Annotated in this window: 82 protein-coding genes; 44 read left to right on the forward strand and 38 right to left on the reverse strand. The window is 68.5% G+C overall.

The window, feature by feature from the left end; genetic code table 11:
* Window positions 1–104: 104 nt before the first annotated feature.
* From DI005_RS08550 to DI005_RS08570, 5 genes are all read left to right on the forward strand, one after another.
* Complete coding sequence (locus tag DI005_RS08550; RefSeq protein ID WP_147263831.1) at window positions 105–986, forward strand: ABC transporter ATP-binding protein; 882 nt, start codon at window positions 105–107, stop codon at window positions 984–986.
* Window positions 973–1,875: an ABC transporter permease gene (locus DI005_RS08555; protein WP_113641757.1), complete on the forward strand. Its 903-nt coding sequence runs from the start codon at window positions 973–975 to the stop codon at window positions 1,873–1,875. Before DI005_RS08550 ends, DI005_RS08555 begins: the two co-directional genes overlap by 14 nt.
* A gap of 152 nt (window positions 1,876–2,027) precedes the next feature.
* The gene (locus DI005_RS08560) at window positions 2,028–2,975 is read left to right on the forward strand and encodes an ecdysteroid 22-kinase family protein (protein ID WP_228713985.1); all 948 of its coding nucleotides are present in this window, start codon (window positions 2,028–2,030) and stop codon (window positions 2,973–2,975) included.
* Between the two features lie 48 nt (window positions 2,976–3,023).
* Window positions 3,024–5,339 carry an arylsulfatase gene (locus tag DI005_RS08565; protein WP_113641759.1) on the forward strand — a complete coding sequence of 772 codons (2,316 nt, stop codon included), beginning with the start codon at window positions 3,024–3,026 and terminating at the stop codon, window positions 5,337–5,339.
* A 9-nt stretch (window positions 5,340–5,348) separates the two neighbouring features.
* Complete coding sequence (locus DI005_RS08570; protein WP_199542661.1) at window positions 5,349–6,173, forward strand: SDR family NAD(P)-dependent oxidoreductase; 825 nt, start codon at window positions 5,349–5,351, stop codon at window positions 6,171–6,173.
* A gap of 496 nt (window positions 6,174–6,669) precedes the next feature.
* Here the strand turns inward: DI005_RS08570 and DI005_RS08580 are convergent, their stop codons facing one another.
* The 3 genes from DI005_RS08580 to DI005_RS08590 are packed head-to-tail and all read right to left on the reverse strand — an operon-like array spanning window position 6,670 to window position 9,453.
* Complete coding sequence (locus DI005_RS08580) at window positions 6,670–7,107, reverse strand: nuclear transport factor 2 family protein (protein WP_112267749.1); 438 nt, start codon at window positions 7,105–7,107, stop codon at window positions 6,670–6,672.
* Window positions 7,091–8,437 carry a cytochrome P450 gene (locus tag DI005_RS08585; RefSeq protein WP_158559791.1) on the reverse strand — a complete coding sequence of 449 codons (1,347 nt, stop codon included), beginning with the start codon at window positions 8,435–8,437 and terminating at the stop codon, window positions 7,091–7,093. Before DI005_RS08585 ends, DI005_RS08580 begins: the two co-directional genes overlap by 17 nt.
* Complete coding sequence (locus tag DI005_RS08590) at window positions 8,434–9,453, reverse strand: ABC transporter substrate-binding protein (protein WP_113641762.1); 1,020 nt, start codon at window positions 9,451–9,453, stop codon at window positions 8,434–8,436. The genes DI005_RS08585 and DI005_RS08590 overlap by 4 nt, the downstream gene beginning before the upstream one ends.
* Before the next feature lie 867 nt (window positions 9,454–10,320).
* Between DI005_RS08590 and DI005_RS08595 the strand changes: the two genes are divergently transcribed.
* The 7 genes from DI005_RS08595 (at window position 10,321) to DI005_RS08625 (ending at window position 17,916) form a co-directional block, all read left to right on the forward strand.
* Window positions 10,321–11,328 (forward strand): NAD-dependent epimerase/dehydratase family protein, encoded by a 1,008-nt coding sequence (locus DI005_RS08595; RefSeq protein WP_113641763.1) that lies wholly within the window; start codon window positions 10,321–10,323, stop codon window positions 11,326–11,328.
* Window positions 11,325–12,689, forward strand: coding sequence for a phosphotransferase family protein (locus DI005_RS08600; RefSeq protein WP_158559792.1), 1,365 nt, complete (start codon window positions 11,325–11,327; stop codon window positions 12,687–12,689). The genes DI005_RS08595 and DI005_RS08600 overlap by 4 nt, the downstream gene beginning before the upstream one ends.
* A gap of 95 nt (window positions 12,690–12,784) precedes the next feature.
* Window positions 12,785–14,173: an SRPBCC family protein gene (locus DI005_RS08605; RefSeq protein WP_113641765.1), complete on the forward strand. Its 1,389-nt coding sequence runs from the start codon at window positions 12,785–12,787 to the stop codon at window positions 14,171–14,173.
* Window positions 14,170–14,454: a hypothetical protein gene (locus tag DI005_RS08610; protein WP_112267739.1), complete on the forward strand. Its 285-nt coding sequence runs from the start codon at window positions 14,170–14,172 to the stop codon at window positions 14,452–14,454. Before DI005_RS08605 ends, DI005_RS08610 begins: the two co-directional genes overlap by 4 nt.
* Before the next feature lie 35 nt (window positions 14,455–14,489).
* Window positions 14,490–15,941, forward strand: coding sequence for an aldehyde dehydrogenase family protein (locus DI005_RS08615; protein ID WP_113641766.1), 1,452 nt, complete (start codon window positions 14,490–14,492; stop codon window positions 15,939–15,941).
* Window positions 15,938–16,954: a thiamine pyrophosphate-dependent dehydrogenase E1 component subunit alpha gene (locus tag DI005_RS08620; RefSeq protein ID WP_113641767.1), complete on the forward strand. Its 1,017-nt coding sequence runs from the start codon at window positions 15,938–15,940 to the stop codon at window positions 16,952–16,954. Before DI005_RS08615 ends, DI005_RS08620 begins: the two co-directional genes overlap by 4 nt.
* On the forward strand, window positions 16,951–17,916 hold the full coding sequence (locus tag DI005_RS08625; RefSeq protein ID WP_199542664.1) for an alpha-ketoacid dehydrogenase subunit beta: 966 nt from the start codon (window positions 16,951–16,953) through the stop codon (window positions 17,914–17,916). Before DI005_RS08620 ends, DI005_RS08625 begins: the two co-directional genes overlap by 4 nt.
* Window positions 17,917–17,927: 11 nt before the next feature.
* Here DI005_RS08625 and DI005_RS08630 read toward each other — a convergent pair whose 3' ends face one another.
* The 8 genes from DI005_RS08630 to DI005_RS08655 form a co-directional block, all read right to left on the reverse strand.
* The gene (locus DI005_RS08630) at window positions 17,928–18,899 is read right to left on the reverse strand and encodes a PDR/VanB family oxidoreductase (RefSeq protein ID WP_112267730.1); all 972 of its coding nucleotides are present in this window, start codon (window positions 18,897–18,899) and stop codon (window positions 17,928–17,930) included.
* A gap of 84 nt (window positions 18,900–18,983) precedes the next feature.
* Entirely contained in the window at window positions 18,984–19,292 is a 309-nt protein-coding gene (locus DI005_RS38155) for a hypothetical protein (RefSeq protein ID WP_158559793.1), read from the reverse strand.
* A 45-nt stretch (window positions 19,293–19,337) separates the two neighbouring features.
* Complete coding sequence (locus tag DI005_RS08635) at window positions 19,338–19,859, reverse strand: TetR family transcriptional regulator (protein ID WP_233520053.1); 522 nt, start codon at window positions 19,857–19,859, stop codon at window positions 19,338–19,340.
* 206 nt (window positions 19,860–20,065) lie between these two features.
* A complete protein-coding gene (locus tag DI005_RS08640; RefSeq protein ID WP_113641770.1) occupies window positions 20,066–21,226 on the reverse strand; it encodes a pyridoxal phosphate-dependent aminotransferase in 1,161 nt (386 codons plus the stop codon).
* On the reverse strand, window positions 21,223–21,885 hold the full coding sequence (locus tag DI005_RS08645; protein WP_112267724.1) for an RraA family protein: 663 nt from the start codon (window positions 21,883–21,885) through the stop codon (window positions 21,223–21,225). The genes DI005_RS08640 and DI005_RS08645 overlap by 4 nt, the downstream gene beginning before the upstream one ends.
* Window positions 21,886–21,908: 23 nt before the next feature.
* Window positions 21,909–23,213 carry a dicarboxylate/amino acid:cation symporter gene (locus DI005_RS08650; RefSeq protein WP_113641771.1) on the reverse strand — a complete coding sequence of 435 codons (1,305 nt, stop codon included), beginning with the start codon at window positions 23,211–23,213 and terminating at the stop codon, window positions 21,909–21,911.
* 572 nt (window positions 23,214–23,785) lie between these two features.
* The gene (locus tag DI005_RS38160; protein ID WP_158559794.1) at window positions 23,786–23,941 is read right to left on the reverse strand and encodes a hypothetical protein; all 156 of its coding nucleotides are present in this window, start codon (window positions 23,939–23,941) and stop codon (window positions 23,786–23,788) included.
* 470 nt (window positions 23,942–24,411) lie between these two features.
* On the reverse strand, window positions 24,412–25,227 hold the full coding sequence (locus DI005_RS08655) for an alpha/beta fold hydrolase (protein WP_112267720.1): 816 nt from the start codon (window positions 25,225–25,227) through the stop codon (window positions 24,412–24,414).
* Between the two features lie 312 nt (window positions 25,228–25,539).
* Between DI005_RS08655 and DI005_RS08660 the strand changes: the two genes are divergently transcribed.
* Together DI005_RS08660 and DI005_RS08665 are read left to right on the forward strand one after the other, a co-directional pair.
* The gene (locus DI005_RS08660; RefSeq protein WP_113641772.1) at window positions 25,540–27,717 is read left to right on the forward strand and encodes a thiamine pyrophosphate-dependent enzyme; all 2,178 of its coding nucleotides are present in this window, start codon (window positions 25,540–25,542) and stop codon (window positions 27,715–27,717) included.
* A 5-nt stretch (window positions 27,718–27,722) separates the two neighbouring features.
* Entirely contained in the window at window positions 27,723–29,018 is a 1,296-nt protein-coding gene (locus tag DI005_RS08665) for a dihydrolipoamide acetyltransferase family protein (RefSeq protein ID WP_113641823.1), read from the forward strand.
* A 567-nt stretch (window positions 29,019–29,585) separates the two neighbouring features.
* On the opposite strand, the gene DI005_RS08670 is transcribed toward DI005_RS08665, so the two are convergent.
* A complete protein-coding gene (locus DI005_RS08670; protein WP_113641773.1) occupies window positions 29,586–30,278 on the reverse strand; it encodes a GntR family transcriptional regulator in 693 nt (230 codons plus the stop codon).
* A gap of 234 nt (window positions 30,279–30,512) precedes the next feature.
* On the opposite strand from DI005_RS08670, the gene DI005_RS39450 reads away from it, so the two are divergent.
* The 6 genes from DI005_RS39450 to DI005_RS08695 are packed head-to-tail and all read left to right on the forward strand — an operon-like array spanning window position 30,513 to window position 36,159.
* Complete coding sequence (locus DI005_RS39450; RefSeq protein WP_255565677.1) at window positions 30,513–30,635, forward strand: hypothetical protein; 123 nt, start codon at window positions 30,513–30,515, stop codon at window positions 30,633–30,635.
* An 8-nt stretch (window positions 30,636–30,643) separates the two neighbouring features.
* Window positions 30,644–31,780, forward strand: coding sequence for a sugar ABC transporter substrate-binding protein (locus tag DI005_RS08675; protein ID WP_233520055.1), 1,137 nt, complete (start codon window positions 30,644–30,646; stop codon window positions 31,778–31,780).
* Complete coding sequence (locus DI005_RS08680) at window positions 31,767–33,329, forward strand: sugar ABC transporter ATP-binding protein (protein WP_113641775.1); 1,563 nt, start codon at window positions 31,767–31,769, stop codon at window positions 33,327–33,329. The genes DI005_RS08675 and DI005_RS08680 overlap by 14 nt, the downstream gene beginning before the upstream one ends.
* A gap of 1 nt (window position 33,330) precedes the next feature.
* Window positions 33,331–34,332 carry an ABC transporter permease gene (locus DI005_RS08685; RefSeq protein WP_112267710.1) on the forward strand — a complete coding sequence of 334 codons (1,002 nt, stop codon included), beginning with the start codon at window positions 33,331–33,333 and terminating at the stop codon, window positions 34,330–34,332.
* 44 nt (window positions 34,333–34,376) lie between these two features.
* Window positions 34,377–34,901, forward strand: a complete 525-nt coding sequence (locus DI005_RS08690) for a VOC family protein (protein ID WP_199542667.1) — start codon at window positions 34,377–34,379, stop codon at window positions 34,899–34,901.
* A 49-nt stretch (window positions 34,902–34,950) separates the two neighbouring features.
* Window positions 34,951–36,159 (forward strand): alpha/beta fold hydrolase, encoded by a 1,209-nt coding sequence (locus DI005_RS08695; protein ID WP_113641776.1) that lies wholly within the window; start codon window positions 34,951–34,953, stop codon window positions 36,157–36,159.
* Window positions 36,160–36,665: 506 nt separating this feature from the next.
* Here the strand turns inward: DI005_RS08695 and DI005_RS08700 are convergent.
* Together DI005_RS08700 and DI005_RS08705 are read right to left on the reverse strand one after the other, a co-directional pair.
* Window positions 36,666–37,682: an alpha/beta hydrolase gene (locus DI005_RS08700; protein ID WP_112267690.1), complete on the reverse strand. Its 1,017-nt coding sequence runs from the start codon at window positions 37,680–37,682 to the stop codon at window positions 36,666–36,668.
* Complete coding sequence (locus DI005_RS08705; protein ID WP_112267688.1) at window positions 37,679–38,335, reverse strand: TetR/AcrR family transcriptional regulator; 657 nt, start codon at window positions 38,333–38,335, stop codon at window positions 37,679–37,681. Before DI005_RS08705 ends, DI005_RS08700 begins: the two co-directional genes overlap by 4 nt.
* A 59-nt stretch (window positions 38,336–38,394) precedes the next feature.
* On the opposite strand from DI005_RS08705, the gene DI005_RS08710 reads away from it, so the two are divergent.
* The 3 genes from DI005_RS08710 to DI005_RS08720 are packed head-to-tail and all read left to right on the forward strand — an operon-like array spanning window position 38,395 to window position 42,285.
* On the forward strand, window positions 38,395–39,792 hold the full coding sequence (locus tag DI005_RS08710; RefSeq protein WP_147263832.1) for a hypothetical protein: 1,398 nt from the start codon (window positions 38,395–38,397) through the stop codon (window positions 39,790–39,792).
* A gap of 1 nt (window position 39,793) precedes the next feature.
* Window positions 39,794–41,266 (forward strand): acyl-CoA reductase, encoded by a 1,473-nt coding sequence (locus DI005_RS08715; RefSeq protein ID WP_113641778.1) that lies wholly within the window; start codon window positions 39,794–39,796, stop codon window positions 41,264–41,266.
* Between the two features lie 5 nt (window positions 41,267–41,271).
* Window positions 41,272–42,285 (forward strand): aldo/keto reductase, encoded by a 1,014-nt coding sequence (locus DI005_RS08720; protein ID WP_113641779.1) that lies wholly within the window; start codon window positions 41,272–41,274, stop codon window positions 42,283–42,285.
* A gap of 473 nt (window positions 42,286–42,758) precedes the next feature.
* On the opposite strand, the gene DI005_RS08725 is transcribed toward DI005_RS08720, so the two are convergent.
* The 6 genes from DI005_RS08725 to DI005_RS08750 form a co-directional block, all read right to left on the reverse strand.
* Window positions 42,759–44,498: a family 43 glycosylhydrolase gene (locus DI005_RS08725; RefSeq protein WP_113641780.1), complete on the reverse strand. Its 1,740-nt coding sequence runs from the start codon at window positions 44,496–44,498 to the stop codon at window positions 42,759–42,761.
* Between the two features lie 178 nt (window positions 44,499–44,676).
* Entirely contained in the window at window positions 44,677–47,298 is a 2,622-nt protein-coding gene (locus tag DI005_RS08730) for a hypothetical protein (RefSeq protein ID WP_113641781.1), read from the reverse strand.
* A 29-nt stretch (window positions 47,299–47,327) separates the two neighbouring features.
* Window positions 47,328–48,884 (reverse strand): ABC transporter substrate-binding protein, encoded by a 1,557-nt coding sequence (locus DI005_RS08735; RefSeq protein ID WP_113641782.1) that lies wholly within the window; start codon window positions 48,882–48,884, stop codon window positions 47,328–47,330.
* Between the two features lie 51 nt (window positions 48,885–48,935).
* Window positions 48,936–49,736: an alpha/beta fold hydrolase gene (locus DI005_RS08740; protein WP_113641783.1), complete on the reverse strand. Its 801-nt coding sequence runs from the start codon at window positions 49,734–49,736 to the stop codon at window positions 48,936–48,938.
* A 22-nt stretch (window positions 49,737–49,758) separates the two neighbouring features.
* Window positions 49,759–51,288: an ABC transporter substrate-binding protein gene (locus DI005_RS08745; protein ID WP_113641784.1), complete on the reverse strand. Its 1,530-nt coding sequence runs from the start codon at window positions 51,286–51,288 to the stop codon at window positions 49,759–49,761.
* 51 nt (window positions 51,289–51,339) lie between these two features.
* Complete coding sequence (locus DI005_RS08750; protein WP_199542668.1) at window positions 51,340–52,299, reverse strand: D-2-hydroxyacid dehydrogenase; 960 nt, start codon at window positions 52,297–52,299, stop codon at window positions 51,340–51,342.
* 694 nt (window positions 52,300–52,993) lie between these two features.
* Between DI005_RS08750 and DI005_RS08755 the strand changes: the two genes are divergently transcribed.
* The 4 genes from DI005_RS08755 to DI005_RS08770 are packed head-to-tail and all read left to right on the forward strand — an operon-like array spanning window position 52,994 to window position 58,732.
* Window positions 52,994–53,935, forward strand: a complete 942-nt coding sequence (locus tag DI005_RS08755; protein ID WP_113641786.1) for an ABC transporter permease — start codon at window positions 52,994–52,996, stop codon at window positions 53,933–53,935.
* Window positions 53,905–55,731 (forward strand): dipeptide/oligopeptide/nickel ABC transporter permease/ATP-binding protein, encoded by a 1,827-nt coding sequence (locus tag DI005_RS08760; protein WP_113641787.1) that lies wholly within the window; start codon window positions 53,905–53,907, stop codon window positions 55,729–55,731. Before DI005_RS08755 ends, DI005_RS08760 begins: the two co-directional genes overlap by 31 nt.
* Window positions 55,731–56,600, forward strand: a complete 870-nt coding sequence (locus tag DI005_RS08765) for an ATP-binding cassette domain-containing protein (protein ID WP_113641788.1) — start codon at window positions 55,731–55,733, stop codon at window positions 56,598–56,600. Before DI005_RS08760 ends, DI005_RS08765 begins: the two co-directional genes overlap by 1 nt.
* 56 nt (window positions 56,601–56,656) lie before the next feature.
* Entirely contained in the window at window positions 56,657–58,732 is a 2,076-nt protein-coding gene (locus tag DI005_RS08770) for an alpha-amylase family protein (RefSeq protein WP_113641789.1), read from the forward strand.
* A gap of 35 nt (window positions 58,733–58,767) precedes the next feature.
* Here DI005_RS08770 and DI005_RS08775 read toward each other — a convergent pair whose 3' ends face one another.
* Window positions 58,768–59,784 carry a LacI family DNA-binding transcriptional regulator gene (locus tag DI005_RS08775; protein ID WP_113641790.1) on the reverse strand — a complete coding sequence of 339 codons (1,017 nt, stop codon included), beginning with the start codon at window positions 59,782–59,784 and terminating at the stop codon, window positions 58,768–58,770.
* A gap of 310 nt (window positions 59,785–60,094) precedes the next feature.
* Between DI005_RS08775 and uidA the strand changes: the two genes are divergently transcribed.
* Complete coding sequence (gene uidA / locus DI005_RS08780; RefSeq protein WP_113641791.1) at window positions 60,095–61,882, forward strand: beta-glucuronidase; 1,788 nt, start codon at window positions 60,095–60,097, stop codon at window positions 61,880–61,882.
* 157 nt (window positions 61,883–62,039) lie between these two features.
* On the opposite strand, the gene DI005_RS08785 is transcribed toward uidA, so the two are convergent.
* Genes DI005_RS08785 through uxaC form a run of 3 tightly spaced genes read right to left on the reverse strand, consistent with a single transcriptional unit; the run spans window position 62,040 to window position 65,754 of the window.
* Entirely contained in the window at window positions 62,040–63,074 is a 1,035-nt protein-coding gene (locus tag DI005_RS08785; protein WP_113641792.1) for a LacI family DNA-binding transcriptional regulator, read from the reverse strand.
* 14 nt (window positions 63,075–63,088) lie between these two features.
* Window positions 63,089–64,360, reverse strand: coding sequence for a mannitol dehydrogenase family protein (locus DI005_RS08790; protein WP_113641793.1), 1,272 nt, complete (start codon window positions 64,358–64,360; stop codon window positions 63,089–63,091).
* Window positions 64,357–65,754, reverse strand: coding sequence for a glucuronate isomerase (uxaC, locus tag DI005_RS08795; protein WP_233520057.1), 1,398 nt, complete (start codon window positions 65,752–65,754; stop codon window positions 64,357–64,359). Before uxaC ends, DI005_RS08790 begins: the two co-directional genes overlap by 4 nt.
* 405 nt (window positions 65,755–66,159) lie before the next feature.
* Here uxaC and uidB point away from each other — a divergent pair, with 405 nt between their 5' ends.
* Genes uidB through DI005_RS08810 form a run of 3 tightly spaced genes read left to right on the forward strand, consistent with a single transcriptional unit; the run spans window position 66,160 to window position 69,394 of the window.
* Complete coding sequence (uidB, locus tag DI005_RS08800; RefSeq protein ID WP_113641795.1) at window positions 66,160–67,548, forward strand: glucuronide transporter; 1,389 nt, start codon at window positions 66,160–66,162, stop codon at window positions 67,546–67,548.
* Complete coding sequence (manD, locus tag DI005_RS08805) at window positions 67,545–68,783, forward strand: D-mannonate dehydratase ManD (protein ID WP_113641796.1); 1,239 nt, start codon at window positions 67,545–67,547, stop codon at window positions 68,781–68,783. The genes uidB and manD overlap by 4 nt, the downstream gene beginning before the upstream one ends.
* Entirely contained in the window at window positions 68,780–69,394 is a 615-nt protein-coding gene (locus DI005_RS08810) for a gluconokinase (RefSeq protein WP_233520058.1), read from the forward strand. The genes manD and DI005_RS08810 overlap by 4 nt, the downstream gene beginning before the upstream one ends.
* Here the strand turns inward: DI005_RS08810 and DI005_RS08815 are convergent.
* Complete coding sequence (locus DI005_RS08815; RefSeq protein ID WP_113641797.1) at window positions 69,391–70,251, reverse strand: TIGR03620 family F420-dependent LLM class oxidoreductase; 861 nt, start codon at window positions 70,249–70,251, stop codon at window positions 69,391–69,393. The two genes, DI005_RS08810 and DI005_RS08815, sit on opposite strands and share 4 nt — an antisense overlap.
* 81 nt (window positions 70,252–70,332) lie before the next feature.
* Here DI005_RS08815 and DI005_RS08820 point away from each other — a divergent pair, with 81 nt between their 5' ends.
* Genes DI005_RS08820 through DI005_RS08830 form a run of 3 tightly spaced genes read left to right on the forward strand, consistent with a single transcriptional unit; the run spans window position 70,333 to window position 72,446 of the window.
* Entirely contained in the window at window positions 70,333–70,659 is a 327-nt protein-coding gene (locus tag DI005_RS08820) for a DUF1330 domain-containing protein (RefSeq protein WP_113641798.1), read from the forward strand.
* Window positions 70,656–71,627, forward strand: a complete 972-nt coding sequence (locus DI005_RS08825) for an LLM class flavin-dependent oxidoreductase (RefSeq protein WP_113641799.1) — start codon at window positions 70,656–70,658, stop codon at window positions 71,625–71,627. The genes DI005_RS08820 and DI005_RS08825 overlap by 4 nt, the downstream gene beginning before the upstream one ends.
* 15 nt (window positions 71,628–71,642) lie before the next feature.
* A complete protein-coding gene (locus tag DI005_RS08830) occupies window positions 71,643–72,446 on the forward strand; it encodes an SDR family NAD(P)-dependent oxidoreductase (protein ID WP_113641800.1) in 804 nt (267 codons plus the stop codon).
* A 10-nt stretch (window positions 72,447–72,456) separates the two neighbouring features.
* Here the strand turns inward: DI005_RS08830 and DI005_RS08835 are convergent, their stop codons facing one another.
* The gene (locus tag DI005_RS08835) at window positions 72,457–73,371 is read right to left on the reverse strand and encodes a TIGR03564 family F420-dependent LLM class oxidoreductase (RefSeq protein WP_113641801.1); all 915 of its coding nucleotides are present in this window, start codon (window positions 73,369–73,371) and stop codon (window positions 72,457–72,459) included.
* An 81-nt stretch (window positions 73,372–73,452) separates the two neighbouring features.
* Here DI005_RS08835 and DI005_RS08840 point away from each other — a divergent pair, with 81 nt between their 5' ends.
* Entirely contained in the window at window positions 73,453–74,007 is a 555-nt protein-coding gene (locus DI005_RS08840) for a nuclear transport factor 2 family protein (RefSeq protein ID WP_113641802.1), read from the forward strand.
* Here DI005_RS08840 and DI005_RS08845 read toward each other — a convergent pair.
* Window positions 73,988–74,671, reverse strand: a complete 684-nt coding sequence (locus DI005_RS08845) for a TetR/AcrR family transcriptional regulator (protein ID WP_199542674.1) — start codon at window positions 74,669–74,671, stop codon at window positions 73,988–73,990. The genes DI005_RS08840 and DI005_RS08845 overlap by 20 nt on opposite strands.
* Before the next feature lie 121 nt (window positions 74,672–74,792).
* Between DI005_RS08845 and DI005_RS08850 the strand changes: the two genes are divergently transcribed.
* From DI005_RS08850 to DI005_RS08880, 7 genes are read left to right on the forward strand one after another with little or no spacing between them, the layout of a single operon-like run.
* Window positions 74,793–75,791 carry an acyl-CoA dehydrogenase family protein gene (locus DI005_RS08850; protein WP_113641826.1) on the forward strand — a complete coding sequence of 333 codons (999 nt, stop codon included), beginning with the start codon at window positions 74,793–74,795 and terminating at the stop codon, window positions 75,789–75,791.
* Complete coding sequence (locus DI005_RS08855; protein ID WP_113641803.1) at window positions 75,775–76,950, forward strand: acyl-CoA dehydrogenase family protein; 1,176 nt, start codon at window positions 75,775–75,777, stop codon at window positions 76,948–76,950. The genes DI005_RS08850 and DI005_RS08855 overlap by 17 nt, the downstream gene beginning before the upstream one ends.
* Before the next feature lie 15 nt (window positions 76,951–76,965).
* Window positions 76,966–77,748: an enoyl-CoA hydratase gene (locus DI005_RS08860; RefSeq protein ID WP_113641804.1), complete on the forward strand. Its 783-nt coding sequence runs from the start codon at window positions 76,966–76,968 to the stop codon at window positions 77,746–77,748.
* The gene (locus DI005_RS08865; RefSeq protein WP_113641805.1) at window positions 77,745–79,163 is read left to right on the forward strand and encodes an aldehyde dehydrogenase; all 1,419 of its coding nucleotides are present in this window, start codon (window positions 77,745–77,747) and stop codon (window positions 79,161–79,163) included. Before DI005_RS08860 ends, DI005_RS08865 begins: the two co-directional genes overlap by 4 nt.
* Before the next feature lie 8 nt (window positions 79,164–79,171).
* Complete coding sequence (locus DI005_RS08870) at window positions 79,172–79,558, forward strand: carboxymuconolactone decarboxylase family protein (protein WP_113641806.1); 387 nt, start codon at window positions 79,172–79,174, stop codon at window positions 79,556–79,558.
* A complete protein-coding gene (locus tag DI005_RS08875) occupies window positions 79,555–80,415 on the forward strand; it encodes an NAD(P)-dependent oxidoreductase (RefSeq protein WP_113641807.1) in 861 nt (286 codons plus the stop codon). Before DI005_RS08870 ends, DI005_RS08875 begins: the two co-directional genes overlap by 4 nt.
* Before the next feature lie 4 nt (window positions 80,416–80,419).
* Window positions 80,420–81,469: a ferredoxin--NADP reductase gene (locus DI005_RS08880; protein WP_113641808.1), complete on the forward strand. Its 1,050-nt coding sequence runs from the start codon at window positions 80,420–80,422 to the stop codon at window positions 81,467–81,469.
* 45 nt (window positions 81,470–81,514) lie between these two features.
* Here DI005_RS08880 and DI005_RS08885 read toward each other — a convergent pair whose 3' ends face one another.
* From DI005_RS08885 to DI005_RS08920, 8 genes are read right to left on the reverse strand one after another with little or no spacing between them, the layout of a single operon-like run.
* Complete coding sequence (locus tag DI005_RS08885; RefSeq protein WP_113641809.1) at window positions 81,515–81,703, reverse strand: ferredoxin; 189 nt, start codon at window positions 81,701–81,703, stop codon at window positions 81,515–81,517.
* Window positions 81,700–82,992 carry a cytochrome P450 gene (locus DI005_RS08890; protein ID WP_113641810.1) on the reverse strand — a complete coding sequence of 431 codons (1,293 nt, stop codon included), beginning with the start codon at window positions 82,990–82,992 and terminating at the stop codon, window positions 81,700–81,702. The genes DI005_RS08885 and DI005_RS08890 overlap by 4 nt, the downstream gene beginning before the upstream one ends.
* A gap of 22 nt (window positions 82,993–83,014) precedes the next feature.
* Entirely contained in the window at window positions 83,015–83,770 is a 756-nt protein-coding gene (locus DI005_RS08895; RefSeq protein ID WP_113641811.1) for an SDR family NAD(P)-dependent oxidoreductase, read from the reverse strand.
* On the reverse strand, window positions 83,767–84,603 hold the full coding sequence (locus tag DI005_RS08900; protein ID WP_113641812.1) for a TauD/TfdA family dioxygenase: 837 nt from the start codon (window positions 84,601–84,603) through the stop codon (window positions 83,767–83,769). The genes DI005_RS08895 and DI005_RS08900 overlap by 4 nt, the downstream gene beginning before the upstream one ends.
* 14 nt (window positions 84,604–84,617) lie before the next feature.
* Window positions 84,618–84,959 (reverse strand): hypothetical protein, encoded by a 342-nt coding sequence (locus DI005_RS08905; protein WP_113641813.1) that lies wholly within the window; start codon window positions 84,957–84,959, stop codon window positions 84,618–84,620.
* 10 nt (window positions 84,960–84,969) lie between these two features.
* Window positions 84,970–86,262, reverse strand: a complete 1,293-nt coding sequence (locus DI005_RS08910) for an aromatic ring-hydroxylating dioxygenase subunit alpha (RefSeq protein WP_113641814.1) — start codon at window positions 86,260–86,262, stop codon at window positions 84,970–84,972.
* Between the two features lie 32 nt (window positions 86,263–86,294).
* Window positions 86,295–87,485 (reverse strand): CaiB/BaiF CoA-transferase family protein, encoded by a 1,191-nt coding sequence (locus DI005_RS08915; RefSeq protein WP_113641815.1) that lies wholly within the window; start codon window positions 87,483–87,485, stop codon window positions 86,295–86,297.
* Window positions 87,486–87,500: 15 nt separating this feature from the next.
* Window positions 87,501–88,358, reverse strand: a complete 858-nt coding sequence (locus DI005_RS08920) for an enoyl-CoA hydratase/isomerase family protein (RefSeq protein WP_113641816.1) — start codon at window positions 88,356–88,358, stop codon at window positions 87,501–87,503.
* Between the two features lie 61 nt (window positions 88,359–88,419).
* Here DI005_RS08920 and DI005_RS08925 point away from each other — a divergent pair, with 61 nt between their 5' ends.
* Window positions 88,420–89,391, forward strand: coding sequence for a TIGR03621 family F420-dependent LLM class oxidoreductase (locus DI005_RS08925; protein ID WP_113641817.1), 972 nt, complete (start codon window positions 88,420–88,422; stop codon window positions 89,389–89,391).
* On the opposite strand, the gene DI005_RS08930 is transcribed toward DI005_RS08925, so the two are convergent.
* Genes DI005_RS08930 through DI005_RS08940 form a run of 3 tightly spaced genes read right to left on the reverse strand, consistent with a single transcriptional unit; the run spans window position 89,341 to window position 91,904 of the window.
* Complete coding sequence (locus DI005_RS08930) at window positions 89,341–90,213, reverse strand: SDR family NAD(P)-dependent oxidoreductase (RefSeq protein WP_113641818.1); 873 nt, start codon at window positions 90,211–90,213, stop codon at window positions 89,341–89,343. The two genes, DI005_RS08925 and DI005_RS08930, sit on opposite strands and share 51 nt — an antisense overlap.
* On the reverse strand, window positions 90,165–91,121 hold the full coding sequence (locus tag DI005_RS08935; RefSeq protein ID WP_113641819.1) for an LLM class F420-dependent oxidoreductase: 957 nt from the start codon (window positions 91,119–91,121) through the stop codon (window positions 90,165–90,167). The genes DI005_RS08930 and DI005_RS08935 overlap by 49 nt, the downstream gene beginning before the upstream one ends.
* 18 nt (window positions 91,122–91,139) lie before the next feature.
* Entirely contained in the window at window positions 91,140–91,904 is a 765-nt protein-coding gene (locus tag DI005_RS08940) for an SDR family NAD(P)-dependent oxidoreductase (protein WP_113641820.1), read from the reverse strand.
* A gap of 113 nt (window positions 91,905–92,017) precedes the next feature.
* Between DI005_RS08940 and DI005_RS08945 the strand changes: the two genes are divergently transcribed.
* Window positions 92,018–93,292, forward strand: a 1,275-nt coding sequence (locus DI005_RS08945; RefSeq protein WP_113641821.1) for an aldehyde dehydrogenase family protein, incomplete at its 3' end; no start/stop codon positions are given.

The raw sequence follows: 93,292 nt of genomic DNA on the forward strand, positions 1-93,292 counted from the left end.
CGGACGTTTCCCGACAGTTACACTACACGCACTAAAGAATCTATGCCTGAGCCCCAGGCATAGGGAGCATCTCGGCTCGCACGCGTACGAGGCAACGGCCAGCGTTGACCACAAGACACTCGAAGGCGGCAAGTGACATGGGAGCTAGGGCAACTGGTGTCGTCATGCACACGACAGACGGAAGCGAGGCGACACCACCCGCGGGTCCGTCGCCACAAGAATACTCGGTGAGCCTGGAAGGCGTCAGCGTCGCCTTCGACGTACCCGGCAAGGGCAACCTTCTGGCGGTCGACAACATCGATCTGCACGTTCCCGCGGGACAGTTCGTCGCACTGGTGGGACCGAGCGGGTGCGGGAAGACGACCGTGCTGAACATGCTCGCGGGCCTGATGCGGCCGAGCGCGGGCGTGGTGAGCCGCTACGGCAAGCCGGTAGACGGCCCGTCCCGGGACATCGGTTACATGCTCGCCCGGTCCGCGCTCACACCATGGCGCACGATCCGGGCGAACGTCGAGCTGGGGCTCGAGATCCGCGGGGTGGCCGCTCGCGAGCGCAAGAGCCGGGCCATGGCCCTGCTCGAACGGTTGAAGATCGATCACTTCGCGGATGCCTACCCGTCCCAGCTGTCTCACGGGATGCAACAGCGCGTCGCGATCGCGAGGACACTGGCGATCGATCCTGATCTGTGGTTGATGGACGAGCCGTTCGGCGCGCTCGACGCCCAGACGCGTGTTCGCGTGCAGTCCGAGTTCCTCGCGCTGTGGGAAGGCAGCGGAAAGACCGTGCTGTTCGTGACCCACGACCTCTCCGAGGCCGTGCTTCTCGCCGATCGGGTCATCGTCATGACCCACCGGCCCGCTGAGATCAAACTCGACATGATGGTCGACGTCGAGCGCCCCAGAAACCCCCAGGAACAACTCTTCGATCCACGGCTCGAGGAGATCGAGCGGACGCTGTGGGAGGAGCTGCGGCATGAAATCCAGTAGCACCGAAACCGTGGCGAAGGATCAAGTGGACCGGCCGTCCGCGGCGCCGGCAGAGCACGCGACCAGGCCTCCCGAGCAGGCACGGCGCCGGACCCGCAGGATGGGCGCACTCGATCTGCCGGTCGTGGCCGTCCGCATTCTCATCTTCGTCGCGCTCATCGGCGTGTGGTACTGGTCGGTCGAGGACGAGTGGCTTCCCCGGATGTACACCGCGACGCCGATGGAAACATTCGAGCGGCTCGTGGAGATGGTCCAGCAGTCGTCGTTCTGGCACTCCATGCAAGTGACCCTGTCGGAGACCCTGCTGGGCTGGGTGCTCGGGTCGTCGGCCGGCCTGATCGTCGGATTGATACTGGGGCGCTGGAACCGGCTCGCATCGATCGCCGATCCGTATCTGACCTTCGCCAACGCCACGCCCAAGATCGCGCTGGCACCGTTCTTCATCCTGTGGTTCGGCGTCGGCCCGTCGTCGAAGGTCGTGCTCGCCGCGGTCATCGTCTTCTTCATCGTCCAGGTCCCGACCCAGGCCGCCGTGTCCCAGGTTCCGCCCGACCTCAACACCGTCGCCACCACGATGGGTGCGACGGAGCTGCAGAAGTTCCGCATGGTCGTGTTGCCCGGCATCATGGCGCCCGTGTTCGGTGCGTTGCGGCTGGCCGCGGTGTACTCCCTGCTCGCGGTCGTCATGGGGGAGTTCATCGCCGCGCGGGTGGGGTTGGGGCAGGCTCTGATCACCTCCACGAACCAGTTCGACATGCGCACCGCGTTCGCCCTGCTGATCGTGCTCGCGACACTCGCTGTGGTCATCAATCTCGGTGTTTCGGCGATCGAGCGGCGAGTACTTCGCTGGCGGGCGCTGGAGTCGAGCGCGAGCTCAGTGTCGATCTGATGACGCAACATCGGCCCCCGCTGCCGATTCCGGCACCGTTCCCTCGCGACGGCCGCGAACTCCGTGGTGACTGGCTCCCGCGCGTCCTCCAGCTTCCCGACGTGCCTGCCCATTCGGTCGCTGTCGCGCGGATCGGCGAGGACCGGGGACACATGGGATCGTCCTACCGGCTGACGTTCGAATGCGAACATCCGTCACACCCGGCCAGGTCCGTCGTCGTGAAGCTTCCGGCACCGGAAGCTGCGGCGAGGGAGGCCGCGAACCGCGGTGGCTTGTACGTTCGAGAGTTCCGGTTCTTCAACGAACTCGCGCATCGAACGGCGGTTCGTGCTCCGCGGTGCTTGGCGGCGGGCTACGCCGAGCCTGACGGCTTCGCCCTGGTCCTCGAGGACCTCGGCGCGGCACGGGAGGTCGACCAGGTCGCCGGATGCGACCTGGCACATGCCAAGACGGTGCTAGCCGAACTGGCCGCCTTCCATGCCAGCTGGTGGGACCGGCCAACCCTCGCCGAGATGACGTGGGTGACCCGGCACGCCGACGAGCATCGGGTCGAGAACCTGACGGGGATCCTCCGGGATGGCTGGCCGGTCCTCTGTGAGGCGCTCGCGGACCGGCTGCCACCCGACGCGCTTGAGGTGGGCAGGGCGATGGCAGAAGCGTTGCCGACAGCTTTCGGGGCCTTGGCGGCTGAGCCGCAGACGCTGTTGCACGGCGATGTCCGCCTGGACAACCTCCTCTTCGACGAGTGGGTCGTGCTGCTGGACTGGCAGAGCCTCTCCCGCGGCGCATGCGCCCTTGACGTCTCGTACTTCCTGGCCCAGAACATCCCGGCCGCCGACCTGGAGGTCCATGGTGAGGAGTTGCTCGCGGGCTATCAGCGTGGGCTGGCCGCGGCGGGTGTCGAGTACTCGACGGAAAGGCTGCGCCGCGCCATCGCGTTGGCCTTGCCGTTGAGTTTCGCGGTGGCGGCTTCGCTGGTCGTGGTCGCCGATGCCGAGGCAGAGCGCACTCGCGAACTCGCCGCGGCGATGGCGGTGCGGTCGCTCGCCGCGCTCAAGCACTTCGGACATCCGCAGCAGATGCTGTCCACTTCGCCATAAGCGGTGGCACGACTCAGCACCCCTCGATTCCGACTGAGGAGACGAACAGTGCAGCAGCGCGACTCAGGAGCGTACGCCGGTTTTCACGGCAGAGTCGGTACGACGTTCGCGACCTCCCAACCGTGGTGGCCGCCGCGACCGGAGGCGCCCGAAGGAGCACCGAACGTCATCGTCATGCTCGTCGACGACCTCGGCTTCTCGGACCTCGGCTGCTTCGGCTCGGAGATTCCGACCCCGCACATCGACGCCACCGCCGCCGAGGGTATCCGGTTCGCCAACTTCCACAGCACTCCGATGTGCTCGCCGACGAGGGCCGCCCTCATGACCGGCCGAAACGCGCACGCGGCGGGTGTCGGTTTCGTCGCGCACATCGACCCCGGATTTCCCGGCTATGCCTCGGAACTGCCCGCCAACCAGCCGTCGATGGCCGAGGTGCTCCGTGAGAACGGCTACGCGACGTTCATGGTCGGCAAGTGGCACCTGTCGAAGGAACAGGACATGTCCGAGGCGGGAAACCGGCAGTCCTGGCCACTGCAACGCGGGTTCGACCAGTACTACGGATTTCTCGAGGCGCTGACGAACTTCCATCAACCACACCGCCTCTACGAAGGCAACAGTGTGGTACAGATGGAAAGCTTTCCCGACGACTACTACCTCACCGACGACCTCACTGACCGCGCGGTGCGGATGATCAAGGAATCGAAGACCGCCGACCCGCACAAGCCGTTCTTCCTCTACTACTCCCATGGCGCCGTACATGCTCCCTTGCACGCCAAGGCGGACGACATCGCCCGCCATCGGGGACGCTATGACGCGGGCTGGGACACGCTTCGGGCCGAGCGGTTCCAGCGCCAGAAGGAACTCGGCATCATGCCCGAGGACACCGTGCTCCCGCCACGCAACGACGAACCGGGTGAGGACGTGCCGCCGTGGGACTCGTTGACCGATGACGAGAAGGCGCTGTATCCGCGGTACATGGAGGTCTACGCGGCCATGGTCGAGAGCGTGGACCGCAGCGTAGGGCGGCTGCGTGCCGTGCTGGCGGAGCTCGGCGAGCTCGACAACACGATCGTCATCATCACCAGCGACAACGGCGCGTCCCGGGAAGGCAAGGCGACGGGGACGACGGCGTACTTCCGGGATGGCGGAAGCCAGACGCGAGACGTCGACGGCAGCGTGATCCGCGAGGCGCTGGAGCGGATCGACGAGATCGGCGGGCCGACCACCTGGCCGCACTATCCGCGCGGGTGGGCAATGGCGTGCAACACACCGTTCCGGCTCTACAAGGTGTCCACGGTCGCAGGCGGGCACCAGGTTCCGATGGTGCTGTCCTGGCCCGCCCGGCTACCAGCGCGGGACCAACCAGTGCGGTGGCAGTACTCCCACGTCACCGACGTCCTGCCGACGCTGGTGGACTGGATCGGCCTCACACCGGTCACCGCACGTCACGGACGGCCGGCGGAGCCGCTGCACGGGGTCAGCCTCCGGTCCGCCATCGACGACCCCGACGCGCCTACCGAACACACTCGCCAGCACTACGAGTGCATGGGCAACCGAGCGCTGTACGACGACGGCTGGGAGGCCCTGACCGTCCACAAAGCACTGACACCGTTCTCCGAAGACCGGTGGCAGCTCTACCACACGGCCCAGGATCCGACGCAGACTCGCGACCTCGCCGAGCAGCACCCCGACCGGCTCGCCGGGCTGGTGGCCACGTGGGAGGAGGAAGCCTGGGCCAACCAGGTTTTCCCACTGGATGAGGGCAACCGGCTCAAGTACTACTACCGGCCATCGTCGCACGAGCGATTCGCCGGGCAGCTCCGTATCCCGCTAGGCACACCCACACTCGAGCGCTGGCGGTCGAGCCAGCTCATCTCCGGCCGGTCTTTCCGGATCGTCGTCGAGTGGAACTACCATCAGGGCGACGAGGGAGTGCTCGTCGCACACGGTGGTCAGGAGTCGGGGTACGTGCTCTATGTCGAGGACGGGCAACTGGTGTTCACCCACAACAACTGTGGTGCCCTGCATTCGATGTCCGTGGCTCTGGGTGAGCACTGCGGCGCTGTGATCGTTGACGTCAGCGCGCCAGGCGGTGGTGTCTGGGACGTCTCGCTCGTCGTGGACGGGGCACCGGAGGCCAAGGCCGCAGGCCTCCGGCAGTTCGCGGGCTTCCTGCCCTTCAACGGAATAGACGTCGGAAGGGACCTTCGCTCACCGGTGGACTGGGACCTGGCACAACGGCGTGGCACTTTTCCGTTCAGCGGCGAGCTGCGCGCCGTTCGGTACGAGCCCGGGGAACTCGCTCCCGACGCGGCGTCACGCAAGCTCGAGGAAGCACGCCAGATCGGCCTCGCACTGGAGTAGCCGGCGCTGGTGTCAGCGTGCCGGACGACCGCAGTCAGAACAGGTAAGGGCAGAAACGATATGGGTTCACTACAGGGCAAGACCGCCGTCGTCACGGGCGGCTCAGCGGGTATCGGCCGCAGCATCGCGGAAGCCTTTCTCGCCGAGGGCGCGGCTGTGTTGATCGGCAGTCGAAGTCAGGAAAAGGGCGACAAGATGCTCGCCGAGCTCGGTGCCGGTGAGCGGGCTCGCTTTCTTGCCACGGACGTCACGAGGCAGGAAGACGTCGAGCGGCTCGTGGACGCCGCCCATGGCTGGTTCGGCCGGCTCGATATCGCTGTGCTGAACGCCGGGGGAGTGCGGCAGTCCGCTCCCATACTCGAGATGACAGACGACGAGTGGCAGTTCGAGCTCGATGTGAACCTCAACCACACGTTCTGGGGTCTCCGTCGCTCGCTGGGTTACATGGTGGCCCAGTCGTCCGGTCGCGTGATCTGCATGTCGTCAGTGGAGGGCAAGCGCGGGAGGCCGGGAATCGCGGGGTACGCGACGAACAAGGCGGCCATCATAACCCTCGTCAAGGCGGTGGCGCACGAGGTCGGCAAGTCCGGGGTGACGGTGAACGCCCTGTGTCCCGGCCTGGTCGTCACCGACCTGGTCGCGGACCGCGGCGGAGCGGGTCAGGGGCTCGCCGGCGTTGACGCGGTTGTCGAGAAGTACAGCAGCGAAGCTGCCACCGGGCGGCCCGTCACTCTCGACGAGGTGGCCTCACTCGCGGTGTTCATCGCGGGCGACGCGGCATCGGGGATCACGGGTCAGGCACTGTCTGTCGACGGCGGGACCGCGCAGTACTGAGCCGAGGTCGGCGATCGTCGGGCATGAGTCGCGCGGTCTGCCAGCACCTGCGTGCGTATCAGCCGACTTCGGCGAAGGCGAGCGCGTCCGACGACAGTGCCCGATCGACAAATCATCCTGCGGTGTTCACGGCCTGGATCCACGGACCGAGCCGGGTTCGCCCCAGGGCTTCGCGGACCACCGTGGACGGGTACCGAATGCGGTCGTCTGCCGCGGTGGGCAAAGAAATGTCGCACGGCGATGCCGTCGCAGGGAGGTATTCCTCGGCTCTGACGGGGCGTAACCGCGCCAGGCCTAGCCGGGTCCCGCGCGGATGGCACGATGCGACGGCCGCTGCCAGCTCAGCGCGGGACTCAGGGCCTGGCCGGGCACGCAGCACGTGGACTGAGCCGTCGTCAGTCGCCTCGAGCAGACCGGGAGCCCGGGCCTCGCACATGTCCGGGCCGGCACCTGTATCGGCGGCCCAGACATGTGCGAGTCATCGATCCTCCGCTGCTCAAGGTGCCGTTTGCGGGGTGAGGAAACCGCGTCCCTCGAGGGAAGCCAGGGGGGCGCCCCGGTCGAAATACTCCTCGTCGTGGGCGACCAGTCCGTCGACGAACCGGATCCAGGCCATGCCATCGATGCGAGCCGTGGAGCCTGCCAGTCCCGCGCCGAAACGGTCGGTCTTCATCCGGCCCGTCATGGTCCACACACAGGCGGCGGTGTCACCGTCGACCCAGATGCGCGTGGGCGCCGTTTTCAGGTCGTCCCAGACCTCGAGACTGCCCGCGTAGAACTGGCGGATCGCTGCCCTGCCGTCGAACCGGCCGTTGACATTGTCGAAGAACACCGCGTCGGGCTGAAACAAGGCGGCGACTTCGTCCGGGTCTCCGCTGCTCCAAGCCTGGAACAGGTTGACTACCAGCTGGCGAGGGTCACTCGCGTCGGGCATGGTCCGGCACCTCCGTTGACTCGTCTGTCCTGGACAACAACCGCACCCAGAGGGACGTGAGTCCCCGCAGGATGAAGCTCGGTTCGTAGGCGAAATCGTTCGCGCCGGCCACGAGTTCGAGCCGCTGGAAGCGCTGGATGAGGCCGTCGAGCACGACGCGTGCTTCCATCCTGCTGATCGGCGCGCCGAGGCAGAAGTGCGTGCCCTTCCCGAAGGCCAGGTGGCGGCGCACGTTCGGCCTTCCACTGTCGAAGTCGTCCGGTCCTTCGAAGAACTCCGGATCGCGGTTCGCCGCGGCGTACATGATGATGACGGTCGATCCCGCCGGGATCGGGACGTCACCGAGCCGAGTATCGGTCGTCACCTTGCGCGGGATGCCCTGGGCAGGACTCGCCAGCCGCAGCACCTCCTCGACGAATCGGGGTATGCCCTCGGGGTCGGTCGCCAGCTCCTGGTACCGCGCTGGCTCCTCTGCCAGGACCCGCACCGCCTCGGCGAGCAGTTTCGTCGTGGTCTCGATACCACCGACGAACAGCTGACGGCTGAGTGAGATCATCTCTTCGTTCGACAGCGGCCGTTCGCGGTCGCCCTCGGTGATGCGCGCCTCGACCAGCGCGGAGAAGAAGTCAGAACCAGGGGCGCGCCGCGCCTGCTCGATGCGGTCGTGGAAGTAACGCTGCATCTCGACGAGCCCACGTTCTGCCTCCAGCCGCCGCTGTTCCTCGACGTGGTTGCCCACCGCGACGGTCGCGTCCTTCGTCCACCGTCGATAGGTATCCGTCATGCTGGTGTCGAGGCTCATCAGCTCTGCCGTCACCTGGATCGGCAGTGGCTCAGCCAGCTCCGTGACGAAGTCAACCGCTCGATCAGCCAAGCGATCGAGCAGCCGGTCGCAGACCTCTTTGGCGCGCGCCTCGTAGGCGCGTATTCTGGCCGGACTGAAGAACGGCGTCACCACCGCGCGGTACTGGCTGTGCAAGGGCGGATCTTGCGTGGCGAGCGTGGGGACGTGGGGCCAGCCTTCAGCGCGTATTCCGGCGATCTCCTGCTCCATCGCCTGGCTTGGGGGGTCTTCACGGGGGCAGTTGTTGGAGAACGTCTGGGTATCGCGGAGAACGGCCTCCACGAGGTCGTATCTGGTGACGATGTAGACACCCGCTGGTTTCGAGTAGTACACCGGTGCCGACGATCGCAGTGCGTGGTAGGTAGGAACCGGGCACTGCTGCAATGTGGGGTCATAGGGGTCGACGCCGCCATCCGTCAGCGCGCTTTCGCTTGTTGTCATCGCCGTCTCGCTTTCTGGCGGCTGATCGGGCAGGGCACGGCTCAAGGCTGGACGGTCCACGACTCGGCGGGGTAGAGCTTGCCGACCGTGCCGATGCTCTGGACCCATTGAGCGGCCGCGTCGAGCTGCCGGATCTCCTCGTCGCTCAGCGCCGCGCTCTCCGGGAAGTCGTCGAGGTGGTTCTCGTACAGGTAGGTCGCGGTCTCCGGCGGCGTCGACAACGTCTGCTGCATCAACTGGATCACCCGGCCCTTGTTGGCGGGGTCGCGGATGAAATCGAGCGTGGTGTTCATGACGTCGATGTACCGCCGCAGCAAGTCAGGGTTCTCCTCGGCGAACTCACGCGTCGCGGTGGTCACCACGCCCGGCCAGATCAGGCTATCCGGCGCCTCACCGGCGCGAACCGAGAAGGGAGTCTTGGCAAGACCGCTCTCGACCGCTTGAGCGATCCCCGGCTCGAGGGTGATTGCCATGTCGATCTGATTGTTGTCCATCGCGGCCATGGTCGTCGACGGGAGACCGGTCGCGATGTAGGTGGCCGATTCCGGATCGACCCCGGCCTCCTTGAAGAGGGTGCGGGCGATGTCCTCCGCGCCCGTGCCGCGCGCGATAACGCCGACCTTGGCGCCCTTCAGGTCTCGCATGGCGCCGCGCCAGTCTCCCTGTTCCGCGCTGATCGGGTAGTCCTTGTCGACGATGATGTCGAACTGTGATGCCCGAACGGTCTCCGTGAACGCGACGAGGTCGGTGCCCTTGTCGATGATCGGTAGCATGTTGTTCGGGACGTTGTCGACGACGTCGAGCTCCCCGGACACCTGAGCGGCGGTCTGTTCGGGCCCTGCTTTGATGCCGATGAACTCGGGCTTGATGCCGTGGTCACCCCAGAAGCCTTCCTCCTCGGCGACGAACAGCGGGAACTGAGCCCATGCTGGTGCGCGGCCGATCTTCAGCTCCGCAGCGCCTCCCTCGTCGGCTGCGTCGCCGGCGCCACCGCACGCAGACAGCAGCAGTGTTACTGCCAACACCGCGCCAACCGCGCGGACGCCGTTGCGAACTTTCATCGGGAGCCTCCTGTAGCCGGGGTAAAGATGGTGTCAGTGTTGAGTAACTCATCTGAGCCTGTCAACAGTTTCTATATATCAGCTTGAAATAGTGCGTCGAGGTGAGCAGGTGACGGGCCGGGATCCTCGTCCTGATGATCAGATTGACTGTAGGGTCGTAAGCTGGTGGAAACACCTCGAGCGGTGATCCCCGGTGTGCGGCGGATGAACACGCCGTGTGACCCCGAGTCACGGTTACTGCATCGCACTTAAGGAAAGCCGGATACCGGCTGGTCCCGCCGTTCGCCGGTCCAAGAGCGGCGGGAGCCGAACCCGAACGACCGGCCTCACGCTCAGCATCCGTCTGGTAGCCGATCGCGGCGATGGACGCGGCGCACTCGGCGTTCGACACGGTGCGAGTGGAATCGAGAACCGGGCGACCACAACGGGGCCGACGACCCTGCCTCGGCCGGTTCGCCTCCGGGTCACCGCGATGCTGGGACGGCGCGCGCCTGCGGAGGTGCAGCACGGGCGCATGGTTTCCCGGTCCATCCCTTGTCGGATGGCCAGGTCGTCGCGTGGCTTTCAGCATCGCTGGACGTACTGTATTCAACGTATAGTAACCCGGCTCGGTGGGCTCGGCCGTCTCCGCGCCGCTTTCGAGCTCTTCGCGTGGTTCCACTGGAGGCCGGTCCCGGTCAGTCGACCGGTGCGCGACCGGCCCGCCGACGGCCTCGAGGGGTGATAAGTGGAGCGGCACTAAAAAAAGTGGGACGAGTTCTGTTCCCCTGCGGCTGGTGGAGAGTTAAGCTAGACGGACTACAAAATCTCGATGGCCGTAGGTATGCCGAGTACTTGCCTCGGACGAGCACACTGCGAAGGAATCGGATGCGCACACTGGTGTTGGGTGGCTCCAGCTTCGTCGGCGGACGACTGGTCAGGAAGCTGCTGGAGAACGGCGACGAGGTCACCACGCTCAACCGCGGCCGGTCGGGCAACTCCCGCGCGGGTGTCCACCAGTTGATCGCTGACCGCCGGGACGTGGATTCGATGAAGGCGGCGTTGAGCGGTACCGAGTGGGACGCCGTCTACGACGTCTCGGGCTACATCATGGCGACCGATGCGGAGAACTTCCGCGCGCTCGTCGATCTGGTCGACGGCACTGTCGGCCGCTACGTCTTCGTCTCCTCCGTGATGGCCTACGAGCAGTCCGGGGTCTTCCCCTGGACGGAGGACTTCGCGCAACGTGACGAGCCGCCGACGACCTACGGCGGTTTCAAGGTCTTCGCCGAGAACCTGCTGCTCGACCGGTACCGCACTACCGGCCTGCCTGCGACCGTTGCCCGCCCAGCGGCCATCTACGGGCCTGAGAACAACATCTTCGACATGGAGTCGGCGATGTTCATCCGGCTCCGCAGGGGACTGCCGATCCTCCTCCCGCACGGTGGCCTGGTCACCGGCTCCTTCGGTTACGTCGACGACTTCGTGGCCGCGTTGACCACGATGGCGTACCACGAGGCGGCCGTTGGCGAGATCTTCAACGTCACCGGGAGTGGTGTCACCGCGTTGGCATACGTCCAGACGCTGGCGGACATCGTCGGTGCCGAGCCGCGCGTGGTGCCGCTGCCCGATGAGACGGTCGAAAGTCTGGACAAGCCCGCCTTCTGCCGGCTCTTCCGTGCCCGCCACCACGGCGTTCTTTCGACGCAGAAGCTGCACGACGTGCTCGGTGTACCGCCGGAACGCGACTTTCGCAGCGGCCACGAACTGACCTACGAATGGTTCCAGCAGTCGCCGTTGGCCAACTCCACGACCCTGGCCGACCCACTGTGGGGCAAAGGTTTCGATCTCGAATACGAGGCGGAGATCGCCGAGCGGCTGGGGGTGTCGCCATGACCTCCACCGGTCGCCCTGACGAGTCGGTGCTGTGGCGCTCGGTCGCCGCGACGCTCGAAGAGCTGATCATTCCGGCGCTGCGGCCTGGGTTCGAGCGTGACAATGCCCGTCAGCTGGTCGGTCTGTGCCGTTACGCCCAGGCGAGCCACGACGACGTCACCGACCGGCGCGCCGAGAAGCTGGCGACGGTGGTCGGCCCCACGGATGCCGAGGCCGCCGACCTACCGGGGCTGCTCGGCACGGCGGCCGACCTGCTGGTCGACGCCATCTCCACACCCGACGATCCGGTCGTGCGGGACCGCGCCGACGCGGTCCGCGCGCACCTGACGAGCATTCTCGAAGAGGACATCGCGGAAGCGGCGCCGCTGCTGGAAACCTTCTCCGGCCACGCACCCATGGACATTCCGGACGACGAGGTGGACGTGCCCGAGGCGCCCGCGTTGCGCGCGTGGTTCGCCGATGTGCTCGGCGCGCCCGTCGAGCTCACCGCGTCCGTGATGGTCGGCGGTCACTCGCGCCGGATGCTCAGCGTGCGCGTCACCGCGGACGGCGTGGCGTACGACCTGATCGTCCGGATCGAGCAAGGTGGCATGTTCGGCACCGAAGGCACTTCCGAAGCCAAGGTGATGCGGGCGCTCGCCGAGGCGGGTTATCCCGCGCCGCGCGTGCGCTGGATCGTGACCGATCCCGAGGTGCTCGGACAACCGTTCTTCGTGATGGACCGGGTGCCTGGCTCGCCGGTCATCGAGGATCCACAGGTCGTCGACACCTACATCCGGCGGCTGCAGGAACTGCACCAGCTGGACCCGGCGCTCGTCGAGAACGGGCTCGGGCCGGTGCCCGCCACACCCGAGGCCGCAATCTCCGCGATGATCGACCACTGGCTCGGCATCTACCGCGACTCGGTCGACGTACGCATCCCGCTGCTGGAGGAGTCGGCCGAATGGTTGCGCCGGCACCTCCGCCCCACCGGACCGACCGCGATCGTGCACGGTGACCCAGGGCCGGGGAACTTCCTGCACGTCGACGGCGAGATCACCGCGCTGACCGACTGGGAACTCGCGCACTACGGCGACCCCGCGGAGGACTGGACATACTTCGGCGCGATCAGGGCACGGCGCATGCACGACGTCGCCACGTGGCGCGCCAAGTTCGCCGAGCAGGCCGACGTCGAGATCGACGACCGCGACTGGCTCGCCTGGGAGGCCTTCAACCAGCTCAAGGGCGCCTGCGTCAATCTCACCGCGCTGCGCATCTTCACCGAAGGAGTGAGTACGACGCCGAACCTGCTCGCGATCGGCACGGCGGTGCACCTGAGGTTCCTCAACCGGCTCACCGAGATCGTGGCCACGTTGCGGTAGCCGGCGAGACGACCAGACGGCAAGACAGACCACACCGGGCCGCACACGGCATCCGGAAATCGGTGACCCTTCCGGGTCGAAGGGGAGGAGTTCGTATGACGACCACCGGGCCGTCGAACGCACGGCAACCGGGCGAAGCCAACAAGACCGTGCCGTGGTACGAGCTCGTCCACCAGGACGCGGTGGCCGTGCCCGAGTACTTGCGCGAGGCACACCACTACGTCCCGCGTAACACCGAGATCCCCATCGAGCGGTACACGTCGCGGGAGTGGCACCTGCTGGAGAAGGAGCACCTCTGGCGCAAGGTCTGGCAGGTGGCGTGCCGTGAGGAACATCTGCCGGACATCGGCAGCTACATCGTCTACGACATCGCGGGCGACAGCTACCTCGTGGTGCGCACGCGAGACGGCATCAGGTGCTACGTCAACGTGTGCCTGCATCGGGGCCGCGTGCTCAAGGACTACGACGGCCGGTGCAGCGAGTTCCGATGCAGCTTCCACGGTTTCACCTGGCGCCTGGATGGCTCGCTGCGATCGGCGCCCGCCCGCGATGAATTCCCCTCGGTCAAGGAGGACAGCCCGCGCTGGCGACTGCCGGAGGCGCGAGTCGGCACCTGGGGCGGCTTCGTCTTCATCAACCCGGACCCGGACGCCGAACCGCTGGAGGATTTCCTCGGCGACCTGCCGAACCATTTCGCACGCTGGGACTTCGAACACCGTTACCTCGAGGCGCACGTCGCGAAGAAGCTTCGCTGCAACTGGAAGGTCGCGCAAGAGGCCTTCGACGAGGGGCTGCACCTCGGCGCGACCCACCCGCAGTCGTCACCGTACGTCGGCGACATCAACGCCGCGGTCGACGTCTACGGCAACTGGGCACGGCAGATCAGTCCGTCCGGCACGCCCGTGGAGGACCTGCCTGCCGAGGTGACCGATGTGGACATCATCAAGCGCATGCTCGATGTCCGTGAGGGTGAGCCGTTGCCCATCCCGTTCCAGCAGGACTCGACGGCGCGCAGCAGCATGTCGGCCGCCGCGCGCGAGCGGTGGCGGGCCGCCCTCGGAGACGAGGTCGACGAGATCTCCGACGCCGAGCTGCTCGACCACTGGAACTACGCGATCTTCCCCAACCTGCATCCATGGGGTGGCTACAACCGGATCGTGTACCGCTTCCGCCCGAACGGCGACCGGCACGACGAGTGCATCTTCGAGGTCATGTTCCTGACGCCGTACCGGGGCGAACGGCCGAAGACCGCCGAGTGCACGTGGGTCGATTTCGACGAGTCGGCAACCAAGGCAACCGAGCTCTCCACGCTCGGGATGGTCATCGACCAGGATTGCTTCAACATGGAGGCGGTGCAGCGAGGGCTCATGGCCAGCCGCCGGTCGCACGCCACGATGTCGACCTACCAGGAGGCGATGATCTGCTGGCGGCACGACCTGCTCGACGATTGGGTCGGTAAACACCGAGACGGTGATGCGCGATGAGCGCAGCAAGGCCGCGCTACGCCGACCTCGCCAGCGACGACGTCGCGCAGGGCGCGATCCGCAACCCGTGGAACCCGCGGGCCGCGTATGTCTTCGACGAAAGCACCGGCACCGTGCTGGTGACGATGGGCTCGCGCTGGGGCAGGTTCACCCCGGTCGGCGAGCACGTCGAAGGTCCGCTCTTCGAGGCCGATCCCGAGCTGTGCATCTGGATGTCGCGCACCCGGCCGAAGAACCATCACCGGACCAGCCGGGTCGTCGACATGTCCGGCGAACGGTGAGCACACCGACCGATACCCACGAGACGGGACACGAGATGGACGTACTACCTGCCGCCTACATCCGGGGCACGTGGCAGATGGGCGACGAGGCCGTCACCGTGACCGACTCCGCGGACGGCACCACCGTCGGCGAAGTCAGCCTCGGAAGCACTGAGCAGGCCGCGGCGGCTGTCCGGGCCGCCCACGAGGCATTCCCGGCGTGGTCGGCGACCACGCTCGCGGAACGTAAGAACATCCTGCGAGCGCTCATGACCGGCCTGCAAGGCCGTAGTCAGCGCATCTCCGACTCCGCCACCGCGGAGGTCGGTAGCGTGTCGGCGTTCTCGCTGCGGGTGCAGGCCGGGCTCCCGGTCCGGGCGCTCGAAGGCACGATCGATGCGATGGACGCGATCGCCGAGGTGGAAGACATCGGCACCTCCCGGGTGCAGGGACTGCCGATCGGGGTGGTAGCGGCCATCGCGCCGTGGAACTACCCGCTCTACCAGATCATGGGCAAGCTCGCGCCCGCGCTGGCCGCCGGTTGCACGGTGGTCGTCAAACCGCCACAGCAGGCACCGTTGACGGTGTACGACCTCGTGGCTGAGCTGGAGAACGCCGGGGTCCCGGCGGGCGTGGTCAACGTCGTGCAGGGCCGTGGCCCGGTGGTCGGTGAAACCTTCGCCGACCATCCGCTGGTGGACATGGTGAGCTTCACCGGATCCACCGCCGCCGGTTCGCGGATCGCGGAGGTCGCGGCCCGCTCGGTGAAGAAGGTCGCGCTGGAGCTGGGCGGCAAGTCGGCGAACGTGTTCGCCGCCGACGCCGACCTCGACCGCGCGATTCCGGGAGCGGTTCGGTACTTCCTGATGAACAACGGGCAGACGTGCTCCGCGCTGACGCGGCTGATCGTTCCGCGCTCTCTGGCCGCGGAAGTCGAGGAACGGCTGACCGCCGAAGTCGAAGCGCAGGTCGTCGGCGACCCCCGCGACGCGCAGACCACGGTGGGCCCGCTGGTGAGCGCGGCGCAGCGGCGCACCGTCGAGGGTTACATCCGCAAGGGGCTCGGCGGGGAAGGCAGGCTGCTCGCCGGCGGGCTCGACCTCCCTGCCGAGTTCCAGGATGGCCACTACGTGCTGCCGACGGTCTTCACCGACGTCGACCCGAAGGCGACGATCGCCCAGGAGGAGATCTTCGGGCCCGTGCTCGTCGTCCACGTGGTCGACGATGAGGAGGAGGCGATCCGGGTCGCGAACGACTCGCCCTACGGCCTCTCGGGCGGCGTCTGGTCCGCCGACGAGGACCGCGCTGTCGCGATCGCCCGGCGCATCCGTACCGGACAAGTATCGATCAACGGCGCGCCGTTCAACGCCGCCGCGCCCTTCGGTGGGTTCAAACAGTCCGGCTATGGACGCGAGCTCGGCCGCCACGGCATCGCCGAGTACCTGAGCCCGCAATCGCTCCAGTTCCCAGCCCACCGGGAAGCTGAGGAAACGAGAGAACGACCATGACGCAGACGCACTCCTCGCAAGCCGGGGCCGGCACCGTCGTCCCGCTCGACGACCGGCTGGCGATGCACCGCCTGATGCTCGAGATCAGGTTCTTCGAAGAAGCCTGGACCCGGCTGTTCTTCGCGGGCAAGACCGGACCCGGTCACTCGTCCATCGGGATGGAGGCAATCGCCGCCGCGTTCGGTGTGCAGGCCCGTGAAGGCGATACGACGTACGCCACGTACCGCGGCCACGCGCACACCCTCGCTCGCGGCGTCCCGATGAAGGGCACGATGGCCGAGCTGCTTGGCAGGTCCACCGGGATCAACGGCGGCAAGGGCGGATCGATGCATCTGACCAGCGTGGAGCACGGGATGATGGGCTCCTACGCCATCGTCGGCGCCCATCTGCCCGTCGCGGCGGGCACCGCGCTCGCGGCGAAGTACCGCGGTGAGGACAAGGTGACCGTCTGCTTCTTCGGCGACGGCGCCACGAACATCGGCGCGTTCCACGAGGCGTTGAACCTCGCCGCGCTGTGGGAGCTCCCCGTCGTCTACGTGTGCGAGAACAACCACTACATGGAGTACACGCCAATCACCGAGGTCACGGCCGTTCCGCGACCCGCGGCCGATCGGGCCGCCGCATACGGACTGGAACCGATTGTCGTGGACGGCAACGACGCCGACGCGATGTACGTCGCGGCGGCGAACGCGATCGATCGTGCCCGGCGCGGTGGTGGCCCGTCTCTCATCGAAGCGCTCACCTATCGGCATCTCGGCCACGCGAGCTCCGATCCGGGCAAGTATCGCCCGGCGGAAGAGGTGGCCAGCTGGATGAAGCGCGACCCCATCTCGATCTATCGTGATCGGCTGCTCGGCACGGGCGTCGACGAGGCCACGCTGGAGGCGATGGAGCGGGAGAGCCGGTCCAAAGCGGAAGAAGCCGCGTCGTACGCCGTGGCCGCTCCGCTGCCTGATGTGAGCACTTTGGACACCAACGTGTGGGCCGATGGAGGTTCCCAGTGGCGGAAATGACGTACCGGTCCGCTGTCACCCGCGCGATCCGGCAGGAGATGCGTCACGACGACAGCGTGTTCCTCATCGGCGAGGACGTCGCGAAGGCGGGCGGCGTTTTCAAGACGACCGGTGGGCTGCTCGAGGAGTTCGGCCCGCGGCGCGTGCTCGATACGCCCATCTCCGAGCAGGCCATCGTCGGTGCCGCGATGGGTGCCGCGGCCGCCGGGCTGCGGCCGATCGCGGAGATCATGTTCGCGGACTTCGTGATGGTGACCCAGGACATGGTGGCGAACCAGATCGCCAAGGCGCGCTACATGAGCGACGGGCAGCTGACTCTCCCGCTGGTCATCCGGTTCGGCTCGGGCGGTGGCCTCCGGTTCGGCGCACAGCACTCGCAGAGCGTGGAGAACTGGCTGATGGCGATCCCCGGTCTCAAGGTGGTGGCGCCGTCCAACCCGGAGGATGTCATCGGCCTTTTCGCGGCCGCGGTCCGTGATCCCGACCCGGTCATGTTCATCGAGCACAAGGGATTGCTCGCCACCAAGGGCGAGGTCCCCGATGGCGACATCGTCGACGAGTTGGGCAAGGCCAGGATCGTCCGCCGGGGCAAGGACGCCACCATCGTCGCGGTCGGCATGATGGTCCACCGGGCGAGAGAAGCGGCCGAGGCGCTGACCGGGCACGGGCTCGACGTCGAGGTGATCGACGTGCGCTCGATGGTTCCGTTGGACATGACCACGATTCTCGAGAGCGTTCACCGGACCGGCGCGCTTTTCACGGTCGAGGAGAATCCGCGATTGTGCGGTTGGGGTGCCGAGATCGTCTCCATCGTGGTGGAGGAGGCGTTCGACTCCATCGACGGCGCACCGATCCGGATCACCACACCGCACATCCCGCTGCCGCACGCCGGAGTCCTGGAGGACGCCGCGATCCCTTCGGTCGATGGGATCGTGGCGAGGGTGGCCAAACACCTGCTCTGACCGAGACCTGCTCAGACGTCCAGCAGGAGGCGGCGGGACAGGCAGCGGGACACGCACACGAACATCGTGTCGCCGGCCGCCCGTTCCTGCTCGGTCAGGATCGAGTCGCGGTGTTCGGGCGTACCCGCCAGGACCTTCACCTCACACGTGCCACAGATTCCCTCCGTGCAGGCGCTGAGGACGTCCACCCCTGCGGATCTCAAGGCCTCGAGGACGGTCGTGTCCGGGCCGACCGTCACGACGGTGCCCGACCTCGCTGCTTCGACCTCGAACGTTCCGCGTCCCTCGGGCTCGACGGCGGCCTGCGGACCGAACCGCTCGACGTGCAACGTCCCTTTGCCGGCGTCGGCGTGGAGCTTTTCGACCTCGGTTATCAGGCTTGCCGGCCCGCAGCAGTAGATCGCGGTGCTGTCGTCAGCCGCGCGCACGACCGACTCGAGCGGCAGCAAGCCGGTCTCGTCCTCGGGTAAGACGTGGACCTTGTCGTCGTAGGACTCGGCGAGCGTATCCGCGAAAGCCATCGCGGATCGTCGTCGCCCGCCGTAGACGAGTCGCCAGTCCGCCCCGGCTGAGTCGGCCGTCGCGACCATGGGAACCAACGGCGCGATCCCGATCCCTCCCGCCACGAAGAGGTACCGCGGTGCGCTCACGAGGGGGAAGTGATTACGTGGACCGCGGGCTCGCACGGAGGTGCCTGCGGTGAGTTCGCGGTGCACGGTGGCGGACCCACCGCGTGACTGTTCTTCGAGTAGCACGGCCACCTGCCAGGAGGCGGCATCGTGCGGGTCGCCGCACAACGAGTACTGCCGCACCAGGCCCGCGCCGAGAACGAGGTCGATGTGCGCTCCGGGCGACCAGCGGGGGAGTGCGGATCCGTCCGGCCGGCTCAGCGTGAGCACGCACACCCGGTCAGCGACGGTTCGCCGCGTGCTGACGACCAGTTCGAACTCAGCGTCTCGGTGAGCGTCAGGCGTGGACCTCATAGTAGAAACTATACATGCCATAGAGTTACTAGGGAATCAGGCTCAAGTCGAGACAAGGATATCGGTGTACGATCGCCGAAGAGTTTATACATCTAAAATCAAGTAAGCGGAGAGGGCGCTCACCAGCCTGGGCGTGAAAACGCCGGGTATCGACGATGCGGATGACGGGGGCGCGGCCGAGGACATCGAGTTGTTGTTCGGGTCGGGGTCGATCAGCTGGGTCACGATCGAACGGTGGCAGGCTGAAGCGCCCCAGGCTTGATGCCCCGCTGGCAAGTCCCCGCTAGCGGCGTCGAACGCATCCGCGGTGAAGTCATCGGCCTGTGCTTCGGCAACGCCGGACACACGCAGCCCTTCCGCTTCACCGGTCGGCCCACCCGTGGACAGGCGCACGTGGAGCGGTTGCCCGCGCGAGTTGTGACGCTCCCGCGCGGGCTGCTAGCCCTGGAACCAACCCCGCAGCGCGCCGATGTAGCTGGCGGTCAGGCGCGCGGCGATCTCGGACTGGGAGAGCTTTGCCTCCTTGCGAAGGTCGCCGATCTCGCGGGGGTCGAAGATGATGTTGCTCAAGAACAGGGCGTACTCGAGCTGATCGGTCGGGAGCCCCAGTTCGTCGAGGAGGCTGCTGACCGGCCGACGCCACGCGCGTTCGGTGGCGACGATCGTGTCCGCACCGGCATGGAGCCGTTCAAGATAACCACGGCGCGAGCGCAGCTGCGTAAGGGCGGCACCGTGCTCCTCGAGCAACTCCAGCCACTTCCCGAGGACGGCTTCGAACAGCAAGCGTCCCTTGAGCGCACATTCCTCGCTGTATTCGATGAGCTCTCCGACGACACCGAGGCTGTAGGCGGCCAGGACATCCTCGATGGTCGAGTAGTACCGGTAGGCCGTGGCCGGACCGATCTCGGCGCGTGTGGCAATCGCCTGCATGGTCAGCTCATTGGGCGTCTCACGGGCCACCTCGCCAACTGCCTGGAGGAGCCTCCGACGGTTTCGCCGGGTGTCACTACGAAGCCGCCGTGGCGGACCCGACTTGCCCGCGTCTCCGCAGACGCTCACCTGACCACCTCGGCTATCCCAGCACGCAGAATCACAACTCAGTTAACAAGACGTTCTCAGATGAGTCAACATGCCTCATCTCGGACGTCCCGCGCCGCTGCTCTCGCTCAGCGGATCTGAAGTCGTTCACCGGCGTAGGCGCGAAGGCGATCGAGCCCGGTGAGCAGCTCGGCCTCGGCGGTCGCGAAAGAGATCCGAACATGTCCTTCACCCGTCGGGCCGTACTCCGTTCCCGCGCGGACCATCACCCCATGTTCCGCCAGCTCCGCGGTCACCTGGGCGGCGGGCAGCTCCGCGTCGTAACCCAGGAAGGCATAGAACGCGCCTTCGGGTGGCGAGAAACGAAGACCGGGCGCCTCGGCGAGCTCCTTGACGACGAGATCCCGGCGAGCTCGGTACGCGTCCAGCATGGGCTGGATCGCGTCCGGCGGCAGCCGCAGTGCGGCGAGTGCCGCGTGCTGCGCCGCCGTGTTCATCGATCCGTTGCCGGACCGGTGGGCGTGTGCGGCGGCCGACACGACTTGGGCGGGCCCGACGAGAAACCCGACCCGCCACCCGGTCATCGCGTAGGTCTTCGAGAAGGTCTGCACGTAGACGGTGCGACCCCGAAGCGATTCGATCTCCAGCGCCGAGCGGAAAGTGTACCCAGGGTAGACGAGACGGTGATACGCCTCGTCCGCGACGACGAGGGTGTCGGTGCCGTCGAGTAGCCGCCCCAGCTCGGTGAGCTCCTGCTCGCCGTGAACCACACCGGTGGGGTTGGCGGGATTCGAGAAGATCACCATCTTCGCACCCGGGAGGGCTTCGGCGAGCCGGCCGAGATCCCAGTGCAGCGACTCGTCGAGCGGTACGAAGTCGACGACACCTCCCGCCAGGGTGACCAGGTCGGCGTAAAGGGAGTACGCGGGCTCCGGCACGACCACTCTGTCCCCTGGCCCGACCACCGCGAACACCACCGCCGACAAGGCCGCCGTCGCGCCGTGCGTCACCAGCACATCCGCGGCGGACCAGCGCCCCGTGTCGCCGCAAAGGCTCTCGGCGATCGCCTCGCGGAGTTCGGGAAGGCCGTTCTGATCAGCGTAGTGCGTGTGCCCGTCGCGCAATGCGCGAACCGCGGCCTCAACGATTCCGGGCGGGGTCGGGAAGTCAGGCTCGCCCATCGCCAAGGAGACGACGCCGGGGCGTGCCGGGGCGAGCGCAGGCCGGGTGGAACGGCGCCTCAGCTCCCGAATTCGGGGGGCGAGTGTCCAGTGCGCGAGATCCGTCATCGGCCTGCCCCCGTCGAGGCATTCGCCCTGGCCGCGAGGATTCGCGCGCGCAGGCCCTCCTCTGCGTCGGCTACCGCGCCAAGCCTCGCACCGATTTCGGTGAGACGGCCCTGAGGCACAACCACCACACCGTCGGCGTCACCGACGACGACATCACCGGGCCCGACCACGACGCCGCCCACGGCCACCGGTTCCCCGACCGCGCCGGGCCCGGTCTTGAACGGGCCCGCCGGCGTCGCCGCGCGGGCGTACACCGGCAACCCCTGCCGGGACAGGGTGGCGACGTCCCGGATGGCGCCGTCGATCACGGCGCCGACGACTCCGGCCGAGATCATGATCTCACCGATCAGATCACCGATCAGGGCACGCGTGCTGTCACCGCGCCCGTTCACCACGAGCACGTCGCCTGGTCGCGCCTCATCCAGTGCCCGATGGATCGCGAGATTGTCCCCCGGGCGTACATCGACGGTCAGTGCGTGGCCGACCAGGGCATCGTTCCCCGTCAGCAACCGAATTCCGCCGTCCATCACGGTCATCCGCTGAAGCACGTCGCCCACGTTGGCAACCGAAACGGCGCCGAAGGGTGCGAGGAGATCGGGATCAGGTCTCTTCCATGTGGGCGCGACCCTGATGTTGTCCGTTGCCGCAGAAATGAACATGTATTCGTGAACCTGGCTTTCTTCTAGACGTTGCCCGGCGAAGGCGGCCCGTAGTCGGTCGCCTTCTGGCTTGCGGATCCTGCCGTGGACGAAGTTCCGTCCTTGGCTTGACGCCTCTTCTCGGTCTTGTCGATGATGTGGGCGCCCACCATGTCGCCGGTCACGTTGCACATCGTCGACACGCTGTTCAGCAGAATGTCCACTCCGGCCACGATCCCGACGACCTCCAAGGGAAGCCCTGCCTGCGTGAGCATGATGGAAAGCACCACCGGACCTGCCCCGGGAATCCCAGCGGCACCGATCGACACCAAGGTCGCCGTGAGCACGAGCCCCGCCATGGCGGTGAATGACAGGTCCTTGTCCACCACGTTCGCGGCCAGCACGGCATAGGCGCCGAGACGAAGCGCCGCCCCGTCCATGTTGACGGTGGCCCCGAGCGGGAGAACGAAACCGCTGACGTTCTCGGCAAGCCCGGCCTTCCGGGCGCACTTCAGCGCCACCGGCAGCGTGCCCGAGCTGCTCCCCGTGGTAAAACCCGTCACCAAGGCCTCGGAGGAGTTCTTGAAGAAGCGAAGGACGTTGACCCGGAACAGCACGAGCAGCAGGACGTAGACAACTGCGATGTGGACCGCTATCGACCCGTAGTACGTTCCGATGAGCGTGCCCAGCGTCACGACCGCGTCGAGGCTCTGGCCGCCGATCGTCGAGGCCGCGAGTCCGAACACGCCGACTGGGGCGTACTGCAGGATCCCGTCCAGGATCCGATAGGTCACGTCCTTCGCCCCGGAAACAAGATTCAGCAGACCTTCACCTCGACCCGAAACAACCGAGTCGTTCGCATGGCGCATTGCTGAAATCGCGAGCCCGACGATGATCGCGACGAATATCACCGACAGCATGTTCGCGTTGGCGAGAGCGCTCACGATGTTCTCGGGAACAATGCCGAGGAGTACATCGGCGGCGGACGTCGTCTCGGGACTCTCTATTTTCTCCTGGGGCAACGACATGCCTGCGCCGAGGTCGACGAGTGACGCGGCGCCCAGTCCGATGACCACCGCGACCAGGGTGGTCGACAGGTAGTACAGAATCGCCTTGGGTCCAATGCGGGCGAGACTGCCGGGCGAACCCATGTTGACCGCCCCGATAAGGGTTACCACAACCAGTGGTATGACGATCATCTGCAGTAGGCGCAGAAACAGCTGGCCGAGCGGGGAAAGCGCACTGGCGGACGATCCGAAAACAGCCGCTACGATCAGTCCCAGAACAAATCCAGCGGCCAGTTTTACTATCAGTGACGTGTCACGATAGTACTTCCATATGCGTAGCATGCAGCCTCCTTGCGTGCATGGCTGTGGACCGTGCGCGCCTGTCACTTGGTGGCGGAAGTCAAAAGGCGCGAACTGATCGGTGTCGAATCAGCGCCGGGTACGCGACAACAGCGGCCGGCGCGTCGCTCCCGAGAACCGGCGAGGTAGCGAACCGGCTGGTCGAGGCTGGCGCGGCCGAGCCGGTGGTGGCAGCCAAGCCGATCACTTCCCAAACTAAGACATCAATCTCAAGTGAGAGGAACCTACGACATGTGTCGACGGTCGTCAAGGCGTACCGTTCGTTTCCGGTGGAACACGCCTGCGCCGGTGGGAGGCTCGTCAGTGGGCAGTGCTCGCCGTAGGTTTCGGCGTCGTCGGCATCGTCGTTGAAGGCCGCGACGCCGCTGCTGACGCTACGTGGAAGAACAACGCGGGTTCTCCGGCGGTGCAGACGTACCAGCCGGCACCATCAAGCGCTCGGGTGGCCAGGCAGGTGTTCAGCGCGGCCCGGCTGCGGGTGTGGGTGCGGTCCTACTGTGTGACCGTCCGGCACAGGGCATTGTGGCGGAACGAGGACGGCAGGCCGTTCCTGCTCAGTGCGCCGCGAGCCCGTGTGGGTGGTCGGCAGGCCGCCCCGGCGAGTCGTGCGGCTGCGCCATGAGCGGATCAAGGCCGGAGCGGTTCCAGGTCGCGGTCTTCGCCACCGCGACGAGCGACTTCGCCGCCAGGCACACGGACTCGTCGAACAAGCCGGGCGTGCCTCTACGCCAGCGCGGGCCACGGTCAAGCCACACCCTCCCGACGGCCTGTCGGCCGGACGGTGCCCGCGGGCACCGGTCCACCAGCGCCGACGCGAGCCCGGCGCGGACTTGACGACTCCATCCGTGCCGCAGACGGCACGACGGAGCTCGACGTCGTAGCCCAGGAAACGCAGCGTTCCCTGGCGGTGGACTCGGTTGGCGCGGGGTGGACCGGTTCGAGGGACGCGGGCCAGTGCGGCCCGGTACTTCAGGCAGGCAGAGCGGAAGGTGTGGCGGACAGGTGCCTCCCGCAGGCCCGCACGATCGCGCGTTCCCGCGCCGTGGGGGTCGCCTCGGGCAAGCCCCACGCGGCTCGTCGCGCACCACCACCATGCACACGTGGCCGACGCGTCGGGTTTCGCTACCGGTGGGCAGGCTGAGCCAGAACCTGGCGCCTTCCGCGGGCCTTCATCCCGCGGTCAGTGCTCGTCGAAGAAGGCCAGTACCCGGGGGAGGACCACTTCTGGGGCTTCGAGAAGCGGGCTGTGCCCGATCTTCGGCAGCATCCAGAGCTGGGAGTTGGGCAGGCCGTTCGCCAGTTCCTCCGCCCATTCGGGTGGCCTCGCGATGCATTCCTCGCCCGAGATGACGAACGTGGGGGCTGTGATGTCCTCGAGGAGGGGAAGGGCCGACCGTCGTCGGATCACGCCGGCCATCGCGGGTTTGAGCTGTGGTGTCAGCGCGGCGATGCGTGAGGTCCAGAGTTCGACGATCTCGCGTTTGGCCGGGTCGTTCAGCGTGGTCTCGCCGAGCATGATCCGCATCGTGGTCGCGAGCACGTCGTCTACGAATCCGCGCTCGCCGACGTTGTCGACCCATTGCAGGAACTCCTCCAGCTGTCCGGGGGGTTCCGCGCGCGCGGACGAGCCGGTGATCACCATGGACCGGATGAGATCGGGGCGGTTGGCCGCAACCCGGACTCCTACGTCGCCGCCCATCGAGGAGGCGAGGAAGTGCGCGTGGGTGACTCCGAGCGTGTCGAGCAGGGATTGGATGTCACCGGCGCAGCTCTCCACGCTGATGATGTCGCGGGGTGCCCCGCTGCTTCGTCCCTGTCCGCGAAAGTCTGGGCGGATTACCCGGAACCGGCCGGAGGCGGCCTCGGTGAACCCATCGAACTGGCGGCCGTCCAGGAAAAGCGAGTGCAGGCACACCACCGGGACGAGATCGGCCTCCCCGGTGTCCTCGACGTGAAGCTCCCCGTCCGCCACAGCGATCCTACCCGCGCTGGTCATCGCTGACTCCTCTCGTCTCTGTCGCGGCATCGCCGGCCGTGGGCTTTCGCCCACCGCTGTGCGACTGTGCCACTTTGACACTGATTGGATACTTTGACAAGCGGTCACCGGGGACAAGGTCGGATTATCGAGGCTATCTGCCGATGATTGGATCCAAAACGATTGCCTCGGTGGGATGCAGCCGCTACGGTGTGACGCTGTGACGGAGCAGGCACGCCACGCTGCGCCCGGCATCGGCCGGACGGGCCGAGAGCGGCCGATCATGCTCGCCGATGTCACCTTCCGCGGAGAACTCGTCCGAAGGGAACCGAGATGCCTAGCCGTAAGGCGATAGAGCCGGCCGCCGCCTGGACCGAGCTCGTCGTGACCGACGCTGACTGGGACGCCGCGCCCGCCGAGCTCCTGACCGCGATGCTGAGCCAGCTCGTTCTCATCCGAACCTTCGAGGAGTTCGTTCTGGACCTCGCTGCGAAGGGCCTCATCCACGGTCCGGCGCACTCCAGCATCGGGCAGGAGGGGGGAGCGGTCGGTTCCTGCATCTCCTTGACATCAGCGGACACCGTGAACGGTTCCCACCGTGGCCATCACCAGTTTCTGGCCAAGGTCCTCACCCACCTGCACCCCGATGGCATCGATCCGACGAAGCCGGTACCGGACGATGTCCGTGACGCGCTCCTGCGTACCCTGCGCGAGATCTGCGGCCTGGACCGCGGTTTCAGCCACGGTCGCGGTGGCAGTATGCATCTGCAGTGGAACGAAGCCGGTGCGATCGGAACGAACGCGATCGTCGGTGGGGGAGTTCCGCTCGCCGCGGGATCGGCGTGGGCGCACAAACACGCCGGAACGGATGCAGTGGCCGTCAGCTACTTCGGCGATGGTGCGATCAACATCGGCTCGGTGCTGGAGACGTTCAACCTCGCCGCAGCGTGGTCGCTGCCGCTGTGCTTCTTCGTCGAGAACAACCAGTACGCCGTGTCGACACACATCGCCGAGGTCACCGCGGAAACCCGGCTGTCCGGCCGTGGCCCCGGCTTCGGCATCCGCAGCTGGAAGGTCGACGGGATGGATCCGCTGGCGGTTCACCTGGCGATGCGGGAAGCCCTCGAGCACCTGCGCTCAGGCCAGGGTCCCGCACTGATCGAGGCTGAGGTGTACCGGTACTTCCACCAGAACGGGCCGTTTCCCGGCTCGGCGTTTCGCTATCGCACCAAGGAGGAGGAACGGGAGTGGCGCCGACGGGACCCGCTCGACACGACTGCTCGACACATTGTGCGCCGGGGAATTCTCGCTCAGGACGACGTCGCCGGCTGCATCGAGCAGGCCAAGGCGCTGATGGCGGAGCTCGGAGAGGTCATCCTGGAACCAAAACCCGGTGGGAAGCCGAAGGAGCAGCGGATCAAACCCGAGGAGTGGCCGGATCCCGGCTTCGTCGACGAGGGTGTTCGCGGTGATCTCAGCGAGCTCGCGGGGATGACCTTCACCGACCTCGACAACCATCCCGGTGAGCTCACTGAGTCGTCGTTCATCGGCGCGATCGCCGGTGTGCTGGCGCGCCGCATGGAGACGGACCCCCGCGTGGTCGTCATGGGCGAGGACGTGCATCGCCTCAACGGTGGGACGAACGGTGCGACTCGTGGGCTCAAGGAACGGTTCCCAGACCGGGTCCTCGGCACGCCCATCTCCGAGAACGCCTTCGCCGGGCTCGGTGGTGGTCTGGCGATGGATGGCCGGTTCCGGCCGATCGTGGAGTTCATGTACGCCGACTTCATGTGGGTCGCGGCCGACCAGCTGTTCAACCAGATCGGCAAGGCTCGACACATGTTCGGTGGCACCGGCAAGGTGCCGCTCGTGCTGCGGAGCAAGGTCGCCATGGGTACCGGCTACGGCTCGCAACACTCCATGGACCCGGCCGGGGTCTTCGCAACCGCGCCGGGTTGGAGAATCGTCGCGCCTTCGACGCCGTTCGACTACATCGGACTGATGAACACGGCCCTCGCATGTGATGACCCCGTCGTGGTCCTCGAACACGTCGACCTCTACCAGTCCAGCGGACCCAACGTCCCTGATGACTACGACCACTACCTTCCGGTTGGCAAGGCGGCGGTCCGGCGTCGCGGATCCGCGATCACGATCATCACCTATCTCGCGATGACCCAGCACGTGCTGGCAGCGGTCGAGGACGTCGGCATCGACGCGGAAGTGATCGATCTGAGATGGCTCGACCGCGCGAGCCTCGATTGGGACACCATCACGGCGAGCGTTCAGAAGACCAACACCGTGCTCATCGCCGAACAGGGGGCCAGGGGTACCTCCTACGGCGGCTGGTTGGCCGACGAGATCCAGCGGCGCCTTTTCGACTGGCTCGACGCGCCGATCGAGCGCGTCACCGGAGGTGAGGCGTCTCCGAGCATCAGCAAGGTGCTCGAGCGCGCCGCCGTCGCCGGCACCGAGGAAGTCGCCGCCAAGCTTCGCCAGATTGCCGAGGTGTGATTCCCGTGCCCGAGATCCTGCGTATGCCCGAGGTTGCGGCCAACACCACCGAGGCCGTCGTCTCGAGCTGGAATGTCGATCTCAACACGCCCTATGCCGCGGGCGAGGCGATCGTGACGGTGGAAACCGAGAAGGCCGCCGTCGACATCGAGGCCGAAACCGAGGGAGCGCTGCTCCGGTTGCTCGCCGACGAAGGCCAGACGGTCGCCGTCGGCTCACCGATCGCGGTCTGGGGCAGCCCTGGCGAGACCCCGGATGCCGTCGACGCTTTGGTCGCCACGCTCGATCTCCCGACCGGCATCACCACTGGTGCCGGCTCCGACGACGAACGTCGGGCGGAGGCGGTACCCGCCGAGTCCGCCGTCGCCGATCGCGGAGCCGGTGCGGCGTCGCCCGCCAACGGCGGCCGAATCTTCGCCAGCCCGATCGCTCGCAAGCTGGCGGCGGAGGCCGGTCTGGATCTCGCGGCTGTCGTGGGCACGGGCCCGAACCAGAGCATCCGTCGTCGTGATGTCGAAGCCGCGCTCGCGGCCGCCCGTTCGGCGGAGGCGGCGGCCGGTGGTCCGGACGCCGCCGCGTCACCGTCTTCCGATCATGCTGTCGAACCCGCGACCGCGGGGGCGGAGTTCGAGGACGTGCCGATCTCGCGGATGCGGCAGGCCGTCGCACGCCGCCTGGTCGACAGCAAGCACAGCGCGCCGCACTTCTACCTGAGGGGAACCGTCCGCGTCGACCGCCTATTGGATGTGCGACGCGAGCTCAACGACGGCACCCAGGCCGCGATCTCGCTCAACGACCTCGTCGTCAAGGCGGTCGCCGTGGCGCACTCCCGGGTGCCTGGCCTGAACGTGCGGTGGAACGGTGACTCCGTCCGCCAGTACCGCCAGGCCGACATCGCGGTCGCCGTGGCGACCGAGCACGGGCTCGTCACACCGGTCGTCCGCGGTGTCGACACCATGCCCATCGGGAAGCTGGCCGAACGCACGCGGGACCTCATTCGGCGAGCACACGACCGCCGGCTGCGGCAGCACGAGCTCGAGGGAGGCTCCATCACGGTCACCAACCTCGGGATGTTCGGCACCGAGGAGTTCGCGGCGATCATCAATCCGCCACACGCGGCCATTCTCGCCGTCGGCGCGGCGAGCCGGCAGCCTCACGTCGTGGACGGCGAGCTGGGGGTCGCGACCATCATGCGGCTGTGCCTTTCCGTCGACCATCGTCCTGTCGACGGTGTCACGGCGGCCGAATGGATGCGCGAGTTGACCGGCATCATCGAACACTCGCTGCAGATCCTTGCCTGACCCGCCGAGGACCGGGGCCGGCACCGAGTGGCGCATGGTGATCGGCTGCGGGACCCGAGGGCCATGCGGCGCTCCGCGGAGCTCGGCCGAGGTCGCCGTCGCCGCGGCCGAAGCCCACGCGTCAGCGCGCGCAGTCGCGACGGCCTCGTGGAGCCGGTCCGCGCCGTGGCGCATATACGAGGTGTCGACGGTCGATCGGGTCGCGGCGTCGTAGCTGCGCGCCACACCGGCTGAGGCCCACCGGCGACTTCGGCGCCCGGATCGCCCGCTTGGCATGGCCTCGCCTCGTCGCCCTGACTCAGGATCGGGGGCAGTCCGAAAGGCTCGTGCCTGCGGGGCGAGCGCCGCCTCGACGCACAGCGGGCCGATTCGCCCTCGGGCGCGCATCGACCGGCCCGCACCGACCGGGTCCGGCACTGGCATGCCCTGGTCGTGGTGATCTCACTGAGCCGGGTCCCGGCCACTACGAGGCCGTCGCACATCGTGCCTGGCGAGCAGGTACACGCATCCGGCGGGAAGCTCGTCAGGACCCCTGCCGCCCCGTGAGCCATGGCGGCCTTTCGGTCTCTAGTCGAACAGCTCGGGATGCTCGGCGAGAGTGATCCTGGTCCGGCGGATGTGTCCGGAGAGGAATCGTTCGGCGTCGACCGGGTCGCGGCGATGGATCGCATCGATGAGCAAGCGGTGTTCATACGTGATGATCGACCGGCCTCGGTCATCGATGAGTTGGGCGTAGGCGCGCCGGTAGTGCTGGGTGGTGTTCCAGAACCGGGTGACGGTCTCCAAGAGCTGCTTGTCGGTGCAGCCTGCGTAGGTCGCGAGGTGGAACTCCCGGTCGAGGGCCACGAACCGGTCCGGCGACGTGGTCTCCTCGACCTCGGTTTCGAGCGCCTCGAGCCGGGCGACGTCCTCGTCGGTGATCCCCTCAAGGCTCAGCGTGAGCGCCAGCGGGTCGATGCGCTCGCGGATCCGATATGCCGTGTCGAACTCGTTGAAGTCGAGTTTCGCCACCCTCGCGCCGCTGTAGGACTTGACGACGACGAGCCCGTCGGCCTCCACCATCCGGAGGGCCTCCCGGACCGGGATCCGGCTGGAGCCGAGCCGTTCGGCGATCTCCTCCTGACGCAGCCGCGTGCCCGGTGCGAGCTCTCCGTTGAGGATGGCAGTGCGCAGGTAGTCGGCGATCCGCCGACTGCTCACGCCGGTCTTCGCGGGTTCGAGGCCCTCGGGGGCATCCTGGCTGGGTTGCTGGTCGCTCATGGGCTCAGGATGGCGCACCGGCGTCCGGCTCCTGTCTGCCGAGTGTGCGGCCGGCCGCCGTCGTTGCCGCATACCACGGGTCCATGCGCCGGCATCGCGGCTCCTCTCTCGTCGCGGGGGAACGCTACTGGCGATTGGACACAATCGCAACCGCTCTGCGGTGAAGTCGACGCCACTTCGAGGGGTTTCCAAGCCCTTGCCCTCTGAAATGGATCCGAACTGCTGGTAGAGGGCATGCGGGGGCAGAGCGAGGGTATGGCCGAGGGGCGGCTCGGCGGTGCGGGCGAGCGGATGCGCGCGGTGGCGCCGAGGGACGCCCCGGTCGCGTACCAAGCCCGCGTGCTCGTGGCTGAATGAATCCAATCATGTCCCAACTCGAAGGTCAACCAGCGTTTTTGTGCGCTGTTGGGCAGTTATTGGATCCCAAATGCTTGACAGCGGTTCCGGCGGGGCTCAGGATGTGGATCCCATCACGAGCGTCACCAGAACGGCGGAGATCGGTGCCGCCCGGCAGCAGCGGACCTCGCAAGGAAGCAGAGGTGCATGAAGTGAAGACAACTCGACCATGGGCGCGGGGTGTCGCCGCAGTGGCCGCCGCGATCGGCATCGCGGCCTGCTCCGGCGAGGCGACGTCGTCCGGGACCGGTAAAACGCTCGGCATCGTGCAGTTCAGCGGCGACGACGTCTACTCCAACAGGGCGCTGGAGGGCGCCGCCGACTATGCCGAGTCGCAGGGCTGGCAGACCGTGACGGTGGATGCCAAGGGCTCGGTCGACGGCGCCAACACGATGATGGAGAACCTGGTCACGCGCGGCGTCGATGCCATCGTCGTGAGCGTGTTCCCGTCTTCGGCGCTGGGCGCCGGTGTCGCGGCGGCCCGGCAGGCGGACGTTCCGGTGGCGAACTGGGGCGGTGGGCTGGCTGACGGCGTCCTGTTCGCGGCGGACACCGCACTCGGGGACGAGATCGCGCAGCGGGTCGTCAGCGACATGGGTGGCAAGGGCGAGCTGCTGGTGCTCGGTTACCGTCCCGGTCTGCCGTGCCAGGACCGCGAGAAGTCGATGGACGCGGCCGTCGCGGGCACCGATATCCGGGTCAGCAAGCAGCAGATCACCATCCCGGGCGCGGCCACTTCCGCGGCCGAGGCCACGCTCGGCTGGCTCGCGTCCCACCCGAAGGGCGACACGCCGCTGGCGGTGTGGTCCTGCTTCGACGACCCGGCGACCGGAGCGGTCTCCGCATTGAGACAAGCCGGTCGCGGCGACGTTCTCAGCTATGGCCTGAACGGCACGGCACCGGCGGTGAAGCTCGTCGAGAAAGGCGAGCTCACCGCGACACTGTGGATCGATGGTCCCGGTCAGGGCGAGGAACTCGCCAAGCGTCTGATCGCCCACGTCGGTGATCCCGGATCGGTCGAGCAGGAGGTGATCGGCGGTGCCACGCAGATCGTCGACAAGGACAACGTCGCGGACTTCCTCGAGCAGCACGATGAACGCAACTGAGCTCGTGCCGCCCGGCCAGCGCAGGCCAACCTCGGCGGCCACCTTCGTCGAGGTGCAAGCGCTCACCAAGACCTACGGCGCCATCCGCGCGCTCAAGGGTGTGAACATCGCGTTCCGCCGAGGCGAGGTCCACGGCCTGGTGGGCGCCAACGGCGCCGGCAAGTCCACTTTGGTGCGCTCGCTGGCCGGCCTCGAACAGCCCGACTCAGGCTCGATCCGCATCGACGGCGTCGAGACGCAGATCCCGAATCCGTCCGCCGCGACCAAGCTCGGTCTCGCCTTCATCCACCAGGAGCTCAACCTGGTGGAGACGTTCACCGCGTCGCAGAACATCATGCTCGGCAGCCATGAAGGGGCTGCGCTGGCCTACCGTCGGATCGATGGCGTCCACCCCACAGCCCGGACCGTCGCGACGATGCTCGGGATCGATTTCCGGCTCGATCGGCCGGTCGCGCGCCTGACGGTCCACCAGAAGTGGCTGGTCAGCATCGCACGCGCTCTCGTGCACGACTGTCGGCTGATCGCGATGGACGAGCCCACGGCCTCGCTCGGCGCGGAGGAGTCGGCGCGCCTGCTGAAGGTCGCGCGCGACCTCGCCGATCACGGCGTGGCGGTGCTGTTCATCAGCCACCGCCTCGACGAGGTCCTCGAGCTGTGCGACCGGGTCACGGCGTTCCGGGACGGCGGGGTGTCGGCCACCATGCAAGGAGCGGAGGCCACCCGGCGGCGACTGGTCGAAGCGATCGTCGGTCACGAGGCCGCCCCATCCCGGCCGGCCTCACGGGTCGCCAACGACGACCGGCCCGTCGTGCTCGAGGTCTCCGATGTCCGGCGCGGCCGGGCGCTCACGGGCGCCACCCTGCAGTTGCGTGAAGGCGAGCTGCTCGGGATCGCCGGTCTCGTCGGGTCGGGCCGCACCGAGTTGGCTCGCGCCATCTTCGGCGCCGACCGGATCGATTCGGGAACGATGCGGCTGTTCGGCCGCCCGTATGCGCCCAGGTCGATCACGGACGGGATTCGTCATCGGATCGGGCTCGTCTCCGAGGAGCGTCGTGCCGAGGCGTTGTTTCTCGATCTCTCGGTCACGAGCAACCTCTACGTCAACACCTGGCGCAAACACCGAGTCCGCTTCACTCCGTTCACCTCTTCCCGCAGAGCGGAACGCCAGGCAGCCGAGGTCTCCCAGGAGCTGGGAGTGGTGCTCAGGCAAGGCGGCGTCCGCCAGCCGATCGGCGGCCTGAGCGGTGGGAACCAGCAGAAGGTCGTGATCGGGCGCTGGCTGCAGACCGAGCCGGCCGTCCTTCTCCTCGACGAGCCGACGAGGGGTGTCGACATCGGCGCACGGGACGAGATCTATCGCCGGATCCGCTCCTTCGCCAGGGCCGGTATGTCGGTCATCGTCATCAGCTCGGAGTTCGAGGAGCTGCTCGAGTGCGACCGGGTGGTCGTGATGAGCGCCGGCGCCACCGTCGGAGAGCTCACCGGCGCTTCGATCACCGTCAAGGACATGCTCCGTCTCTGTTACCACTGGCCGGAATCCGGGAGCTGACATGACTTCCACCGTGACCGCGCACGCAGGGCCCGCTGCCGACACCGGGCGGCGAGCACTTGGCTTCTTCGCCAGTTACGGCACCCTGATCGTGCTCGGAGCGATGATCCTCGGTTTCGGGATCGCCCGCCCCGTCGAGTTCCTCAGCGAACGCAATCTGATCAATGTGCTCAACCAGAGCGCGTTGCTGGCGATCGTCGCGGGCGGCCTCACCTATGTCCTCGTGGCGGGCCAGTTCGACCTCAGCTTCGCCAATGTCATCAGCTTCTCGGGGATTCTGTGCGTCGGGCTGATGGAACGCAGCGGTCTGCCGGTTCCGCTGGCGATCGGCGGTGCGCTGCTGGCCGCGATCCTCGTCGGTGTCGTGAACGGTTTCCTCGTCGCCTACGTGCGGATCCATGCCATCGTCGCCACGCTGGCCACATCGACGGTCCTGCTCGGACTCAACTTCCTGTACAGCAACGGCGCGCCGATAACCCTCGGCGAGGGAGGATTCACCGAGATCGCGCGAGCAAGGCCGGCAGGCATTCCCATTCCGGTGATCGCCATGGCCGCGATCCTCGTGATCCTGTGGCTGGTCCTCAACCGCACGCTGCTCGGACACCATCTGCAGGCCACCGGATCGAATGCCGTGGCGGCACGCCTGGCCGGGGTCGAGGTTGGACGCGTCACGCTGGCCGCCTTCGTCGCGGTGGCCGTATGCGCGGCGATCTGTGGCGTGCTGCTGTCGTCGAGGATCGGCAGCGGAATGGTCACCGCAGGCGACGGCTTCCTCCTCAGCGCCTTCGCCGCCGCCTTCCTCGGGGCGTCGGTGATTCGCGACGGGCAGTTCCACATCCTCGGCACCTTCGTCGGCGTTCTCATCGTCAGCATCGCAGGCAACGGGCTGGCGATCCTCGGGGCACAGTCCTATGTCCTCTACCTGGTCCAGGGCCTTGTTCTGCTGGCGGCCGTCGCGCTGAGCACCACCAGCCGCCGCGTCCTCGGGCGGCAGCGCCCATGACCAACACCGCCGGATCCGCGCAGCGAACAGCAAAGGAGCGCCACGTGAACACCCACGACGTCGACAGCCTGGCCGCGACGATGGAACGTGCCATCGGTGCGGGGCGCGTCGATCAGGTCGCCTTCCTGGTCGAGGATCTGCACACCGCCGTCCAACGCTGGAGCGCGCTGTACCGCGACGACGAATGGCGCGTCTACACCTACGACCCGGCGAACGTCCAGAACCTTACCTACCGCGGGAAGCCCGGCAGGTTCGCGTTGAGGCTGGCGCTGGTCGGGGCAGGCCCCCAGGTCGAGCTGATCCAGCCGCTGGCCGGGCCGAGCATCTACCACGACTGGATCGACCAGCACGGCTACGGCCTCCACCACTTCGGATTCTTCGTGCCCTCACTCACCGACGCCGTCGCGGAGTTCGAGGCGGCGGGCCACCCCACCATCCAGTCCGGCTCGGGTTACGGCCTGGATGGCGACGGCGGCTTCGCGTACTTCGACTTCGAGGACACCTATGGGATCCACCTCGAGGCGATCGAGGTACCCGCCCGCAGGCGGCCGAGTGAGCGGCTGCCGTAGGCCCCGCAGGGCAAGTACCACTGCCAGAGAACGAACAGGAGTGAATCGAATGGCCGAGACACTGACCTCCGCATGGTGGGACGCCTTCGCCAGCGAGGCGAACCACGACACGCGTTTCAACGACGCCGCCAAGCACTTCCACGGACGCATTCAGATCGACTACGGCACTGGTGTGACGAGCTTCCTCGTCGCGGGCGGCCGCGTCCTCGATGTCATGGACGGTCCCGCGCCGCGCGGTGCCGATATCGTGTTCCGTGCGCCCCGTGACGAGTGGGACCGCATCGTCGCCGGGGAGTCCGACTTCATGAAGGCGACCACCCCTGGCCTCGGTCGGCTCGAGATCGACGGTGACACCGTTCTCGCCATGGACAACATCCGTGTCGTCCACCTTCTGCTCAAGGTCATGGCGCGGGTCGGCAGGCGTCCCGAGCCGGCCCCGGCGCCGTCCCCCGATCCACGCCCGTCCGGCGAACCCACCGTGGGGAGGTACATCACCGTCGACGGTATCCGCACCTACTACGAGGAAGCCGGCCAGGGACCGGCCATCGTCTGCTTCCACGCCGCGTGCCAGGACTCTCTGATGTATCGCTACGTCCTGGACGGCTTGTCGGATCAGTACCGTGTCATCGCGGTCGACGCGCCCGGTCACGTCAAGACCGACCTGCCCGCTGACGGCCCATTCCAGAGCCTCACGAGGCACGCGGAGTTCAACGAGGCCTTCATGGAGGCGCTCGGCCTGAGCAAGCCGTCCATCATGGGCTGCTCGATGGGCGGCAACCTCGTCCTCGAGCTCGCCGCCCGGCGACCGCAGGCCTATGCCGCGGTCATCTCGTCGTGCGGTGCGGATTACACACCGACGATGTCGGGTTTCCTGCTCGAAATGCTGCTCCGCAACGGGCAGCAGATCGTCGAGACGTTCTGCGAGTCCCTCACCGGGGCGCGCACGCCCGAACACCGGGCGAGAGAGGCAGTCTGGCAGATCCGGCGCAACGTTCCCGAGGTGATGGCGGGTGACCTCATCGGCTACGCGGGCTTCGACCTGCGCGAGCAGGTGGGCCGGATCGAGGCGCCCGTGCTCCTGCTGAGGGGCGAGGCCGACTGGCTCGTCTCGAAGGAACAGGTCGAGGCGACCCAGAGCCGCATCCCGGGCAGCCAGGTGGCCGTGCTTCACGGCACGGGCCACTACCCGATGATCGAGAACCCGTTCGAGTTCAACGAGGCCGTTCGCGGTTTCCTGCACCAGAACGGATACAAGTAGTCATCGTCGGCGCGATCCGCTTGAGCGCGGGAGACACCGCCGAGTCACTGGTGGACCGCTCGCGGCCGGACATCTTGATCCATGGCGTTCGGCGCCTCGGGGACAGCTGGTCTGTGCCGGGAATTTGCAGTGTCCTGAGTTGGGCACGCCGAGTCCGCTGTGGCGGCGCAGTCGGTTGTGCCAGATCTGAAGGTCGTCCGGAAGTCTCCGCACGACCCTGCCGGAGTGGGTGACGCGCTGTGTCGCACCAGTTCAAGCAGGTTGGTGCGACACAGCGCGACGATGACCACTCGGAGGCATCGTTCCGCCTGGCTAGCCTGCCGATCCCGACCGCGCCGAACGCGCCTTCCACTACCTCCTGGCCCGCCACTGAACACGACCGCGGGCCCAGCCGGCGCGCCAGGACGAAACGCTGCTGTCGCGCGCCCGCGGTCGGCTTGGACCCTCCTCCCGGCCTCACCGATTCGCGTGCTCGACGGAGCCGGATTCGGGAGCGTCGGATTCGACTAACCCCCGGGTTCCGCTGCGGCACTGGAGAACGCCACCCAAGACCCCCAACTGTCGATGCGGTGCCACAGCCGCTCGCGCGTGCCGGCGAAGTTGTGCATGTGGCCCATCCGCGGGCAGATGTAGAGGTCGACCGACGTGGCCGAGAGATAGGCGCGGGGCTCGCCCTTCGGGTCGGCGATGATGTCGCGTTCACCCATGGCGACGAGGACGGGGACCTCAACGGCCGCAGCTTCCGGGGCGATCACGCCGGGGGTCAGGACCGAGTCCGTGACGCCGAGGGGAACGGTCGGCGAGGCCCAGGGCCCGCTGTGGACCTGGGCGGGGTCAAGGTCCACATCGTCGTAGAAGAACAGCCAGTGGTTGCTGGCGGAGGCGAGTTCGGGTGTGGCGGCCGCGCGGCGCGCGGCTTCGTAGCGTTCCGCGTTGAGGACGACCGGGGGCCGGCCGGCAGGCACGTCGCGCAGGCGCCACGGCCGGACCAGCGGTGTCGCTCCGGGCGGGGCGGGTGGATGGGAGTGCACGACGCTGTAGCCGAGGACGGCGATGCCGTCGTAGCAGTGATGGCGACCCTGCTGCACCACGGTCAGGCTGCCGCCCATGGACTGGCCGATGCCGAGGACGACGGGATTCCGTAGCGGAGGAAAGTGATCGTCCACAGTGCCCTGTTCGAGCCGGTCGAGCACGACGCGTTCCGCTGCCAGGCTCGCCGTCGTGATCGCGGTGTAGTCGAGCCGGTGGGACTCGTGCGTGCTGCTGTCCCCGGCGCCGAGGTGGTCGATCGACACGAAGACCCAGCCGCGGTCGGCATGCCATTCCGCCTGGCTGACGTCGCCGCCGGGTAGGGGGTGAGCGAAGTACTCTCGCGAGAATCTCGCGCCGGGCTTGGCGAAGCACACGATCGGAGGGGCGCCGAGCTTGTCCGGCGTCGGCAGGTGCACGGTCGCCGCGATAGTGGCCGTCTCGCCGAGCCCGGCGACGCCGGTGACATCGAGGGTGAGGTCGGTCCGTTTCATCGGCGCTCGTCCGGGCGCGCGAGCACCCCGTGCAGAAAGAGGGACACGGCGTGGCGGAGGTGCCGCTCCTCGACCTCGGGCGGCCTGGTGACGCCGAAGGCCGCGAGCCGGGCCGGCACGGCCGCGACCATGGCGAGGAACTGCTCGGCGGCGATCTCGGGGTCGTCGACGGCCACCGTGCCCTGCTCGGCGTGACGACGGAGAACGTCCATGATGGTCTGGATGCGTGGCGACCAGGTCAGTGACTGGGCGCCGCGGGCGAACTCGGGGAAGCGCACGGCTTCGGTCATCGCGATGCGGCTGAGCCGGACGAGGTCGGGGTCGACAGCCCTGGCCAGGGTCGAGCGCGCGATGGCGAGCAGCGCCTCGCCGAGGTCATCGGGCGTGGAGTCGACGGCGGGCTCCTCGTGCTGCTGGCGAGCCATGGCCCACTGGACGACCGCGAGGAACAGCGCGCGCTTGTCCGGGTATTTGCCGTAGAGCGTGCGCTTGCTGACCTCGGCCGCCTGCGCGACGGCCTCCATGGTGGTTCCGTCGAACCCTCGATCCAGGAAGACGTCGAGCGCCGCTCGCCGGATCCGCTCGCCCAGCTTCGCCGCCTCGGCTTGCGTGGGTCGTCCGGCCCGGGTTCGCCCGGTCGATTTCGCTGCCACGACGGGAAGTATACGGACGGCGTTGACTTAAGTAAACGATCGCGTGTAATTTCTGCGACATGAGCCGAACCTCAGCAGTGTCGCTGGATCCCGCGAACGTGGCCTCCTGGGCGGAGTATCCGTTCGAGGTGTTGCTGGCCCTGCCGCTGGCCGAAGTCGAGGAGCCGCAACGCGTGGCACTCGCCCGCGCCTTCGAGACCTTGCGGCCGACGGTCGCCGCGTTGGACAAGCTCGCGGCACGGCAGGGCGTCGACCGCGTCGACGCGATCGACGACGTGATCCCGGTCCTGTTCGATCACCGGGTCTACAAGAGCTATCCCCTGAGCCTGATCGAGAAGCGGCAGTTCCCGCGTCTCACGGCGTGGCTGGACCGGCTCACCCGGCACGACCTGACCCAGGCGTCGCTCGACGGGGCGAACTCGGTGGACTCCTGGCTCGACCGGCTCGACGAGCACGGCATGATCGTCGGCCACTCGACGGGCACCACCGGCAAGCTCAGCTTCATCCCGCGTTCCCGCACGGAGTGGCCTGCCTGGAAGGCCGCCTACTTCAGCGTGCTGCATGCCGCGACGGGCGTGGACACCCGAACGGTCCGGATCCCGTCGTTCGCGACCGGGCACCGCTCAGGGCATCAGATGATGACGAAGATGGGCAGGCTCTTCGCGCAGGAGCAGGCCGGGGGCGAGGCGGCGCGGCGCACGCTGCACGACTACGCGCTGTCGTCCGATCTGCTGTCGCTGGCAGGGCGGCTGCAGGCCGCCGAGGAGCGCGGCGAGCTGGACGAGCTGCAGATCGACCCGCGCATTCTCGACGAGCGCAAGCAGCTGATCGAGGCGAGCCGGCACCGTGACGACGACCTGCGGCGCTGGTTCGCCGAGCTGGCCGAGGAGTTCCGTGGCCAGCGCGTGCGGATCGGCGGCACCTCCGCGGACCTGGTGCGGATCGCGCTGAAGGGCCGAGAGGCCGGCATCGTGTGCGACTTCGCCCCCGATTCGATCCTGATGGCCGGGGGCGGCATGAAGGGCTTCAAGGACGCGCCCTCGAACTGGGAGGAGCTGCTGAAGGACTTCTTCGGCATCGACCGGATCCGCAGCATGTACGGCATGTCGGAGTGCATGGGCACGGCGCCGTTGTGTGAGATGGGCTTCTTCCACTTGCTGCCCTACACGATCCCGATCCTGCTCGACGCCGACGCCCGCCCGCTCCCACGCCAGGGTGTCCAAACGGGACGGCTCGCGCTGTTCGACCTGCTGGCCGAAACCTACTGGGGCGGCTTCATCTCCGGCGACCGCGTCACCATGCACTGGGACGAGGACTGCCAGTGCGGCTGGAAGGGGCCGCGCATCGAACGGCACATCGTGCGGTTCGGCGAGCTCGACGGCGGCGACGACAAGATCACCTGCGCCGGTACCGCCAAGGCGTACAACGACTTCATGGACTACGTGAGCGAGGCCTGACATGACCGTGACCGCCGAGCCCGGAACGTCCGTCATCGACATCCCGATCATCATCCGTGGCCGCGTCATCGAGCCGGGCGACGACGCGATCGAGTTCGGCGGTCGCGGCGGGGCGCGGTTCCGCTGCCCGGACGCCCGCAACCATGCCGCCGATCTCGTCCTCCGGGACGCCAGTGACCTCACCGACCTGCACGAGACCCCGATCGACGAGATCATCGACTTCCTCGCCGAACTCGGGCCACGTCTCGACCTGGACCGCAACCCGCTGCTGCAGACGGCTTTCCGGCTCTGCCTGGACGCGGGGGAGCTGACCGAGCCGGTGCTGCGGCCGGTCTACGAACAGCTGCCCGGCATGTTCCGGCGTTCCCGCATGAGCGCCCAGGTCGAGAAGATGCTCGGAAAGTCCTATCTGGACGGCTGGGTGGAGCTGGGACGGCGGGGCGCGTCCACGATGCGCATGCGGGCCATCGGCACGCGGCAGGTCCACGTGATCGCGGGCAACGTGCCGATCGTGGCGGCCCTCACCGTGCAGCGCGCCGCTCTGACCAAGGGTGACTGCCTGATCAAGACACCGTCCAACGACCCGTTCACCGCCGCGGCCATCGTCCGCGCGATGATCGACCTCGATCCGGACCATCCGGTGACCCGGCATTTCGCGGTCGCCTACTGGAAGGGCGGCGACGAGCAGGTCGAGCGGCAGATCTACCGCCCTTCACGGATCGAGAAGCTGACGGCGTGGGGCGGCATGTCGTCGATGAAGCACATCCAGAGGTACCTGGTTCCCGGGATCGAGCTCATCAGTGCCAACCCGAAGCTGTCGATCTCCATCGTCGGTCACGAGGCGCTCGAGAACCCTGCCGCACGGGAGGAAGCGGCGCTGGGGGTCGCGCTGATGGCGGGACGGATGAACCAGACCGCCTGTTCCAGCACCCGCGTCGTCTACGTGGAGTGCGGCACGGACCCGGACGACCTGGACCGGCTCGAGGAGTTCGGCATCGCCGTACACAAGGCGTTCCTTGGCCTGCCCCCGCACGAGTCCACCGCGCCGAAACGTCCGGATCCCGGCCTGGAGGACGAGTTGCGGGCCGTCGCCCTCGACGACGAGTTCTACCGCGTCATCGGCGATACCGCGAGCGCCGGTGTGGTGGTCTCCCGCACGGACGAGCCGGTGGAGTTCGCCGACAGCCTCACCAACCGCGTGGTCAACCTCGTGCCGATCGCCGACATCAGCCGGGTGCCGCGCTGGGTGAGTGAGGCGACCCAGACTGTCGGCATCTACCCGGAGCGGCTGCGCGAACGGTTGCGCGACGACCTGGCCCTGCACGGCGTGCAGCGCACCCTGCCGCTCGGCGCGTCGCTTTCGGCGCAGGCCGCCGCCGATCCCGATCAGACCGTCGGCCTCCCCCACGACGGGACCGAACCGATGCGCCGCAGCGTCCGCTGGGTCATCGACCAGTCCGTGGACCCGGTGTGACCACAATGGACATTAGAAGTCTCGGCCCCGGCGGCCTTTCCGTCTCCCAGCTGGCGCTCGGCACGATGACCTTCGGCATGAAGGACTGGGGCTGCGACGAGGACACAGCGATCGCGCTGGTGCACCGCTACCTCGACGCGGGAGGGAACTTCCTCGACACCGCCAACGCCTACGGCCGGTCCGAGGAGATCTGCGGCCAGGCGGTGCGGGGACACCGGTCGCGGGTGGTGCTCGCCACCAAGGCCGGGCTCCCGGTGGGGCCCGGCCGGCACGACCGGGGCAGCGGCCGTGCTCACCTGCGGTCGGCGTGCGAGGGCAGTCTCCGCAGGCTGGGCACGGACTACATCGACGTGTACTGGGTGCACGTCGACGACGAGGCCACACCGCTGGAGGAGACGGTCGAGGCGCTGGACGAGCTCGTGCGGGAAGGCAAGGTGCGGCACGTCGGCGCGTCCAACTTCCGCGCCTACCGGCTGATGAAGGCGCTGTCGGTCGCCGACCGGCTCGGCGCCGCCAGGTTCGTCGGGTTGCAGGGTCAGTACAACCTCATCGTGCGCACCCTCGAGCGCGAACACCTCCCGCTGCTGGCGGAGGAAGGACTCGGCCTCGTCTCCTGGAGCCCGCTGGCCGCCGGCATGCTCACCGGCAAGATCACGCCGGGGGAGCGGCCCGAGGGCACCCGGCTCGGGCAGCGCGAGGTCGCCTTCGACGCGCTGGTCAAGAACGAGCACGGGTTCCGGGTGGCCGGACAGGTGCGCAAGGCGGCGGCCGAGATCGGCTGCACGCCGGCGCAACTGGCGCTCGCGTGGCAGCGGACGCGCCCGGTGACCTCGGTGATCATCGGCGCCCGGACCCTCGCCCAGCTCGATGACAACCTGGCCTCGCTGGACGTGACCATCCCGCCGGACGTGCTGGAGCGGCTCGACGAGGCGACACGCCTGCCCGACGAGTACCCGGGCACGTTCATCGACATCGTCCAGGGCTGGCTGCGCGGTACCCGGCCCGGCGTGACCGCGTGAGTTCCCGGGTCGGACCGGACGCGGTGCTCGGGCCCGCCAGGCCGTGGCTGCGGCGCTGGACCTGAACGCCACCGACGCAGCGTGTACAACGGCAAGGGTTGGATTCCGACCTCAATTGTGGGCGGCCTTTCACGGCCGGTCCCCGGCGAATGCGTCCGGGATCGACGACCGGCAAGCTGAATGACGCACTGCAGAACGGGAGGACGTTGGAGTCCGCCGAGTAGCGCAAGGCCGCCGACCGGGTGGTGCAGGAGCGGCTGGCCGAGCTCGTCCCCGTCATCTTCTACACGCGCCTCGCCCGCGGTCGAGCTGGCGCCAGGCGTGCACGGTGCCGCGATGTACGGCTTCCGGCTCACCGCTGCCCGAGGAACTGTGGATCGAACCGTAGTCGGTGACGCAGCCGCGACTGCGCTGAGGCGGTGTCGCGGTCTGCTTCCCGACTTCAACGAGGCGTAGGGCGGGATCGGGGCGAGTCAGGCGATCTTCGTGACCGGGCCCGCGGTGATGCCGTTCTCGTTGAAGGAGTCGATGGCGACCCAGTAGTCGGCTCCCGCGTTGAGGGTTCGCAGGTCGAGGTCGTTCTGTTCGTAGACCAGCCAGCTGTGGTAGAGCTTGTCGGGCGCGATGCCGTAGCGGACGTTGTAGCCCTGCGCGGTTGCGCTGGCCTCCCATTCGATGCGTGCCGTCCGGTCGTCGACTCGGTTCGCTCGCGCGGTGACGGCTTCGGGCGCTTGACCGTCACCGATGCCGAACACGCGCAGCCCACTGATCGAGAACGGGCCGTCGAAGGGCATTCGCCCGGCGGTGACCCGGACGTATCGGGCTCGCTGCGAGGGTTCGAGCACTACGAAGGCGTGTGGAGCGTCTTCGTTCGATCCGCGGTTGTCCGAGACCGTGTGCCACTGCTCGCCGTCCGGGGAGATCTCGATGAGGGTCTCGGTCGGGTGGGCATCGGGGTAGATCGCGCGCCGCTCTCCGGCGGCTTCCGCGACATCGGGGAGTTCGGGGGCGTGCGCGGCCAGGTCCTGGTCGGCGAGGTTGAGCTGGATCGCGTTGATGGTGCGTTCTTCGCCGAGGTCGACGCGGAGCCATTCGCCCGGCTGCGTCGTTGCGGCGGTCCACCAGGTACGGATGTCCTCGTTGACGGCGAGTTCGGGTCCGTGTCCTTCGGCGGATGAGGAGGCGATGGTCTTCGCGCGGAAGGACTGCAGCATCCATCCGGCGAAGGTTTCGGTCCAGGGATCGGCGCGGCGGTCCGGCACGATTGTCGGGTAGTCCCCGAAGTTCTGGTTGCAGAACAGGATTCCATCGGTGTCGAACCCGGCGGGGAAGAGCCCGACGCGCCGTTCGAATTTGTGGTGCACCGAGACGCGCATAGTCGAGGCGTGCCACCAGTTGCCGTGCTCGTCCTGGAAGGTACTGCCGTGGCCGGCGCCGGTGGCGAACCCGCCTGGCTTCGAGGAGAACGGGCTGTCCGGCGCGTACTCGAAGGGACCCAGGGGCGAGGATGCGGTGTAGTAGCCGTCCGCGTAGGTGTTCCATTGGGTGCCGGGTGCGGCGTACTGCAGGTAGTAGGTTCCGGCGTGCCGGGTCATCCAGGCCCCTTCGATGAAGGGGCCGTCGCCGAGGTGCTCGGCGATCCTTCTGGCCAGCTCCGTCGTGGGTTCGGCTTTGACGTGGTTCTCGCCGACCTGTTCCCAGCCGTGCCGGTCGGGGTCGCCGCCGAAGAGCGGGACCGGTTCGCCGATGCGGTCCATCGTGTCCGGGTCGACCCGGACACCGGTGATGGGTTGCCTGTTCGAGCAGCCCCAGTAGAAGTAGACGGCGCCGTCGTCGTCCTGGAACAGGTGCGGGTCCCAGAAGGGGAAACCCGCGTTCACCAGGGTGAAGTCGTCGGCAAGGGGGTTTTCGCTTCGGTAGAACGGGCTGTCGGTCTGCCGGGACGCCGAGACGTAGAGGGCGCCGTTGATCTCGCGGACGTCGGGGGCGTAGTCGAGCGGCGCGAGTTTGGTGCTGGCCCGGTACTCCCAGGTGCGCAGGTCCGCGGAGTGCCAGAAGCCGGCCGACATGGACGCGAAGAGGTAGAACCGGCCGCCGTACCGGATCACCGACGGGTCGGCGGCCTCACGGTGCACGGTCCGGCCGCCGGCCATGGGGCGCAGGTCCTGGTAGCGGTAGGAAAGGTCCATCGGGTTGCAGACGACGGAGGTCATGAAGGCATGCTTTCTGGTTCGGTTGGGCCGGCGGACGGGCTCGGCAGGGACAGCAGCCGATCGCTGTCGATCCCGCCGCCGGTCAGGTCGAGGGCCTGGGTCATCGCGTGACCTGTCGCCGTCACCGGGGCCGGATCCGGCTCGCGTCATGGGCGAGGTCATGCGAGTCCGGAGCGGTTCAGGCTCCTTTCCATGAGGTGCTGTGCACCACGATGTAGGGCTGATTGGCCAGACCCGGCTCGAGGCCCGGGAGGATCACGGGCGGATCGCCGGCGGCCTGCGCCTCCACGAAGAGCACGAGCGGGAACGAGCCGGCGGTGTACTCGGCGGGGATCGACGCCGTGAAGCCGCCGTCGCACCGCCGCATCTCGGCGGTCTGGAAGCGCTCGCCCTGATTCAGCCGCCGGTAGTGCAGCGTTGCCCGGTCGACCGATCCCTCCGCATCGCGCAGGCGCACCGGGAAGGCACTGCCGCGCTCGAACCTGTCCGCTGTCTCGACGCGTGCCCGGGTGCTGCTTCGCACGAGCGCCGCGATCGGAACCGGCTGGGCTTTCGTACTACTCGCGGACGCCGCCGATCGAGCCTGGCTCAGCTCGAGCTTCAGCAGATGCAGGTCCTCCCGCATCGCCATCAGCCGATCCGACCAGTGGCCGCGCTCCGACACACCGACTCCGAACGCCATGTCGTCCTGGTAGACGCCCGCGACCGCGGAGGGTATCCGTGCGTACGCGGCGTGAGCCTCGCCCAGCACCTCGACAGCGCGCTCCAGCGCCGTCGGATCGGCAGTGCGCCGGAATATCGCGTAGTCCACCGCGGCTCGCAGCTTGCCGGCGAAGAAGCGCCCGAGCTCGGCGAGCACGCGCAGATCGACCAGAGTCCGTTCGGTCTGGGGGGCCTGGCTTCCCGCCTCCGCTGTCGCGGTGAGCCCGCGCTCACCGTCCGCCACGAAGGAGTCGATCCATGCCGCGACCTCGACAGGCGTGTACTTCCCGCTCACCTGGCCGCTCAGCAGGTCGTCAACGAACTCCCCGACCGCGTAGAACATGGTCGGATCGAACGGGCTCACGCCCTCCCAGGTGCGCGGCTCCGCCGTGTCGAACGCATAGTGGGTCGCCTGCTTCCAGTAGGAGATCGCGAGGTCCACATACATTTCGGGCCAGTAGAAGTTGTTGGCGCCCGAGACCCCGTGCACGACCGTGACGAGGGGCAGGATCTTGCTCAGCGCACTCAGCGCGCGCTCGATGTGCGGGGCTGCCACGCCGTACTCGCTGCTGAGAAATCGCCGCCACGTGTCCGGGTGCGCGTCGGGGTTGTAGAGGAGCCGGCCCCACAGGAGGTAGGTGTACCGGTACTTGCGCCAGTCATGCACGTCGAGCCGCAGATCGTCCCGGAGATACGGGTCACGGCCGCCGGGCCGCCCGGTGCCTTTTCGGCCTTTGAAGTACAGCGGCTCGCAGAACTCCAGTCCGCGAGAGCCGCCCAGCGTCGCGTAGCGGCCGAATCCCGCGGCGATGTCCGGGTCGCCCCAGAGCAGCAGCTTCTGGGTTCCTGGCCACATGCGGAACAGCACGTCGACCGCACGGTCCTCGGAGAGGTAGTCGGCGTAGCCATAGCGGGTGAACCTACGCTCCCCGTTCGTCACCCCGGTGATCGATCGGTCCATCCCCGCCCACGTGAGGGGAGTCAGCTCCCGCTCGCGGATGGAGGCCTGATGGTAGGGGAGTCCCATGTGCTCGGCCCAGTACTTCGCCGAGATCACCGGGCGAATGTTGGGCTTGTCGACGGCCTCCAGCAGTGCGCCGTCGACCCCCTTCGCATGCATGTCGACCTCGATGGGGCGGCCGACGTCGGAGACGGCCTGGAAGACCTCGTTCCAGAAGTGCTCGTGTCCTTCCTCGTGGACGCCGCCCTCGTGGTGCACCCGGAACGTCAGGCCCTCGATCTCGGGGATCAGCCGCAGGAGCTTCGCGAGCGCCGCGGCGGAGTAGGACGCATGGATCTGTCTGCTGATCCCGAGGATCGGGTACCAGTGGGGCGAGTCGTGACCGAAGTCGTACGCGTGATTCCACAGCCCGAGCTGGAACGTCATCCCTCGTCGCCACGTCTCCTTCGCGATGTAGGCGAGCGACTCGAGGTTGCGATCGCGCTCCGCGTCGGTGACGCCTTGCGCGCGAACCTCGTAGCCGGGCACGTCCAGCAAGAAGGGATACGGGAAGCACAGGTAGTTGTCGGTCGCGGTCCGGCTTTCCGTACCGGTGCCGTAGTTGTACTGCATTCCCAGCGCGAGCTGGAATCGGTTGAACCGCTGCAGGGCGAGGTGGTCCAGGTACGCGGTCCAGAACCCGCGATCGTGGAACCACGGAGCGTCCTCGTGCGCACTGGAGAACGAGCGCTGGATGCCGCGGACCGGCACGGCAGGCCGGTCCGTCTGCACCTGCCCCGCTGCGATCCCGGAAACGCCCTCATGGCGAAGGCGCTCCGCCACTTCCGTGAGCGCGTAGGCATATCCACGGGCGTCGTTCGCGGCGGCCGTGATCCGCGGTACGCCATCCTGCTCAGGTCGAACGGCGAACGTGAACGCCTCGGCCACGCCCGGCGGGCTTTCCAGACCCTCCCGCCGGAGCGTGGCGTGATCGTCCGCCGAGACGAGCAGCACTCGGAGGAGAGCAGCGTCCGATCCGGTCCCGAAAGCGCTTCGTGCGGCATCGTTCAGCTGGGCGAGGGCCCAGGGGACCGGCGCCTGGTCCACGGTGCGAGGGTCGGCACAGCGCACGTCGACGTGGTGACGATCATGGGACATGTGGGCTCTGTTCCTTACCTGGGTGAGCGTCATCGCCCGTCGACGACGTCGAACTTCCTGATGCTGCTGAAGCCGTTCGTGCCGTCGCCGAGATGCTTGACGTTCTTCGCCGTCACGATGTTCGAGTTCAGGAAGAACAAGGGTGCGAAGAGCGCGTTCTCGACGACGTACGCGTTCAGCTCCTGATAGATGCCGGCTCGGCGAGCCGGGTCCATCTCCCGGTTGGCCGCCTCCTCGAGCCGCTCGAACTCGGGCGACGACCAGTTGAAGGGGTTCTGCGAGGAACTGTGGAACTGTCGCTGCACCTCCCGGGGAGCGACATCGCTTCCGACCAGGAAGAAGTACATCGGGTACTCTCCGGCCGCGACCGCGGCAGTGGCGTTCTGCGCCGGCGTGGGATCCCAGCTGACGCGGATTCCGATGTCGCCGAGCGCCTGACTGATGGTCGGTTCGAATGCCTGTGACACGGGGGTGCTCGGCATGTTCACGTCGAACCCGTCGGGATATCCGGCTTCGGCCAGCAGCTTCCGAGCCTGTTCCGGGTCGTACTTGTACAACCGCTCGAGGTCGGGGTCGTACGCCTCGCTCTTGAGGCCGAACTGCTGGTTCGTCGGAGATCCAGAGCCGAAGAGCAACTTGTCCACGATCTCGCTCCGGTTGAACGCCATGTTGATCGCCTGCCGTACGCGCAGGTCACCGAGTGGCTTGAGGCGCTTTCCCTCGCGGTCGGCCAGATTGAGATAGCCCGCCGACGTAGAGGCATTCGAAGCGATGCTGAACTCGGGGGACTTGAAGGAATCCAGCTGGCTCATCGGGACGGTGGAGACGTCGACCTCACCCGAGCGCAGTGCGTTGAGCGTCGCGGCTTGGTCAGAGATGACGCGCACGGTGATCGTTGCGAACGGGTAGGCGTCGGCGTTCCAGTAGTCCTCACGTCGTTTCAGCACGTAGGACGACCCGCTCACGCTGGCCGACGTGTCGAGCACGTACGGGCCGGAGCCCACCGGGTCAGTCGGCGTCCTCGGTTCGTCGACGGTCTCCGGGTCGGCGATCACGCCCGCGTCCAGCGCCATGTTGTAGATGAAGGACTGATCGGGCGCGGAGAAGCGGACGACGACGGTGTTCGGGTCGGGCGCCTCCACGGAGTCGACGGAGCTCATTTTGGACTGCTGCTGCCCCGGAGTCGCCTTGTTCCGCTCGAGGTTCGCGGCAACCGCCTCCGCGGTGACCGGGTTACCGTTGCTGAACGTCATTCCGTCCCGCAGAGTGAACGTCAGCGTGCGTGCGTCGTCACTGTATTCCCAGCTCTCGGCTGCGTTCGGCTGGAGCTTTCCCTCGTTGTCGTAGTACAACAACGTGTCGTAGACCGAGCCCCAGATGTAGGCCTGCGTGCCGCCGTCCAGCTGCGCCGGATCGAGCGAGCGTGGTGCCGACGCGATGCCGATGGTCAGCTCGGCCGCCTCGCCTCCCGGCTGGCTCGCGGTGGGGGAACTGCATGCGCCCAGCGCGAGAATCGCGACGGTGGCCGCCGCGATGAACGCTCTCCGCGAGCGTCGTACTGTGCTGGTTCGTCCAGATGTCTTCACGTGTGACCTCGTTGTCTCAGTGGTGTGACGGGGTGACGATTGACGGTTGTGCTACCTGGCCGCGCCGCCGGACGGTGCGTAGTCCGAGATGTGCCGGTGAACGAGGCCGGCGACCAACCCCGGCTGCTCGACGGGCGCCAGGTGCGCGGTACGCGGCAGCATCACGTGGCGCGACATGGGCACCGCCCACGCTATGTGCTCGAGGTCTGTCACCGGATTGGCTGTGTCGGCCTCACCGCTGACGGCCAGCGTCGGCGCCTGGATCGCCGGCAGATCGTCGTTCACGTCGGCCGTGGCGAGTACCTCGCACGCCGCCGCGTACCCTGCCTGATCGGTCGCCTCCAGCTCTGCGCGGCGAGCGGCGACGATGCCGGGGTGCTCTCGCTGGAACTCCGGGGTGAACCACCGGTCGATGATCCCGGGTACCAGCGACGGGAAGTTCCCCGCTCGGACGAGCCTGCCGCGCTCGACCCAGACGTCGCGCCGGAACCGCGCCGCGCAGCAGATCGCGGTGAGTGTCCGCACGCGGCCCGGCGCGACCGCGGCGGCCCGCAGACCAACGAGCCCGCCCAGCGAGACCCCGACCACGTGGGCGCTTTCCACCTCCGCCGCGTCCAGCGCGGCGAACAGGTCGTCGACGAGGTCGTCCACGGTGAAGGAGGTTTCCCCCGCCGGTAGCCCGCGGTCTCTCTGGTCGTATCTGACCGTGGCGATTCCGGCGGGCAACGAGCTGATCACGCCGTCCCACATCCGGGCGGTCGTCGCGAGTGAGTTGACGAAGAGGACGGCCGAATCGCTCCGCGTCTCGCCTCCCGTCGACGTCCGGACCAGGCCGAGCTCGCGGCTCCTCACAGGCTCCTCCTTTCACTGACGCTCATCGCGACCGCTGACCGGTCACAGCGAACACCCGGAGATCGTTGAGGGACCCCGCGGCACCGACGTACTCGATTCCGCTCCGCGTCGCCCAGGTCGTGCTCTGCAGGAAGATCGGGGCGAACCAGGCGTTCTTCACGGCGAAGTCGTTGATCTGGCGGTAGATCTCGTTCGCCGCGTCCAGGTCGGTCTCGGGGCCGAGCTTCTCCAGCAGAGCGTCGAGCTCGGGATCGCGGGTTCCGAAGGGATTCTGCGACCCGGACTCGGCGAAGTAGAGCGCGGTGGTCCGGGACGGAGGGGCCACGCTGCCCAGGTTGAAGTACATTCCCCACCGGGTGGTCTGCCCGGACTGCTGTGCGGGCACAGGCTCCCATTCGACGGTGATGCCGACATCGGCGAGTGCCTGCGTGAGCGTGGGCTGAACCGGCTGCACGAAGAGGTTGGCGGGCATCGTGAGCGAGAACCCGTTCGCATATCCGGCCTCGGCGAGCAGCCTCCGCGCCTTGCCGACGTTGAAGTCGTAGTCCGCGTCGAGGGCCTTGCGATACGCGGGCGAGTTCGGGTTGAACACCTGCGTCGTCGGCTGCCCCCGGCCCAGGAGGATCGCGTCGATGATGCCCTGACGGTCGAGGGCGAGGTTGATTGCCTGCCGGACTCGGACGTCGGCGAGAGGGGGCGCGACATCGCCGTCGCGGTCGGCGATGACGAGGCCGCCGACTGTGACGCCGTCGACCTCGGTGAGCGTGAAGCCCGCCCCTTCGATCTGTTTGGCCTGTGTTCCGTCGACGGTGCCTGCGTCCAGCTCGCCCGTGAGTAGCGCGTTGAACAGCGCGGTACGGTCCTGGATCACGCTGACGGTGACCGTCTTCATCGGGTAGGCGTCGACGTTCCAGTAGTCGTCTCGACGATCGAGAACGTACTTGGACCCATCGACCGTCTCCTCCCGGTTCAGCACGTACGGTCCTGATCCGATCGGGTTCAGGGCGGTCCGTTTGTCGTTGATCGTGTCTGGATCGCCGATGACACCGGAGCCGTAGGCCAGGGAAACCAGCAGGTTTGGATCCGGGCGGCTCAGGTTGATCACCACTGTGTGCTTGTCGGGAGTGCCGACGGATTCGATCGCACTGAGGTTGTTCTGCTGGGGACCGGCGGTGTCGCGCGTTCGTTCCAGCGTCGACTTCACCGCTGCCGAGGTGACCGGATCGCCGTCACTGAAGGTCAGATCGTCGCGAAGCGTCAGCGTCAGCGTCAGCGCGTCGGCAGAGTACTCCCAGTTTTTCGCGGCACTGGGCTGGAGCTTCCCGGCATGGTCGAGGTAGAGCAGCGTGTCGTACAACGACGCCCACACGAACCGCTGGGTGCCGTCATGGAGCTGCGCGGGATCGAGTGAGTTCGGCGCGTTCTGTACCGCGAACGCGAGTGTCGCATCGGGTGAGGACGTCCCGGCGGGAGGATCGCTGGTGGCACTGCAACCGGCGATGGCGAGCGCGGCGACGACGGCGCCGACTGTGACGCGGACCTTGCGTGGCATGTGAGCTCCTTTGCTCTGCATTGCCTTGGTGGTGATGCGGAAGTCACTTCGTCAGTTCTTGGTGAACACGTCCCGTTCCGTGATCGCGTTCAGCAGGGGCGCGCCCCTGCGGTATCGGGCGACGTTCTCAGTGATCAGATCGATGGAGCGCTGCGTGCGATCGGGCAGCATTGGGGACATGTGCGGCGTGATCACCACGTTCGGCATGTCCCACAGGGGCGAATCCTCCGGCAGGGGCTCCGGGTCCGTGACGTCGAGGCCCGCGCCGGCGATCTCTCCCGCGTGCAGCGCATCGATCAGTGCGTCCTGGTCGATCAGCTGTCCCCGCGCCATGTTGATGACGTACGCGCCGTCCTTCATCGCTGTGAACTGTTTCGTCGAGAACATGTGGTAGGTCTCGTCCGTCAGCGCAGCGGCGATCATGATGACATCGGATTCGAGGATGAGTGGGTCCAGGGAGTCGCCAGCGTCGGTGGAGAGCATGACATCGACCGACGGATGCGTGTCACCGGCTCTGCGACGCGAGGCGATGACCCGCATCCCGAAGGCTTTTCCGAGCTCTGCCATGGCCTGACCGGTGTGTCCGAACCCGACGATGCCGAGCGTCTTTCCCCATAGCGCGAGCCGATGGTGGTAGTCGGGAATTCCACGCCAGACGTGTGCGTCCTGCATTTCGAAGAGCTGTCGCGCGGCGAACGTCAGGCTGAGGGCGAAGAAGAAGCCATGTTGCGCGAGCGCAGGGGCGGAACGTCCGGCGGAACCGGTGACGATGAGGCCTCGCTCGAAGGTCTCGGGACGTGCGGAGCGAGTCAGTCCAGAATGGTCGCAATGCACCCAGCGAAGATGAGGTGCCGCAAGAAACCGCTCGTCGAGGTCCAGCGCGAGGACGGCGACGTCCACATGCCGCAGCGCGGCCTCGATCCCCTCGGAGTCACCCGGGGGCAGGTGAACGAACTCCGCGGGCGCGAACGCCCGCCGAAGCTGCTCCACGTCCTCCGGCCGGTAGAGCACCGTGGACAGAACGCTGCGGATCTCGCGGGGCCGCTGCTCGTGGGACATCGGTGTGGACTCCTCGGTGTCAGCCGCCGGGCGTACAGCGCGACAGCGCTGACTACCATCCACTGCTCCGAGCCCGTGTGTCAACCGGTTGCTAACCAGCTGTCCGGATGCCGTGCGTGGCACGGAACTCCGGAGGGTTGCTCGTTCCCGCTCTCGCGGTTCCGCGTCGGGCACTCACGCAGGGCATTCGGATGCCGACGTGGCCGATCCGGCCGGCAGCCGAGGAGGTGATGGTCGAATACCTTACGGGTTGACCCAGTGACATCCTTTGACCTGGCTGCTCGTGTCGTGCCGGACCGACGTGGAGAGGCTGCTGAGCTGCGGCGTTGCTATGGACGACACGCGGTTGCCTCGGCTTCGCCGAGCCTGTTCGGAGACCGACGGCAACCGGTTGTCAGCCCCGCAGAGCTGTGCTTTACTGATCGAGGTCTGCGACCCGAGGACCGCTGGACTTGGCCACAAAACCGAGTCCACGGGGATCGGAATGCAGAATTCTGTGCCACCGACAAAGGGGTCAACGCGATGCGCTGTCGCTCTGCAACGAGGCAGATGTTGGAGCGGATCCGCCGGGCCGAGCTACGTGCCCGCCGGTCGGCTGATCCAGTGTCCTCGGCCGGTCTCACACTCAGGACCAGGGCGAGCTGAAATGCTTCCCTACATCCTTCGCCGTGTCGTCACCGGCGCCGTGCTCGGAATCCTCGTCACGTTCCTGACGTTCTGGTTGCTGAGCTTCTCCTTCGACGGCGTGGTCGCGAACGTGCTCGGACCGGCGGCATCACCGTCCGCGGTGGCGGCGTTGAAGTCCGAGCTCGGGCTCGACCGGCCGCTCGTCGTGCAGTACTTGGAGTGGCTGGGCGGCGTTTTCCGCGGCGATTTCGGAGTCTCGTTCTTCACGAGCGAGCCGGTTTCGGATGCGGTCGTCACCCGGCTTGGCGTCACCCTGTCCATCGTGCTCGTCGCACTCGTGCTGAGTGTCGTCGTGAGCGTCATCCTCGGCGTGCTCGCGGCAAGCCGGGCCGGTGCCATCGACCGCATCTCGCAGGGTGTGTCCCTCCTGGGGCTGCTCCTGCCGAACCTGCTGATCGCGATCGTGCTCGTCGTGGTCCTCGCCATCAACCTCCGGCTGCTCCCCGCCACCGGGTTCACGCCGTTCGGCGAGGATCCCTTGCGCTGGGCGGCTTCGATCACTATCCCGGTGATCGTGCTCGTGATCAACGGCGTGTCCAACATGTCCGCTCAGATCCGCGGCACGATGATCGGCGAGCTGCGCAAGGACTACGTCCGAACGCTCCGCACCCGCGGTGTGTCGACCTGGTCCATCGTCTACAAGCACGCCCTGCGCAATGCCGCCTCTCCGGCGCTCGTGGTGCTGTCGCTCGAATTCATCGGAATGCTGGGCGGAGCGTTGATCATCGAGAACGTCTTCGCACTGCCCGGGTTCGGATCGTTCGCGTTCAACTCGTCCATTCAGGGTGATATTCCGGTCATCATGGGCATCACGGTGTTCAGCGTCATGCTCGTCGTCGGCGTGAACCTGCTGACAGATCTCATCAATGGATGGCTCAACCCGAAGGCGAGAATCTATTGAGTACCGAAGCGACGGCCGTCGAAACGGTGTCGGCGAAAACCCCGGCACGTCACTCCGCATTCCGGCGTCTCCTCAAAGACCCGCAAGCGGTGATTTCCGCTGCGCTGCTCTTGCTCATCGTGCTGCTGGGCATCCTGGCCCCGTTGCTCGCGGCGCACGGCCCGAACGACGCCGAACTCTCCGCGGTGAACGCCGCCATCGGCACCCCGGACTACCTGCTGGGCGCCGACCAGAACGGCCGCGACATCCTCGCGCGACTGCTCTACTCGATCAACACGAGTGTGGTCACCGCGCTCATCGGCGCGGGCGTCGCCATCAGCATCGGCCTGACTTTCGGGCTCATCGGCGGATACTTCGGTGGACGTGTGCGCGGCGTCATCGAGTGGATCTTCAACTTGGTCATGACGTTGCCCGGCATCCTCCTGCTGATCGTGCTCATGCCGCTCACCAAGGGTGACTTCCGCGCGACGATGCTGATCTTCGGTGTCCTGCTCGCGCCCGGCATCTACCGGCTGGTGCGAAACGTCACCGTCGGCGTGCGCAACGAACTGTACGTGGACGCGGCGAGGGTCTCCGGGCTCTCCACCTTCCGGATCCTCGGGCGCCACGTGATGCCGGTCGTGCAGGGGCCGGTGATCATCTCGACCGCGTTCCTCATGGGGTCGGCGATCGGCGTGCAGTCCGGCCTCGCGTTCCTCGGTGTCGGTTCGACCGAGGTGCCGAGCTTCGGCGCGATGATCTCCTATGGCTTTACCAACCTGTACGTGGACTCCCTGCAGTTCGTCTGGCCGGCGCTCATGCTCGGTGTCATGACCGCGTCACTCGTGCTCTTCGGCAACTCGCTGCGAGACGCGCTCGAGGGAGCACGGCCCAAGGCGTCCCCGGTGAGCAAGTCCGCTGGCTCGAAGGGCGTGGCCCGGCACGAGCAGGCACCCGGGGCGCCCGGCGATGCCGGCGCTCTGCTCAGCATCGAGAATCTGCACCTGACGTACCCGGACCCGAGCGGGACGCCGAAATCCGTGCTGAAAGGTGTGTCGCTGACCGTGCGGCCCGGAGAGACGATGGGCCTTGTCGGGGAGTCGGGATCCGGCAAGACCCAGACGGCCTTCGCCGCGCTCGGGGTCCTGCCGGGCGAGGCTTCCATTCCCGAAGGATCGATCAAACTCGACGGACGTGAGCTCATCGGCTTGTCGGAGCGTCAGCTGCGGGGCATTCGTGGGCGGGACATCGCGTATGTGCCCCAGGAGCCGATGTCGAACCTCGACCCGTCGTTCACGATCGGCTCGCAGATGGTCGAGAGTCTGCGAGCGGCCTCGTCCCTGTCCCGGTCGGCCGCGCGCCAGCGAGCCCTCGAGCTGCTCGGCCACGTCGGCATCGCCGACCCGGAGCGAACGATGCGTCTGTACCCCCATCAGGTCTCTGGCGGTATGGCTCAGCGCGTGCTGATCGCGACCGCGGTCGCCTGCCGTCCCCGTGTCCTCATCGCCGACGAGCCCACCACCGCCCTGGACGTGACCATCCAGGCCGAGATCCTCGACCTCCTGCGCGACCTCCAGGCGGAGATGGGCATGGCGATTCTCTTGGTCACCCACAACTTCGGAGTGGTCGCGGACATCTGCGAGCGGATGGCCGTCATGCAGGACGGCCGCGTCGTGGAATCGGGCGAGGTCGTGGAGGTCTTCCGGAGTCCCCAGCACGCCTACACGCAGAAGCTGCTCGCGTCGATCCTCGACGAGAGCGTCGTCCGCGACGACGACCGTGTCCTGGCGGGCGAATCGTCGGAGGGCGCCAACTGATGGCCGGGAAGCTGCTCGAGGTCGAGAGCCTCCACGTCGAGTTCCCCGGACGGGGATTCCGAGCCAAACCTCACGAAGTCCTTCACGCGGTTTCCCTGACCATAGACCACGGGGAGGTGCTGGGGCTCGTGGGCGAGTCCGGATCGGGCAAGACGACGATCGGACGCGCGATCCTCGGCCTGGTCAAGGCCAGCGGCGGACAGATCCGATTGCAGGGCGAGAACATCACCCACGTCGGTCCGCGACGCCGACGCGAACTGGCACGCGACATCCAGGTCGTGTTCCAGGACCCGTACTCGTCGCTGAACCCCGCGCTCACGGTGGGCGACATCCTCAGTGAACCGCTTGTCGTACAGGGCTCCACCACGCGCGATGCCCGTGCCAGGGTGAAGGCGCTCCTGGATCAGGTCGGCCTGCCTGCCGACGCGGCGGAGCGACTGCCCCGGGAGTTCAGCGGTGGGCAGCGGCAGCGCGTCGCGATCGCGCGGGCGCTCGCCCCTCAGCCGAAGCTCATCGTGTGCGACGAGCCCGTCTCGGCGCTCGATCTCTCCACTCAGGCACTCGTGCTGAAACTGCTGATCGACATCCAGCGCGAGACGGGTGTGGCGTTCCTTTTCATCTCGCACGATCTCGCCGTCGTTCGACACATCAGCCACCGCGTCGCCGTCATCTACCAGGGAGAGATCGTGGAGACCGGTCCGGCCGATGTCGTCACGTCCCGTCCCGAGCATTCATACAGCAGACGACTGCTTCTCGCCGCCCCGGTCGCGGACCCAATCGAACAGCGGCGGCGACGCGAGGAACGCAAACGACTGGCGGAGGAAGGGTTGCTGGACTACTCCAGCGAGAAACCCGCGCCGGTGCGTTGACGCACACCCCTCGGCAGCAAGCGGTACAAGCGGATTTCACGACCGAGAGGTGAACCATGTCCACGAGGTACTCGGCCCCAGAACGTGACCTGGCGCCTCACAGCAAGTGGCGTCAGCCGTTCGGTGTGGTGCAGACCAATCTTCAGGACATCGACGCACTGATGGATGTGGAAGCCGCCGCTGACGCCGTCGTCGAGTACGGCGCCGACACCTGGCTTCTGAACGCCGGCGGGATCCTGTCCTTCTACCCGACAGATCTGCCGTTCCAGACCCGCAACCCGCTGCTCGACCAGCGTGCGTCCAGGGACCTGCTCGGGGACGCGATGTCCGCGGCCCAGCGCCGTGGCCTCAAGGTGATCGCCCGGTTCGACATGTCGAAGATCTCGTCGCGAATCGCGGCGGAGCATCCCGACTGGCTGTACCGCACTCCTGACGGTGATCCGCAGGTGTACAACGCTCTCTACAGCGTGTGCCCGTCGGGGGAGTACTACCAGGTGCGAGTCTTCGACGTCATCGACGAGGTCCTCGACCGGTACCAGGTCGACGGCATCTTCTTCAACTGGTTCAACTTCAACGAACGCGACTACGACGAGGTCGTGCACGGCCCGTGTCACTGCGCGGCCTGCGTGGAGGGCTTCGCGAAGTTCAGCGGTGGTGACGAGCTGCCGCGGGACCTGACCTCACCGGCCTTCGGCCGCTGGCGCCAGTACGTGTCGACGACGCTCGCCGACCTCACGGCGAGGATCGCCGACCACGTCGAGGGCCGAGGAGGCGACGTCGGTGTCGTGCTACGGCGTGGTGCGCCGATCGAGTACGTCGAGGGAAACAACGCCTACCGGGCAATGCCGGGCAAGGAGCTCTGGCCACACGCGACGGCGGAGGCGGTGAGCGCACACGCATCCACGCGCCCGCACTCGGCGGTGCTGGTCAACTGCTGTGCGTTCATCGACAGTGGTTACCGGATGGGTAACGAGCAACCCGAGCACTTCGCCCAGTACCTGGTGCAGGCGATCGCGCGGGGAGGCAATCCCTCGGCCTACTACTTCGGTGCCCCGGGACGGCTGCCTGTGGAGCCGGCGATCTCGCTTGGCCGTGACGTGATGCGGTTCCGCGCACGACACCGCGAGCTCTACCACGGCCTGCGGCCGGCCGCGCAGGTAGCTCTCGTGCGCCCAGACCACGGTTCGGCGGCCCCGGGAAAGTACTGGGACGTCCTTGAAGAGTTTCGCGGCCTCTACCTCGCGCTCCTCGAAACGCATGTTCCGTTCGACGTCGTGCCGGTCGATCGGCTCCGCACGCTCTCGGGGCAGGGCGCACTCGCGCGTTACTCGCTACTGGTCCTGCCCGATCTGGAAGGGCTCGGTGGGCAGGCTCCCAGCGTTGACGAGTACGTCCGAAAAGGTGGGAACCTCCTGCTGACCGGGTCCGCCGGGGTGAGCCGGGACGGTACGGTCGAGTTGGAGTGTTCGCCCGCGCTTCGCGTGTCCGCGCCCGCCCTCGAAGGCACCGCTCTGCGCTCGACCTATGTGGCCGTGCGAGCACAGCCGCGTATCGACGAGTTCCACTACGCCGGCCCGCTCATTCCCGTCACCGGGCGCTACCAGCAGTTCGTGTGGAAACCGGATGCCACGAAGCAAGGAGCGGTGCTGCCTCGGGCGCCGTTCGGTCCACCCGAGCTCGCCTACGGTCACGTCACCAGCGGCGACCCGGACGCCGTCCGTGCCTCGTACGGCGGGGGAGAAGTCGTGCAGGTGCCATGGACGATAGGGCGCACGTATCGTGAATACGCGAAGACCAGTGTGCGCGACCACGCCGTGGACATCGTCCGCTCGATCGTCCAGCCGGCGATCACCGCGGACCTGCACGACTCCGCGGAGATCATCACCGGCCGAAGCCACGGTCAGACCATCGTTCACGTGATCAACCACAGTGGTGCGCGCCGCCGGTCCTACGGTCCCCACATTCCGGTCACGGGCGGGCGACTCCGCCTCGCCGGACGGGCCGGCGAAGCTCCCCAAGCCGAGGCGCTGCGCGCGGGCGAACCGCTCGCGGTCAGGGCCGACGGAGACGATCTGCTCGTCGATCTGCCGCCTCTCGAACTGTTCGAAGTCGTCGTCGTCACGCCCACGTGATGCGCGGGGCCTTTGCCGACGGCGGCCCGGAAAGGCTAGGTGCGGGCACGATCAGTCGAGGCCCGCTGCAGGAACTCGGTTCTGGGCGCGGTGTGCTTGCGCACCGCCTCGTTGTTGAGCTCGGCGATCAGCCGCAATGCCGCCTGTTCCCCGAGAAGCGCGTGGGGAGTGCGAATCGTCGTGATGGGAGGGGAAGTGAAGTCGGAGCCGAAGATGTCGTCGAAGCCGATCAAACTCAACTGCTCGGGTATCCTCATGCCGATCTCGTGCCCCGCCTTGAGGAGCCCGATGGCCATGAGGTCGTTGTAGGCCAGCGCGGCGGTGGCGCCGCTTTCGCGGACGACGTCCAGAGCGGCGGCACCTCCCGCGACGGTGGGAAGGTAGGGCCCCAACGTGACGACCTTCATCCCTCGGTCCGAGGCCTCTGAGGAGATCGTGCGATCCCGCAGCCGATTCATCCAGGAGGACGGAGGCCCTCCGAGGTAGGCCAGCCGCTTGTGGCCCAGCTGCCGTAGATGATCGAGGGCGGCCTGTATGCCCGGACGGACATCCGCCACGACGCTGCCGATACCGCGCACCTTGCGATTCACGGTAAGAATCGGCTTGCGCCTGCTCAGTTCGACGATGTCAGCACTGTCCAGCCGGGCGGCGACGAGAATCAGTCCATCGACAGAGCTCAGCAGACGCTGGGCGGTTTCGTTCTCCAGATCCGCCGACTCCTGGCTCTCCGCGAGGATGAGGATGTACCCGCGGCTCGCGGCGACACGTTCCGCGCCACGAATCAGTTCGAAGTAGACCGGGTTCGTGATGTCCGACAGGGTCAGCGCGAGGGTCTGGGTCCGGCCGGTCGGCAGTGCGCGCGCGAGCGGGTTCAACCGGTATCCGATCGCCTCCGCGATCTCGCGAATCCGGTGCTCCGTGCCCGCGTTGATCCGGCCCGGCTTGTTCAGGGCGCGTGACACCGTGGAAGGGCTGACCCCTGCCATCCGCGCTACGTCGTAGATCGTCGCGGGGGAGGTGCGGCCGGCACGCTTCCTACTGTTGGTCGCCACACTGCCTCATTCTGAGATCCTTGCGTCAGTCCAATGTCGACGTCCTGACACCTCGCTGGGGAGCATACGCTTGGGGCACAGCACTTCGCACGCGACGACGCCTCGGCGGCGGGGCGCGGGGAACGACGATACGGCCCGGGTGGCACAGAGCGACGTTGAACGCGGCATGTCAACCCCCACATGAACGTTTCAGGCTAGCATCAGGGTTTTTGTTTGCCAAGGAAAGGGCTGTGCGATATGTTGGCAATCGGTTGCCGAGAGGGCTCGGCGGTACGAACGTGACCGCCACGATCCGCGGAAGAGGTCATCAATGTTGAAGCCGACGTCCACGCCCACCCGTGAACTGGTCAGTCTCGACGGCCTCTGGGGGTTCGCTCTCGGCGGAGCGGAACTGGACAAGCCTTGGTCGGGCCGGCTGCCTGGTGACCGCGAGGTGCCGGTTCCCTCCAGCTACAACGACCTGTTCCTCGACCCCACGATTCGCGACCACGTGGGCTGGGTCTGGTATCAGCGTGAGGTGCGAGTGCCCCGTGGATGGCGGGGCGAACGAGTCGTTCTCCGTCTCGAATCCGCGACGCATCAGGGGCGCGCCTACGTCAACGACGCCCTTGTCGCCGAGCACATCGGCGGCTACACGCCTTTCGAGGCGGACATCACGGACCACGTCGAGGCGGGCGAGAGCTTCCGGCTCACCGTCGGCGTCGACAACGAGCTGACGTCCGCCACCCTTCCGCCGGGCCATGTCGTCACCACCGAGAGCGGCCGTCGTCGCCAGATCTACCACCACGACTTCTACAACTACGCGGGGCTCGCCCGGTCGGTATGGCTGTACAGCACTCCGCGCGAGCACATCAGGGACATCACGGTCGTCACCGACGTCGATGGGGATGCGGGAAGCGTCGGCTACCAGGTGGACGCCGCTACGGATTCGGAGGTCCGCGTCTCCCTGTGCGACGCCGACGGTCAGCTGGTGGCCGAATCCGGCGGCGTGACCGGGAGGCTCAGAGTCCCCGATGTCGTGCTCTGGCAACCGGGTGCGGCATACCTCTACACGTTCACCGCCGAAATCGTGCGTGACGGGACCGTGGTCGACAGCTACTCGCTCCCCGTCGGCGTGCGCACGGTCGAAGTACGCGGCCAGGAGTTCCTGATCAACGGTGAGCCCTTCTACTTCACCGGTTTCGGGAAACACGAGGACACGCCGGTTCGCGGGAAGGGGCATGACCCCGCCTACCTCGTTCACGACTTCGAGCTGCTGGACTGGATCGGCGCCAACTCGTTCCGGACCTCGCACTATCCGTACGCCGAAGAGGTCCTCGAGTATGCCGACCGGCATGGCATCGTCGTGATCGACGAAACGGCCGCGGTGGGACTCAACCTCGGTGTGGCGGGCGGAATGACGGCCCGCAACCCGCCTCTCACGTTCTCGGAAGAAGGCCTGGGCGTTCAGATGCGCCACACGCACGCGCAGCATCTTCGCGAGCTGATCCAGCGCGACAAGAACCATCCCAGTGTCGTGATGTGGTGCATCGCCAACGAGCCCGCGAGTCAGGAGGAGGGCGCGTACGAGTACTTCGAGCCGCTGGCGAACCTCGCGCGCGAGCTCGATCCTTCGCGACCGATCACCTACACGGCATGGCTTCTGGCGAACGCGGACAACGACCGGGTCGCTTCGCTGTTCGACGTCATCGGCATCAACCGCTACTTCGGGTGGTACATCGACAACGGCGACCTTTCCTCCGCCGAAGCTCACCTGGAGTCCGACATCCGGTCCTGGATCGAGAAGTTCGACAGGCCCGTCATGATGACCGAGTACGGAGCCGACACCTTCGCCGGGCTGCACTCGCTGTTCGACATGCCCTGGAGCGAGGAGTATCAGGTCGCCTACTTCCAGATGCACCACCGCGTCTTCGACCGGTTCCCCGGCTTCGTCGGCGAGCACGTCTGGAACTTCGCGGACTTCCGGACCACGACCGCGGTCCACCGCGTGGACGGAAACAAGAAGGGAATCTTCACCCGGGACCGCCGCCCCAAGAGCGCCGCGTTCGAACTGCGTCGACGGTGGCGGGGCCTGGACGGGCGCAAGCCCGGCGCGTAGCGAGGACACCCACTGCCCGCCGGGTGCGTCCGGCGGGCAGTGCGGTGACGAACTCCTCAACGTCCCCGGGGCCCGACCGGGCAGTGGGCGCGAGTGTGTCCGGTTGGGACGGTGCGCCCGGTCACCCCGCCGGTCGATATGCGGGTCTGCGCGGCCGTCAGGTCGGCATCGGCGCCGCTGTCGAGCCGCGCTGGACGAGGACGGTGGAGAGGTCGTCGACGTGCTGGTGCCCCCCGTGGCGGACCAGCGTCAGCAGGCGCTCGACCGCCAGCTCGCCCGCCTGCCGGAGCGGGCTGCGGATCGTGGTGAGCGGCGGGCTCGTGAAGTCGGAGCCGAAGCTGTCGTCGAAGCCGACGATGCTCAGCTGGCCCGGCAGGTCGATGCCGTGGTCGCGGCATTCCAGCAGTAGCCCGATCGCGATGATGTCGTTGTAGGCGAGGACGGCCGTGACACCGGCGGCCAGCACGCGCCGCTTGATCGCGCGCCCGCCGGCGAGCGTCGGTTCGCACGGTCCGATCTCGACGACGGAGAGCCCGTGCGCGAGGGCGCATTCGAACGCGATCTCCCATCGCAGCTGGCTCATGTAGGACGTACGCGGTCCGGACAGGTAGGCGAGTGATCGGTGGCCGAGGGCCGCGAGGTGTTCGATGGCGGCCTCGATGCCGGGCCGAGGGTCGGGGACGATGCTCAGCACGTCGTCCACGCGCCGGTTGACGACGACGACGGGTTTGCGCGCGGCCAGGTGCCGGATCTGTTCGTCGGGCATGCGCGTCGAGACGAGCGCGATGCCGTCGACCGCGGGCAGCAGCCGCTCCGCCGCGTCCGCCTCCCGGGTGCCCGACTCCTGGGATTCCGCCAGCACCATGGTGTAGTTCTCGCGCGCGCCGACCGTTTCCGCGCCGCGCACGAGTTCGAAGTACACCGGGTTGGTGATGTCGGAGAGGATGAGGGCGAACGTGCTGGTCTGCCCGGTGTACAGCGCCCGGGCCATCGGGTTCAGCCGGTAGCCGAGCGACTCGGCGACCTCGCGGATGCGCTGCTCGGTCGTGGCGTTGATCCGGCCCGGCTTGTTGAGCGCTCTGGACACGGTGGACGGGCTGACACCGGCCACGCGCGCGATGTCGTAGATCGTCGCGTGGCCGGTCTGGTCAGGCCGGTGCGCCCGCGGGAGGGCGGTGGCTTCGTGGTCCATCGCGCCATTGTCTCTCAGCTGATCGAGCCGGTGCGCGAGTCCATGGTTTCGCGGAACGTCCGCGACGAGGCGAGCTCGGGGGAGAGCGCGGCCAGCGGGTCGCGCCCGACGCCGTCGGCCGGGACCGTCGCGGCCCGGACGGCGCGTACCCATTCGGCGACGACCGCGGCGCAACCGTCCGCCCGCCTGCCGGCCGCCAGCTCGCGCAGGGCGACCGGCACGACGCGGACCCGGAGCTTGGTGGTGGTGTCCTCGGCGATCTGAGTCAGCCGGTGCTCCATCCGTGCGTTGCCGAATCGGGCGAGCAGATCCTCGCGATAACGCGCGAGATCCAGGTGCGGTGGCAGGTGACGCTCACACTCGGCCCAGAACCGGCCGACCAGCACCCGGCACGCGGGATCGCCGATCGCCTCGTCGACGGTCCGGTGCCCACGGAGGAGTCCCGCGCACGCGAGGGCGGAATGCGCGCCGTTGAGCATCCACAGCTTGCGCGCCTCGTACGGGCGGACGTCGGTCGCGAACCGCGCGCCCGCGGTCTCCCATGCGGGCCGCCCCGCGGGGAAGTCGCCCGCGAGAACCCAGTCCGAGAAGGGCTCGGCGATCACGGGAGCCTCGTCGTACCACCCGGTCTCGGCGGCGACGTACTCCGCCAGGTCGGCCGGCGCGCGGGGCGTGATGCGGTCCACCGACGTCGACACGTACGACACGTGTTCGTCGAGCCAGGACACGAGATCGGGTGCTGCCTGTTCGGCGAGCAGCCGCAGTGTCGCCGCCAGCCGTGTGCCGTTGTCCGGCAGGTTGTCGCAGGGCACGACCGTGAGGGGGCCGCCGCCGGCATCCCTGCGGGCGGACAGGCCGTGGAGCAGCCGCGCGAGCGCGGTGCGCGGCGCGGTGAGGTCGGCGTGCGTGACGTCGTAGGCGGTTTCGGTGATCGTCAGGGTCACCACGCTGGTGGCGGGAGCCGCGAGCGCGGCCGCCAGCCGGTCGTGGCGCTCGCCAGGCTGCACGCCGACTACGGAGCCGATCAGTTCGAACCGGTCGCCGTCGGGATCGCGCGTGACCAGGGTGTAGACGCCGTCCTGCGGGCCGAGCCGCTCGGCCGCGGCGGCCGAGCGGCCGGTGAACCCGGTGATGCCCCACTGGTCCGCGTCGGCCGCGCGCGCGGTGTACCACGCCTGGTGGGAGCGGTGGAAGGCGCCTACGCCCAGGTGCACGATCCGCGCGGGCGGCGGGGGACCGGCCGCGAGCGCGGCGCGGTTCAGGCGCGGTGTCGTCGTGGCCGTCACAGCTTGAACACCCGGCGCGGCTGGGAGCCGACCAGATCGACGGCGATGCGGCGCGCGTCGTCGGCGTGGACCCTGCCTTCGACGACAAGGCGGGCCAGGAAGGCCGCGTCGGTGCGGCGGGACATGTCGTGACGGGCGGGGATCGACGCGAAAGCCCTGGTGTCGTCGATGAAGCCCGTGGTGCGATAGAAGCCGGCGGTCTCGGTGACGGCCGAGCGGAACCGGTCGATCGCGTGCGGGGCGTCGAGGAACCACCAGGGCGCGCCCACGTAGACACTCGGATAGAACCCCGCGAGCGGGGCCAGCTCGCGGGAGAAGGCGCTCTCGTCGACGGTGAACAGGCCGAGCTGGAATCCGGGTTCGAGCCCGAAGCTCTCCAACAGGGGCCGCAGCCCCTCGACCCACGACGTGGGCAACGGGATGTCGTGGCCGGTGTCCGGCCCGAACCGGGCGTGGGTGTGGCTGTTGTGGTTGCGGAAGACGCCGGCGTGGATCGTCATCACCAGCCCGTCCTCGACGCTCATCCGCGCCATCTGCCACAGCAGATGCGCGGCCAGCGTGTCGAGCTCGCGGGCGTCGACCGCACCGGAGAGCGCAGCCTGGAACAGGCGGTCGGCCTCGGCGGGCTCCAGCGCGGCGGTCATCGGGTGGACGACGCCGTGGTCGGCGGAGGTCGCCCCGTGCTCGATGAAGTAGCGCCGCCGTTCCTCCAGGCCCCGCAGGTATCCCGGCAACGTGGCCGGCTGCCCGGTCGCCGCGAGCAGTTTCCCCGCCGCCTCGGCGAAGCCGGGCGCTGCCGCGTTGATGTAGGCGTCGGGGCGGAAGGTGGGGATGACGCGGCCGGGAAGATCGGACGTCGCCAGAGCGGCGTGGTGGGCGAGGTCGTCGAGCGGGTCGTCGGTGGTGGCGAGCACCTCGATGCCGAACCGGTCGAACAGGGCCCGTGGCCGGAAGTCGGGCTCGGCGAGGGCGGCGGCGACGGCGTCGTAGACACTGTCGGCCGTCTCGACACACAGCGGCTGCTCGATGCCGAACACACCGGACAGCTCCTCGTCGATCCAGTAGCCCGTGGCCGTGCCCGCGAAGAGGTGCCATCGCTCGGCGAGCAACCGCCAGACCTCGCGCGGGTCCGCGATCCGTTCCCCCAGCCCCAACTCGGCCAGGCCGACGCCGTCCGCGTGCAGCAACCGCGTGACGTAGTGGTCGTGGGTGATGAACAGCTCGGTCGCGTTGGCGAACGGTTCGTCGTGCAGGAGGAGCGCGGCCGGGACGTGCCCGTGGGGCGACAGGATCGGCAGGTTCGCGGTGAGCGCGTAGAGCTCCCGCGCGACGGAACGGAGCGTCGGGTCGGCGGGCAACAGGCGGTCCGGATCGCGTCGTCGAGAAATCAGCACCCGACCATCACAGCCGGTGAGCGCAGCTTTGTCAATCGGTTGCCTTTCTGGGGCATCCCGGTCTCTTAGGGCACAAGAACCTCTGCATTCTCGATGACAACCGATTGCCATATTCAATCCGGCTCTGGTAGGCATGGAGCACCATTCGCCCAGCCCGTTCGGAGGTGTTCGATGCTGAGGCCGCAGACCACCTCGACCCAGGGGCTGTCGAGTCTCGGCGCACTGGGGCGGCAGCACGTGTGGAACCTCGCGGACTTCCAGCCCGCGCAGGGGGCCCACCGGGGCCGGGGGCAACACGGAGGGCGTCCTCACGCGCGATCGGCCGGCGAATCTCGGCGCACGCATGCCCGGTGACGACTGACGCCCCGGCTCACCAGACACGTTCACATGGCAAAGGGGCCAGAGATGACGACAACCACCAAGGAAGGCGCGAGCCGGTCCGGCAAACTGAGCTGGGCGTCGATCGTCGGCTATGGCGCCGGCGACGCCGGCAACAACCTCGCCTTCATGATGTCGACGATGTTCCTGCTCGTCTACTACACGGACGTCGTGGGCATCTCCGCCGCGGCGGTCGGCACGATGTTCCTCGTCCTGCGCGTCGTCGACGCGTTCACGGATCTGATCGCCGGCCGGGTGGTCGACCGCGTCAACACACGCTGGGGCAAGTTCCGGCCGTTCATCCTGTTCGGATCGGTGCCGCTGCTGCTGCTGTCGGTCGCGACGTTCAACGTGCCGGAACTGGGCGAGTCCGGGGCCCTGCTGTACGCCTACCTCACATATGCGGCGCTCGGGATCGCCTACACGCTCGTCAACATTCCCTACGGCTCGCTCGCGGCGGCCATGACCCAGGACGCCGCCGAGCGGTCGAAGCTCTCGGTGGCCCGTTCCCTGGGCAGCGCCACGGTGGCGGCGCTGCTGGGGGCCGTGCTGGCCCCGACGCTGTCGAAGTCGAACGACCTGCAGGCCATCTTCACCACGGCCACGCTGGCCTTCGTCGTGGTCGGGACGGCCTGCTACCTGTTCCTCTTCTTCACGGCCAAGGAGCGAGTGGAGCGGGCGATTCCCCGGGTGACGCTGCGGCAGTCGTACCGGGTCGTCAAAAGCAACAAGCCGCTGGCGTTGCTGTGCCTGAGCGCGTTCTTGCTGTTGTCGGCGTTGATGGCCAAGTCGACGGCGCAGATCTACCTCATCCGTGACGTGTTCGGCGCGCTCCACCTGATGCCGTTCCTGTCGATCGGGCAGCTCGTGGTCAACTTCGCTGTCGCGCCCTTCGTGCCGAAGATCGTGCGCCGGTGGGGGAAACGCGCGGCCTACATCGCATCCGGCGTCGTGGCGGCGAGCGGATCTCTCGTCGCCTTCGTCGCACCCAACGTCTGGGTGGCGTTCACGGCGCTCATGCTGTCGCTGCCGGGCCTTTCACTGGTGACCACGATCATCTACGCACTCGAGGCCGACACGGTCGAGTACGGCGAGTGGAAGACCGGCGTGCGCTCCGAGGGCACCATCTACGCGGTCTTCTCCTTCACCCGCAAGGCGGGCCAGGCCTTGGGCGGCGCGCTCGGCGCGTACGCGCTCGCGCTCGGCGGCTACGTCGGGTCCGCCACGGTGCAGACCACCGGGGCGGAATGGGGCATCCGCGCGGGCGCGGCGCTGGTGCCCGCGCTGCTGACCCTCGGCGCCGTGCTGATCATGCTCGCCTACCCGCTGACGGACAAGGTGCACGCGACGCTGGTCCAGGAGATCAGGCAGCGGCGCCAGGACACGAATACCGACCTGCACGAGGAGTCCGTGTGATCATCGACAAGGCCGAGGTCATCGTCACCAGCCCCGACCGCAACTTCGTCACCTTGAAGCTCACCACCGGTGACGGGCTCACCGGGCTCGGCGACGCGACCCTGAACGGTCGTGAACTCGCCGTCGTGGCCTACCTGCGGGAGCACGTCGTGCCACTGCTCGTGGGCACCGACGCCTCGCGGATCGAGGACACCTGGCAGTTCCTCTACCGGGGCGCCTACTGGCGTCGCGGACCGGTGACGATGGCCGCGATCGCCGCCGTGGACATGGCGTTGTGGGACATCAAGGGCAAGGCGGCGGGCATGCCGGTCTACCAGTTGCTGGGCGGTGCGTCCCGGCGTGGCCTGCTCGCCTACGGGCACGCTTCCGGAAAGGACCTTCCCGAGCTGTTCGACAGCGTCCGCGCGCACGTGGAAGAGGGCTACCGGGCGATCCGTGTCCAAACGGGAGTCCCAGGACTGAAGGCGATCTACGGGATCGCCTCGCAGGGAGGCGATGTCGGCGACGCCGGGGTGCGATACGACCACGAGCCCGCGCGGCGTGGCGCGAGGCCGATCGAGGAGGACTGGGACACTCGCGCGTACCTCAAGCATCTGCCGGGTGTGTTCGAGGCGGTGCGCAACGAGTTCGGGCCGGACCTTCCGCTGCTGCACGACGGGCACCATCGGATGACCCCGATCCAGGCCGCGAAGCTCGGCAAGAGCCTCGAGCCCTACGACTTGTTCTGGCTCGAGGACTGCACGCCCGCCGAGAACCAGGAGGCGCTGCGGCTGGTGCGGCAGCACACCACCACGCCGCTCGCGATCGGCGAGATCTTCAACACGGTCTGGGACTTCAAGGACCTCATCCGTGACCAGCTCATCGACTACGTGCGCGGGGCTGTGACCCACATGGGCGGGATCTCACCGCTGCGTAAGACGCTCGACTACGCGGCGATGTACCAGGTGAAGTCCGGCATGCACGGCCCCACCGACATCTCGCCCGTCGGGATGGCCGCGGCGATGCACCTGGGGCTGGCGATCCACAACTTCGGCATCCAGGAGTACATGCGCCACGGCGATCGCACGAACGCGATGTTCCGGCAGAGCTTCACCTGGAACGACGGGTACCTCCACCCCGGCGACGAGCCCGGCCTCGGCGTGACGCTCGACGTCGACGAGGCGGGGAAGTATCCGTACGAGCAGGCGTACCTGCCGTACAACCGCCTGCACGACGGCACGGTGCACGACTGGTGAGCGGACTGATGAGCACGGCGGGTTCCCTTGTCGTGATGGGTGTCTCCGGCTGTGGCAAGACCACGGTGGGCCGCCTCCTCGCCGCGGAGCTGCGGGCGGGCTTCGTCGACGCCGACGACCTCCACTCCGCCGAGGCACGGGCGAAGATGGCCGCGGGGGTGCCGCTCACCGACGACGACCGCGCGCCGTGGCTCGCGCGCGTCGCCGCGCGGATCGCGCAGAGCGCGGCGCACGGCGGGCGGCTCGTCGTGGCCTGTTCCGCGCTGCGCCGCACGTACCGGGACGCGCTGCGGGCCGGAGCGGGTGTTCCGCTCGAGTTCGTGCACCTCCACGGCGACGCGGGGCTGATCGCGTCGCGGATGGCGGATCGGGAGGGGCACTTCATGCCCGCAGGGCTGCTGCCGTCGCAGCTGGCGACCCTGGAACGCCTGGAGGCGGACGAGCCGGGCATCACGATCGACATCGCTGGCGAACCCCCGGACATCGTCTCCGAGATCACGGGCCGACTCGCCCTCGCGGCGCCGGGCTTGCCGACTGGGAGCGTCTCGCTGACCGAGGCGTCCACCGGGACCATTGCTGATCGCTCGGCCCGGCCGGGCGCAGGAAACTAGAGGGTGAAGGCGAGGCGGCGCCACTCCTCACGGGGAAACTTCTCCGGTGTCGCCGTGAGCAGCTGCAGGCAGACGTGGTCGGCTCCGGCGGCCCGGTGCTCGTGGATCCTGCGGCTGATCGCCTCCTCGTCGCCCCACGCGATGAGGGCGTCGAACAGGCGGTCGCTCACCGATGTCAGGTCGTCCTCGGTGAAGCCGAGCCGGAGCAGGTTGCGCGCGTAGTTCGGCAGGTCGAGGTAGCGCCGCAGCCAGCCTGCTCCGATGGTTCGTGCCTCGTCCGCGCTCGCACAGAGGATCGCAGTCTGCTCGGGCAGCACCAGCGCCTCGTCGCCGAGTGCCTCGCGGGCGAGGCGGGTGTGCTCGGGCGGGACAAGGTAGGAGTGGGCTCCTCGGGCTCGCCTCGCCGCGATGCCGAGCATCCGAGGGCCGAGCGCGGCCAGCACACGGGCCGTGGCGGGCACCGGTGGCCGCGCGGTGTCGAGGTCGTCGAGGAACGTGTTCATCGCCCGCAGCGGTTTGTGGTAGCGGCGGCCGGGCCGCACCGCGTCGACGCGGGGGCCGTGGCTGACCCCGAGGCCCAGCAGGAACCGGTCGCCGTGCGCCGCGGCCAGTGCGCCTGCCGACCTGGCGACGGCGGCGGGCGCGTGCAGCCACAGGTTGAGCACGCCCGTCGCGACCACGATCCGGTCCGTCGCCGCGAGCAGGTCGCCCGCCGCGTCGAAGACCGGCCCACCCGCGTCCGGGACCCACAGCGTCCGGAAACCCAGCTCGTCGAGTTCGGCCGCCGCGTCTGCCGCCTCGGCGCGGTCCCCGTAGCGCAGGTGCGGGCTCCACACGCCGACCCCGGAGAGATCCATGCCGCTCCTTCCGAGCATCGTTCGCGCCAGGTAAAGTAGCAGTCTCGCAATCAGAGAACCTAATTCTCACGAGGAGAGTTGATGCCGAAGGCGTATGTCATCCTGACCGAGGCCATCGAGGACGAAGCGGGCATGGCCGCCTACGGCCGGGCCTCGGCACCGGCGCTGGCGGCCTCAGGCGCGCGGGTGCTGGCGGCGGATCCGGGTCCGCAGACGCTGGAAGGGACCTGGCACGGCGACCGGACCGTGGTGCTGGAGTTCGAGTCGGTGGCGGCGGCTCGCGCCTGGTACACCTCGCCCGAGTACGAGAAGGCCAAGCCCCTGCGCCTCGCGGCGGCCCGGACCAACGCCGTGATCCTCGCGGGCTTCGAACCGCCGCACCGCTCCGGTTCGAGCCGGCGGACATGAGCGCGCAGGCGTTCGAGCTGTCCTGCGGGCTCCCGCCAGGGCCGGACTTCGCCGAGCTGGCCGTGCTGGCCGAGGATCTGGGCTACACCAGGGTGTGGAGCTTCGACTCGGCGCCGTTGTGGGAGGACACCTTCGTGCACCTGGCCCGCGCCGCCGAGCGGACGACGCGGATCGGGCTCGCCACCGCGGTCCTCGTGCCCGGCCAGCGGTCGGTGCCGACGATGGCTTCCGCGATCGCGACCATCGCGCGGATCTCGGACGGGCGGTTCCGCGCGTGCTTCGGCACGGGCTTCACCGCGCGCGTGGCGGCAGGCCAGCGCCCGCTGACCCTGCGCGCACTGGGCGACCACGTCACCGGCGTCCGCGAGCTGCTGGCTGGGAAGGTGGCCACCGTGGACGGTCAACGGGCCAGGATGCTGCACGCTCCGGGCCTGGCCGCATCCCGGCCGGTCCGCGTTCCGTTGTGGCTCAGCGCGTTCGGTCCCCGGGGCGCCGAGCTCGCGGGCGAGGTCGCCGACGGCGTCATCGGCCCGCCCCACCCGCGCCTGCCCACCGCGACGATCGTCTCCGGTACCGTGCTCGACCCCGGCGAGGAACCCGGATCGAGCCGGGTGCGGGAGGCCATCGGACCGTGGCGGGTGGTCGGCTGGCACGAGGCGTACGCCAAGGGCGGGGCCGTGGCGGTCGACGCGCTGCCCGGTGGTCGCGCCTGGCGCGAGCGGCTCGAGGCGCTCGCCCCTGACGGCGAGCGGCACCTGCTGACCTTCGAGGGGCACGTCACCCACCTCACCGAGCGCGACCGTTCCCTGCTCGAGCACCTTGACGTCCGGACGATGGTCGGCGACGTGGAACGCACCCGCGGACGGCTCGCCCGGCTCGCCGGACACGGCTTCCGGGAGATCATCTACACCCCGACCGGCCCCGACGTGCCCAGGGAACTGCGAGCCTTCGCGGCCGCGAAGGCCTGACCGAAAGGAACGACCATGCGTATCGAGCGGAACGCGGTCGCGGTGATCACCGGCGGGGCGAGCGGGATCGGGCTCGGCCTCGCCGAGGCGATGGCCGCGCGCGGCGTCCGGCTCGTCCTCTCCGACATCCGGGACGACGCGCTCGCCCCGGCGGCCGACGGGCTCCGCGCCGCCGGGGCCGAGGTGGTCACCGTCACGGCCGATGTCTGCGACCCGGCCGCGGTCGACCGGCTGGCCCGCGTGACGCTCGAGTCCTACGGGCGGGTCGATCTGGTGTGCAACAACGCCGGGCTCGTGTCGCCCGGCGCGCCGCTGTGGGAACAGGAGCTGCGCACGTGGGAGCGGATGATCGCCGTGAAACTGCTCGGCGTCGTGCACGGGGTGCGGGCGTTCGCGCCGCTCCTCGTCAAGCAGGGCACGGGGCACATCCTCAACACCGCCTCGTCCGGCGGGCTCGCGCCGCTGCCCGGTCGCACGCCGTACACGACGACCATGCACGCCGTCGTGGGCCTCACCGAGACGCTCGACGCCGAGCTCAAGCAGGCGGCCGAGGGGCTCGGAGCGACCGTGCTGTGCCCAGGACTCGTCGACACCCCGCTGGGGCGGAACTCGGCTGCACTCGGCGCGATCGAGCTTCCGCCCGGCGCCTCGATGCGGAGCGTGGCGGCCAGGGCCGGGGGGATCCTCACACCGCGCGAGGTCGCCGAGTCCGCGATCGCGGCCGTGGAGGCCGGGCGCGTGCACGTGGCACCCGGTCACGGAGTGCTCGACCGCGCCCGTGCCCGTGTGGACGCGCTGCTGTCGGACCTGGAGCCGTGACCAGGCTCGGCTACGCGAGCAGTTCGCGGAGCAGGTCGAGGGTCCGGCGCCGGGATGCTGCCCTGTCGTCGCCGACGGGGAAGACGTCGGCCCAGATGTCGGTGGCCCCGGCGTCGATGAGGGCACACAGCTGGGTGCGTACCGACTTCTCGTCGCCCACGATCGCGGCCTCGGCGGGGCTGCCCGCCCCGCCGAGGCCCAGGATGCGCTGGTAGTTCGGGAGACCGTCGTAGCCCGCGGCGCGTTGTGCCGCCGCCGCGCGTGCCTCGTCCACGTCGTCGTGGACGGCCACCGGCAGGCCGGCGACCATGCGCGGTGCGGGCCGCCCCGCCGACTCCGCCGCGGCGTGGAGCCTCGGGGCGACGTGGGACTCGATGGCCCGTGCGGGTGCCATCCACAGCACCGTCCCGTCGGCGTACTCGCCCGCGACCCGCAGCAGCCGGGGACCCAGCGCGGAGACGAGCACCGGCACGGGATGCGGGAGCGCCCGCATCCGGCCGTCGCTGTGTACCGTCCAGTCCTCGCCGGTGAAGTCCACGGCGTCGCCGCGCAGGAGTCCACACAGGATTCGGACGTACTCCTCGGTGTTGCGGCCGGGACGGTCGTAGGAAAAGCCGTAGGCACCGCGGATCAGCGGTTCGTGCGAGGGACCGATTCCGAGCGTGAAGCCGGGCCGGTTCATGGCGCTCACCACGGACGCGGCCCGGTTCGCCTGCAGCAGCGGATGACAGGGATAGGTCTGCACCACCGCCGTGCCGAGCTCGATCTCCGAGGTCTCCCGTCCGGCGAGCGCCATCGCCACGAGGGGATCGCCTTCGACGAGGCTCGCGAACCAGAGCGAGCTGAACCCGTCGGCCTCCGCCCGCCGGGCCTGCTGGACGATCCGCTCGGGCGACGACCCGCCGCCGGTCAGGCCGATGCGCACGGTGCCTCCTGAAGAATATCGATATCGATTTGCGAGAATGATACTCTCGCACTGTCGCCGAGCAAAGGGAGCGCCTGTCGCATGAGCACAGACGACGAGCTGGAGCGCCTGCGGCGCGACGTCCGGTACCTGAAGGACCGCGCCGAGATCCTCGACTGCATCGCCCGGCACGCGCGGGGCTGCGATCGGCACGACGTCGAGCTGATCACCGCCGCGTATCACGAGGACGGCGTCGACGAGCACGGCCGCACCACCAATCCGGGCCTCGCGTACGCGGAGTGGGCCAACCGCACGCACGCGGCCACGTCGCTCAGCCACCTGCACAACATCACGACCCACACGTGTGAGATCGACGGCGACGTGGCCCACTGCGAGAGTTACTCCCTCGTCGCGATGCTGGGCCGCGACGGGGCGACGGCCCAGCTGATCGCTGGCCGGTACCTCGACCGGCTGGAGAAGCGCGACGGAGTCTGGCGGATCGCGCTGCGGCGCTCCACCGTCGAGCTGATGTTCACGGCGGACGCCTCGGTGCTCCGCACGGAGTTCTTTCAGCGGCAGGGCTATCCGAGCGGGACGCGGGACCGGAAGGACCTGTCCTACCAGCGCCCGCCGGGCGTCAGTCCGGACGGCGCGTGACGCCGAACGCGCAGAAGGTCCAGATCTCCTCCGCGGTGATGGGATGGCCGCCGTTGTCGTCGTCCGAGCCGCTCGACTGCGCGTTGAACATCACCGTCTGCATGATCAGTGCCGCCGTGCGGCGGGGCTTGACCGCGGTGCGCAGCAGCCCTGCCTCCTGCGCGTCGGCGAGCAGCTCCGTGAGCACCGAGAGCAGGTTCGAGTGCGCGAGCTTGACCTCTGCCGGATGCGAGATGAGCAGCTGCGAGGCGAAGTCGGTGAACAGCGGGCGCTGGGCGGCGGGGCTCAGCCTGCACAGGTCGAACAGCAGCCGGACGCCGACCTCGAGCCGGTCGAGCGGATCGGAGTACTCGGCGGCGCTGGTGCGGATCTGCTCGGCGGTGTCGTTGAGTGCGTCCTCGAAGAGGGCCAGCAGCAGCTCGTGCTTACCGTCGAAGTGCAGGTAGAAGCTGCGCAGTGACTGGCGGGACCGGTCCACGACCTCCTGGACCGTGAAGTCGGTACTGCCCTTCTCGTTCATGATCAGCTGGGCGGCGTCGAGAAACCGTTCCAGCCGTTGCTCCGCCCTGGCCTTCGCGGCCTGGGTCGATCGCTCGACCGCGCGCTGCTTCCAGACCGGCTCTTCGCTCACGCTGCTCATCAGCGGATCCCGCCTCTGCGCCATCGAAGGGACATTACTGCATGAGCCGGCGGCTCACCGGTTCATCGGCGAAACTCTTACTTTCCATATATGAGAATGCTATTCTCCGACCAGTGAATCCGCAACGGTGGGTGAGGAGGCCGGGATGCTCTTCGAGTTCGACCCGGACCAGCGGCTGTGGCAGGACTCAGTACGCGACGTCGTGGCCAAGGAATGCCCGCCCGCGCTGATCCGCGCCGTCGCCGACGACGGCGCGGACACCGCGGCGCTGTGGAAGGTCTACACCGGTCTGGGCTGGACCGAGCTGACCGATCCGGCCGAGGCCGTCGAGCTGGCGATCGTGCTGGAGGAACTGGGCCGCGCCACCGATCCCACGCCCTACCTGGCCACGATGACGCAGTTCGCCCCGCTCGCCTCCGGTGCCGGCGAGCCGGGACAGAGCGGTACCGCCGTGCTCGGCGGCGTCACCGCACGCGCCGACGGCCGAGGCTGGGTGCTGACCGGCACCGCGCGGCACGTGCTCGACGGCGACCGGGCCGACCGGCTGGCCGTGGTCACCGGCGGGGGTGTCTTCGTGGTCGACGCGGCCGAGGTGACCGCCACGCGGACCTCAGTGTTCGACCCCGTGCTGCACCTCGCCGACGTCACGTTCGACGGCGTCCGCGTGGGACAGGAGCGACGCACCGGTGCCGATCCCGCGCGGGCGCGGCACATCGCGCTCGCCGGGATGGCGGCGACGATGGTCGGGGCATGCAGGCGGATTCTCGACCTCACGCTGGAGCACGTGCGCACGCGCCACCAGTTCGGCGCGCCCATCGGCTCGTTCCAGGCAGTGCAGCACAAGGCGGCCGACATGCACGTGGCCGTGGAGCGGGCCAGGGCGCTCGCCTACTTCGCGGCGCTGACCATCGCCGCCGACGACCCACGTCGCCGCGTGGCCGCCGCGATGGCGAAGGCCGCGGCGGGAGAGTGCCAATCGCTCGTGGTGCGCCACGGACTCCAGCTGTTCGGCGCGATGGGTTTCACGTGGGAGAACGACCTGCAGTTCGCCCTGAAACGCGCCATGACGGGAGAGCAGCTGCTCGGCGGCGCGGCCGAGCACAGGGCGCTGATCGCGAAGGAGTGCCATGCGGTTGAGCTTTGACGCCGAGGTGGAGGACTTCCGCGCGGAGTTCGCGGCGTTCCTCGACGAGCACCTGCCGCCCGCGGCGGAGGCGGACCGGGCCTCCCGGTCCAGTTCGGACGTGCCCGAGTGGGCACGGCGATGGCAGCGGCTGCAGTTCGACCACGGCTGGCTGCTGCCAGGCAACCCGCCCGAGTACGGTGGGCGCGACGCCACGCTCGTGCAGCAGTACGTGCACCTGCTGGAGCTCTCCCGCAGGCGCATCTACCACAGCTTCAACCCGCAGGGCGTGGGCATCGTCGCAGCGTCGCTGCTGTCGTTCGGCACAGAGGAGCAGAAGCGACGGTGGGCGGTGCCGATCCTGCGGGCCGAGATCACGGCCTCGCTCGGCATGAGCGAGCCGGGCGCGGGATCGGACCTCGCGTCGCTGCGCACGCGGGCCGTGCAGGACGGCGGCCACTTCGTGGTGAACGGCCAGAAGGTCTGGACCTCGGGCGCACACGACGCGGACGTGCTGCTGACGTTCGTGCGCACCGATCCCGACGCACCGAAGCACAAGGGGATCAGCGTGCTGCTGATTCCGACCGGGACGCCGGGGGTGACGCGCAGGCCGTTCGCCTCGATCATCGGCTCGCACGACGTGGACTTCAACGAGGTGTTCTTCGAGGACGTCCGCGTTCCGGTCGCGAACCTGGTCGGCCCGCTGAACGAGGGATGGCGGGTGGCCAACGGCTCGCTCGGCCACGAGCGGACCCTGCTGTGGCTGAGCTTCGGGGAACGGCTCGACGAGTTCCTCCGTGACTTCGAGCCTGCCGGATCGCTCGACGAGGACGCCTATGCGACGGCCGTGATGGACGCCTACGCGCTGCGCCTGCTCGGGTCCGCGGCACTGTCCAAAGCGGCCAGGGGCGAGCAGGACGTCGCCGGGCTGTCGGTGCTGAAGCTGCTCGGCTCCGAGGCGGCGCAGCGGGCACTGGAGCGGGCGCTGTCCTCGGCGGGCCCCGAAGGGCTCGCCCATCCGGCGCTGACCGCGCCGTACACGCACCTGCAGTCGGAGACCATGCTCGCCAGCTGGTTCGAGCGCTACGCCCGCAGTTTCGCCGGCACGATCGCCGGCGGCACGTCCGAGATCCAACGCACGATCGTCGCCGAGCGGGTGCTCGGCCTGCCCCGACGCTGAAAGAGGAAGCCGCGCATGTACATCGGTTACGAGGTGGCGGACAAGATCGCCACCATCACCCTCGACCGGCCCGAGGCCGCCAACGCGCAGAACACGGCGCTGCTCGACGAGCTCGACGCCGCTTGGACGAAGGCGGCCGAGGACGAGGACGTCGTGGTGATCGTGCTGCGCGCGGAGGGCAAGCACTTCTCCGCGGGCCACGACCTCAACGACCGCTGGCCCTCGCCTGAGGAGATCACCCTGGAGTGGATCTACGGGGCCGAGTCCCGGCGGTACCTGGAGTACACGCTGCGCTGGCGCAACGTGCCCAAGCCCTCGATCGCCGCGGTACAGGGCCGATGCATCGCGGGCGGGCTGATGCTGTGCTGGCCGTGCGACCTGATCGTCGCCGCCGAGGACGCGCTGTTCTCCGACCCCGTGGCCATGATGGGCATCGGCGGCGTCGAGTACCACGGGCACACGTGGGAACTCGGAGCGCGCAAGGCCAAGGAGATCCTGTTCACCGGCCGCCCCGTCACCGCGGCCGAGGCTGAGCAAGCCGGGATGGTCAACCGGGTGGTGCCGCGCGAGCGGCTCGACGCCGAGACCACCGCGCTGGCGGGCCGCATCGCCGCGATGCCGCCGTTCGGGCTGCGCCAGGCCAAGCGCGCGGTGAACCAGACGCTGGACGTACAGGGCTTCCACGCCGCCATCCAGTCCGCGTTCGACATCCACCAGACCGGCCACGGCAACGCGCTCAGCGTCACCGGCTATCCCATCCTGGCCAAGCTCGGCGAGATGAAGGCGAAGATCGAGTGACCCGCCACGACCACTGGATCGGAGGCAAGGCCGTGCGCCCGGCGAGCGGCTCCTACCTCGCGGCCGTCGATCCCGCCACACGTGAACCGGGGGCCGAGGTGGCCGCGGGCTCGGCGTCCGATGTGGACATCGCCGTCGCGGCGGCCTCGGCCGCGCAGCCCGCGTGGGCCCGCCGTCCCTCGGCCGAACGGTCGGAGGTGCTGCACCGGATCGCCGACGCCGTGGAGGCACACTCCGGCGAGCTTGCCGAGCTGGAGCGTGCGTGCACCGGCAAGGTCGCAGCCCAGCTGCGGACGGAGGTCGAAACCTCGGCCGCCTACTTCCGCTACTACGCGGGGATCCTGCGCGCGCATGCGGGCCGCACGATCGACCTCGGCGGCACCAACCACACCTACACCCGGCTCGAGCCGTACGGGGTGGTCGCGGTGATCACGCCGTGGAACCTCCCGCTGAACCAGGCGTGCCGTGCGCTCGCGCCCGCCCTCGCGGTGGGCAACGCCGTGGTGGCCAAGCCGTCGGAGTTCACCTCGGCGTCGACGCTCCTGCTCGCCCGCCTCGCCACGGAGGCGGGGCTGCCCGACGGGTTGCTCAACGTGGTCACCGGAACCGGCCGCGCCGTGGGCACACCGCTGGCGGCCCATCCCTCGGTGCGGCGGATCGCGTTCACCGGATCGGTCGCCACCGGGCGGCACCTCGCCGCGATCGCGGCGGACCGCCTGATCCCGGTGACGCTCGAGCTCGGCGGTAAGTCGCCCGTGGTGGTGTTCGCCGACGCCGAACTGGACCGCGCGGCCGCGGCCGCCTCCGGTGCCGTGGCCGCCAACGCGGGCCAGGTGTGCTCGGCCACCACCCGCCTGCTCGTGGAGGCGTCCGTGCACGACGAGGTGGTGGCGAGGGTGACCGAGTCGGTCGCGCGCCTCCAACCCGGCGTCCACTTCGGACCGATGGTGACCGAGGCCCAGTACCGCAAGGTGCTCGGCCACTTCGCGGACGCGGCCGCCGAGGGCATGGTGCCCGCCACCGGGGGAGCGGCCTACGACGACGGCCCCGCGGCGCGCGGCTTCTATGTGCGCCCGACCGTCTACGCGGGAGTGCCGCCGCAGTCGCGGCTCGCCCGCCAGGAGATCTTCGGCCCGGTGCTGGTCACCATGCCGTTCGCCGACGAGGAGCAGGCCCTCGCGCTCGCCAACGACACCGACTACGGCCTCGCCGCCGCCGTCTGGAGCGGAGACGTCGCCAGGGGGTTGCGGCTTGCCGAACGGATCGACGCGGGCCAGGTGGCGGTGAACGGCGGCCCGCTCACCATCGAGACACCGTTCGGCGGGTTCAAACAGAGCGGCCACGGCAGGGAGAAGGGCATCGAGGCACTGCACGAGTACGCCCAGACCAAGACCGTCAGTCTCGCGCTGCACTGAGGAGGACCATGGACGAGAACGGACAGCTGGAGGCCGCGCGGGCCCTGCGCAGGCGGCTGCTCGGCGACGCCTACGTCGACCGGGCCACGGCCGATCCCGACCCGGTCTCGGCGGAGTTCCAGGACTACATCACGTCGATGGCGTGGGGAGTCTGGACCCGCGGCGGTGCGCTCAGCCCGCGCGACCGGAGCCTGCTCGTGCTGGCCATGACCGCGGCGCTCGGCCGTATGGAGGAGTTCCGGCTGCACGCGAGCAGCACTCCGAGGACCGGCGTCACCGACGAGGAGATCGACGAGCTGCTGTTCCAGGTCGCGGCCTACTGCGGCGCACCGGCGGGGATCTCGGCCCGGCGGGTGGTCAAGGCTTTGCGGGCGGAACGGGGGAGTGGAGCATGACAGTGCCCGGCGTCGGAATCATCGGCCTCGGCAACATGGGAGGAGCGCTGGCTGCGAACCTGGTGGACGCGGGTCTCGCCGTCGTCGCCCACGACGCGCTGGGGCCGGAGCGCGCACCCGAGGGCAGCACGTACGTCGCGTCGGTGGCCGAGGTCGCACGGCGCGCCGGCGTCGTGGTGTTCAGCCTGCCCGACGGCAAGGCGTCCGAGCAGGTGGCCCGCGAGCTGCTGGCCGCGGAGGGCCGGTGCGCCCGGCACGTTGTCGACACATCGACGGTCGGGGTCACCGCCGCGCGGACCATCGGCGCGCTGCTCGGCGAGGGTGGGGTCGGCTATGTCGACGCGCCGGTGTCGGGAGGCCCCGCCGGGGCGCGAGCCCGCACCCTCGCCGTCATGTATGCCGGATCGCGGGACGCGTGCGCGGAGGTGGAGCCGGTGCTCGCGGGGCTGAGCGACCGGCGCTTCCGGGTCGGGGAGCGGCCCGGCATGGCGCAGGCGCTCAAGCTAGCCAACAACTTCCTTTCGGCCACCGCGCTCGCCGCCACCAGCGAGGCTGTCGCGTTCGGCCGGTCGGTGGGGCTCGATCTGGAGACGATGCTCACCGTGCTCGACTCGGCCAGCGGGCGCAACACGGCGACCAGCGACAAGTTCCCCAACCATGTGCTCACCGGCCGCTACGCGTCGGGCTTCAGCAACTCGCTCATGACCAAGGACGTCCAGCTCTATCTGAACGCGGTCGGCGAGCAGGGCGGGCCGTCCTCGATCGGCGCGGTGACGGCCGGGGTGTGGGAACGGTTCGCCGACGCCGAGCCCGGAGCGGACTTCACGCGCATCTACCCCTTCGTGGAAGGTTCCTGACGCCATGGTTGACCGCGACGACGTACGGCGGGCGCACGGCTACCACACCCTGCGCGTGACGCGGATCGTCCAGGAGACCCCGGACACCCGCTCGTTCGTCCTGGAGGTGCCCGCCGAGCTGGCGGAGACGTTCCGGTACCTGCCGGGACAGTTCTGCACCTTCCGGGTCACAGTGGACGGTACCGAGCAGCTGAGGTCCTATTCGATGTCGAGCGCCCCGGACACCGGCGACGACCTGACCGTCACCGTCAAGCGCGTCCCCGGCGGCGTGGTGTCCAACTGGCTCAACGACACCGTGGCCGAGGGCGACGTCCTCGAGCTCACCAGACCGGCCGGTGTCTTCTGCCCACGCGAAGGCGGGCACCCGGTGGTCGCGTTCTGCGGTGGAAGCGGCGTGACACCCGTGCTGTCGATAGCCAAGAGCGTGCTGGCCGCCACCGACCGGACGGTGCGCCTCTTCTACGCCAACCGGAACCCGGAGTCGGTGATCTTCGCCGGGGAGCTGGACCGGCTTCGTGAGCGCTACCCGGACCGGCTGGAGGTGCGGCACCACCACGACTCCGTGGACGGCTACCCCGACGCCGGCGCGGTCACCGAGTTCGCGGGAGCGTCGGCCGGCGCCGACTACTACGTCTGCGGGCCGGCGCCGTTCATGGACCTCGTGGAGTCGACGTTGCGCGCCACCGGGGCCGACCCCGGGCGCATCCTCGTCGAGCGGTTCGGCGACGCGGCCCCGGCCGAGCCGGAACAGCGAGCGGCCGGGCCCGAGGTGCCCGAGGCGGTGACGCTCATCCTCAACGGCAAGAAGACCACCGTCGCCTACAAGGCGGGCGACACGGTGCTGGAGACGGCCCGGCGGGGCGGGCTGCAACCGCCGTTCTCGTGCGAGGCCGGCAACTGTGCCACGTGCATGGCCGTGCTGCGGGACGGATCGGCGACCATGCGGGCCAACAACGCGCTGACGGAGGAGGAGGTGGCCGAGGGCTGGGTGCTGACCTGCCAGGCATTGCCGCAGGGACCCGGATCGGTCACCGTGGAGTACGAGGCTTTCTAGCCGGACGGGCCGCGACGGGGTGTTCGCCGGCGTCGCGGCCCGTTGTCAGCTCAGCGTGATCGCGCGTTCGGGACAGCTGTCCGCAGCTTCGCGGGCCGCGTGCTCCAGCGCGGAGGGCACCTCGGGTTCGGGCACCTCCGCGTAGCCGTCGTCGCTCAGCACGAACACGCCGGGGCAGATCGCGCAGCACACCCCGTGTCCCCGGCAGCGGTCCTCGTCCACCGCGACCCTCACCGTGAGTCCTCCCCGGTGAGCGTGAACTCCAGGTGCAGCTTCGCGAGCCCGCGCAGGATGAATGTCGGCAGGTACCGGTAGGAACGGGAATCGCCGGGCCCGTGCTCGCGCTCGGAGATCCGGATGTCGGTGGTGCGGTCGAGCAGCCGCTCGATCGTCACCCGCGCTTCGGCCCTGGCCAGCGGCGCGCCGGGACACGTGTGGATGCCCCGGCCGAACGCGATGTGCCGCCGGGCGTTCGGGCGCGCCGGATCGAACGTCGCCGGATCGGTGAACTGACGCGGATCACGGTTGGCCGCACCGGTCAGCACCATCACCGTGCTGCCGGCAGGTATGTCGACCCCCCCGACCGTGGTGGGCACCCGCGAGAGCCGGAAGTCGCCCTTGATGGGGCTCTCGATCCTCAGCGTCTCCTCGATGAAGTTCGGAATCCGGTCGCGCTCCGTGCGCAGCAGGTCCTGGATGTCCTTGCGCTCGGCGAGCACCTTGAGCGCGGAACCGAGCAACCGGACGGTGGTCTCCTGGCCCGCGGAGAACAGGTTCGCCGCCACGCGCGCCACGTCCATGACGTCGGGCGTCGAGCCGTCCGGGAACGTCGCCGTCGCCAGCCCCGTGAGCACGTCCTCGCGGGGCTCGCGGCGCCGCTGTTCGAGGTAGGCGGTGAACGTCGAGTACAGGAACTCCAGCGGGTTGTGCGCCAGTGCCTCCTTGCCCATACCCCCGATGCCGCCGCCGGAGTGGGACGGCCCCCGCAGCGACGAGGCGAACTCGTCACGGTCCTCCGGAGGCACACCGAGCAGGTCGGCGATCACGAGCAGCGTGAACGGGCCCGCGAAGCCGTTGATGAACTCGCCCGCGCCGTCGGCGAGGAACTCGTCCAGCAGCCCGTCGGCCAGCTGCCACATCTCGGCCTCGTTCTCCTTGAGGCGCTTCGGGGTGATCAGCCGCATCAGCAGGGCCCGGTGGTCGGTGTGCGTGGGCGGGTCCAGCGTGGGCAGCTGGTCGCTCATCGGCAGCTTGTCCCGGTGCTGCTCGATCAGCTCGCTGACGTCGTCGCCCTCCAGCGGCACCGGGAAACCGGGGAACGGCCCCGTCACCGACACGCAGGAGGAGAACGTGTCGGCGTCGTGGAACACCTGCACGGCCTCGTCGTAGCCGGTCACCATCAGCACGTCGTGGTGCGGCTCGCGGTGTACGGGGCAGCGGGAGCGCAGCTGCTCGTAGTAGGGGTACGGGTCCGTGACGACCGCGTCGTCGCGGAAGAAGTCGATCGATTCGAAATCCTTCACCGTGTGTCCGTTCCCTCCGATGTCAGGTGTTGCGTCCGCCGTTGACGCCGATGACCTGCCCCGTGACGTAGCCCGCTTCCTCGGAGACGAGGAAGGCGCAGGCGGCGGCGATGTCCTCGGGCCTGCCGGGCCGTCGCACCGGTGTCAGCTCGGCGTGGTGGTCGACGGTCCCGCCGAGCAGCCCGTGTTCCTCCGACGCGCGCAGCATCGGGGTGTCGACGAACCCGGGCGGGATGGTGTTCGCGGTGATCCCCCGCGGGCCCAGCTCCAGCGCCAGCGCTTTGGTGAGCCCTACGAGGCCCGCCTTCGACGCCACGTAGTGCGTCATGAACTGCTGGCCCGACTGCGCGCTGGACGAGGAGATGTTGACGATGCGGCCCCAGCCGGCCTCGACCATGTCCGGCACCACCGCCTGCGCGCAGTAGAAGGGACCGCTGAGGTTCACCGCCAGCATCCGGTCCCAGATCTCGTCGGTGATGTGCAGGAACTTCTTGAACCCGGTCAGGCCCGCGTTGTTCACGAGCACCAGTACGGGGCCAAGACTGTCGTGGACCTCCCGCACCGCGGCGTCCACCTGGGCGCGGTCGGACACGTCGACCCCGCCGAACGCCCGCGCCTCGTAGCCCTTGTCCCGCGCTTCCACCGCCACCCGCTCGGCCGCCTCGGCGTCGAGGTCGAGCACGGCGGTGGCGAACCCGTCGGCGCCGAGCCGCAACGCGATCGCCCGCCCGATGCCGGAGCCGCCGCCCGTGACGAGCGCGGTGCGCCGCAGGCTCATGCGACCTTCTCCTCGCCCGCGAGTGAAGTCCGGTGCATCAGGCGTGCGGACGTGGCGCTGTAGGGCAGCGCGCGGTGGAGCATGCCCGTGTTGTCCCACACCACGAGGTCGCCCGGCCGCCAGCGGTGCCGCAGCACGAACCTCGGCTGGGTCGCCCACGTGAGCAGCCGGTCGAGCAGCGCCTTGCCCTCCCCGGGCTCGCGGCCGACGAGCTCACCCGCCGTGGCGCCGACCAGCAGCGACTTGCGGCCGTTGCGGCGGGTCCAGACCAAGGGGTGCTCGCGCACGGGGTTGCGGTCCCACGCGGCGCGTTCCTTCGGCGACGGGTTCGGCTGCACCAGCAGCTGCGAGGCGGCGAAGCTGTGCACCACCCGCAGCCCCTCCAGCTCGGCCTTCTCGGCGGCCGGGAGTGCCTCGAAGGCGGCGAAGGTGTTGGCGAACTCGGTGTCCCCGCCGCCGTCGTCGGACACCTGTCGTGCGGTCAGCACCGTGGCCTTGTTGGGCACCTCGTCGGTGGTGCCGTCGATGTGCCAGAAGAAGGTGGCCTCGCGGTAGGCGGCCAGCTTGCTCTTGGCGGGATCCCGCGTGATGCGCTGGATCTCGGGGTGTGCCTTGTCGCCGCCCATCGGCAGCGGCACGACCTCGCCGAGCAGGCGGCTGAAGGCGACCAGCTGGTCGTCGTCCACCGCGGCCTCGCGGAACACCACGACGCCGCGCCGGTCGAGCGCCGCGAGGCACTCGTCGGCCACGCCGCGGTCGACCAGTTTGGCGCCGGACAGCCCGGTGATCTCCACACCGGTGGTGGGGGTCAGTTCGGTGACGGTGCTTCCCATGCTTGCTGTCCTTTTCAGACCGAAGGTTCGGCGACCGTGTCGAAGAACGCTGCGCCGGAGTCGGGGATCCTGGGCTGTTTGAAGACGTTGACCGGATAGGACACCAGGACCATCGAGTACAGCAGGTGCAGCAGGCGCGTGGCGTCGCCGGGCAGGTCGTTCAGGTCCAGCTCGTTGAGGTAGCCGATCGCCTCCTCTGCTCGCGGGGCGATGGCGTCGTAGAACTCGCCGAGCTCGTCGATGGTCTTCGACAGCCGCATGTCGTAGCGCTCCTGGCGTGTCGGCAGCGCCCAGTCCGCGACGTAGGGCTCGAGCTCGCGGAACGACTCGGGCAGTGGGGTGGCCTGGTTCGTCATCGGTTCGCTCCTACCTGTCGCCCGAGCTCTGGTGCGCGGCCACCGCGTCGCGGATGACCTTGTGGAAGTTGCGGATCAGCAGCTCCTGGTCGGAGAGGTGGAACTGCCCGTTGGCGCGGGTCGCCAGCGCCGAGTGGGTGGCCTCGACCGTGTTGGAGTCCTGCATCGCGAACTCGATCGTGCTGTCCGCCACCAGTTCCTGCGCCAGCCGCTCCTGCGCGTTGCGCGGCGGGGGGAAGTAGATGTCGAGCTCGTAGGTGTGCGAGTCGAGGCTCTCGGGCCAGTACTGGTAGGTGATGTAGAAGTTCCGCGCCCAGATCTGGAAGGAGAAGTTGGGGAACAGCCAGAAGGAGTCGTTGCCCCACGAGTTGATCCGGCCCTTGTTGAGCGCCTCCGGCAGCGGCCCGACGTCCGGCACGTCGTCGGGGCCGAACAGCCCCGCGCGGAAGAGCCGGTACACCCATTTCTGGTCGCGCCTGGCGGGGCCGAGCGCACCCGGCTCGCGCGGCGGCAGCGGCGGCGGCCCCGGCACGGACGTGAGCATGTGCGGTTCGAAGATGTCGTAGTGGTAGGCGTCCACAGGGGGAACGAGCTTCTCCGCCTTCGAGACGTCGGGGTCGATGAACCGGCCGTGCACGTACGGCGGGTGGTACCACTCCAGCACCGCATCGATCGAGAGCTTCCAGTTGCCCTTGATGCGGGTCTTGTAGCCGAAGTGCTGGGTCATCTCGCCGAACGGGTAGCTCTCAAGCTCGAGCATGCGGTCGCCGAGGAAGCCGCTCAGCGGTTCGGCGTCCCTGGCGAAGTTGACGAAGACGAACCCGGCCCACGTGTCACAGTGGACCTTCGGCATGCCGAGGGCGCCCTTGTCGAGCCCGAAGAACTGCTCCTCGTTGGTGACGTGCGTGACGCGGCCGTCGAGCCCGTACCGCCAGCCGTGGTACTTGCACGAGAACTCCCGGCAGACGCCCTTCGTCTCCTCACCAGGATGCTCCTGCCACACGACCTTGTTGCCGCGGTGTGCGCAGACGTTGTGGAACGCGGCCACGGAGCCGTCCGCCTGCCGCACCACCACGATCGAGCCGAGCCCCGGCAGGTCCCTGGTGAAGTAGCTGCCGGTCCTCGGCACCTGTTCCACGCGGCCGACCTTCAGCCACGAGCGCCGGAACACCGCGTCGCGCTCGGCCTCGAAGAACTCTTGCGAGATCGAGTCCTCGTAGCTCACCGGGCCGGTGCCCAGCTCCGGGTACAGCGGGGTGAACTTGCCCTTCCCCGTGGCCAGCCGTTCCTGGATGCCTGTCATGGCTTCCGCCTTCCTCCCTGTTGGGTTCGAGTTCAGACGACGCCATCCGCGCGCAGGCGGGCGATCTCGGCCTCGGTGCGGTGCAGCAGGCCGGTGAGCACGTCGTCGGTGTCCGCGCCGAGCGCGGGGCCGAGCCAGCGGATCTCGCCGGGGGTGTCCGACAGCGACGGGAGCACGCCGGGCACGGCCACGGCCCCGATCCGGGAGTCGGCGAGGACGATGTTCTCGCGGTGCCGGTACTGGGGATCGGCGAAGATGTCGGCGACCGAGTGCAGCGGTCCCGCGGGCACCTGCGCCTCGCGGCACCGGGCGAGCACGGCGTCGCGGGTCAGCGTTGCGACCCAGGCGGACACCAGCTCGTTGACCCGGTCGCGGGCGGCGAGCCTCGCCGGTGTGGTGCCCAGCTCGCCGGGGTCCGCCAGCTCGGGCTGTTCCATGGCCTTGGCGAGCCTGGCGAACATGTCGTCGTTGGTGCACGCGATCGCGATCCAGTGCCCGTCACCGGTGCGGTAGTGGCTGTGGGGCAGGACGTTCACCGTGTCGGCGCCCATCCGCTCCCGGACGAACCCCGACTGCTGGTACGCGGGCACCAGCTCGTCGAGCGCGCGGAAGATCGTCTCGTACAGCGCGAGGTCGATGCACTGCCCACGTCCCGTGGTCTCCCTGGCGCGCAGCGCCAGCAGCACGCCGATCACGCCGTAGAGCCCGGTGACGTAGTCGGCCAGCGACGTCGAGCCGGGCGTCACTGGTGGACCGCCGGGCTCGCCCGCCAGCAACGCCAGCCCGGAGAAGCCGTGGGCGATCCTGGCGAAGCCGGGCAGGTCCCGGTTGGGCCCGGACTGCCCGTAGGCCGAGACACGCAACAGGATCGCGCGCGGGTTCAGCTCCTGGATGACGTCGTAGCCGAGGTTCAGGCGCTCCAGCACGCCGGGTCGGAAGTTCTCGATCACCACGTCCGCGCCGGCGATCAGCTCCCTGGCGAGCTCGGTGCCCCTCGGGTCGCCGAGGTCGATCGTGACCGACCGCTTGTTGCGGCTCTCACTGAGCCACACGAGCGTGTCGCCGCACGCGGTCGGGGTGCCGAAGCGGCGCAGGTTGTCGCCGGTGCCCGGTCGTTCGACCTTGATGACCTCGGCACCGAACTCCCCGAGCACGGTCGCGCAGAACGGGCCGGCCAGGTAGGTCCCCAGATCGAGAACCCGGATGCCGTCGAGTGCGTGCATGGTTCGCGCTTCCCGTCAGCCCGACCAGGGCTTGTCGTCCCACGCCCGGTCGAGCGGTTCCATGCCGCCGCCGAACGGGAAGAACCCGCGCTGGGCGTAGGTCTCGCGGGCGACGCCGTGGCCGACCTCGTTGAGGAAGGCGCGTTTGAGTTCCTGGGTGAACAGCTGGCGGGTGTAGCGCAGCACGAGAGGAGGGCGCTTCACGAGCTCGTGCGCGAGTTCCCAGGCCCGGTCGAGCAGCTGGTCCTTCGGCAGCACCTCGGCCACGGCGCCCCAGTCGCGCGCCTCCTGTGCGCTGAGCTTCTTGCCGGTGAGCAGCAGGTAGCGGCCGCGGTTGTGTCCACAGAGGAAGTTCCAGATGATGTGCTGCCCGTCGCCGGGCACCTGGCCCCGGGGGAAGTGCGAGACGTCCTGGAACCACGCGTCCTCGGAAGCGAGCACGATGTCGCCCATGAGCGGGACCTCGGAGTGGATGTTGCAGGGCCCGTTGACGGCGCTGATCATCGGCACGTCGACATCGAGGACGTTGAACTGGAGATTGCGGTTGTACCAGGCCTTCTCGTCGAGCTTCCACAGCCCGCGCTCACCCGGCATTGCCTGGTAGACGGGCTCTTCGGGTGGCTCGCCGTTCGGCAGCAGTCCCCAGTCCGCGTTGTAGTTCTCGCCGGTTCCCGTGTGGATCAGGCACTTGATCTCGCGGTCGCCCGCGACATCGGCGAAGGCGTCGGCCATCTCGTCGTGCGCCTTCCAGTCCCACACGAGGCTGCCGCCGTCGGTGTGGCACTGCATGAGCAGGATGCCGTCCTCGCTCAGCTCGAACCGGTAGTTGGCGTACCGGTTCTGGTACTCGCTGAACCTCGTCCGCTTGACCATCCGTGCCCCTTCCACCATCGGAGAAGCACATTCTCCGATATGGAGATGATATTCTCAAGGGGTGACGACGAAGACGCGTTCCTTCCGCTTCGCGGTGCAGGCCACCAGGGCGACCTCGGCGGCCGAATGGCGTGACCTCGCCAGGAGGACCGAGGACCTCGGGTTCTCCACGCTGTTCGTGGCCGACCACTACGTGGGCCGGGGGCCCGCGAGCCGGGAGGCGAGACTGCCTCCGCAGCACCTCGCGCCGATCGCCGCGATCGCGACCGCGGCGGCGGTCACCGAGACGCTCCGCGTTGGCTGCCGTGTCTTCTGCGCCGACTACCACGTGCCCGCGGTGCTTGCGAAGGAAGCGGCCACGCTGGACCTGCTCTCCGACGGCAGACTGGAGTTCGGCATCGGCGCGGGCTGGAGCGAACCGGAGTACCGCGCGATGGGAGTCCCGTTCGCGCCCGCGCCGCAGCGGGTCGCGAAGCTCACCGAGGTGGTCGCGCTCGTCAAGGCGCACTGGGCGGGCGGCGAACTCGACCACCGCGGCGAGTTCTCCACCGCGACCGGCTACACGGGCCTGCCGCTGCCGGTGCAGCGGCCGCACCCGCCGATCATGATCGGCGGCGGGCGCAGACGCGTGCTGTCGCTGGCCGCGCGCGAGGCCGACATCGTGAGCATCTCCAACGTGCCATTCGACCCCGTCGACGCAAACGGCCTGACCCCGCACCAGGAGGCGGCGCGCAGGCTGGGTTTCGTCCGGGAGGCCGCGGGCGAGCGCTTCGCCGGACTCGACATCGAGAGCTCGCCGTACTTCACCGAGGTCACCGGCGACGTGGAGGGGGCGCTCGCGCGGGTGGCCGAGCGCATGCGGGTGCCCGACGACGGCCTGCGGGAGCACCCCAACGTGCTCGTCGGGTCGGCGGGGGAGATCGCCGACCGGCTGTGCGAGCGTCGCGACACGCTGGGCGTGAACTATGTCAGCGTCCCGCAGTCACAGCTCGCCGCCTTCGCGCCCATCGCCGCCCGGCTCGCCGGTCAGTAGCGACGGGGGCGGCTGTGTCGACCAGCCCGAGCCCGGCCAGTTGAGCCACCCCGACGAGGCGAACGTGCCGCCGTCGGGGTGCAGCGTGGTTCCCGTGACGTAGGCGGACAGCCCGGACGCGAGGAACACCGCACAGCCGGACACGTCGGTGACCCGGCCCGCCCTGCCCATCGGGATCGTCACGCCGACGCCCGCGCCGGCCTCGTGGCCATTGCCCGCGAACCGCGCCATGTTGGGTGTCGGCGTGTAGTCGGGCGCGATGTTGTTGACGCGGATACCGTCCGGGGCGAGCTCGACCGCGAGGCTCCTCGCGAACTGCTCCACCGCGGCCTTCGCCGCCGAGTACACGGCGAACCCCGGGGCCGCCCGGTGCGCCTCGATGGTGGTGACGTTGACGATGCTCCCGCCGCGCCCGCCGGCCCTCATGCGCGGCACCGCGAGCGAGCACGCGTGCAGCACGTGCAGCAGGTTCGTGCGCAGCAGCGCGTCCCAGCCTTTCGGCGTGGTGTCGGTGAACGCCGCGCGGAACGTGCCGCCCACGAGGTTCACGAGCGTGTCGAGCCTGCCCCACCGTGCGTCCACGCCGGCGAACAGCGCACCGAGCGTGTCGGGGTCGCGGGCGTCGCCCTCCTGCACGAGCGCGTCGTGCCCGTCCAGCCGTTGCCTGAGAGCGCCGGCCGCCGCGCCGTCGAGGTCGAGCACCGCGAGGCGCACGCCGTTGGCGGCGAGGTCCAGTGCGATCGCCTCGCCCAGCCCGCCCGCCCCGCCGGTGATCAGCGCGACGGTGCCGTCGAGCCCGGCTCGCTCGGCGAACCAGCCCATCCCGCGTCACCCCCGTCCCGCAGGTAGGTGGCGCCGAAGCCGTCGAGGAACTCGAACGTGGCCTCGGGGGTGCGCGTGCCACTCGACACCACGATCCACGTGACGCCGGCGTCCTCGATCCGCGCGAACGCCTCGCGGTGGCGGTCCGCGTCGACCGTGGGGGAGTGGATTCCCTTGCCCTGGTAGGAGTACGCGACGTCGATCGGGTGCGGCCCCTTCGCCTGTTCCCGCAGGGCGGCGATCGTGGTGGCCAGCTCGTCGAGTGAGCCGAGCGCGGGCGTGCGCGCGGTGGTGCTCAGCTCGGCCCCGCCGCTCATCGGCATCCAGCCCTGGGCGCGCGCGGCGACGCGGCGGCGGGTGAGCGCCGAGTTCCCGCCGATCCAGACCGGGATCGGATCCTGCGCCGGGCGGGGCAGCGCGACGACGTCGCGCGCGCTGAAATGCCTGCCCTGATAGCTGAACGGCGCGCCGCTCCAGTGCAGCGGGAGCACATCCAGCACCTCGTCGAACAGCGCGTTGCGCTCCGCGAAGTCGACGCCGAGCGCATGGAACTCGCTCTTCTGGTAGCCCGTGCCGAGCCCGAGGATCAGCCGCCCTCCGGAGAGCCGGTCGAGTGTCGCCGCCGCCTTCGCGAGCAGGAACGGGTTCCGGTACGGCGCGACCGCGAGATAGGTGAGCAGCCGCAGCCGTCGTGTCGCGGCGGCCGCGTAGCCGAGCGCGACGAACGGGTCCAGCGTCTGGTGGCCGCCGGAGGCGAGCCAGCGGGCTCCCGGCACGGGGTGCTCGCTGAGCGAAAGCCCGCCGAATCCCGCGCGTTCCGCCGCGGCCGCCACCTCGTGCAGTGGCCCGGCGGCGAGCGCGTCGCCGTCAGGGCCGCCGGCCTCGGGATATTGGAAGATGAAGCGCATCGTCACCTCGTGTCCCGGTCAGCGGGCCAGGTAGCCGCCGTCGACCGGGATCGCGGTCCCGGTGACGAAGGACGACTCGTCGCTGGCGAGGAACAGTGCCGCCGCCGCGAGTTCCCTCGGCAGGCCCCAGCGGCCCATCGGCTGGGGCGGGCGCAGGTCCTCGGGCGGCGTGGAGCTGCCGTCGGGATCGGCGTTCGCCAGTCCCGTCCACGTCATGCCGGGGCAGATGGCGTTGACCCGCACGTTCTTCGTGGCGTAGTCGAGCGCAGCCGATCTGGTGAGCTGCACGACGCCGCCCTTCGCGGCCGAGTAGGCCGCCTTGCCCTTCCAGCCCACGACTCCCGCCGTGGAGGCGGTGTTGATCACCGAGCCGCCGCCGGAGGCGAGCATCGCGGCGATCCCGTACTTCATGCCGAGGAAGACGCCCTTGAGATTCACCGCGACGAGATCGTCGAAGGTCTCCTCGTCGATCTCGGCGAGCGGCCTGCTCTCGCCGCCGTACCCGGCGTTGTTGAACAGCACGTCGAGCCGCCCGAACTGCCGGACCGCCGTGTCGATCATCGCGGCGACGTCTGCCGCGCTCGCGACGTCGACCCGCACCGCGACGGCGGCGGCGCCGATCTCGGCCGCCGTCTCGTTCTCGTGACCGCTGCGGTCCGCGCAGACGACACGGGCACCCTCGCCCGCGAACAGCACGGCGGCCGCTCTGCCGATGCCGGAGCCCGCGCCGGTGACCACGGCGACCTTGCCGGCGAGCCTGCCCTCGGTCGAATGATCAGCCATACAGCCACCTTAGAGGCTCGATCTCGATAATGGGAAACGTTGTTCTCGCAATTGACCACAACGGTGAGGTAAGGTTCTCCTTAGATGAGAACGTCGTTTCCCAAGGAGGCGGGATGGCGATCCAGGACCAGGCAGCCTCGGTGCTGAGCGCGAGCAGGCACCTGCTGATCGACGGAGGGTTCGTCGAGCCGCGGCGGACAGCGCCCTCGCTCAACCCGGCGACCGGTGCGGTCCTCGGCGAGGCGCCGGACGCGGGCGTCGAGCACGCCGAGGCGGCGGTGGCCGCGGCGCGCAAAGCGTTCGACACCACGGGCTGGGCGGCGGACGTCGAGTTGCGGATCCGGTGTCTTGACCAGCTGTACCGCGCGCTGAGCGAGCACAAGGAAGAGCTGCGGGAGCTGACGATCGCCGAGGTCGGCGCGCCGCGGATGCTGACGCACGGCGCGCAACTGGACGAACCGGTCGAGCTCGTGGGCTACTACGCCGGGCTGTTGCGCGAGCACCCGCTCACCGAGGACCTCGGCGAGGCGGAGTACCAGGGCCAACGGCACCACCGCTGGATCGAGAAGGAGGCCGCCGGTGTCGTCGCCGCGATCATCCCCTACAACTTCCCGCTGCAGCTGGCCCTGGCGAAGCTCGCGCCCGCGCTCGCGGCCGGGTGCACGGTGGTGCTGAAGGGCGCGCCGGACACGCCCTTGGTGACGCTCGCGCTGGGGGAGCTGATCGCCGAGCACACCGACATTCCGGCAGGCGTGGTCAATGTGCTCACGTCATCCGAAGTGGAGGTGGGCGAACTGCTCACCACGCATCCTGACGTCGACGTGGTCAGCTTCACCGGCTCCACCGCCACCGGGCGCCGGATCCTCGCCGCGGCGAGCGGCACCGTGAAGCGCGTTTTCCTCGAACTGGGCGGCAAGTCGGCCCTGATCATGCTCGACGACGCCGACGTCAGGGCGGCCTCGATGTACGCGGCGTTCGGCATCTGCCTGCACTCCGGGCAGGGGTGCGCGCTCAACTCCCGCCTGCTCGTGCCGAGGGACCGGCACGACGCGATCGCCGAGAGCGTCGCCAAGTACCTCCGCAAGGTCTCCTACGGCGATCCGGCGGACCCGAAGACGTACATGGGTCCGTTGATCAGTGAGCGGCAGCGGGACAAGGTGGATGGGATGGTGCGGCGGGCGGTGGAGGCCGGGGCGAGGCTGGTGACCGGTGGCGAGAAGGTGGACCCGGGGTTTTTCTACACGCCGACTCTTCTCGCGAACGTGGATCCGGACAGTGAGCTCGCGCAGGAGGAGGTGTTCGGTCCGGTGCTGGCGATGATTCCGTACGAGGACGAGGACGACGCGGTGCGGATCGCCAACAACTCCATCTACGGACTCTCCGGCGCC

Origin of the sequence: Prauserella sp. PE36 (genome assembly GCF_003311655.1) — a bacterium.
Taxonomy (GTDB): Bacteria; Actinomycetota; Actinomycetes; order Mycobacteriales; family Pseudonocardiaceae; genus Prauserella_A; species Prauserella_A endophytica.

What these genes read in the sequence shown, in the direction of transcription:
- DI005_RS08555 (WP_113641757.1), top strand. Translation starts at nt 973, where the DNA reads ATGAAATCCAGTAGCACCGAAACCGTGGCGAAGGATCAAGTGGACCGG.
- DI005_RS08560 (WP_228713985.1), top strand. Translation starts at nt 2,028, where the DNA reads ATGGGATCGTCCTACCGGCTGACGTTCGAATGCGAACATCCGTCACAC.
- DI005_RS08580 (WP_112267749.1), bottom strand. Translation starts at nt 7,107, where the DNA reads ATGCCCGACGCGAGTGACCCTCGCCAGCTGGTAGTCAACCTGTTCCAG.
- DI005_RS08590 (WP_113641762.1), bottom strand. Translation starts at nt 9,453, where the DNA reads ATGAAAGTTCGCAACGGCGTCCGCGCGGTTGGCGCGGTGTTGGCAGTA.
- DI005_RS08595 (WP_113641763.1), top strand. Translation starts at nt 10,321, where the DNA reads ATGCGCACACTGGTGTTGGGTGGCTCCAGCTTCGTCGGCGGACGACTG.
- DI005_RS08600 (WP_158559792.1), top strand. Translation starts at nt 11,325, where the DNA reads ATGACCTCCACCGGTCGCCCTGACGAGTCGGTGCTGTGGCGCTCGGTC.
- DI005_RS08605 (WP_113641765.1), top strand. Translation starts at nt 12,785, where the DNA reads ATGACGACCACCGGGCCGTCGAACGCACGGCAACCGGGCGAAGCCAAC.
- DI005_RS08610 (WP_112267739.1), top strand. Translation starts at nt 14,170, where the DNA reads ATGAGCGCAGCAAGGCCGCGCTACGCCGACCTCGCCAGCGACGACGTC.
- DI005_RS08615 (WP_113641766.1), top strand. Translation starts at nt 14,490, where the DNA reads ATGGACGTACTACCTGCCGCCTACATCCGGGGCACGTGGCAGATGGGC.
- DI005_RS08620 (WP_113641767.1), top strand. Translation starts at nt 15,938, where the DNA reads ATGACGCAGACGCACTCCTCGCAAGCCGGGGCCGGCACCGTCGTCCCG.
- DI005_RS08625 (WP_199542664.1), top strand. Translation starts at nt 16,951, where the DNA reads ATGACGTACCGGTCCGCTGTCACCCGCGCGATCCGGCAGGAGATGCGT.
- DI005_RS08630 (WP_112267730.1), bottom strand. Translation starts at nt 18,899, where the DNA reads ATGAGGTCCACGCCTGACGCTCACCGAGACGCTGAGTTCGAACTGGTC.
- DI005_RS08640 (WP_113641770.1), bottom strand. Translation starts at nt 21,226, where the DNA reads ATGACGGATCTCGCGCACTGGACACTCGCCCCCCGAATTCGGGAGCTG.
- DI005_RS08645 (WP_112267724.1), bottom strand. Translation starts at nt 21,885, where the DNA reads ATGTTCATTTCTGCGGCAACGGACAACATCAGGGTCGCGCCCACATGG.
- DI005_RS08650 (WP_113641771.1), bottom strand. Translation starts at nt 23,213, where the DNA reads ATGCTACGCATATGGAAGTACTATCGTGACACGTCACTGATAGTAAAA.
- DI005_RS08655 (WP_112267720.1), bottom strand. Translation starts at nt 25,227, where the DNA reads ATGACCAGCGCGGGTAGGATCGCTGTGGCGGACGGGGAGCTTCACGTC.
- DI005_RS08660 (WP_113641772.1), top strand. Translation starts at nt 25,540, where the DNA reads ATGCCTAGCCGTAAGGCGATAGAGCCGGCCGCCGCCTGGACCGAGCTC.
- DI005_RS08670 (WP_113641773.1), bottom strand. Translation starts at nt 30,278, where the DNA reads ATGAGCGACCAGCAACCCAGCCAGGATGCCCCCGAGGGCCTCGAACCC.
- DI005_RS39450 (WP_255565677.1), top strand. Translation starts at nt 30,513, where the DNA reads ATGCGGGGGCAGAGCGAGGGTATGGCCGAGGGGCGGCTCGGCGGTGCG.
- DI005_RS08675 (WP_233520055.1), top strand. Translation starts at nt 30,644, where the DNA reads ATGTCCCAACTCGAAGGTCAACCAGCGTTTTTGTGCGCTGTTGGGCAG.
- DI005_RS08680 (WP_113641775.1), top strand. Translation starts at nt 31,767, where the DNA reads ATGAACGCAACTGAGCTCGTGCCGCCCGGCCAGCGCAGGCCAACCTCG.
- DI005_RS08685 (WP_112267710.1), top strand. Translation starts at nt 33,331, where the DNA reads ATGACTTCCACCGTGACCGCGCACGCAGGGCCCGCTGCCGACACCGGG.
- DI005_RS08695 (WP_113641776.1), top strand. Translation starts at nt 34,951, where the DNA reads ATGGCCGAGACACTGACCTCCGCATGGTGGGACGCCTTCGCCAGCGAG.
- DI005_RS08700 (WP_112267690.1), bottom strand. Translation starts at nt 37,682, where the DNA reads ATGAAACGGACCGACCTCACCCTCGATGTCACCGGCGTCGCCGGGCTC.
- DI005_RS08710 (WP_147263832.1), top strand. Translation starts at nt 38,395, where the DNA reads ATGAGCCGAACCTCAGCAGTGTCGCTGGATCCCGCGAACGTGGCCTCC.
- DI005_RS08715 (WP_113641778.1), top strand. Translation starts at nt 39,794, where the DNA reads ATGACCGTGACCGCCGAGCCCGGAACGTCCGTCATCGACATCCCGATC.
- DI005_RS08720 (WP_113641779.1), top strand. Translation starts at nt 41,272, where the DNA reads ATGGACATTAGAAGTCTCGGCCCCGGCGGCCTTTCCGTCTCCCAGCTG.
- DI005_RS08725 (WP_113641780.1), bottom strand. Translation starts at nt 44,498, where the DNA reads ATGACCTCCGTCGTCTGCAACCCGATGGACCTTTCCTACCGCTACCAG.
- DI005_RS08730 (WP_113641781.1), bottom strand. Translation starts at nt 47,298, where the DNA reads ATGTCCCATGATCGTCACCACGTCGACGTGCGCTGTGCCGACCCTCGC.
- DI005_RS08745 (WP_113641784.1), bottom strand. Translation starts at nt 51,288, where the DNA reads ATGCCACGCAAGGTCCGCGTCACAGTCGGCGCCGTCGTCGCCGCGCTC.
- DI005_RS08755 (WP_113641786.1), top strand. Translation starts at nt 52,994, where the DNA reads ATGCTTCCCTACATCCTTCGCCGTGTCGTCACCGGCGCCGTGCTCGGA.
- DI005_RS08760 (WP_113641787.1), top strand. Translation starts at nt 53,905, where the DNA reads ATGGCTCAACCCGAAGGCGAGAATCTATTGAGTACCGAAGCGACGGCC.
- DI005_RS08765 (WP_113641788.1), top strand. Translation starts at nt 55,731, where the DNA reads ATGGCCGGGAAGCTGCTCGAGGTCGAGAGCCTCCACGTCGAGTTCCCC.
- DI005_RS08770 (WP_113641789.1), top strand. Translation starts at nt 56,657, where the DNA reads ATGTCCACGAGGTACTCGGCCCCAGAACGTGACCTGGCGCCTCACAGC.
- uidA (WP_113641791.1), top strand. Translation starts at nt 60,095, where the DNA reads ATGTTGAAGCCGACGTCCACGCCCACCCGTGAACTGGTCAGTCTCGAC.
- DI005_RS08785 (WP_113641792.1), bottom strand. Translation starts at nt 63,074, where the DNA reads ATGGACCACGAAGCCACCGCCCTCCCGCGGGCGCACCGGCCTGACCAG.
- uidB (WP_113641795.1), top strand. Translation starts at nt 66,160, where the DNA reads ATGACGACAACCACCAAGGAAGGCGCGAGCCGGTCCGGCAAACTGAGC.
- DI005_RS08815 (WP_113641797.1), bottom strand. Translation starts at nt 70,251, where the DNA reads ATGGATCTCTCCGGGGTCGGCGTGTGGAGCCCGCACCTGCGCTACGGG.
- DI005_RS08820 (WP_113641798.1), top strand. Translation starts at nt 70,333, where the DNA reads ATGCCGAAGGCGTATGTCATCCTGACCGAGGCCATCGAGGACGAAGCG.
- DI005_RS08825 (WP_113641799.1), top strand. Translation starts at nt 70,656, where the DNA reads ATGAGCGCGCAGGCGTTCGAGCTGTCCTGCGGGCTCCCGCCAGGGCCG.
- DI005_RS08830 (WP_113641800.1), top strand. Translation starts at nt 71,643, where the DNA reads ATGCGTATCGAGCGGAACGCGGTCGCGGTGATCACCGGCGGGGCGAGC.
- DI005_RS08840 (WP_113641802.1), top strand. Translation starts at nt 73,453, where the DNA reads ATGAGCACAGACGACGAGCTGGAGCGCCTGCGGCGCGACGTCCGGTAC.
- DI005_RS08845 (WP_199542674.1), bottom strand. Translation starts at nt 74,671, where the DNA reads ATGGCGCAGAGGCGGGATCCGCTGATGAGCAGCGTGAGCGAAGAGCCG.
- DI005_RS08850 (WP_113641826.1), top strand. Translation starts at nt 74,793, where the DNA reads ATGCTCTTCGAGTTCGACCCGGACCAGCGGCTGTGGCAGGACTCAGTA.
- DI005_RS08855 (WP_113641803.1), top strand. Translation starts at nt 75,775, where the DNA reads ATGCGGTTGAGCTTTGACGCCGAGGTGGAGGACTTCCGCGCGGAGTTC.
- DI005_RS08860 (WP_113641804.1), top strand. Translation starts at nt 76,966, where the DNA reads ATGTACATCGGTTACGAGGTGGCGGACAAGATCGCCACCATCACCCTC.
- DI005_RS08870 (WP_113641806.1), top strand. Translation starts at nt 79,172, where the DNA reads ATGGACGAGAACGGACAGCTGGAGGCCGCGCGGGCCCTGCGCAGGCGG.
- DI005_RS08875 (WP_113641807.1), top strand. Translation starts at nt 79,555, where the DNA reads ATGACAGTGCCCGGCGTCGGAATCATCGGCCTCGGCAACATGGGAGGA.
- DI005_RS08880 (WP_113641808.1), top strand. Translation starts at nt 80,420, where the DNA reads ATGGTTGACCGCGACGACGTACGGCGGGCGCACGGCTACCACACCCTG.
- DI005_RS08895 (WP_113641811.1), bottom strand. Translation starts at nt 83,770, where the DNA reads ATGAGCCTGCGGCGCACCGCGCTCGTCACGGGCGGCGGCTCCGGCATC.
- DI005_RS08900 (WP_113641812.1), bottom strand. Translation starts at nt 84,603, where the DNA reads ATGGGAAGCACCGTCACCGAACTGACCCCCACCACCGGTGTGGAGATC.
- DI005_RS08905 (WP_113641813.1), bottom strand. Translation starts at nt 84,959, where the DNA reads ATGACGAACCAGGCCACCCCACTGCCCGAGTCGTTCCGCGAGCTCGAG.
- DI005_RS08910 (WP_113641814.1), bottom strand. Translation starts at nt 86,262, where the DNA reads ATGACAGGCATCCAGGAACGGCTGGCCACGGGGAAGGGCAAGTTCACC.
- DI005_RS08915 (WP_113641815.1), bottom strand. Translation starts at nt 87,485, where the DNA reads ATGCACGCACTCGACGGCATCCGGGTTCTCGATCTGGGGACCTACCTG.
- DI005_RS08920 (WP_113641816.1), bottom strand. Translation starts at nt 88,358, where the DNA reads ATGGTCAAGCGGACGAGGTTCAGCGAGTACCAGAACCGGTACGCCAAC.
- DI005_RS08930 (WP_113641818.1), bottom strand. Translation starts at nt 90,213, where the DNA reads ATGGGCTGGTTCGCCGAGCGAGCCGGGCTCGACGGCACCGTCGCGCTG.
- DI005_RS08935 (WP_113641819.1), bottom strand. Translation starts at nt 91,121, where the DNA reads ATGCGCTTCATCTTCCAATATCCCGAGGCCGGCGGCCCTGACGGCGAC.
- DI005_RS08940 (WP_113641820.1), bottom strand. Translation starts at nt 91,904, where the DNA reads ATGGCTGATCATTCGACCGAGGGCAGGCTCGCCGGCAAGGTCGCCGTG.